The sequence below is a fragment of the Arcanobacterium buesumense genome (assembly GCF_012563545.1).
Lineage (GTDB): Bacteria > Actinomycetota > Actinomycetes > Actinomycetales > Actinomycetaceae > Arcanobacterium > Arcanobacterium buesumense.
Map to the genome: position 1 here is coordinate 749,728 of NZ_CP050804.1, position 115,343 is coordinate 865,070.

104 protein-coding genes, 8 tRNA genes, 1 other RNA gene, 1 pseudogene and 1 riboswitch (2 of these 115 only partly in view) are annotated in these 115,343 nt (G+C 47.7%); of the genes and pseudogenes, 74 read left to right on the forward strand and 40 right to left on the reverse strand.

Going from position 1 to position 115,343, the window contains the following annotated elements; genetic code table 11:
- The 4 genes from HC352_RS03365 to HC352_RS03380 form a co-directional block, all read left to right on the forward strand.
- Positions 1 to 463: the 3' portion of a PKD domain-containing protein gene (locus HC352_RS03365; RefSeq protein WP_168917577.1), read on the forward strand. Its footprint begins 320 nt before the window's first position; the window shows 463 of its 783 coding nt (coding positions 321-783); its start codon lies beyond the left edge, outside the window; it ends in the stop codon at positions 461 to 463.
- Positions 464 to 484: 21 nt separating this feature from the next.
- Positions 485 to 721 carry a hypothetical protein gene (locus tag HC352_RS03370; protein WP_168917578.1) on the forward strand — a complete coding sequence of 79 codons (237 nt, stop codon included), beginning with the start codon at positions 485 to 487 and terminating at the stop codon, positions 719 to 721.
- Positions 702 to 1,199: a hypothetical protein gene (locus HC352_RS03375; protein ID WP_168917579.1), complete on the forward strand. Its 498-nt coding sequence runs from the start codon at positions 702 to 704 to the stop codon at positions 1,197 to 1,199. Before HC352_RS03370 ends, HC352_RS03375 begins: the two co-directional genes overlap by 20 nt.
- A gap of 121 nt (positions 1,200 to 1,320) precedes the next feature.
- Positions 1,321 to 1,395 (forward strand) — tRNA-Asn (locus HC352_RS03380).
- 534 nt (positions 1,396 to 1,929) lie between these two features.
- On the opposite strand, the gene HC352_RS03385 is transcribed toward HC352_RS03380, so the two are convergent.
- On the reverse strand, positions 1,930 to 2,700 hold the full coding sequence (locus HC352_RS03385) for a CDP-alcohol phosphatidyltransferase family protein (RefSeq protein ID WP_211080709.1): 771 nt from the start codon (positions 2,698 to 2,700) through the stop codon (positions 1,930 to 1,932).
- A 279-nt stretch (positions 2,701 to 2,979) separates the two neighbouring features.
- Between HC352_RS03385 and HC352_RS03390 the strand changes: the two genes are divergently transcribed.
- On the forward strand, positions 2,980 to 3,486 hold the full coding sequence (locus tag HC352_RS03390; RefSeq protein ID WP_168917580.1) for a DUF3145 domain-containing protein: 507 nt from the start codon (positions 2,980 to 2,982) through the stop codon (positions 3,484 to 3,486).
- Here HC352_RS03390 and HC352_RS03395 read toward each other — a convergent pair.
- Entirely contained in the window at positions 3,483 to 3,815 is a 333-nt protein-coding gene (locus HC352_RS03395; RefSeq protein ID WP_168917581.1) for a hypothetical protein, read from the reverse strand. The two genes, HC352_RS03390 and HC352_RS03395, sit on opposite strands and share 4 nt — an antisense overlap.
- 52 nt (positions 3,816 to 3,867) lie before the next feature.
- Here HC352_RS03395 and HC352_RS03400 point away from each other — a divergent pair, with 52 nt between their 5' ends.
- Genes HC352_RS03400 through HC352_RS03410 form a run of 3 tightly spaced genes read left to right on the forward strand, consistent with a single transcriptional unit; the run spans position 3,868 to position 5,844 of the window.
- Entirely contained in the window at positions 3,868 to 4,473 is a 606-nt protein-coding gene (locus HC352_RS03400) for a hypothetical protein (RefSeq protein ID WP_168917582.1), read from the forward strand.
- Positions 4,474 to 4,491: 18 nt separating this feature from the next.
- On the forward strand, positions 4,492 to 5,112 hold the full coding sequence (locus HC352_RS03405; RefSeq protein ID WP_168917583.1) for an L-threonylcarbamoyladenylate synthase: 621 nt from the start codon (positions 4,492 to 4,494) through the stop codon (positions 5,110 to 5,112).
- Positions 5,113 to 5,130: 18 nt separating this feature from the next.
- Positions 5,131 to 5,844, forward strand: coding sequence for an HAD hydrolase-like protein (locus HC352_RS03410; RefSeq protein ID WP_168917584.1), 714 nt, complete (start codon positions 5,131 to 5,133; stop codon positions 5,842 to 5,844).
- On the opposite strand, the gene HC352_RS03415 is transcribed toward HC352_RS03410, so the two are convergent.
- The 3 genes from HC352_RS03415 to aceE all read right to left on the reverse strand — a co-directional run bounded on the left by HC352_RS03415 (position 5,822) and on the right by aceE (position 12,258).
- Positions 5,822 to 7,612: an ABC transporter ATP-binding protein gene (locus HC352_RS03415; RefSeq protein ID WP_168917585.1), complete on the reverse strand. Its 1,791-nt coding sequence runs from the start codon at positions 7,610 to 7,612 to the stop codon at positions 5,822 to 5,824. The two genes, HC352_RS03410 and HC352_RS03415, sit on opposite strands and share 23 nt — an antisense overlap.
- Positions 7,612 to 9,384: an ABC transporter ATP-binding protein gene (locus tag HC352_RS03420; protein WP_168917586.1), complete on the reverse strand. Its 1,773-nt coding sequence runs from the start codon at positions 9,382 to 9,384 to the stop codon at positions 7,612 to 7,614. Before HC352_RS03420 ends, HC352_RS03415 begins: the two co-directional genes overlap by 1 nt.
- A 120-nt stretch (positions 9,385 to 9,504) precedes the next feature.
- Entirely contained in the window at positions 9,505 to 12,258 is a 2,754-nt protein-coding gene (gene aceE / locus HC352_RS03425) for a pyruvate dehydrogenase (acetyl-transferring), homodimeric type (RefSeq protein WP_168917587.1), read from the reverse strand.
- Between the two features lie 294 nt (positions 12,259 to 12,552).
- On the opposite strand from aceE, the gene HC352_RS03430 reads away from it, so the two are divergent.
- Both HC352_RS03430 and HC352_RS03435 read left to right on the forward strand, forming a co-directional pair.
- A complete protein-coding gene (locus tag HC352_RS03430) occupies positions 12,553 to 12,966 on the forward strand; it encodes a DUF3052 family protein (RefSeq protein ID WP_168917588.1) in 414 nt (137 codons plus the stop codon).
- A gap of 44 nt (positions 12,967 to 13,010) precedes the next feature.
- Positions 13,011 to 13,083, forward strand: a tRNA-Val gene (locus tag HC352_RS03435).
- Between the two features lie 229 nt (positions 13,084 to 13,312).
- Here HC352_RS03435 and HC352_RS03440 read toward each other — a convergent pair.
- The 3 genes from HC352_RS03440 to HC352_RS03450 form a co-directional block, all read right to left on the reverse strand.
- Positions 13,313 to 13,942 (reverse strand): CE1759 family FMN reductase, encoded by a 630-nt coding sequence (locus HC352_RS03440; protein WP_168917589.1) that lies wholly within the window; start codon positions 13,940 to 13,942, stop codon positions 13,313 to 13,315.
- A 13-nt stretch (positions 13,943 to 13,955) separates the two neighbouring features.
- Positions 13,956 to 15,158: an LLM class flavin-dependent oxidoreductase gene (locus tag HC352_RS03445; protein ID WP_247645224.1), complete on the reverse strand. Its 1,203-nt coding sequence runs from the start codon at positions 15,156 to 15,158 to the stop codon at positions 13,956 to 13,958.
- 91 nt (positions 15,159 to 15,249) lie between these two features.
- On the reverse strand, positions 15,250 to 15,798 hold the full coding sequence (locus HC352_RS03450) for a YceI family protein (protein ID WP_168917590.1): 549 nt from the start codon (positions 15,796 to 15,798) through the stop codon (positions 15,250 to 15,252).
- Between the two features lie 312 nt (positions 15,799 to 16,110).
- Here HC352_RS03450 and HC352_RS03455 point away from each other — a divergent pair, with 312 nt between their 5' ends.
- On the forward strand, positions 16,111 to 16,914 hold the full coding sequence (locus HC352_RS03455) for a Nif3-like dinuclear metal center hexameric protein (RefSeq protein ID WP_168917591.1): 804 nt from the start codon (positions 16,111 to 16,113) through the stop codon (positions 16,912 to 16,914).
- Positions 16,915 to 16,936: 22 nt separating this feature from the next.
- Positions 16,937 to 17,683 (forward strand): zinc ribbon domain-containing protein, encoded by a 747-nt coding sequence (locus tag HC352_RS03460; RefSeq protein WP_168917592.1) that lies wholly within the window; start codon positions 16,937 to 16,939, stop codon positions 17,681 to 17,683.
- On the opposite strand, the gene HC352_RS03465 is transcribed toward HC352_RS03460, so the two are convergent.
- Positions 17,652 to 18,428, reverse strand: coding sequence for a YaaA family protein (locus tag HC352_RS03465; RefSeq protein ID WP_168917593.1), 777 nt, complete (start codon positions 18,426 to 18,428; stop codon positions 17,652 to 17,654). The genes HC352_RS03460 and HC352_RS03465 overlap by 32 nt on opposite strands.
- A gap of 42 nt (positions 18,429 to 18,470) precedes the next feature.
- Between HC352_RS03465 and rnpB the strand changes: the two genes are divergently transcribed.
- An RNA gene (rnpB, locus tag HC352_RS03470) (RNase P RNA component class A) lies at positions 18,471 to 18,823 on the forward strand.
- Positions 18,824 to 18,879: 56 nt separating this feature from the next.
- Here rnpB and ppgK read toward each other — a convergent pair.
- The 3 genes from ppgK to panB form a co-directional block, all read right to left on the reverse strand.
- Positions 18,880 to 19,644 carry a polyphosphate--glucose phosphotransferase gene (ppgK, locus tag HC352_RS03475; RefSeq protein ID WP_168917594.1) on the reverse strand — a complete coding sequence of 255 codons (765 nt, stop codon included), beginning with the start codon at positions 19,642 to 19,644 and terminating at the stop codon, positions 18,880 to 18,882.
- A gap of 27 nt (positions 19,645 to 19,671) precedes the next feature.
- Positions 19,672 to 20,568: a type I methionyl aminopeptidase gene (gene map, locus HC352_RS03480; protein WP_247645225.1), complete on the reverse strand. Its 897-nt coding sequence runs from the start codon at positions 20,566 to 20,568 to the stop codon at positions 19,672 to 19,674.
- Positions 20,569 to 20,641: 73 nt separating this feature from the next.
- Positions 20,642 to 21,442 (reverse strand): 3-methyl-2-oxobutanoate hydroxymethyltransferase, encoded by an 801-nt coding sequence (gene panB, locus HC352_RS03485; protein ID WP_168917596.1) that lies wholly within the window; start codon positions 21,440 to 21,442, stop codon positions 20,642 to 20,644.
- Between the two features lie 118 nt (positions 21,443 to 21,560).
- Between panB and HC352_RS03490 the strand changes: the two genes are divergently transcribed.
- From HC352_RS03490 to HC352_RS03500, 3 genes are read left to right on the forward strand one after another with little or no spacing between them, the layout of a single operon-like run.
- The gene (locus HC352_RS03490; RefSeq protein ID WP_168917597.1) at positions 21,561 to 22,889 is read left to right on the forward strand and encodes a glutamine synthetase family protein; all 1,329 of its coding nucleotides are present in this window, start codon (positions 21,561 to 21,563) and stop codon (positions 22,887 to 22,889) included.
- A complete protein-coding gene (locus HC352_RS03495; RefSeq protein WP_168917598.1) occupies positions 22,889 to 25,711 on the forward strand; it encodes a bifunctional [glutamine synthetase] adenylyltransferase/[glutamine synthetase]-adenylyl-L-tyrosine phosphorylase in 2,823 nt (940 codons plus the stop codon). The genes HC352_RS03490 and HC352_RS03495 overlap by 1 nt, the downstream gene beginning before the upstream one ends.
- A 20-nt stretch (positions 25,712 to 25,731) precedes the next feature.
- The gene (locus tag HC352_RS03500) at positions 25,732 to 26,334 is read left to right on the forward strand and encodes a histidine phosphatase family protein (protein ID WP_168917599.1); all 603 of its coding nucleotides are present in this window, start codon (positions 25,732 to 25,734) and stop codon (positions 26,332 to 26,334) included.
- Here the strand turns inward: HC352_RS03500 and glnA are convergent.
- The 5 genes from glnA to lpdA form a co-directional block, all read right to left on the reverse strand.
- A complete protein-coding gene (gene glnA, locus HC352_RS03505) occupies positions 26,322 to 27,749 on the reverse strand; it encodes a type I glutamate--ammonia ligase (RefSeq protein WP_168918597.1) in 1,428 nt (475 codons plus the stop codon). The genes HC352_RS03500 and glnA overlap by 13 nt on opposite strands.
- Positions 27,750 to 27,852: 103 nt before the next feature.
- Positions 27,853 to 28,563, reverse strand: coding sequence for a DUF4191 domain-containing protein (locus HC352_RS03510; RefSeq protein ID WP_168917600.1), 711 nt, complete (start codon positions 28,561 to 28,563; stop codon positions 27,853 to 27,855).
- 71 nt (positions 28,564 to 28,634) lie between these two features.
- Positions 28,635 to 29,819 (reverse strand): MFS transporter, encoded by a 1,185-nt coding sequence (locus tag HC352_RS03515; protein WP_168917601.1) that lies wholly within the window; start codon positions 29,817 to 29,819, stop codon positions 28,635 to 28,637.
- Positions 29,820 to 29,996: 177 nt separating this feature from the next.
- Complete coding sequence (sucB, locus tag HC352_RS03520; protein ID WP_168917602.1) at positions 29,997 to 31,655, reverse strand: 2-oxoglutarate dehydrogenase, E2 component, dihydrolipoamide succinyltransferase; 1,659 nt, start codon at positions 31,653 to 31,655, stop codon at positions 29,997 to 29,999.
- A gap of 17 nt (positions 31,656 to 31,672) precedes the next feature.
- Complete coding sequence (gene lpdA, locus HC352_RS03525; protein ID WP_168917603.1) at positions 31,673 to 33,049, reverse strand: dihydrolipoyl dehydrogenase; 1,377 nt, start codon at positions 33,047 to 33,049, stop codon at positions 31,673 to 31,675.
- Between the two features lie 186 nt (positions 33,050 to 33,235).
- Here lpdA and HC352_RS03530 point away from each other — a divergent pair, with 186 nt between their 5' ends.
- The gene (locus HC352_RS03530; RefSeq protein ID WP_168917604.1) at positions 33,236 to 33,553 is read left to right on the forward strand and encodes an oxidoreductase; all 318 of its coding nucleotides are present in this window, start codon (positions 33,236 to 33,238) and stop codon (positions 33,551 to 33,553) included.
- 141 nt (positions 33,554 to 33,694) lie between these two features.
- Here the strand turns inward: HC352_RS03530 and HC352_RS03535 are convergent, their stop codons facing one another.
- On the reverse strand, positions 33,695 to 35,119 hold the full coding sequence (locus HC352_RS03535) for a leucyl aminopeptidase (protein ID WP_168917605.1): 1,425 nt from the start codon (positions 35,117 to 35,119) through the stop codon (positions 33,695 to 33,697).
- Positions 35,120 to 35,190: 71 nt separating this feature from the next.
- On the reverse strand, positions 35,191 to 35,859 hold the full coding sequence (locus HC352_RS03540; RefSeq protein WP_168917606.1) for a DUF3043 domain-containing protein: 669 nt from the start codon (positions 35,857 to 35,859) through the stop codon (positions 35,191 to 35,193).
- A gap of 78 nt (positions 35,860 to 35,937) precedes the next feature.
- Here HC352_RS03540 and HC352_RS03545 point away from each other — a divergent pair, with 78 nt between their 5' ends.
- The 4 genes from HC352_RS03545 to HC352_RS03560 all read left to right on the forward strand — a co-directional run bounded on the left by HC352_RS03545 (position 35,938) and on the right by HC352_RS03560 (position 39,756).
- Complete coding sequence (locus HC352_RS03545; RefSeq protein ID WP_168917607.1) at positions 35,938 to 37,281, forward strand: dipeptidase; 1,344 nt, start codon at positions 35,938 to 35,940, stop codon at positions 37,279 to 37,281.
- Positions 37,282 to 37,332: 51 nt separating this feature from the next.
- A complete protein-coding gene (locus tag HC352_RS03550) occupies positions 37,333 to 38,349 on the forward strand; it encodes a hypothetical protein (protein WP_168917608.1) in 1,017 nt (338 codons plus the stop codon).
- Positions 38,350 to 38,424: 75 nt separating this feature from the next.
- On the forward strand, positions 38,425 to 38,766 hold the full coding sequence (erpA, locus tag HC352_RS03555) for an iron-sulfur cluster insertion protein ErpA (protein WP_168917609.1): 342 nt from the start codon (positions 38,425 to 38,427) through the stop codon (positions 38,764 to 38,766).
- A 60-nt stretch (positions 38,767 to 38,826) separates the two neighbouring features.
- Complete coding sequence (locus HC352_RS03560) at positions 38,827 to 39,756, forward strand: FKBP-type peptidyl-prolyl cis-trans isomerase (RefSeq protein WP_168917610.1); 930 nt, start codon at positions 38,827 to 38,829, stop codon at positions 39,754 to 39,756.
- Between the two features lie 98 nt (positions 39,757 to 39,854).
- Here HC352_RS03560 and HC352_RS03565 read toward each other — a convergent pair whose 3' ends face one another.
- Entirely contained in the window at positions 39,855 to 40,478 is a 624-nt protein-coding gene (locus HC352_RS03565) for a superoxide dismutase (protein WP_168917611.1), read from the reverse strand.
- A gap of 208 nt (positions 40,479 to 40,686) precedes the next feature.
- Between HC352_RS03565 and HC352_RS03570 the strand changes: the two genes are divergently transcribed.
- Entirely contained in the window at positions 40,687 to 41,082 is a 396-nt protein-coding gene (locus HC352_RS03570; RefSeq protein ID WP_168917612.1) for a response regulator transcription factor, read from the forward strand.
- Between the two features lie 119 nt (positions 41,083 to 41,201).
- On the opposite strand, the gene HC352_RS09105 is transcribed toward HC352_RS03570, so the two are convergent.
- The 3 genes and pseudogenes from HC352_RS09105 to HC352_RS03575 all read right to left on the reverse strand — a co-directional run bounded on the left by HC352_RS09105 (position 41,202) and on the right by HC352_RS03575 (position 42,425).
- Complete coding sequence (locus HC352_RS09105; RefSeq protein ID WP_256367959.1) at positions 41,202 to 41,333, reverse strand: hypothetical protein; 132 nt, start codon at positions 41,331 to 41,333, stop codon at positions 41,202 to 41,204.
- A gap of 94 nt (positions 41,334 to 41,427) precedes the next feature.
- Positions 41,428 to 41,577 (reverse strand): annotated as a pseudogene (locus HC352_RS09285) (hypothetical protein); the annotation flags it as partial.
- Positions 41,578 to 42,038: 461 nt separating this feature from the next.
- Positions 42,039 to 42,425 (reverse strand): hypothetical protein, encoded by a 387-nt coding sequence (locus HC352_RS03575; protein ID WP_168917613.1) that lies wholly within the window; start codon positions 42,423 to 42,425, stop codon positions 42,039 to 42,041.
- A gap of 77 nt (positions 42,426 to 42,502) precedes the next feature.
- Here HC352_RS03575 and HC352_RS03580 point away from each other — a divergent pair, with 77 nt between their 5' ends.
- Complete coding sequence (locus tag HC352_RS03580; protein ID WP_168917614.1) at positions 42,503 to 43,723, forward strand: pyrophosphate--fructose-6-phosphate 1-phosphotransferase; 1,221 nt, start codon at positions 42,503 to 42,505, stop codon at positions 43,721 to 43,723.
- A 103-nt stretch (positions 43,724 to 43,826) separates the two neighbouring features.
- On the forward strand, positions 43,827 to 45,080 hold the full coding sequence (locus tag HC352_RS03585) for a 3-deoxy-7-phosphoheptulonate synthase (protein WP_168917615.1): 1,254 nt from the start codon (positions 43,827 to 43,829) through the stop codon (positions 45,078 to 45,080).
- Here HC352_RS03585 and pknB read toward each other — a convergent pair.
- Both pknB and HC352_RS03595 read right to left on the reverse strand, forming a co-directional pair.
- Positions 45,067 to 47,007 (reverse strand): Stk1 family PASTA domain-containing Ser/Thr kinase, encoded by a 1,941-nt coding sequence (gene pknB / locus HC352_RS03590; RefSeq protein ID WP_168917616.1) that lies wholly within the window; start codon positions 47,005 to 47,007, stop codon positions 45,067 to 45,069. The genes HC352_RS03585 and pknB overlap by 14 nt on opposite strands.
- 69 nt (positions 47,008 to 47,076) lie before the next feature.
- Complete coding sequence (locus HC352_RS03595) at positions 47,077 to 48,339, reverse strand: lytic transglycosylase domain-containing protein (RefSeq protein ID WP_168917617.1); 1,263 nt, start codon at positions 48,337 to 48,339, stop codon at positions 47,077 to 47,079.
- 132 nt (positions 48,340 to 48,471) lie between these two features.
- On the opposite strand from HC352_RS03595, the gene HC352_RS03600 reads away from it, so the two are divergent.
- Positions 48,472 to 48,834 carry an Rv2175c family DNA-binding protein gene (locus HC352_RS03600; protein WP_247645226.1) on the forward strand — a complete coding sequence of 121 codons (363 nt, stop codon included), beginning with the start codon at positions 48,472 to 48,474 and terminating at the stop codon, positions 48,832 to 48,834.
- 17 nt (positions 48,835 to 48,851) lie between these two features.
- Here HC352_RS03600 and HC352_RS03605 read toward each other — a convergent pair whose 3' ends face one another.
- On the reverse strand, positions 48,852 to 49,904 hold the full coding sequence (locus tag HC352_RS03605) for a polyprenyl synthetase family protein (protein WP_168917619.1): 1,053 nt from the start codon (positions 49,902 to 49,904) through the stop codon (positions 48,852 to 48,854).
- A gap of 120 nt (positions 49,905 to 50,024) precedes the next feature.
- Between HC352_RS03605 and HC352_RS03610 the strand changes: the two genes are divergently transcribed.
- The 3 genes from HC352_RS03610 to HC352_RS03620 all read left to right on the forward strand — a co-directional run bounded on the left by HC352_RS03610 (position 50,025) and on the right by HC352_RS03620 (position 53,249).
- Positions 50,025 to 51,080 (forward strand): DUF4192 family protein, encoded by a 1,056-nt coding sequence (locus HC352_RS03610; protein WP_211080710.1) that lies wholly within the window; start codon positions 50,025 to 50,027, stop codon positions 51,078 to 51,080.
- A 97-nt stretch (positions 51,081 to 51,177) separates the two neighbouring features.
- Entirely contained in the window at positions 51,178 to 51,573 is a 396-nt protein-coding gene (locus HC352_RS03615; protein WP_168917621.1) for a universal stress protein, read from the forward strand.
- 158 nt (positions 51,574 to 51,731) lie between these two features.
- A complete protein-coding gene (locus HC352_RS03620; RefSeq protein WP_168917622.1) occupies positions 51,732 to 53,249 on the forward strand; it encodes an RNA polymerase sigma factor in 1,518 nt (505 codons plus the stop codon).
- Between the two features lie 9 nt (positions 53,250 to 53,258).
- On the opposite strand, the gene HC352_RS03625 is transcribed toward HC352_RS03620, so the two are convergent.
- A complete protein-coding gene (locus HC352_RS03625; RefSeq protein WP_168917623.1) occupies positions 53,259 to 53,867 on the reverse strand; it encodes a 3'-5' exonuclease in 609 nt (202 codons plus the stop codon).
- Between the two features lie 101 nt (positions 53,868 to 53,968).
- Between HC352_RS03625 and HC352_RS03630 the strand changes: the two genes are divergently transcribed.
- The 4 genes from HC352_RS03630 (at position 53,969) to HC352_RS03645 (ending at position 58,388) form a co-directional block, all read left to right on the forward strand.
- Positions 53,969 to 54,172 carry a DUF7455 domain-containing protein gene (locus tag HC352_RS03630; protein ID WP_168917624.1) on the forward strand — a complete coding sequence of 68 codons (204 nt, stop codon included), beginning with the start codon at positions 53,969 to 53,971 and terminating at the stop codon, positions 54,170 to 54,172.
- A gap of 83 nt (positions 54,173 to 54,255) precedes the next feature.
- Positions 54,256 to 56,361, forward strand: coding sequence for a DNA gyrase/topoisomerase IV subunit B (locus tag HC352_RS03635; protein WP_211080711.1), 2,106 nt, complete (start codon positions 54,256 to 54,258; stop codon positions 56,359 to 56,361).
- 18 nt (positions 56,362 to 56,379) lie between these two features.
- Entirely contained in the window at positions 56,380 to 57,423 is a 1,044-nt protein-coding gene (locus tag HC352_RS03640) for a GNAT family N-acetyltransferase (RefSeq protein ID WP_168917625.1), read from the forward strand.
- A complete protein-coding gene (locus HC352_RS03645; protein WP_168917626.1) occupies positions 57,423 to 58,388 on the forward strand; it encodes a GNAT family N-acetyltransferase in 966 nt (321 codons plus the stop codon). Before HC352_RS03640 ends, HC352_RS03645 begins: the two co-directional genes overlap by 1 nt.
- A gap of 5 nt (positions 58,389 to 58,393) precedes the next feature.
- On the opposite strand, the gene HC352_RS03650 is transcribed toward HC352_RS03645, so the two are convergent.
- Positions 58,394 to 60,811 carry a DNA gyrase/topoisomerase IV subunit A gene (locus tag HC352_RS03650; protein ID WP_168917627.1) on the reverse strand — a complete coding sequence of 806 codons (2,418 nt, stop codon included), beginning with the start codon at positions 60,809 to 60,811 and terminating at the stop codon, positions 58,394 to 58,396.
- A gap of 62 nt (positions 60,812 to 60,873) precedes the next feature.
- Between HC352_RS03650 and HC352_RS03655 the strand changes: the two genes are divergently transcribed.
- Genes HC352_RS03655 through HC352_RS03665 form a run of 3 tightly spaced genes read left to right on the forward strand, consistent with a single transcriptional unit; the run spans position 60,874 to position 63,259 of the window.
- On the forward strand, positions 60,874 to 61,488 hold the full coding sequence (locus HC352_RS03655; protein WP_168917628.1) for a DUF5998 family protein: 615 nt from the start codon (positions 60,874 to 60,876) through the stop codon (positions 61,486 to 61,488).
- Entirely contained in the window at positions 61,485 to 62,606 is a 1,122-nt protein-coding gene (locus tag HC352_RS03660) for an alkaline phosphatase family protein (protein WP_168917629.1), read from the forward strand. Before HC352_RS03655 ends, HC352_RS03660 begins: the two co-directional genes overlap by 4 nt.
- On the forward strand, positions 62,606 to 63,259 hold the full coding sequence (locus tag HC352_RS03665) for a thymidine kinase (RefSeq protein WP_168917630.1): 654 nt from the start codon (positions 62,606 to 62,608) through the stop codon (positions 63,257 to 63,259). Before HC352_RS03660 ends, HC352_RS03665 begins: the two co-directional genes overlap by 1 nt.
- Before the next feature lie 44 nt (positions 63,260 to 63,303).
- On the opposite strand, the gene sepH is transcribed toward HC352_RS03665, so the two are convergent.
- Complete coding sequence (sepH, locus tag HC352_RS03670; RefSeq protein WP_168917631.1) at positions 63,304 to 64,332, reverse strand: septation protein SepH; 1,029 nt, start codon at positions 64,330 to 64,332, stop codon at positions 63,304 to 63,306.
- Positions 64,333 to 64,493: 161 nt separating this feature from the next.
- On the opposite strand from sepH, the gene HC352_RS03675 reads away from it, so the two are divergent.
- From HC352_RS03675 to HC352_RS03690, 4 genes are all read left to right on the forward strand, one after another.
- A complete protein-coding gene (locus HC352_RS03675) occupies positions 64,494 to 64,793 on the forward strand; it encodes a DUF4193 domain-containing protein (protein ID WP_168917632.1) in 300 nt (99 codons plus the stop codon).
- A gap of 87 nt (positions 64,794 to 64,880) precedes the next feature.
- Entirely contained in the window at positions 64,881 to 65,498 is a 618-nt protein-coding gene (locus tag HC352_RS03680) for a DUF3710 domain-containing protein (protein WP_168917633.1), read from the forward strand.
- The gene (locus HC352_RS03685) at positions 65,499 to 65,753 is read left to right on the forward strand and encodes a single stranded DNA-binding domain-containing protein (protein ID WP_168917634.1); all 255 of its coding nucleotides are present in this window, start codon (positions 65,499 to 65,501) and stop codon (positions 65,751 to 65,753) included.
- A complete protein-coding gene (locus tag HC352_RS03690) occupies positions 65,746 to 66,414 on the forward strand; it encodes a DUF3159 domain-containing protein (protein WP_168917635.1) in 669 nt (222 codons plus the stop codon). The genes HC352_RS03685 and HC352_RS03690 overlap by 8 nt, the downstream gene beginning before the upstream one ends.
- Here HC352_RS03690 and HC352_RS03695 read toward each other — a convergent pair.
- Positions 66,344 to 67,066 (reverse strand): potassium channel family protein, encoded by a 723-nt coding sequence (locus HC352_RS03695; protein ID WP_168917636.1) that lies wholly within the window; start codon positions 67,064 to 67,066, stop codon positions 66,344 to 66,346. The genes HC352_RS03690 and HC352_RS03695 overlap by 71 nt on opposite strands.
- Positions 67,063 to 67,716 carry a potassium channel family protein gene (locus HC352_RS03700; RefSeq protein ID WP_168918599.1) on the reverse strand — a complete coding sequence of 218 codons (654 nt, stop codon included), beginning with the start codon at positions 67,714 to 67,716 and terminating at the stop codon, positions 67,063 to 67,065. The genes HC352_RS03695 and HC352_RS03700 overlap by 4 nt, the downstream gene beginning before the upstream one ends.
- 147 nt (positions 67,717 to 67,863) lie before the next feature.
- Between HC352_RS03700 and HC352_RS03705 the strand changes: the two genes are divergently transcribed.
- From HC352_RS03705 to dxs, 15 genes are all read left to right on the forward strand, one after another.
- Entirely contained in the window at positions 67,864 to 69,633 is a 1,770-nt protein-coding gene (locus tag HC352_RS03705; RefSeq protein ID WP_168917637.1) for an APC family permease, read from the forward strand.
- The gene (locus HC352_RS03710; protein ID WP_168917638.1) at positions 69,596 to 70,834 is read left to right on the forward strand and encodes a class I SAM-dependent RNA methyltransferase; all 1,239 of its coding nucleotides are present in this window, start codon (positions 69,596 to 69,598) and stop codon (positions 70,832 to 70,834) included. The genes HC352_RS03705 and HC352_RS03710 overlap by 38 nt, the downstream gene beginning before the upstream one ends.
- Before the next feature lie 24 nt (positions 70,835 to 70,858).
- Positions 70,859 to 71,680, forward strand: a complete 822-nt coding sequence (locus tag HC352_RS03715; RefSeq protein WP_168917639.1) for an SDR family NAD(P)-dependent oxidoreductase — start codon at positions 70,859 to 70,861, stop codon at positions 71,678 to 71,680.
- A 103-nt stretch (positions 71,681 to 71,783) separates the two neighbouring features.
- Positions 71,784 to 71,865: riboswitch (ZMP/ZTP riboswitch) on the forward strand.
- Between the two features lie 37 nt (positions 71,866 to 71,902).
- Positions 71,903 to 72,409, forward strand: coding sequence for a 5-(carboxyamino)imidazole ribonucleotide mutase (gene purE / locus HC352_RS03720; RefSeq protein WP_168917640.1), 507 nt, complete (start codon positions 71,903 to 71,905; stop codon positions 72,407 to 72,409).
- A gap of 13 nt (positions 72,410 to 72,422) precedes the next feature.
- On the forward strand, positions 72,423 to 73,121 hold the full coding sequence (locus HC352_RS03725) for a phosphoribosylaminoimidazolesuccinocarboxamide synthase (protein ID WP_168917641.1): 699 nt from the start codon (positions 72,423 to 72,425) through the stop codon (positions 73,119 to 73,121).
- Between the two features lie 4 nt (positions 73,122 to 73,125).
- Positions 73,126 to 74,550, forward strand: a complete 1,425-nt coding sequence (locus HC352_RS03730) for an amidophosphoribosyltransferase (protein WP_168917642.1) — start codon at positions 73,126 to 73,128, stop codon at positions 74,548 to 74,550.
- A gap of 2 nt (positions 74,551 to 74,552) precedes the next feature.
- Positions 74,553 to 75,602: a phosphoribosylformylglycinamidine cyclo-ligase gene (gene purM / locus HC352_RS03735; protein ID WP_168917643.1), complete on the forward strand. Its 1,050-nt coding sequence runs from the start codon at positions 74,553 to 74,555 to the stop codon at positions 75,600 to 75,602.
- A gap of 5 nt (positions 75,603 to 75,607) precedes the next feature.
- Positions 75,608 to 76,216 carry a phosphoribosylglycinamide formyltransferase gene (gene purN / locus HC352_RS03740; protein ID WP_168917644.1) on the forward strand — a complete coding sequence of 203 codons (609 nt, stop codon included), beginning with the start codon at positions 75,608 to 75,610 and terminating at the stop codon, positions 76,214 to 76,216.
- Position 76,217: 1 nt separating this feature from the next.
- A complete protein-coding gene (locus HC352_RS03745) occupies positions 76,218 to 76,919 on the forward strand; it encodes an IMP cyclohydrolase (protein WP_168917645.1) in 702 nt (233 codons plus the stop codon).
- On the forward strand, positions 76,916 to 78,100 hold the full coding sequence (locus HC352_RS03750; protein WP_168917646.1) for a phosphoribosylaminoimidazolecarboxamide formyltransferase: 1,185 nt from the start codon (positions 76,916 to 76,918) through the stop codon (positions 78,098 to 78,100). Before HC352_RS03745 ends, HC352_RS03750 begins: the two co-directional genes overlap by 4 nt.
- 12 nt (positions 78,101 to 78,112) lie before the next feature.
- Positions 78,113 to 79,393, forward strand: a complete 1,281-nt coding sequence (purD, locus tag HC352_RS03755) for a phosphoribosylamine--glycine ligase (RefSeq protein ID WP_168917647.1) — start codon at positions 78,113 to 78,115, stop codon at positions 79,391 to 79,393.
- Entirely contained in the window at positions 79,383 to 83,030 is a 3,648-nt protein-coding gene (locus tag HC352_RS03760) for a phosphoribosylformylglycinamidine synthase (protein WP_168917648.1), read from the forward strand. The genes purD and HC352_RS03760 overlap by 11 nt, the downstream gene beginning before the upstream one ends.
- A 12-nt stretch (positions 83,031 to 83,042) precedes the next feature.
- Positions 83,043 to 84,716, forward strand: a complete 1,674-nt coding sequence (locus tag HC352_RS03765) for a formate--tetrahydrofolate ligase (protein ID WP_168917649.1) — start codon at positions 83,043 to 83,045, stop codon at positions 84,714 to 84,716.
- An 80-nt stretch (positions 84,717 to 84,796) separates the two neighbouring features.
- Entirely contained in the window at positions 84,797 to 87,475 is a 2,679-nt protein-coding gene (acnA, locus tag HC352_RS03770) for an aconitate hydratase AcnA (protein WP_168917650.1), read from the forward strand.
- A 144-nt stretch (positions 87,476 to 87,619) separates the two neighbouring features.
- Positions 87,620 to 89,497: a 1-deoxy-D-xylulose-5-phosphate synthase gene (dxs, locus tag HC352_RS03775; RefSeq protein WP_168917651.1), complete on the forward strand. Its 1,878-nt coding sequence runs from the start codon at positions 87,620 to 87,622 to the stop codon at positions 89,495 to 89,497.
- 8 nt (positions 89,498 to 89,505) lie between these two features.
- Here the strand turns inward: dxs and HC352_RS03780 are convergent, their stop codons facing one another.
- The 7 genes from HC352_RS03780 to HC352_RS03810 form a co-directional block, all read right to left on the reverse strand.
- A complete protein-coding gene (locus HC352_RS03780; protein ID WP_168917652.1) occupies positions 89,506 to 90,693 on the reverse strand; it encodes an HRDC domain-containing protein in 1,188 nt (395 codons plus the stop codon).
- Positions 90,693 to 91,274: a DUF3000 domain-containing protein gene (locus tag HC352_RS03785; RefSeq protein ID WP_168917653.1), complete on the reverse strand. Its 582-nt coding sequence runs from the start codon at positions 91,272 to 91,274 to the stop codon at positions 90,693 to 90,695. The genes HC352_RS03780 and HC352_RS03785 overlap by 1 nt, the downstream gene beginning before the upstream one ends.
- 51 nt (positions 91,275 to 91,325) lie before the next feature.
- Positions 91,326 to 93,062, reverse strand: coding sequence for a malto-oligosyltrehalose trehalohydrolase (gene treZ, locus HC352_RS03790; protein ID WP_168917654.1), 1,737 nt, complete (start codon positions 93,060 to 93,062; stop codon positions 91,326 to 91,328).
- The gene (gene treY, locus HC352_RS03795; protein WP_168917655.1) at positions 93,062 to 95,569 is read right to left on the reverse strand and encodes a malto-oligosyltrehalose synthase; all 2,508 of its coding nucleotides are present in this window, start codon (positions 95,567 to 95,569) and stop codon (positions 93,062 to 93,064) included. Before treY ends, treZ begins: the two co-directional genes overlap by 1 nt.
- Before the next feature lie 27 nt (positions 95,570 to 95,596).
- Entirely contained in the window at positions 95,597 to 97,849 is a 2,253-nt protein-coding gene (gene glgX / locus HC352_RS03800; protein ID WP_168917656.1) for a glycogen debranching protein GlgX, read from the reverse strand.
- A gap of 33 nt (positions 97,850 to 97,882) precedes the next feature.
- Positions 97,883 to 98,335 (reverse strand): 6TM ABC transporter family protein, encoded by a 453-nt coding sequence (locus tag HC352_RS03805; RefSeq protein WP_211080712.1) that lies wholly within the window; start codon positions 98,333 to 98,335, stop codon positions 97,883 to 97,885.
- A gap of 48 nt (positions 98,336 to 98,383) precedes the next feature.
- Positions 98,384 to 98,458: transfer RNA gene (locus tag HC352_RS03810), tRNA-Val, on the reverse strand.
- A gap of 151 nt (positions 98,459 to 98,609) precedes the next feature.
- On the opposite strand from HC352_RS03810, the gene HC352_RS03815 reads away from it, so the two are divergent.
- The 5 genes from HC352_RS03815 (at position 98,610) to HC352_RS03835 (ending at position 99,103) form a co-directional block, all read left to right on the forward strand.
- Positions 98,610 to 98,682: transfer RNA gene (locus HC352_RS03815), tRNA-Gly, on the forward strand.
- 33 nt (positions 98,683 to 98,715) lie between these two features.
- Positions 98,716 to 98,786 (forward strand) — tRNA-Cys (locus HC352_RS03820).
- A 10-nt stretch (positions 98,787 to 98,796) separates the two neighbouring features.
- A tRNA-Val gene (locus tag HC352_RS03825) sits at positions 98,797 to 98,868 on the forward strand.
- A 26-nt stretch (positions 98,869 to 98,894) separates the two neighbouring features.
- A tRNA-Gly gene (locus tag HC352_RS03830) sits at positions 98,895 to 98,967 on the forward strand.
- Positions 98,968 to 99,031: 64 nt separating this feature from the next.
- Positions 99,032 to 99,103 (forward strand) — tRNA-Val (locus tag HC352_RS03835).
- Between the two features lie 58 nt (positions 99,104 to 99,161).
- Here the strand turns inward: HC352_RS03835 and HC352_RS03840 are convergent.
- Positions 99,162 to 99,986, reverse strand: coding sequence for a sulfite exporter TauE/SafE family protein (locus HC352_RS03840; RefSeq protein ID WP_168917658.1), 825 nt, complete (start codon positions 99,984 to 99,986; stop codon positions 99,162 to 99,164).
- Positions 99,987 to 100,047: 61 nt separating this feature from the next.
- Positions 100,048 to 101,430 carry an L-serine ammonia-lyase gene (locus tag HC352_RS03845; RefSeq protein ID WP_168917659.1) on the reverse strand — a complete coding sequence of 461 codons (1,383 nt, stop codon included), beginning with the start codon at positions 101,428 to 101,430 and terminating at the stop codon, positions 100,048 to 100,050.
- 160 nt (positions 101,431 to 101,590) lie between these two features.
- On the opposite strand from HC352_RS03845, the gene thrS reads away from it, so the two are divergent.
- The 15 genes from thrS to HC352_RS03920 form a co-directional block, all read left to right on the forward strand.
- The gene (thrS, locus tag HC352_RS03850; protein ID WP_168917660.1) at positions 101,591 to 103,603 is read left to right on the forward strand and encodes a threonine--tRNA ligase; all 2,013 of its coding nucleotides are present in this window, start codon (positions 101,591 to 101,593) and stop codon (positions 103,601 to 103,603) included.
- A gap of 8 nt (positions 103,604 to 103,611) precedes the next feature.
- Complete coding sequence (gene pgsA / locus HC352_RS03855; RefSeq protein WP_168917661.1) at positions 103,612 to 104,238, forward strand: phosphatidylinositol phosphate synthase; 627 nt, start codon at positions 103,612 to 103,614, stop codon at positions 104,236 to 104,238.
- Positions 104,235 to 105,200 carry a phosphatidylinositol mannoside acyltransferase gene (locus HC352_RS03860; protein WP_168917662.1) on the forward strand — a complete coding sequence of 322 codons (966 nt, stop codon included), beginning with the start codon at positions 104,235 to 104,237 and terminating at the stop codon, positions 105,198 to 105,200. The genes pgsA and HC352_RS03860 overlap by 4 nt, the downstream gene beginning before the upstream one ends.
- Positions 105,197 to 106,333: a glycosyltransferase family 4 protein gene (locus tag HC352_RS03865; protein WP_168917663.1), complete on the forward strand. Its 1,137-nt coding sequence runs from the start codon at positions 105,197 to 105,199 to the stop codon at positions 106,331 to 106,333. Before HC352_RS03860 ends, HC352_RS03865 begins: the two co-directional genes overlap by 4 nt.
- A gap of 2 nt (positions 106,334 to 106,335) precedes the next feature.
- On the forward strand, positions 106,336 to 106,926 hold the full coding sequence (locus HC352_RS03870) for a hypothetical protein (protein ID WP_168917664.1): 591 nt from the start codon (positions 106,336 to 106,338) through the stop codon (positions 106,924 to 106,926).
- Entirely contained in the window at positions 106,916 to 108,073 is a 1,158-nt protein-coding gene (locus HC352_RS03875; RefSeq protein WP_168917665.1) for a PrsW family intramembrane metalloprotease, read from the forward strand. Before HC352_RS03870 ends, HC352_RS03875 begins: the two co-directional genes overlap by 11 nt.
- Before the next feature lie 14 nt (positions 108,074 to 108,087).
- The gene (locus tag HC352_RS03880) at positions 108,088 to 108,642 is read left to right on the forward strand and encodes an NUDIX hydrolase (RefSeq protein WP_247645227.1); all 555 of its coding nucleotides are present in this window, start codon (positions 108,088 to 108,090) and stop codon (positions 108,640 to 108,642) included.
- 74 nt (positions 108,643 to 108,716) lie between these two features.
- Complete coding sequence (locus HC352_RS03885; protein ID WP_168917667.1) at positions 108,717 to 109,481, forward strand: YebC/PmpR family DNA-binding transcriptional regulator; 765 nt, start codon at positions 108,717 to 108,719, stop codon at positions 109,479 to 109,481.
- Positions 109,482 to 110,102, forward strand: coding sequence for a crossover junction endodeoxyribonuclease RuvC (gene ruvC / locus HC352_RS03890; protein ID WP_168917668.1), 621 nt, complete (start codon positions 109,482 to 109,484; stop codon positions 110,100 to 110,102).
- Between the two features lie 38 nt (positions 110,103 to 110,140).
- Positions 110,141 to 110,737 (forward strand): Holliday junction branch migration protein RuvA, encoded by a 597-nt coding sequence (ruvA, locus tag HC352_RS03895; protein WP_168917669.1) that lies wholly within the window; start codon positions 110,141 to 110,143, stop codon positions 110,735 to 110,737.
- A 2-nt stretch (positions 110,738 to 110,739) separates the two neighbouring features.
- On the forward strand, positions 110,740 to 111,756 hold the full coding sequence (ruvB, locus tag HC352_RS03900) for a Holliday junction branch migration DNA helicase RuvB (RefSeq protein WP_168917670.1): 1,017 nt from the start codon (positions 110,740 to 110,742) through the stop codon (positions 111,754 to 111,756).
- A gap of 138 nt (positions 111,757 to 111,894) precedes the next feature.
- Positions 111,895 to 112,272, forward strand: a complete 378-nt coding sequence (gene yajC / locus HC352_RS03905; RefSeq protein WP_168917671.1) for a preprotein translocase subunit YajC — start codon at positions 111,895 to 111,897, stop codon at positions 112,270 to 112,272.
- A gap of 37 nt (positions 112,273 to 112,309) precedes the next feature.
- On the forward strand, positions 112,310 to 114,166 hold the full coding sequence (gene secD / locus HC352_RS03910) for a protein translocase subunit SecD (RefSeq protein ID WP_168917672.1): 1,857 nt from the start codon (positions 112,310 to 112,312) through the stop codon (positions 114,164 to 114,166).
- Positions 114,166 to 115,263, forward strand: a complete 1,098-nt coding sequence (gene secF, locus HC352_RS03915) for a protein translocase subunit SecF (RefSeq protein ID WP_168917673.1) — start codon at positions 114,166 to 114,168, stop codon at positions 115,261 to 115,263. Before secD ends, secF begins: the two co-directional genes overlap by 1 nt.
- Positions 115,260 to 115,343, forward strand: partial view of an adenine phosphoribosyltransferase gene (locus HC352_RS03920; RefSeq protein WP_168917674.1) — the 5' end (the start) only. 465 nt of this gene lie beyond the right edge of the window; only the first 84 of its 549 coding nucleotides appear in the window; the start codon lies at positions 115,260 to 115,262; its stop codon lies off the right edge, out of view. The genes secF and HC352_RS03920 overlap by 4 nt, the downstream gene beginning before the upstream one ends.

Consider the following 115,343-nt stretch of genomic DNA (forward strand, 5'->3'; position numbering starts at 1 on the left):
AGAAAATGGCGTCAGCCTAGACGATATAATGCAAGCGGTTCATGATCAGGCGTCACAGATTATTGATTCTGGGAAGGTCATAGTTCAACCCTCAGCTGGAACAATCCTGGTCAATAAAGACGTGTTCTATTTTAGTACCGCAAGTGAACACGTCTCGGCGGTTAAGGTTGCTGGAGAAAACATTCCACTTCGGCTCACCCCGGTATCTTTTCGGTGGGATTTTGGCGATGGCAATGAGCTTTCGACTCAAAGTCCGGGTGGTAAGTGGCCTGATGGAGATGTTGTTCACGCATATCAAAAATCTGGACGATACACGCCACGCCTCGACATATTCTGGAAAGTAGATGTTCGGCTACCAAAAGCGCCATGGCTCCAACTGCCAAATCTTGGGCATACTCAAGCTATCGGAGAGGAATTAGATCTAGTTGAAGCTAAAACCGTACTCACCTATCGTTCACGATAGACTGAGTGCATGAATAGGAACATGGAAGATAATGAAACGCTTGAACCAGAAATGCGTGAGCTTACGCCTGATGAGCTAATGAAACTAAAAGTAGTGCGCAGGCGCCTAATTCTTGCGCTTATAGCAGGGATTATTCTTGCGGCATGTGGATTTTTTGCAGGTCAGAAAGCGGCAAAATATGAGACTAATGTCATGCCAGAGTACAGCATTAATGAAGTTGTTTTAACAGGAGATAGTGATGTTTCATATCAAGCGTAAATTCCCAACATATCTTGTTGATGATAAGGGAGTTTCGCCCATTACTGCTTCCAAAATAGCAGGTGGCGAAGAATCGTGGATCGCGGCATGGCCCACACGTGTTGCCATAGTTCATGAAGCAAAAATTCAGCACATGTTTGAGTGGTACGAAATCGAGACAGCCGCATGGGATGAAACGAAGCGAATATTTACGATGACTTTTGTAGACTCACAACAAGAACCAATCGAAATACAGTTTGCTCTTGACGCTAACGACAGTTTACTTACGATGATCCATGAACGAGTAGAACGTTCAATTGTGTGCCAAGGCTTTGCTGAACTTCCCAGTGGTGGAACTGCCCGTGGTCAGGTTCGTCGAAGAGCAGACGAGAGCTTGTTCGTGCAACTTATCGTCGATAAACAACCCTCGGGAGAAGATTTGAAAGAGATCGGTAGGCTCGAAGCTGAGCTTCGAGATCTCGTTGGACTAGATGAGTGAAAACCGCGGAAAATCAATGTTTTCGAGAAATCCCCATGTGATGCCAGTTACAATAATGCTGAAAATGCGGAATTGATTTTGCATCTAGGCGGAAGACGTTCTATAGTATTTGAAGTCGCCTTCCCGCATAGCTCAATGGCAGAGCATTCGACTGTTAATCGAAGGGTTGCTGGTTCGAGTCCAGCTGCGGGAGCCAGTTAAAAGAGCAGCTGAGAAATCAGCTGGATCTTTTGTTATTTAGCTTAAATGAGCAGGTAACATATTCTATAGATTTTTATTTGTGAATACTGTATTTTAATTTAACTCTAAATAAAAGGATCGGTAGCTCACATTCCAGCCTGAAAGCTGGGATTAAAGGCCTGATACTGCTTATACTAGAGGTGTTGAAAACAAATAGTAAAGCAGGAGGTGACAAACATGAAGAAATTTAAGAATATGTTCCGTTCTCGCGAAACCTCCAACGCGCTAATCGTTGAAGCTCGCGCGAAGGATGTTGATTTTGCGATCGATAACCGGACATGGTGAAACAAGTCCAGAATATAAGAAGGCGCACAATGGGGTGCGCATTTTTTATGCTCAAATAACGTTAATAAGATTATTCTTTTTTATTTTTAATACATTCATGGCATGTGTAGTACATGCGCTGGTGGATAAGTGAAAACATATAGTGCGACAAAAGGGGCTATGGATATTGCAACCATAGCCCCTTGTAATTATGCTCTCTGCCAGATTAGGCAACTACTTCTATATCTGGTTTGTCGCGCCATGTTCGAATGGCACTAACAACAAGCAACCAAATCCCGCTAATCCACCAAGGGATTAAAATCCACAGCGGAGTTCCTGGGTAAACTGCCACCCAGATAGCTGTAATAACTACCCATACAATAGCTGCGATTGCATTAAAAATGCGCAAATGCTTTACTCGGAAAGGGTGAATCCACTTCCAAGGAATCAGTGCCAAGACGCTAAAGAGGATGACAACGATCCAATTGGTGATCGCATTAGTCCCAAATAGCCACATAATAACGATAACGATATTCCAAGCGGCCGGAAAACCGACGAAATACCAGTCGGCTGATTTCATCAGGGTGTTTGCGTAGCAGAACATAGAAGATGTTGCAGCTAAAATAGCGGCTGCTATAGCGAAGTATTCACCGCCAAAAGGAAGAACCTTTGCCATAAAAACTACCGGAACCATTGTCCAAGTCATATAGTCGACGATATTGTCCATCATCGTCCCAGAAAACCAGGGGATAACTTCCGTTACTTTAGTTTTACGAGCCATTGGGCCATCGGCCGCGTCTACCACAAGAGCGATGCCTAGCCACAGCCACATCATTTTGTAGTCGTCAATCATCAGCGCACGGATAGCTAGGATGACCCAGATAACGCCAGTCATTGTAAAAGCGTGCACAGCCCAAGCGCTCACATAATGTGAGAGGGGGTATGGGCGTTGGTCTTTCTTATTCACGTTTTCTCCGTCTAATTGTTTGCGACTCATGCTGGCTATACTACCGGACGTATTTAGGGAAGTGAGAGACATTTATGTGGCAATTGCAGCGGTTAATGTCTCTAATTAGTAAGAGAATGTCTAGTTCTGTGCCGATTTTTATTATTACTCGCCTATTAAATATGCGCTCAAAGGTAACAACAGCTGAAAATCTACGCTCACATGGCTACTTTCCTCTAGCATACAAGGGTATTCCTATGGCATAGTAGAGGTATCTAGTGACCAGATGTTAGGTGTTACGGGGAATCTCACCTAATTTAGGAGGTCACGGTGAAACAAAAATATACAACTCGGGGTGTCATCTTCATTCACTCTGTAACACCGGCTGTTCAACCACATGTTGAATGGGCGGTTGGAAGTCTGCTCGGATATCCTGTTCATTTTGAATGGACAGCCCAACCAGCGTTGCCATCGATGAATCGTGGTGAAGTGTCATGGACAGGTGAGGTTGGAACTGGTGCAGCCATAGCTTCTGCATTAGGTGGCTGGGAGCATTTACGATTTGAAATTACTGAGGAAGCCTCGCCTATATCAGACGGTGGCCGGTGGTCTTGTACTCCTGGATTGGGAATCTTTTACGCGCAAACTGATCTGCTAGGCAACGTCGTCGTACCTGAAAATCGAGTTCGCGCAGCGCTTGAGCAAGCTGGTGATGATCCGCAAGAAATGCGTCGAATGCTTGACATTGCATTGGGAACTGCGTGGGATGACGAACTTGAAGTTTTCCGTTATGCCGGTGCTGGAGCGCCAGTTCGATGGTTACATCGAGTGGGCTAACGTTGATTAAACAACGTAGCTAGATCAGCCATTGCCGAAGCCACATCGTGCACTTCCTCCTCCTTGGGTGCATGTATTGGCTTATCGGCAATAAGTTCTATCAGGTCATTAACTGTATGCGCCTGATGGATGAGAGCATCAGCAATATGCTTTTTAGCAAGCATTTCGAGGTTAGTTACCAGAGCCCAGACACTGACCTCATCAAGGTGCAAATCGTCGATTAATCGCGCCTGCGGAACAATTTCTGCGTCTGGAATTTCTGGGGCAATTTCATCTAATGCTACTCGAATGCGTGCCAAGGCAAGATCTTGTGGTTGCGCATCTTCCATTGTTTCCCCCTTATTTCACAATTTCATACTCTAAATACTATAGGCTGTATCTATGGCCTTTATTGATCTTATTAAGCAACTTGCAGAAGATTCCTCTCCGCTTGTCCAACGTGCGGGTGAGTTACGTGTTGCTTTAGCAGCGGATCCAAATAACGCTGAATCATTCGATGAACTGATATCTATTATTCGTTTACTTGGGCAGCAGACGCCAACGGCAGATCCATTGACCGCCGATGATACTTACTCGAGTAAGCCACCTCTAAATTTGGTTCTTTTGGCATTATCTGAGGATCTTGCTTCAGATTTACGAGCCTGGTATCCCTTAATCCAGTTGGCAAAGATTACTATCGACGACGATCCAGCAGCTGCGGTTCATCAAATTGAAGTTGCTGCTGGCCGAGAGGAAACAGGTCAGGCGTTAGCATCTGGTATTAAACTTTTATGCGAAGCTGGACAACCAGATACTGCAATGCAGGTGGGGCTGGGGAGATGGTTGCCCGATGAACACTGCATCGATGTAGGACTCGAGCTTATTCGCGCTGCAATGGCTAGTGACAAGATAGCGGATGCCCAAAGCTTTTTGGATGTGCTGCAGAAGCGTTTTCCGTCCGATCACGATGTTTTAGATATTGTAGAAGAATTAACGCATAAACAGTAATAAGACTAAGGAATCGCTATGGCATGGTATGTTGATCTACATCCTCAAAACCCGCAACAACGAAACGTTGATAAGATAGTTGATCGTTTACGGCGCGGTGAAGTAATCGCGTTGCCTACTGACTCTGGATACGCTATTGCCTGTACTATGGCCAATAAAGAGGGCTTGGAGCGTATTCGTCGTATTCGTCAGGTGGGCGAGAAGCATCATTTCACATTGTTATGCCACGATTTTGCCCAGCTCGGTCAGCTCGTTATTGTCGATAATTCAGTTTTCCGACTCATTAAATCACTGACTCCTGGACCCTATACTTTTATCCTTAAAGGGACGAAGGAAGTGCCGCGGATGACACTCAATGCGAAAAAAGCGACTGTGGGCGTCCGGCTACCAGACCATAAAATAACCCAAGCCATCGTTGAAACGTTAGGAGAGCCGTTATTATCCTCGACGTTGATTATGCCGGGTGAGAGCGAACCGATGAATCAAGGCTGGGAGATTGCGGATCTATTAGGTAACGCTCTTGACGTCGTCGTTGAAGGCCCAGTGGGTGAAGACGGATCAACGACAGTTGTTGATTTAAGCGACGGCGATGTGCGGATTGCTCGGCAGGGAGCCGGCGATACATCTATGTTTGATTAAGAAAGATACGAATTATTCATGACTTCTTTGTTACGAGCAGTGCTCTTTGATCTTGACGGAACGCTAACTGACTCAGGTCCGCTTATTCGGCGAATGATATCTGATGTTATGCGAGCCCGAGCAGGTTTAGATCTGCTTGAGTCAGCGTATTCTCGTTTTGTTGGTCCACCGTTGGAAGATACATTTTGCGAATTAGGCGTGCCTGAATCAGAGATAGAGGACTATATCGACGATTATCGCACTCGTTATTTTGCTCGGATGGATACCACGAAGCTGTTTGATGGAATACTGCCAATGCTTGAACGCATTCAGGCTCAAGGACTCCATACTGCTATTGCCACATCTAAAGGAGAAAAGTCGGCTAAACAAGTGTGTGATATGACCGGCCTGACCCAGTTCGTTGATGTGGTGTGCGGATCTGATCCGGAAGCCGGGCGCACTCATAAACATCATGTTGTAGACCATGCGTTAAGAAGCCTTGAAGAGCGCGCAATGCTTGACCCAAATCAGCGCCAGGAGCCCATGGCATTGGGTACACAATGGTCAACACGTTCATTGCGATTCGACGTCGTTATGGTTGGGGACCGTAGCTTTGATACTCAGGGAGCTGCTGTTCATGGCATACGCACAATCCTTGTTGACTGGGGAGAGGGAACTGCAGAAGAAAAGGCGAATGCCTGGAAGCACGTTTCCTCCCCAGATGAACTTGCTAATCTGCTGACCCGCCAGTGAACTGAGCCTGATATAGGTCATAGTATGCTCCGTGCTGATGGAGTAATTCGTCATGGCTTCCTTGTTCGACGACGCTACCATTGACCATGACTAAAATCATATCTGCATCACGAATGGTAGATAGTCGGTGAGCAATAACAAACGATGTGCGTCCAACACGTAACTCACTCATTGCGCGTTGGACAAGCATCTCGGTACGGGTATCTACAGATGACGTTGCCTCATCTAAAATCAATACGTCTGGATCTGCAAGATAAGCGCGGGCAATAGTTAAAAGCTGTTTTTCCCCGGCTGATAAATTCCCATCCTCATCGTCGATATGCGTGTCATATCCATCTGGTAGCTGTCGGATAAGATGATCGGCCCCTGTTGCTTTGGCAGCCGCCACAACGTCATCAAAGCTCGCATCTTGTAGACCAAAGGCAATATTTTCAGCAATAGTACCAGAGAAAAGCCAGGTATCTTGCAAAACCATTCCCGTTCGGGCGCGCAAGGATTGCCGGGAATAGGAACGGATATCAACTCCGTCGATGCTGATTTTTCCGTCGTCGATATCGTAGAAACGCATGAGCAGATTGACGAGGGTTGTTTTCCCGGCCCCCGTCGGACCGACAATCGCTATTTGACTACCATGTTTAACATGAAGATTCAGTCCGTTAATAACAGGTTTGCCTGGTTCGTAGCCAAAGCTGACATCATGGAAGTCAATGCTTGACGTTTCTTTCAATGGGGGTAATTCGTCGCGAGCGTCAGCAGATATGTCAGGGGAGTCGAGGAAACCAAACAACCGTTCACCGGAGGCCGCAGAAGACTGTAAAGTACTGGCAACTGAAGCAATCATTGAAACTGGATTATTTAACTGACGAGAATATTGAATAAATGCTTGAATACCACCGATTGTTAGTGTGCCCACTAAAACTTCAAATCCACCAACAACGGCAATGATAACAAAAGAAAGATTTGCTACTAGCCCCATAATCGGTTGCGTAAGCATCGATAAGAAATAACCACGGAAACCTGCAGTGAAGAGTTGCTGATTGGCGGTGTCAAATATTTCATTAATATCGTCTTCCATGCCATACATGGCGACTACATCATGTCCAGTAAATGTTTGTTCAACGACTGTTGAGACATCACCAGTTCGTTTCCATTGTTCACGAAACGCCGGTTTGGATCTTTTAAGGATCTTACCAACCGCGAACAATCCTAGGGGGACAGTGAAAAGTGACCATAATGCAAGTGTCCACGATAGATAGAACATAAGTGTTAGAACACCGATGACCATATAGAACGCATAAATAGTTTGTCCGAGTGTTTGCATCAGAGTTTGAACGATATTATCAATGTCGTTAGTCACTCGGGATAATAAATCACCGCGTGATTGTTGATCAACGTATGCTAACGGAAGCCTGTCGATTTTTTGTTGAGACTGTTCTCGAAGCCGAGAGCCGAGATTTTGAACAGAGATTCGTGCCAAAGCACCGCCAGCAAAATTTGTCACGGCATGCAAAACGTATAATGTGACAATAGCAAGGGCTAAGTTACGGAGTTTTGTAAAGTTAACTCCTGATCCGTTGACGCCATCGACGACGATATTGGTAGCGTCGCCAAGCAATTTCGGTGTCATTAACATGGCGAGGGCACTGATAAAGGTCAAAATGACGACGCCGATAATGCGTCCACGTTCAGGGCGGAATAAGCGAGCTAGACGAAGTAGAGCTCCTTTTGTATCGTGAGCAGATTCATCTGCGAAAGGATACTGTGCCATTAACGTGCCTCCTTTTCACTCATTTGCGATGCAACAATTTCTTGATAGGTATTGTTTGTTGCTAAAAGTTCCTCATGAGTGCCAGTGCCAACAATGCGCCCTTGATCAATAACGTGAATAACATCTGCCAGGCGAATTGTCGAAATACGTTGGCCAACAATGAGAACGCAGACATCTTCGATAAAGGTATGAAGATTATGACGAAGCTGTGCGTCGGTTGTGTTATCAAGAGCAGAGAATGAATCGTCGAAAATGAGAATGTCGGCTTGTCGGTTTCCCTCTCTATCGGGTAAACAGCGGTAAATAGCGCGCGCGATAGCTAAACGTTGACGTTGGCCGCCAGAAAAATTAACTCCGCCAGAATCGACGACGGCGTTGATTCCTTTGTCGAGTTCAGAGACGAAATCCCAAGCTTGTGCAGCCTGCAGGGCTTGTTGTACGCGTTCGATGTCAAGGTCTGCGTCTTCTTTCAGTCTACCGGCAACATTTGTAGCAATTGTTCCGGAAAAGAGAAAAGACTTTTGCGGAACAAAGGCAATTGTTGATCGTAACTGGGCCAAATCTAGGTCACGAATATCGACACCGTTGAGGGTTAATGACCCGTGAGTGGGGTCAATTAACCGCGGAATGAGTTTGAGAATCGAGGATTTTCCAGAACCTGTTGATCCGATTAATGCCACCGTTGTTCCTGGCTGGAGAGTACAAGAGATATCAGTGAGAACTGCGTGTTCGGCTCCGGGATAACGCAATGTGACAGATGTGAGGTCATATCTGCGCGGGCGCTGGGGTAGGGGCTGTGGCTTTGTCGGGGAAGAGATAGACGACGACGTGGTAAAAATTTCTGTTAGTCGTGTGGCAGAAACTTGGCCGCGTGGAAAAATCATGACCATAAAACCAGACATCATTACTGATCCCATGATCATCATCAGGTATGAAATGTAAGCAGTTAGCGCACCAACGTTCATCTCTCCACTGGCGATACGATGTCCACCAAACCAAATAACCCCGACTGAAGAAACACCGATGATAAGTTGGGCAGCGGGCATGAGGAACGCCCACAAGAGTCCGATCTGTAGCCACACAGTACGTAGCTCGCGATTAGCTTGATCAAATTTGGCGCTAATTGTTTTTTCTTGGGTGAAAGCACGGATAACACGCAATCCAATAAGTTGTTCACGTAACAGTGTGTTAATGCGATCGATGCGCTTTTGCTGTAAGACCGAGCGTGGGATTAACGCAAAAACAGTACGAATAATGAGGAACGAAAGTACTGGTACAACGGCGAGAAGGAGTAATGACAATGGAAGATCTTGCATAATCGCCATAACGATACCCCCAATTCCCAGTAGCGGGGCCATGATAACGATAGCGAATGAGTTAAGAATAATGCTTTGGATTTGGGTGATGTCATTAGTGGCGCGGGTGATAAGGGTTGATGCACCAAAGCGGTGCTGTTCGGTGGCTGAGAATGTTTGAACATGGCGGAAAGCATCCGCGCGTAGTTCTTTACCAACCTGCATCGCGGTTCGTGCACCGATGTACATCGCGCCGATAATGCAACAAATTTGCGCGAATGACACAATTAGCATTAGTGCACCGGTTGTTAATATATAGGGTGTATTGTTGGCGATGATTCCGTCGTCGATAATATCGGCGTTTAATGCTGGTAACCATAAACTCAGCAAGACTTGTGAAAATTGTAAAATGACAATAAGGCCTAAGGCGCGCTTCTTATCGCTGAGATAGCGCCATACTAATCGAATCAGCGTCACATATCCTCCTGTTTTCAACTATCAGTCTTCAGCGTACTCCCTTGCCCTAGATAAGAGCACAGCCAAATGCTAGGAGGGCAATCAGCTGGTAGCTGATTGCCCTCCTAGCATCGATAAAGGTTAGGCGACTTCGTTTGGATCTGAGACGCCAGATGTTCCGGCATTTGGATTGAATAGATCGTATTTGTCAATCGCTTGCTTGACAACGGAACGATCAATTTCACCACGATCTGCTAGTGCCTGGAGGGCACGAACGACGACGGACGCGGAATCAATCTTGAACTCTCGACGGGCTGCTGCTCGCATATCTGAGAAACCGAAACCATTAGCGCCAAGAACGTAATAGTCAGTTGGTACCCATGGGCGAATAGCATCTTGTACTTGTTTTTCAAAGTCTGAAGTGGCAATGACTGGTCCATTGGTGTGCTTGAGCACTGAAGTCAGGTAGGCTTCGCGCGGTTCTTCATCTGGGTGGAGGAAGTTGTGCTCGTCTGCAGCCAATCCGTCTTTACGTAGCTCATAGAAGGAGGTCACTGACCATGTTGTGGCCTTCACACCCCAATCGTTACGAAGCATGTCGCGAGCTTCACGAATCCATGGGACACCAATACCGGAGGCAAAGAGCTGGACCTCTGGGCCGTCGCCTTCACCTTCATCAAGCTTGTAAAGTCCCTTGAGGAGTCCATCAACGTCTAACCCTTCTGGTTCTGCTGGTTGATGAATTGGCTCGTTATAGATCGTGATGTAATACATGACATTTTGATCTCTGCCGTCTGAGCCGTCACCGTACATGCGCTTGATACCGTCTTTAACGATGTGGCTAATTTCGTATGCGTAGGCAGGATCATATTGAACGATGGCTGGGTTCGTTGAAGCTAGGACATGTGAATGTCCATCAAGGTGTTGTAAACCTTCTCCAGTAAGTGTGGTTCGGCCGGCGGTTGCGCCCATAATAAATCCACGTGCTAACTGGTCTGCCGCCGCCCAGAATTGGTCAGCAGTTCGTTGGAATCCGAACATCGAGTAGAAAATATAGACTGGAATCATTGGTATTCCGTGAGTGGCGTAGGATGTTCCTACGGCTGTGAAGGCTGCCGTAGAGCCAGCTTCGGTAATACCAGTGTGTAGAATTTGTCCATTTTCCGATTCCTTGTAGGAAAGTAGTAGCTCGGAATCGACAGCGGTGTAATTTTGACCGTGAACATTAAAGATCTTCGCGGTTGGGAAGATTGCGTCAAGGCCGAAGGTTCGTGCCTCATCTGGAATGATTGGCACAATGTGTTTGCCAAATTCCTTGTCCCGCAAAAGATCTTTGAGCATCCGGACGAAAGCCATTGTTGTGGCTACCTTTTGCTTGCCAGAACCGGCGCGAATACCATCGAAAGGTTTTTCTGGTGGTAGCGCGATGCCTTGTTCGATTACCCGGCGTTCTGGAACGAACCCACCAAGTTGACGACGACGTTCGAGCATATATTCCATTGCTGGATGGCTATTATCAGGCTTGTAATATGGCGCCTGATATGGATCGTCAAGCTGCGAATCTGGGATATCAAGATGCAGTGTATCGCGTAGCATCTTGAGATCGTCAGAGTTGAGCTTTTTCATCTGGTGGGTAGAGTTACGACCAGCGAAGTTTGATCCTAAAACATAACCTTTAATCGTGTGGGCAAGGATAACAGTTGGTGCACCCTTGTGTTCGGTAGCAGCCTTGTAAGCAGCATAAACTTTACGATAGTCGTGGCCGCCACGCTTGAGCCGCCAAATCTTTTCGTCTGACCAGTCCGCAACCATTGCTTTTGTACGTGGGTCACGGCCAAAGAAGTGCTCACGAATATAAGCGCCGTCGTTAGCCTTGAATGTTTGGTAGTCACCATCGAGAGTGTCATTCATGATGTTGACAAGTGCGTTATCTTTATCGGCGGCAAGGAGTTCGTCCCACTCGCGTCCCCAGATGACCTTGATAACGTTCCAGCCAGCGCCCTTGAACGAGGCTTCGAGCTCTTGGATAATCTTTCCGTTTCCGCGAACAGGGCCGTCGAGTCGCTGCAAATTACAATTGACGACGAAGGTGAGGTTGTCGAGTTGCTGTGAGGCAGCTAGGTGAAGAACACCGCGCGATTCGACTTCGTCCATTTCGCCGTCGCCCATGAAGGCCCAGACATGTTGGTTGGACGTATCCTTTAATCCGCGGCCTTGAAGGTAGCGGTCATACCACGCTTGATAAATAGCTGAAATTGGCCCTAGGCCGAGGGAAACCGTTGGGAATTCCCAAAAATCGTCCATTTGACGCGGATGTGGGTAGGACGGGATTCCGCGACCGCCTGAGCGGCGTGAAGCTTGTTGCCGGAATGAATCAAGGTCTGCTTCACTTAACCGGCCTTCGAGGTATGCGCGGGCATAGTTGCCGGGAGAGGAGTGGCCTTGGAAGAAGATATGGTCTCCGCCGCCTTCTGCATTTTTACCTCGGAAGAACCAGTTGTGACCAACTTCGTAGAGTGTTGCTTGTGCTGCGTAGGATGAGATGTGACCGCCTACGCCAATGTTTGGGTTTTGCTGACGAGTAACTTGCACGGCAGCATTCCATCGTGTCCACCGGCGGAATTCTCGTTCAAGTTTTTCGTCACCTGGATAGAAAGGCTCGTCTTCTGCATCGATAGTGTTGATGTAAGGAGTGACGATATTGCGGGGGAATTGGATGCCGCGCTTACGAGCGTGGCGCTCCATTTCCATGAGGAGGTAACGCGTGCGTGGTCCACCCTTATCGTCGATTAATCCTTCAAGTGATTCAATCCATTCGCGCGTTTCTTCTGGATCGATATCAGGAATGCGGTTGTAGAGGCCATTCAGTAGCGGCCGAGTGGGCTGTAGGCTCACGTTATCTCCCTCGCTAGTTGTTATCTTGCATCATCGCGATAGATATCACCGAGATATAGTGCTCCGATGCGCTACTTCTAATCTATCGTGAAATAGGCATTCAGTCCTAGGTATGAGGGGTAATTGAGCTTAGGATAACGCTCACGTCAAGATTCAGTAAATAAAGTGGGGGTGTATATTTTAGAAGTTCTGTGTGTGAAGATGCAGAAATCCAACGTGCTTGCCTACAATGTTTGTAGGCATACGTCTGTATGTTTATGCGTAGCATAGTGCTAAAAATGAAAGGGAGGTCCGGTGTCCGGGTCTACTGCTGGCGAGGCTTACGGTTTCGGTAAAGGTGCGATTGTTCAAGAGTTTGGCTATGACGACGACGTCGCTTTTGAACTTCGTGAAGATATTGAAACTGCTACAGGCGTTGAACTTGAAGATGAAGACTACCGAGGCGTAGCCGATGGTGTGCTTGCCTGGTGGCGGGCGGACGACGGGGACGTTGATGATCTTACCGATTACCTCGTTGATGTTGCAGCTTCGCTTGATTCGGATCTTTCTGTTGTCTGGCTTGTTGTTCCTGCTCCGCGAGAAGATCTCCATGTGCCGACTGATGTTGTTAATGAAGCGGCTAAGACTGCTGGTATGTCAGTCACTCGTACTATGGGGGTTGGAGCTCACTGGACTGCGTATCGCATCACAGTTTCGCGTTCTTATTGATTTCAGTTTTGACATAGCTTGAGATTCGGGCTAAGCTGTCTCTCGGACTCTTAGCTCAGTTGGTAGAGCAACGCGTTTACACCGCGTGTGTCATCGGTTCGAGCCCGGTAGGGTCCACGTATGAAATAATCGAGTGTTTACTGAGATATGTAAACACTCGATTATTTTATTTGTTGCCTATTGCTCCAGCTCAGTATTGGATTTAGTTAATCTGACTAGCCGGCTGGTATCAATAACTTCGAGAACTTATGAAAGTATATTGATTAAGCTTGCGTATGATAAACGTTAGTGGCTGACACTAGAAGAAAATAGTGTCAGCCACTAACGCTATGAAATAGAACTTTGTTTACATCTGATCGAATGGGACAAAGTCAGCGAAGAGCGCAGTTGCATCGTCGTCGTTAGCGGAATCAATCCGCTTATTTGGTTCTGTGTAAACCTGCGCGAGACGAGCGAGTTCTTGGCCGGTGCGATTAATGCGTCGTTCAAGAGTTGCTCCGCCGCGACCATCAGAGTCCTTTGCTGCTACCCCGAAGTCCTCAGTAGCCGCATAGACGGCAGTAGGAGCGGTAATAGCATGCAGGTAGGTGAACAATGGGCGCACAGCATGTTCGGTAACAAGCGAATGCCGTGGAGTTCCTCCCGTTACTCCAATAGCAACTGGTTTACCCCGTAGTGTCTCTTCCGGTAATACGTCGAAAAAGAGTTTGAATAACCCAGAAAATGACGCATTGTAGGCGGGCGTGACGGCTATGACAGCATCCGCACGGGCTAGGTCATTGAATACCATTTCCAACTCGGGAGAGGGGAAACCCGTCAATGCGGCATTTGTGATAGCGCTAGCAACGTTACGTAATTCGATAACTGAATAGCTTGCCTCGTCCGCGGCTTCGATAGTTGCTTGGGCAAGTTTGCGTCCCAAAGTGCTCGTTGCCGAAGATTCGGAAAGCGAAGCTGAAACAACAACAACTTTCACGACTTTAACCTGCTTACTTCTTGAGATTAATGAGGTTGTCAGCGTGACGTACCGCGGCTTCGTCATCGGCTTGCTGTTCGTAGAACGAACCGCCGGTGACGTCGTCAACGAGAATTCGTCCGTCGTCGTCGATCTTAATTGGACCACGTGCGGCTACTCGAGCTGCATGTGTTGGAGCATCAGGTACGCCAGGTTTACGCATTGCGTCAAATTCTTTACGCAAAACAGGGACAATTTCGCCGAGGTGGTCAATCTGCTCATGAACCTTAGCTAGTGGTAAACCAGCGTGGTCGATGAGGAAGAGCTGACGCTGGTAGTCACCAACGTGCTCACGGAAACCGAGGGTGCGATCGATAACTTCTTGTGGCGAACCAACGGTGAGTGGAGTCTGGGAGGTAAATTCTTCCATCGTCGGGCCGTGGCCGTAAACCGGTGCATTATCGAAGTATGGTCGGAATTCGCGCTTCGCAGTTTGTGAATCCTTAGCCCTGTAGAACTGACCGCCCAAACCAACGATCGCCTGTTCTGCGGTGCCGTGACCGTAGTGCGCGTAGCGCTGGCGGTAAAGCTGAATCATGCGCTTGGTGTGGCTCATTGGCCAGAAGATATTGTTGTGGAAGAAACCATCACCGTAGTATGCGGCAAGCTCTGCGATTTCTGGGGAGCGGATTGAACCGTGCCAGACGAATGGTGGTACGTCGTCGAGTGGGCGTGGGGTAGAAGTGAAGTTGCGTAGTGGAGTGCGGAACTTACCTTCCCAGTTAACTTCGTAGTTATCCCATAGTTGGCGAAGCAAGCCATAGTTTTCGACGGCGAGTGGGATACCTTGGCGAATATCTTTACCAAACCATGGGTAGACTGGTCCGGTGTTTCCGCGTCCCATCATTAAGTCGAGTCGACCGTCTGCTAAGTGCTGAAGCATGGCGTAGTCTTCGGCAATCTTCACAGGATCGTTCGTTGTAATTAACGTGGTAGCGGTTGATAGTGTGATCTTCTTTGTTGAAGCGGCAATGTATCCGAGAAGAGTTGTTGGGGAAGATGAGAAGAATGGTGGGTTGTGATGCTCGCCGATAGCGTATACATCAAGGCCAGCTTCTTCCACATGCTGCGCAATTTCTACAGCTGCTTTGATGCGTTCGTTTTCGGTAGGAGTTTTGCCCGTAGTGGGATCAGTGGTGATATCGGAAACAGAAAAAACTCCGAATTGCATAGTCATAGCAGATTACCTTTCAGGAAAAGCCTAAACGCGTGGGGCGCCATACAAGGCGCCCCACTGACGTCAGTTTATTAAAATATGTGTGCTGGACTCAGGCTTCTTTGACCAAAGCGAGTTCGAGTTCTAGCTTGATCTTGTCAGAAACCATGACGCCGCCTGCTTCGAGAGCGCCGTTCCAGGTGATGCCGAAGTCCTTGCGGGAGATGTCGGTTGCGCCTTCGAAGCCAATACGGAGCTTACCTTCGTGATCAACAACAGCGCCGCCGAATTCGAATGGAATTGTGATGGACTTGGTGTTACCACGGATGGTGAAGTCGCCAGTAATTTCAACGGTCTCTTCGTCGACAACCTTGATGTTGGTTGATCGGAAAGTGATGGTTGGGAAAGCATCTGAGCCGAAGAAATCATCGGAGCGCAGGTGGTTATCACGCATGGAGTTGCCGGTATTAATGGACTCGGCCTTAATGTTAACTTCAATGACGCCGTTTTCTGGAGCGTTAGCGTCGCCTTCAGCGAAACCATCGAATTCGTCAAAGTTGCCGCGAACCTTCGTTACCATTGCGTGGCGAGCAACGAAACCAAGACGGGAGTGAGCAGAATCGATGATGAACTTACCGTTGAGATCTTTGAGAGCGGTCATATTTTTCTCCTTTGAGTGAGAATTTAGTATTTTCAAGTTTGAAAGATTATTCTTCCGAACCAACAAGAATTAATTTAATACCTAATTATTGAAAAGTCAACTAATGGCGAGTGTGATATTTAAAAGGCTGATATTTCAAGGAAAAACTGATATTTAACGCGGGGTGGGGAAATCGCTACTTGTGACGATCGATTATCGAAAAGCCGCAAAAGAGATATTTTCCTCCGAAAGTGCGGTAACTGAACTAGACAAATGGCTGCCGAGATCGAGTAGATATTTCTTAGTGCTCATTTTTTACGCTAATGTGGAGTTATGTCGATCACTGTCACTGATGTTATTACTGCCCTAGAGCAAGCCTTTCCACCCCAATTAGCTGAAAGCTGGGATCGGATAGGACTTATTGTGGGTGAACCTAATGCTCCGGTTAGCCGCATTGGGTTTGCCGTAGATCCTTGTCAGGCTACTGTTGATGAAGCAATAGTGCGTGGTGCCCACATGCTTATCACGCATCATCCATTATATCTGCGAGGCACTTCAACAGTTGCTGCTTCAACTGCGAAAGGTGCATGGGTTCATCAGCTAATCAAAAATGATGTTGCACTGTATGCTGCCCATACTAATGCTGATGCTGCTCCTACCGGTTCAGCGGTTGCCTTTGGAAATCTTCTAGGGTTAGAAGATATGCGTCCGTTAGCTCCCAATGGCAAGGTGGCGCACCTTGGTATCGGTCGTATTGGGCGATTACCGATAACAATGTCTGTCCGGGAATTAGCTCATCGCATCCAAGCATTGATTCCACACACAGAACCTGGAATCTTAGTTGGCGGTGACCCAGAACGAATAGTTCGAACCGTGGCTATCTCTCCTGGATCAGGAGATTCGTTCTTAGCTACCGCGAACGAAGCAGGCGCGGATGTTTATATTTGTGCCGATCTGCGCCATCATCCAGCTAGTGACCATTTATGGGCAGGCGGATGCGCACTGATTGGGCTTACTCACTTTGCGTCTGAGTGGCCAGTTCTGCCTGCAATGGCAAAAGCCGTATCACATCTATCAGGATTAGAAACCTATATCTCCACTCTCGTAACAGACCCATGGACGCTTCGTTTATCATGATGATATCGATAGGAAAATAACAATGTACCAAGCCCCAAGATCCGATCAATTAGCGCTTCTCGATATTGTGGAACTCGATGCTCAACTTACCCGATTGCGGCGCGCTGACGAGACACATCCGTTACGGGCCCAAATAGGCCAACTGATGAACACGATAGCTGCTCTTGGCCGTGACATCATGGAAACGGAGTCCAGCCTAAGTCATATCCAAGAAGCCTTGGATGAAGCAAGTAGCGCAACTGAAAAGTTTCGCGCCGTCGTCGTCGACAAAGAAACCCGGCTAAATGCCGGTGTCGGAATGGACTCGCGGCAACTATTGACCTTACAAAGTGAGATTGAGACAAACCACAACCAACTCGCTGAACTTGAACAAGCTGAGTATGCCGAACTTGAAAAGCTCGATAACGCTGAAGAGCGTATTGCAGATGCACAAGCGCAACAGAAGATTCTTAATGCTCAACTCGTCGAAAATCGCGCTCAATTAGAAGATGACATTGCAGTGATTGCCCGTGATATTCACGATCTTCAGTTGCGACGTGAATCGCTATATCGCCCCATTAATGATGCGCTTAAACATGCTTATGAGCGCGCCCAAGAAACTGGTGGGTTAACAGTTATCGCGCTTCGCCCCGATGGTACTACCAGCGGCGGGGTAGGGCTCTCGCCAATCGATGTCGCTCAGATTCGCCAGGCAGAGCCAGATCATTTTCATATCTCGGAAGACTATGACTGCATCATTATTCGAGATCGAGATTTTCCACTAGAGTAAGCGCGCGGGTCTTTCCTGGTGGATCTAGTTCAACGTTGGTGATGATATTTCGGTCAACAAGGATGTGGGCAAATTCTGCCAATTCTTCAGCGTCTTCGGGGATCTGTGTGCTGCGGATAAGTTGGCCAGCAAGAAGCCCGCGATAGTGTTTCGTATGATGCGAGACAACTGTGCGCTTCCCGTTTTTGATTCGTACTGCGTTGATGACGACGTGGTCGGCTTGTGCGGGCGGATCCCAGACGCGGTAGGCGCCCGAGCGGGCATCGATGACAAGCTCATCTTCGGAAAAATCGGCATCTGCGAGTACCTTTTTCCAAAAGCTTTTGGTGTTTCCAGAACTCGGTAAACTAATGCCCATCGATAGTCGATAGGCAGGAATCATATCCGATGGGTGATTGATGCCAAAGAGTCCAGAAAAAATTAGTGTATGGCGATTAGCACGTTTGATATCTGAAGGGCTGGCATTGGACATATCCATTGCATTAAAAAGTACGCCAGAATAAACCTCATATGCCGGCGCACAGGGAAGGTTCCATAAGTCAGTTTGCCGGGCGATGTCGTCAGCCACCCGGGCACCGACCTTCAAAATATCGAGAGCATCCTCGCGCTGTGATATGGCTATCAACTCGGTGATGAGTTGCTCACGAGCATCAGAAAACTCAGGGAAGCTCAAGGATTGAAGGTCTAAAGAAGGACCTTGGGTGGGCTGAGTTTTGCCTTCAGAAGGGGGTAGTAGAATAAGCACGTTCCCAGTTTATGCAAAGCTGAGGTAAGATGCAGATGCGAATGAGTTGGTTAGGCGGCCGCGTGAGTATCAAACTCCCGAGGAACGTCCGGGCTCTACAGGGAACGGTGGTGGATAACATCCACTCGGGGTGACCCGCAGGCTAGTGCCACAGAAAGTAAACCGCCGCAGTAATGCGGTAAGGGTGAAAGGGTGAGGTAAGAGCTCACCGCGTAACGAGTGATCGTTGCGGCATGGTAAACCCCACCGAGAGCAAGACCGAGTAGCGTACGCTGAGGCGTCCCGTTGAGTGCGCGGGTAGGTTGCTTGAGCTTATTGGTAACGATAAGCCTAGATGGATGGTCGCCACGCTTATTTTAAGCGGACAAAACCCGGCGTATCGGCCAACTCATTCGCTTCTTTTAGAATACGTGTGGGGACGCCAGTTCTTCACTAGCGTCCCCACACGTTTCTATGCTTCTTGAGCTGCAACTAGTGCAGCCCCTGCTATACCTGCAGTATTAAATAACCGAGCCGGTTCAAGATCAGCGCGGGTGGATAAGAAACCTGCGAATTCTGCAAAGCGTGTTGAAATACCTCCTCCTAAGATGAGAGTGTCAGGGGAGAAGAGTAGTTCGACCATATCGAGAACATCTTGGAGACGAATAGCCCACTGCTCTAAAGAGAGATTTTCCTTTGTTCGAATAGACGATGCTGCCCATTTTTCTGCCTCTAGACCGTTGGGCAACAGGAGATGTCCCATCTCGGTATTTGGCACAAGCATGCCATCACGTACGAGTGCCGAACCAATACCAGTACCAAGCGTCAAAACGATAGTCGTGCCCTCTTGCCCGTTAGCTGCACCAAACTCGGCTTCGCCAAGACCAGCCGCGTCAGCATCGTTCAACACAACAATCGGGCGGCCAACATGTTGAGTGAGTAACTCAGCGACATTCATCCCCACAAAGTCTTGGTTGAGGTTAGCTACGATGGGGCATACGCCATTGATGATCGGTGCTGGGAAAGTCACCCCAACAGGCGTATCTTCGGACATCTCAAAATGCTCAACTACTTGCCGAACAATATCGCCAATAACATCAGGGGCGGCATTGTCTGGAGTAGCAATACGGAATTCCTCACTGATGAGTTCACCTGTTGCCGTATTGACGATCGATCCCTTAATCCCGGAACCACCGATATCTACACCGATAGCGGCTTGAGCTAATTGTTCAGTCATTCGTTTCTCCTTTGAATACAAAAATATTTAAGCTACTGGCATCGCTGGGGAAGTCTGCCCTTGGGTTGGAAGCGTCAAAATATCAGCACCATTTTCTGTAACGACTATGGTGTGTTCCCATTGAGCGGTACGTTTGCGATCTGCAGTCACCACGGTCCAGCCATCGTCCCATTGATCCCAGCGCTGAGTGCCGAGCGTAAGCATGGGCTCTACTGTGAAGACCATGCCGACTTTTATTTCGTCGTCGAAATTCGGGGCGGCGTCATAGTGCGGAATAATCAGGCCAGAATGAAAAGCTTCGCCTACCCCGTGGCCAGTAAAATCTTCGACGTCACCGTATCCGAAGCGTTTAGCATATGACTCGATCACTCGGCCAATAACATTAACTTGCCGACCAGGCTTAATTGCTTTAATCCCTCGCATCATCGCGGTATAGGTCCGTTCGCATAAATCACGCGATTCTTGATCTACTTCACCGGCGTAGAACATGGCGTTTGTATCTCCGTGTACACCATTTTTATAAGCGGTGACATCTAGGTTGATAATATCGCCTTCGCGTAATTCAGTGGAGTCAGGGATACCGTGGCAGATGACCTCATTAATGGATGTGCAAATGGATTTCGGGAATCCCATATAACCTAAACAAGAAGGATAAGCTCTCATATCGCACATATACTCATGAGCAATTCGATCCAGTTCGTCTGTTGTAACTCCAGGACGAACCGCAGCTCCAGCTAAATAAAGAGCATCAGCTGCGATCTGTGAGGAAATGCGGATTTTTTCGATAGTTTCAGCATCTTTTACATCGGATGCAGTAACGACTTCGGGGCCGTCGTGAAACATGTATTCCGGGCGTTCGATTGAATCCGGAACCATTCGAGTAGGCGAAAGCGTTCCTGGAGTCAATATGTGTTGATCGTGCATAATACCCATTCTATTTGCTTGTGTAAGTCCGCAAGATGCTTTTCATATTCATCAGTATCTAGCGGTATGAATCTTATTGGTTGAACCGGTGATCGCTATCTGGGAAAGACCGGGAACGAACTGCATCGTTGTAAGCTTGAGCAGCATTCTTCAATGCCATGCCAACTTCGCCAAAGACTTTGACAAATGATGGTTGCCAGTCACTCATGCCTGCCATATCAGTCCAGACTAAGACCTGCCCATCGGTATGCTCACCAGCGCCGATACCGATGGTTGGAATTGTCAGCTCACGGGTAATATCCGTTGCGATTGGAGCTGGGACAAGTTCGAGGACGACGGCGATTGCACCGGCATCTTGGACAGCTCGTGCATCTTGTCTGATCTGTTCGGCTGCATCACCGCGGCCTTGTACTCGGGGGCCGCCGAGAGCATTTTCCGATTGAGGAGTATAACCGATGTGTGCTACGACGTTGATTCCCGCGTTCACGATAGCTCGGATCGTTTCAGCCATGCGAACTCCGCCTTCAAGTTTAACTGCGGAAGCCCCGGCCTTAATGAGCTTGACTGCGTTTGCTACTGCATCCTCGTGAGAAGTTTCGTAAGAGCCGAATGGCAAATCAGCGACGACGAAGGCACGTTTTGCATTGCGTGCCACTGCGCCAGTAGCAACCACCATTTCGTCAATACCGACGCTAGTGGTTGAATCAAATCCGAGCATAACGTTGGCGTATGAATCGCCAACGAGAAGCATATCAGTACCAATTTCGTCAAAGATACGGGTAGTAATCGCATCATATGACGTCAACATAGTGATGGGAGTGCCGTCAGCTTTCATTTGTGCAAGGTGATGAGCTCGAACGCGCTTGATAGCCATAACTAAAACCTTTCTTTTATCGGTTATTATTCTAGTCCATTATTGCTAAAGATCTATAGCCTGGTTAGGACGAACAATGGCACAATAGAAAAGCACGAGTAAAAAGCAGAGGGACAACATGGATCAGCAACAAGAATACGTTGTACGTACGATAGAAAATCAGCATGTTCGTTTTATCCGCCTATGGTTTACTGATGTTTCTGGCACCCTCAAATCAGTAGCTATTCCACCTGCTGAAGTAGAAAGCGCTTTTAACCATGGTGTGGGATTCGATGGATCGGCAATCGAAGGTTTATCGCGAATTCACGAAGCCGATATGCTCATCAAGCCAGATGCCACTACATTCCAACTATTGCCATGGGATGAATCAGGCGAAAAATGTGCTCGAATGTTTTGCGATATTCACACTCCTGATGACCAGCCGGCACGTTCTGACCCGCGAGGAATTTTACGTCGTGCCCTCGATCGGGCTTCGGAACTCGGCTTTACATTCCTTATCCATCCGGAAGTGGAATTCTATCTTTTCCAACAACATAATGACGAATTTGGCGAACCGGTTCCAATTGACAACGGATCATATTTCGATCATGTTTCCCATCCCTTAGCTCAGAGCTTTCGTGCCCAAACCATTCAAGGACTTGAAGCGCTAGGGATACCAGTTGAGTTTTCACATCATGAAGCTGGGCCAGGACAAAATGAGATTGATTTGCGCGTAGCTGATGCCTTAACAATGGCTGATAATCTCATGAGCTTACGCGCCGTCGTCGAACATATTGCCATCACAGAAGGAGTCGTCGCCTCCTTTATGCCGAAACCACTCATTGACCACCCTGGAAATGGTTTACATATTCATATGTCTCTCTTCGAAGGGAACCGTAATGCCTTTTTTGATCCATTACGTGAATACCGTTTGTCTGAGACTGGAACAAAATTTGTGGCTGGTATTTTGCGCCATTCTCGGGAAATCTCTGCAATTACCAACCAGCATGTTAATTCCTATAAGCGCTTGTGGGCTGGGGACGAAGCTCCAGCCTATATCGCTTGGGGAAAAACAAACCGAAGCGCTCTGGTACGGGTCCCCACATTCTCAGCCCGTGAAGGCCATAGCGCCCGAATCGAATATCGCGCCCTTGATTCAGCCGTCAATCCATATCTCGCATTCGCCGTCCTGTTGAACGCTGGACTCGAAGGAATCGAAAAAGATTATGAGGTACCCGAATCTATTGATACAAATATCAATGCATTAACTGATCTAGAACGGCGCATTATGGGGATTGCCGAACTTCCATCATCACTACATTCGGCCGTTAAATTAGCCCAAGAATCAGATCTCGTTGCTACTACTTTGGGTGAGGATGCATTCGACTACTTCCTGCGAAATAAACAGCGTGAATGGCACGAATATCGCCAACAAATTACAATATTCGAACGAAAAGTCTATTACTGATGCTTAATGAACACTCGGATATTCTTGCCTATGCAGCTGATAAAGAACTAGCACGAGCACATTTAGCACGATTAGAGGATGCATTAACTGAGCACACTCAGCCAGTGTGGGAATCTGTTCGCCAAGATCTCAGTCAGCGTCAAAAATTAGGTGCAATTCTTGGATTTTCTACCGCATTATCAGATCTTCTTATCGTCCATCCGCAGTTATTGACTGCGTTAGGTGATCAACTCGACGCAGACCACTCTTTGCAGATTCACCTCGCAAATGATGATGAAAGATCACATATAGCAGCGTTGCGTTTAGCCTATTATCAACGTTTAATCACTATTGCTGCACACGATCTAACCCACGAACACCCGCATGCATTACTACCTAAAATCTCCACACTTATCTCTGACCTTGTAGATCAAACCCTGCAAGTAGGGGTCAACCTCGCATACCGATACGTCTCCGACGCGCATAAAATCGACTTCGCTGTTATCGCAATGGGGAAAAGCGGTGCCCGAGAACTCAACTATATTTCCGACGTTGACGTCATCTATATCGCACAACCACGAGACCCTAATACTCCTGATAGTGAAGTTACTCGAATCGGAACGGCATTAGCTAATTGGCTCAGCCGGGCAGTGACAACCCCTGGGCCGATTCCTGCATTATGGGAACTGGATCCAAACCTGCGACCAGAAGGCAAACAAGGCCCGCTAGTGCGCACGCTTGCTTCTTATCAAGCATATTACGATCGCTGGGCCCAACCATGGGAATTCCAAGCACTACTTAAAGCCCGCCCAGTTGCGGGTGACCAGCAGACCGGTCAAGCATTTATCGACCACGTGTGGCCAAAAGTATGGCACATAGCAAACACTGATGGATTTGTTGATGATGTGCGCAAAATGCGCCAACGCGTCGAAGCTAATCTGCCACGAAAACGTGCCGAACGTGAGCTTAAACTTGCCCCCGGCGGATTAAGAGATATCGAATTTACTGTCCAACTACTCCAACTTGTCCATGGACGTACAGATACAACTTTGCGGGTGGCACACACGATAACAGCTATTAAAGCACTGTCCCAAGCTGGGTATATCGGCCGGCAATCCGGTGCGAAACTAGAAGAACACTACCGTTTTTTACGGTTACTTGAGCACCGTAGCCAACTCCAACGTCTACGTCGTACACATGAAGTACCACCACTATCACAATTGGGAACGATTGCAACATCTCTAGGATACAGCGCTGAGGAACTCGAAGAACGCTGGCATACTATTCGTCGGGAAGTACGCGAACTTCATAGCGCTATTTTTTATCATCCACTATTGCCATCTCTTGCTTCGCTTTCTCCTGATAATGTTGTTCTTGAAGAGCATGCAGCAAAAGAGCGTCTAGCCGCTATTGGTTTTACAGATCCGCAACGTGCACTACGCAATTTGCATGCGCTTACCGCTGGGCTATCACGTACCGCTACCATACAACGCCATGTTCTTCCGGCAATGATCGGTTGGATGGCGCAAGCAAGCGAACCAGATCACGGACTTAACGCGTTCCGTGATGTCTCTGAACAACTTGGTACAACCTCGTGGTACATGCGCTTGCTACGCGATAGTGCTGTGGTCGCTCCACGTTTGGCAAAATTATTGGCAACTTCGCGTTATATCGCAGCAATGTTGCCTACTTTACCGGATGCAATTGTGTGGCTTGAGGACGATGCGCAGCTCATCCCACGTACCCGTGATCAGCTTGCTCATGAGTTGGCTGCGCTACTTCGTCGTCGTAAAACGCCAGAACAAAAAGCGATGGCCGGGCGTTACTTGCGCCGCAAAGAAATTTTACGGATGGCGATCGGCCAAACTTTGGGACTTGTCAGCGCTAATGAAGTGCATAAAGCATTGAGCGATGTGATGGATTTAGCTATTGAAGCAAGTTTAGCGGCTGCCTGCCAAACAACACAGTGCTTGGCACGACATACGGTTATTGCTCTTGGACGGCTGGGCGGAAACGAAATCGGTTACGTCTCAGACGCTGACGTGCTCTTCGTCTATGAATCTCAGGAGGGGATAAGCGATGATGTTGCATATGCTGAAGCCAAAGGCGTTGCTACACGAACACTTGCATTATTATCTGCTCCAGGAGCCGAACCGAGCATAACAGCTGATATTCAGTTAAGGCCCGAAGGTAAACAAGGAGCAGTTACGCGCTCGATAGAATCTTATCTGGCATATTATGAACGTTGGGGATCGACGTGGGAGCGTCAGGCACTCTTGCGCGCACGGTATTGTTGTGGGGATAAGAGCTTAGCCCAACGCTGGCTGGCTGGCATTGAGAACTTTCGATATCCGCACCAAGGTTTAGCTCCGAACCAAGTGCAAGAGATCCAGATGATGAAGATTCGTATGGAAAAAGAGCGTATTCCGCGAGGAGTGGATCCATTGCGGCACGTTAAACTTGGACGAGGCGGATTGGCTGATGTTGAGTGGACGATACAGTTACTCCAGTTACATTTTGCTGGGCGCTACCCACAGTTGCGGGGGAGTTCAACCTGCGCGATGATTACCACTGCAGTTTCCTTGGGGCTGATGGAAAAGCACGAAGGAGAAATCCTTATTGAGGCATGGAGCCAAGCCTCACAGATCCGGGGTCTTAATGTGTTAGCGACCGGAAAAACAGGAAGCAGTGTTGATATCGTTCCTGATGATTCAGAAGTTTTGCGGCTTATGGCAGCTATTGCTCATATTCCGCTCCAGCGTAGCCAAGATATTTCGGAACTATATGCGCGGGCCGCTAGACGGGCGCGAACTGTGACCAATAAGCTATTTTATAACGAGTAACAACAATAAGAGGAGTAGATGTGCAATTAATCTTAGTTCGACATGGACAAACGTATGCAAATGAACGTGCCGCAATTTCAACAATCGTACCGGGCGAGGCGCTGACGGAAACCGGGTGGACTCAAGCCAATAATGTGGTAGCTGACTTGATTCAGTATCGTCCTGACGCTATCTGGCGATCTGATACCCTCCGGACTGAGCAAACAGCAACTCCCTTAGCTACTCAGCTCGCTATTACCCCACAAGTACATCCCGGCTTACGAGAAATTCAGGCAGGATCTTTGGAAGGCAAGACTTCCCCAGAAGCAATGCAAGAATATATATCGACCATGATGGCATGGCTGGATGGCGATCTTGGATTGCCGATGGGTAGTGGCGACACCGGTTATGAAACCTTACAGCGATTCGATGAAGCAGTGGCCGAAATTGAACGCTCGGGCGCGCAACGACCAGTCATTTTTGCGCATGCTGGTATTCTCACTTTTTGGGCAGGAATGAGAGTACGGGGAATTACCGAAGATATGCGCCACCAGCGCCTGCTGAACACCGGTATTGCTGTAGCTGAAGGCACCGTGGCACAAGGTTTTGATATTCAGCGATGGATGAATGTTTATAGGCCGTAATACAGCTGGTACTCGTATGGGTGAGGACGCTGACGGAGCGGTTCAATTTCCATTTTCATCTTGTAATCAATCCACGTGCGAATAATATCTTCGCTAAAGACCCCGCCTTCGGTGAGGTAATCGTGATCTGCTTCAAGGGCACGTAACGCATCATCTAGCGTTGGCGGAAGCTGCGGGATGCGAGCGTGTTCTTCAGGGGGAAGCTCATAGAGGTCTTTATCGATCGGATCTGCTGGCTCAATGCGGCGCTTGATGCCATCAATACCAGCCATCACTTGGGCAGCAAAAGCTAAGTATGGATTTGCCGATGGGTCAGGCGTACGGTATTCGATTCGCTTAGCTTTCGCTGATGTACCACCAGAAACCGGGATACGGATACATGCCGACCGGTTGCGTGCGGAATACACTAGATTAACTGGTGCCTCGAAACCAGGGACAAGACGATGGAATGAGTTAACAGACGGATTGGTAAATGCTAAAAGGGAAGGGGCATGCTCCAGTAAACCTCCGATATACCAGCGTGCGATATCAGATAAGCCACCATAACCACGCTCATCGGCAAATAGCGGTTCGCCATTCTTCCACAAGGACTGATGGCAATGCATTCCCGAGCCATTGTCACCAAACAGTGGTTTTGGCATAAAGGTTGCGGTTTTGCCAGCGGCAACCGCTGCATTCTTGATGATGTACTTGAATTTCATCAGATCGTCACCAGCGGCCAAAAGTGTATCAAAACGATAGTTGATTTCTTGTTGTCCTCCGGATCCTACTTCGTGATGGGCACGTTCAATATGCAAACCGACTTCTTGGCACAGGCTCGTCATTGTATCGCGTAGATCAGCCATCTGATCGTGCGGGCTTACTGGGAAATATCCTGCTTTTTGTTCGGTTTTGTATCCGAGATTATGACCGTCTTCATCACGTCCAGTGTTCCAAAAAGCTTCGGCTGAATCAATGGCGAAGAAAGAGTATTGTGGAGTGTTCTGATAGCGAATATCGTCGAAAACGAAAAATTCTGCTTCGGCACCGATATAGACGGTGTCTGCAATACCGGTAGCCCGAACGTAGTCTTCGGCACGTTGCGCGATTACTCGTGGATCTCGATCGTATGGTTCATCAGTAAACGGATCGACGACGAAGTGGTTGATAACAAGTGTTTTTGCCTTTCGGAACGGATCGACGAAGGCTGATGACAGATCCGGTACGAGCTTCATATCAGATTCGTGAATCTCGGTGAATCCGCGGATCGATGATCCGTCAAACATAATCCCTTCTTCTAAGGAATCTGGATTAAAAGCTTCAACTGGGATAGTAAAGTGTTGCATCATCCCAGGCAAGTCGCAAAAACGAACGTCAATGAATTGGATGTGTTCTTCGGTGATGAATGTGATTGCATCAGCTGTCGATGTGAACATCATGCGGTCCTTCCCGACCCAGCGGTTGTGTCTTCTTTCTTAGTCTAATGTGGGGGTAGGTGCGAAATGCAACTACCCCCACATTATGAGATAAGGATGATGTTTACCGGCCGCGCATCCCACGTCGGTCAGGACGGGCCTTATATGGGTCGATGCCTTTAGGTACGCCGATATGGTTAACTTTTACTGCATCTAAGCGTTGGAAAACAGCTTGTACTTCTTGGTTTGTTAAAGCTTTAGGCAACTTACGCATAGCGCGTTGTAACTGTAAAAGCTGGGTTTGATCCGGGCCGTGACCGACAGAAATGACATGAACTGGTACTGAGGGAGCGATACGCTTAAGCGAACGGCGTTCTTCCTCAACTAGCTTAGCCGTGCGGCCCTGATCGCCATCAGTGACAAGGACAACTCCCGGACGCCCAATAGCGCGGAAAAGCATATCTTGAGTACGAGCATTAAACCGGATAGGCTCTTCGTTAAGGATCCAGCCTCGTTTAATCTGGCTCAGAACAGCCATGGAAGCACCGGGCATTCCATCAATTTTTGCATATGAAGCGCGTTTAACAAGTTGTACGAGGATAAACATGCTTGCAGTCACTGCGAGTAAAGTGAACATAATCGGCCAGATAATCCACCGATTTGTGATCATACCGATGATGATTCCGGCAGCGATACCACCTAAAAGCGGCCCAAAAACAGCAAATGGAGTCCAAGAGTATGTTTCGCGCGAAATCTTGTATGCTTCGGCGAGATACGAATACCAACGCTTCTTCTTTGGCTTCTTTGCTTTACCATCGTTGCGCGATTTAACCATGACATTCCTTTTTCTCTTGTGTAGGACACTAGTGCTGATTTTACGGTACGTAAGGGCAAAGCTCCAACGCATCAGGCTCGGAGATTCCTCGCATCAGTAACGATAGCACTCAACGCAATTAAGATTCCGCACACTGCGCAGACGAGAAAACCATAGGCGGTTGCTATACCCACTATTTGGCCAGTAATAGAAGCCGATACGGCTACTCCTAAAACATTGACTGAGCCAAGGGCAGTCACCGCAACTGCGTCACCACCTCGTGGTGCCCGGGCGCCCGCGAGAGTGAAAATAGCTACTGATGCTGGTCCAATAGCTAGACCAGAAATAAAGACAGCTACTGATAAGAGAAGTGAAGATGGAGCAAATACGCAAATAATTGATCCGAGGGCTAGTCCAGTTCCACCGAGAGCGATTCGTGCTGTTTGAGTTATGCGGTCAGGAAGCGCAACAGAGCCTAATGCGGTAATAGCTGCGCCCAGTCCCATCGAGGCGTATATTAAACCCGCTTCGCTTGCGGCACCTGCCTGTTGTGCAAAAGCGGTTACCGAAGTTTGTGCTGCGCCAAAAAACATGCCAAGAGCCAACATTGCTAGTAACGGTGTGCGTACGGAGTAGAGAACTGAGATAATAGCGGGAGCTTTTTCACCCGCACCGTGGATTGCTGGGCCCACCGAAAATTGTGATAACGCGAATGGAATAATACACGTAAGAACGATAAGTGCAGCAACGATGAGTGGTGCTCGAGGGCTTAGGGCAGATGCAAGTATTCCTACAATCGCTGGTCCGAAAACGAATCCCATTTCATCGGCAACTGATTCTAATGACAAAGCAGCAGCTAGTTCATTGCGTCCGCGAGTGATCGGATACCATCTGACACGAGCCAGAGCGCCTAATGGAATTGTCGTCATACCAACAAGTACCGCAAGACAGATGATTGCCCATAACGGCGTGTTTGAGTTAAGTAAAAACACTAGTGCTAAAAGCGCAAGGATATTTGCCGGTGCGATGACGAGGAGTGGGAAACGCTGACCGAAATTATCAGTCAAACGACCGATAGTTGGACTAGCGATACCAGTTGCAATAGCTAATCCTGCTGATGCCAGTGATGCTTGAGCAACTGATTGTGTCACTGAGGTGACAAGTGTTAGTACACCAATCACAGTCATCGACGTCGGAAATCGACCGATAAAGGACATTAAAAGATATCCAATTCCGGTCAAACGGGGAAGTTCACGATAGCCGGAAAAACTATTCACAGGTCTCCAATCGAGAAACGAAGGCTAAGGAGACGTCGAACGTCGCAGAGCCATTAATCATCTTACGTTGCGAAGAGTTTTATGCGCATGTTAAGACACAAGATTAATAGCAAAATCGGCGAGGTAGTAAAATGTACCTCGCCGATTTTATGTCTATCGTTAGATAGCTAGAGAAGATTAAGACAAGCCGAGTTCACCGGCAAAGTCTGCCTCCTCCAAGCGCATCTTCACATCGCGCAAGTAACGCGAAGCGTCAGCGCCATCTACAATACGGTGATCGTAAGAGATGGATAGATAGCACTTGGAACGAATAGAAATAACATCATTTCCATCCTGATCCTGTACCACTCCAGGAGCCTTAAAAATAGCACCAGTTCCCATGATTGCAACGTTTGGTTGGTTGATAATCGGGGTGTCAAACAAAGCACCAATTGAACCGGTATTTGTGATGGTGAATGTCGAACCACTAAGCTCATCTGAGGAGATGTTGCCGTCCCGTGTGCGGGTAGCTAGATCGTTAACAGCTTTTGAAATGCCAGCAATATTCAGATCGCCGGCATTCTTAATGACTGGGACGAAGAGGCCCTTAGGTGTGTCCACAGCAATACCCACGTGCTCTACATTGTGGTAGACGATTTCATTGCCTTCCACAGAAGAATTGATGATGGGATGTGCTTTGAGGGCTTCAGTTGCAGCTTGGATGAAGAATGGCAAGAAGGTGAGTTTGACACCTTCGCGTGCCAAGAATCCATCCTTAGCAGCGGCCCGTAGCTTGACGATGCGAGTAACATCAACTTCCATCACAGTAGTTAACTGTGCAGAAGTTTCGAGAGACTCGACCATTCGCTTGGCGATAGTCTTGCGCAATCCAGTCATCTTTTGGCGGGTACCGCGCTTCGAGGTAGCTTCTTGAGCCTTAGAGGCTAGTGCGGATTTCACAGAACCCGGAGCTACCGCTAGGGTAGGTGCAGCATCTGTTGGTACTCCAACGGTTTGTTGTGCAGCTTGTGCAGCCTTTGCGGCCTGTGCAGCAGCTTCAATATCTTGACGGCGGATGCGCCCGCCAACACCAGTGCCAGTAACATTTTCTAGTTCTACACCGAGTTCCTTAGCAAGTTTACGCACGATAGGTGTGACGTAGGATGATTTGCCTTCAGCGCCGGTAGGTGGAACTGCGACAGGAGCTGGGACAGCTGCTGGTTCGCTTGCAACTGGGGTAGGTACTGGGGCCACGGCTACAGGTTCTGGGGTTGGGGCAGCTGGTGCTGGCGCCACTTCACTGCCGATAACTGCCAGAATGGTTCCTACTTCAACGGTTTCGTCTTCAGATACAACGATCTGTGACAAAATGCCAGAAGCTGGCGCAGGAACCTCAGTATCGACCTTATCGGTAGACACTTCAACGATTGGCTCATCGGCTTCGACAGTATCACCAACCTGCTTGAGCCAAGTAGTGACAGTACCTTCGTTAACTGACTCTCCGAGAGCTGGCATAAGAACATTGATGCCATCAGCAGGTGGAGCTGAGGAAATGACAGGTGCAGGAGCTTCAGCAACGGGTTGAGCTGGTTCTTCGCTTGCTACTGTGCCAGTTCCTGAGCCGTCTGAGATGTAACCTAAAATAGTACCGACTTCAACGGTTTCATCTTCATTTACAATGATCTGTTCGAGGATTCCAGCGGCTGGCGCTGGAACTTCGGTATCAACCTTATCGGTGGACACTTCAACGATTGGCTCGTCAATGTCAACATGTTCGCCAACCTGCTTGAGCCAGGTGGTCACTGTCCCTTCATTGACGGATTCGCCCAAGGCGGGCATCTTGATTTCTTCAGACATATGTGGAACTCCCTGTCTCAGTTATGGGTATGGAGTGGTTTGCCAGCAAGGGCAAGTACAGCTTCGCCAAGCGATTCATTTTGGCTTGGGTGTGCGTGGATGAGGCCGTCAAAGTCTTCAGGGAATGCTTCCCAAGAAACCATGAGCTGGCCTTCGCCGATTTGTTCGCCCATGCGGGCACCAATTGCATGGAAACCAACAATCGGACCGTTCTTTTCGCGCACAAGTTTGACAAAGCCAGTTGTGCCAAGCATCTGTGACTTACCGTTGCCCGCGAGATTAAATTCCGCAATTTCAACGTTATCTTTGCCGAACTTTTCTTCGGCTTTTGGCTGGGTAAGTCCAACTGATGAGATTTCTGGATCGCAGAAAGTCACCTTAGGAATGAGGTTGTCGTCTACCGGCTTCGGATTCAAACCGGCAATTTCTTCAGCTACGAACAATCCGTGCAAGAAACCACGGTGTGCTAGTTGAACACCAGGAACGATATCGCCAACTGCATATATATTGCCTACCCCAGTATGGAGACGCTCATTAGTGATGACGAAATCGCGTTCCATTTTAATACCTTGTTCTTCATAACCAAGATTTTGAGTTGCTGGACCACGGCCGATAGCAATTAGGAGCATGTCAGCATCGAACTGTTGCCCGTCTTGGGTGAAGACGTGAACTCCGTGTTCATCTTCTTCTACGCGATCAAACATTGTCTTGGTCTTAAACGCGATTTTGCGCTTCCGGAAAGCGCGTTCAAGCGTCTTAGAAATAGCTGGATCTTCGTTGGGAACGAGGCGATCAAGACCTTCGATAATAGTGACGTTTGTTCCAAAAGAAGCCCAAACCGAAGCGAACTCTACGCCAATGACGCCACCACCAAGGACAACGACGGAGTTGGGAACGTGGTCAAGTTTCAGGGCTTGTTCTGAAGTAATAACGCGGTTTGTGATCGTTTGACCGATGGTTTTTGAATAAGAACCGGAGGCTAAAACAATGTTCTTACCTTTAAGACGGCGACCGTTGACTTCCACGGTGTCAGGGGCAACAAGTCGTCCCCATCCGTTGATTGTCTCAACGCCACGCGAATCTATCAGACCAGATAAGCCCTTATACATTTTAGTAACAACGCCTTCTTTATAGGCGTTAAGAGCATTCATATCGATTCCTTCGAAAGTGCCTTTAATGCCAATGCTGGCACCTTCGCGCATCTCATCGGCTACTTCAGCTACGTGCAGTAGTGCCTTGGTGGGGATGCATCCACGATGTAAACAGGTTCCGCCGACCTTGTCGCCTTCGACAAGCGCGACTGATAGACCGAGCTGTGCGGCGCGTAGAGCCGTGGCGTAACCACCGGAACCGGCACCGAGAATAACAATGTCGTATTCTTGAGTGTCTGACACTTAACCTCTCCCTCGAGTTGGCTTTTGGGTACTGGTATACCCAGCCCCTTAGGTATATTGTCCCACTTCGTAAGAGATATTGCTCATTGTTATGAAAGAAATATTCGTTAAGAAGATTACGTTGTGACCAAAATTCAAGCTGTTAGAGACTAGGAATATGGATAAATCTGTGCGTAAGATGTGACTATGGCATGGTTTTTTAAACGTTCAGGCAGTAAAAGTTCAAAAAAAGCTCGGCAAGAAACAGTAGCGTATTTACGTGATTTTTGCGCCACGCGACAAGGGGTAGAGGCATATTTCGAATTAGAAACGCCGCGTGATCCTTCAGCGATACTGCTTGTTGCTGAAGACGGTGAGTGGACTCGGCGGAAAGTTCCAGATATTCATGCGGCAAGCGAACTCGCCAGTGAACTAGGAATTCCACTATATGATGTGGCCCGTACAGGTTATCCGCGTTCAATGCGTGAGTGGAATCTTAACCACCCAGGCGCATCTCGCCGTTAAGAGAAAAGCAGGCAGCACACCGATCTAATGTTACTAATGTGCCGTGAGCTGAGATCGTAGATACTGTAAGAATTATCAGTGGGGCTATCAAATCGTTTGATAGCCCCACTGATAAAATTAACAAGTAGTTAAGTGCTCAGATTAGCGTGCTAGATGTTCTACAAGAGTGCGGAGCATGACACCAGTTGCACCTTTAGGCTGGTAGCCCCAGGCACTTTCTCGGTTAAATGACGGACCGGCAATATCAATATGGGCCCACGGCGTTTGGCCAACGAATTCCTTCAAGAATAAACCGGCTACAAGCATTCCGCCATAACGAGAACCAGAATTCTTCATATCAGCACAATCGGAATCAAGCGAAGAACGAAGTTCCGCAGGTAACGGCATTCCCCATGCTGGCTCTCCAGCACGATCTGCGGCAGCGACTACTGCGTCACGAACATCGTCGGTTCCCATAATGCCAGTTGTCCGATTGCCTAAAGCAACCATTTGTGCGCCAGTGAGTGTAGCGATATCAATAATCTCATCAGGGTTCTCTTCAACACCCATGATCAGACCGTCGGCCATAACAAGACGACCTTCGGCATCAGTATTGTTGATTTCCACAGAGATACCGTTGCGGTAGACGATGACGTCATCGGGCCGTCCAGCGGTTCCGGAAACCATATTTTCAGCCAAGCAGAGCCAAGCAACCACATGACGCTTGATTCCGAGGTTTGCGGCGGCTATAACAGCGTGTAAGACAGTTGCCGCGCCAGTCATATCGGTCTTCATCTCAGTGATAGAACCCGATGGCTTCAAGCTATAACCACCGGTATCAAAGGTGATGCCTTTACCAATTAAGGCAGTAAAACCTTCAGCATTCTCCGGCTTGTACTCAACACGAACCAACCGTGGGGCAGAAGCGGAGCCGCGGCCAACTTGGAGTAATCCAGCTAGCTTTTCTGCTTCGAGGTCTTTTTCGTCATAGACTTTGACGGCTAGACCAGCAGCTTCGGCGATATCCTTAGCGTGCTGTGCGAAAGTTACTGGGTTGAGATAATTTGGTGTGGTGTTTTCGAGGTCACGAATCGCATTTACTGCTTCAGCAAGGACTAGAGCGTGATCGCGGATTTCTTCGTCTGTGTGTTCTGATACGACGACGACGTGAGCGACAGGCTTCTTTGCTGGCTTCTTGTATGCGTCAAATACATAAGCACCTAGCTGAGCGCCTTCAATAATTGCGCCAGCTTGGGCAGCCGTTTCGTGAGGGAAACATAGCGTTAATGAGTCACGGCCATGAGCTGCCCGGCTAGCAACACCGGCCATATGGCGTAATGATTCAGTTTCATGCTCGGTGCATTGGCCGACGGCGATCACGATCTTAGTAGGATCAACTGGGTTGACGATTACTGCAGTGGAAAGTGGCTTAGCGCTAAAATCTAGCGTTGTTAATGCTTGTGTTACAGCTGCGCTAAAATCAGCGTCAATCGGTGAAAGGACAGTAAGTTTGTCTTCCTTCTGCGCTACAACAATAGCAAGGTTGGAATTGATATCGAGAGAAGAAGTTAAATCAAAAGTAGTCATACCTACTATGATAAACGGGACTGCGGCCAAAAAGAATTTGACGCAGTCCCGTTAGAGCTAGCTGTGAGAAATTAGCGGCCTTTTTTAGCCGCTTTTGCGGCTTTCAGATCAGCTGCAGTTGCACCATCTGGGTATTGCCCACGCTTTACTTGTGGCGTTGGAAGACGCCACCGGGGCATATACATTCCACGGGAAAACATTTGTAAGGCAAAACCAGAAGGAATCTCATCTTTGCCAAATTTATAGGTGGCTAGAATCTTAGCGTTTCGCACAATCCACACTAGCTGGAGGACCATAAGTAAGAAGATCACATAGATGCCGATAGTTGCCCAAAAGGCCGCCACTGGCCAATAAGACATGAAAGCGGCAAGGACAAGTAAAGGAATGACCATCGGCATAAACCACTGCCCGAGTGGACCTGCGGCGTCAATATAGTCACGTCCCCAACGGCGCACCCGTCCGCGATGTGCCGGAGGCATATTCTTTTCATCCCCCGTGCGCATAGCAGTTTGTTGCTTGTAATAAAGCTCATTACTTTTAGCGCGATTTTCTGCTTTTAGTTTTTTCTTTTCTTCTTTTGTTAGCGCTGCAGTTGAGGCAACAAGGGGGCGCCGGCGTGCCTTTTCAACATCTTTCCGCCGTGGAGTAGGCACTCCTTTACCAGGTACTCGTCCTTTTTCCACCGACTGCGCAGGTGTAGGCGCCGTCTCGTGCGCTTCGTCTTTTCGATGACCGAACACAACTCTTCCTTCACATTAAATGAAATACCAAGTGTTAGTTTACCGGTTAATGCCTCATTAGGCGTTAGGCTAGAGGGTATGGATACAAAAAATATTATTTCGCGCGTTGATGAAGCGCTACCTCATGTTTTAGCCGAGTTAAAAGACTTTGTCACGATTGAATCAATCTCGTCGTCGTCATATAACCAAGAACCTCTTAGTAAATCAGCCGAATGGATTGCTCAGCGTGCCAAAAAACTTGGTTTAGATACACAGATTATCCAGTTGGAAACAGCTTCTGGGCTCGTTGGCCGCCCGGCTGTTCTAGCCACTCGGCAAGCGGTAGCAGGCAAACCAACAGTCCTGCTTTATGCGCATCATGACGTTCAACCAGTAGGGGATATCGCTGAATGGGATTCTGCACCATTTGAAGCTGTGGAACGTAATGGACGGCTTTATGGACGGGGAACAGCTGATGATAAAGCCGGTGTGCTTGTTCATTTAGCCGCCATAGCTGCGGCTGACCCTGGCGTGGGAATTCGACTTTTCATTGAGGGTGAAGAGGAAGTAGGATCTCCAACGTTTGTCGATTTTCTTAATACCTATCAAGAGCAACTCAAAGCTGACGTAATTGTTGTTGCCGATTCATCCAACTGGAAGGTTGGTGTCCCGGCGTTGACGACTTCGTTGCGCGGGGTGGTTCAGCTTCAGGTTGGAATCAAGGTATTAGATCACGCGCTTCATTCGGGTTTCTTCGGCGGGCCGATTGTCGACGCCGTTGTTGTTGCGTCGCGTTTAATTGCGACATTGCATGACGCTGAAGGCAATGTCGTCGTCGCTGGCCTGCGTCAAGAAGACCATACTGATGTTGATTATCCAGAAGATGAATTCCGCCGCGATGCCGGAGTTTTGCCTGGGGTAGAGCTAGCCGGTTCTGGATCCTTTACTTCACGGCTATGGACCAAGCCAGCGATTTCAGTTATTGGTATGGATGTGCCACCTGCTCAAGGAGCATCAAATACGCTTATTCCAGCTGTTAATTTCGTCTTGTCAATGCGTGTGGCGCCTGGCCAGGACTCTCAAGAAGCTGCGCAAGCTCTTGTTGATCATTTACGTTCTCATGTGCCGTTCGGTGCGCACATCGATGTCGAAGTTTCCGAAGCTGGTTCAGCATTTTTAGCTGGGGCAGATAGCGAAGCAACAGAAATCGCGCGATGGGCGTTGCGTGAAGCGTGGGGAGTTGACTCCGTCGATATCGGACAAGGTGGTTCGATTCCATTTATTGCTGATCTGTCCAAGGTTTTCCCGGAGGCTCAAATTCTTGTCACTGGTATCGAAGATCCGGACACTCGGGCACATTCTGCCAATGAGTCCTTGCATCTTGGTGATTTTCGAAATGCCATCGTTGCTGAGACTCTTATGCTGTCGCGGTTGGGTAAGTAGTTGCAGGTCGTATGTATAGCCACGGCGCTCCCGGGATGTGAACCGAGCGCCGTGGCGCAATCCATTAGCAACGGCTGGCTAAGTGCTCGGCCAACGGATCAGATTGCGGCTATAGTCCACTCTGATGGGGATAGCATAGCCCATGTTGGAACAGGTTTAGCTCAGGTTTTTTCCCGGGATTTTCCAGATGCTCAGGATATTGAGCGGCGTGGCGATGGTCCCCGAAGAATTTTATGGATTTCCCATTCACAGCGTAGCGCCATGATTGATCTTGCAGAAGCTGCCACCTGGCCTGGTAACAGTGATCCTCGGGGGTCGTCGTCGTTCCTCGCACATGACCTGCTATTTTTGGCTGATCTTGGCATTTCTTACGTTCATATTCATCTGCCAGTATTGATGTCCAACACTGATCTGGGAATCGGATTGCTCAGTGGTCTTTCTCATATCACACTCGCCTACAATTCTTCGATCGATGTTTTAAGTAACGCGCTCCATAAAGCTCGTTCTGCGCTTGGTACTATGGCGTTGTATGTCACATACCCGCATGATCAGGATTTATTAGGGCTTGCTGGTCTTGCTCGGACATGGCAACGATCAGGATTGGATCCTAACCTTGCTCATCTGATCAATAAGGATATGGCAACCTTTGCGCATAATCTTGACCAAGCTGCGCAGGTAAGAAGTTCTTCATTACTCAATGCTGAGCCGACCTTAACATTTGAAGGTGTTGGCGGTGGGCTAGGTAAGATTTTTTATCTCCTGAAAGCAAAACTCGATCTTATTGGGCAAAACTTAGTGCTACCGCCAGAAGCTGATATTTATATATATGTCACAGATCATCTGGAGTTAAATGTTCCGCGAGGGCTTCAAGTGGTGGCAGAACACGCTGAATCACTTGGGGTGCCGGTTGTGTTAGTGGCAGCTCATACTCAACTAGTACGTGGAGAATTGCCTGGATTGGGAGTTCATGGTCTTTATCGGTTGCCCACAGAATCGGAACCCTTTCACACCCAAGGATTGGAAGAGCTCGGTGCTCGGTTAGCGTCAACATGGGGGTGGGATACATAGCTCTCAGCGTATCTAGTGGATTCAATAGCCATGAGCCGATACGCTGGAACATGTCTATTTATTTTGGAGGAAAAGATGAGTGAAATCGCAACACACGCTGTGGCTCTGACCGATGTGGCAGCGGCGAAAGTCAAGTCACTACTCGAACAAGAAGGCCGAGATGATTTACGGCTCCGAGTAGCTGTTCAACCAGGTGGTTGTTCTGGCCTGATGTATCAGCTTTATTTTGACGAGCGTTTACTTGATGGCGATGCTGTCGTCGATTTTGACGGTGTGGAAGTTGTGGTAGATCGGATGTCTGTTCCTTATCTTGACGGAGCTACAATCGACTTTGCTGATTCGATCGAACGTCAAGGTTTTACTATCGATAACCCGAATGCTCAGGGTTCTTGTGCATGTGGAGAATCCTTCCACTGAGCATATGCGCGGATGCTTTAATAGAGCGTCTGCGCATTATTTTTTAAAGGAGTTTTATACGTGAAACGTTCGATTGTTGCGGCCACGGCTGCTCTTATGATGGTCCTCACCGGTTGTTCTTCTACGGACAGTCCAGAAAACGCAGCGGCATCCGCTGATGCGGAGATGCAACCTGGAACTGAGATGCCCACGGTAAAAGTTGATGGTGCCAATACGCGTCTGATTTTCCCGAAATCTAATGCGCCTGCTGGATTACAGAAAACAGTGCTTGACGAAGGCGAAGGTCGGGTTATTGAACAAACTGATTTCGTTGTAGCGAACTATGTAGGCCAAGTATGGGGCAATGAGAAACCGTTTGATTCTTCTTTTTCTCGTGGTAAAAGTACCGGATTTTCTCTTCTGCAGGTCATCCCTGGTTGGACGCAGGGATTAACGGGTCTTAAACCGGGTGCTAAGGTGATTTTGTCGATTCCTGCGGAAATGGGCTATGGTCCCTCTGGTGGTAATCAGCAAGCGGGCATTGGAGAAAAGGATACGATCGCATTTTATGTGGAGATTACCGATGTTTATGGTACCGATCAAGCTGGTGATCCACAGGCGAGTATGGAAGCCGATCTCGCTACTCTTCCAGTAAATATTACTGGTGAGCTTGGCCAACCGGTAGGCATCAACGTCAAAGAAGGAACACCGAACCCTACCGAAGTTTCAACCACTGTCATTGCTCGTGGTAATGGGCCAGAAGTGGGAGGAGAAGGCTCGAATTTTTATGTTCAGTACTCGATGGCAACGATCGATAATTCAAAGACCGAAACAACGTACGGGCAGACTGGGCCTTTTCGTTCGACCATAGGACGCGGTTCTATCTTTGATGGATTAGAAGGAATCCCAGTCGGATCTCGCGTTCTTATTATGGCTCCAGCTCAAGGACAAGCACATAGTGATGATGAACCTGGCATCGCTGTTGTTGTTGATATTATCGGAATTGATTAGACGCCTGCATAATATGCAATAAATGTAGCGGCATAAATGTTAGCGGCCCGACACACGTCGGGCCGCTAACATTTAACAAAGATTAACTGAGAGAAAAATTAGCTAAGAACGAGTGTTGTTGCTTGCTCTTGTGCTCGGGTTAGGCGAGCTGCGACATCTTCCCAGTTTGCAATATTCCAGATGGCCTTCAAGTAATCAGCCTTAACGTTCAGGTAGTCAAGGTAGAAGGCGTGTTCCCACATGTCAACCATGAATAATGGAATGGTTACCGGAGGAACATTGCCCTGCTGATCGAAGAGCTGGAAGATGTTGAGTTTACCGGAGATAGTGTCATAAGCAAGCACTGCCCAGCCTGATCCTTGGATGCCTAGTGCAGCAGCGGTAAAGTGCTTTTGGAATGAATCAAAAGAGCCAAAAGAATCTTTAATGGCTTCAAGAAGTTCACCTTCGGGTTGGCCGCCACCGTTAGGGGAAAGGTTTTGCCAGAAGATTGAATGGTTAGTGTGTCCACCTAAGTTAAAGGCGAGATCTTTAGAGAGCTGGTTGATTTTAGACAGATCACCGGCTTCACGAGCGGCGGCTAAATTGGCAACGGCGTTATTGGCACCGGTCACGTAAGCAGCGTGGTGCTTATCATGATGCAGTTCCATAATCTTGCCGGAAATATGCGGTTCTAGTGCGGCGTAATCGTAGGGAAGCTCTGGAAGAGTATAAAGCGACATGTCTGTCTCCAATAATAGTTGTTCGGGACTTAAGTCCGTTGGTACATAAACTATTATGCACATTTCCGAGACTTAATGCGGGCAGATATTCCTAACAGTGAAATAAAACGACAAGATTATCTTTCCATTCTGGGTTTTCAATTAGTTCGCTGAGATGAAAGGACGTAGACTTAAGTGCAGAAAAGATGATATCTAGCCGGAGGTGGGCATGGATTCGCATGCAAAGGTGTTAGTCTACTCAGATAATCGTGATGTGCGTGAATCTGTTATGCGCGCTGTTGGGCGCAAAGTCCGTAGTAGTGGTGCAATGATCGAATGGGTAGAAGGCGCTACTGCCGAGGGAACTATCCTTAAGATTAAAGAAGCCCAAGAAGCAGATAAAAAATTTGATTTATTAATTCTTGACGCAGAAACTCCTAAACTTGGAGGCATCGGCTTAGGCAAGATGGTTCGAGACGAAATTGATGAAAGCATCCCTTATATTGTTCTCATCGCCCGTCCGCAAGATGAATGGTTGGCTCGGGTAGCTCGGCCAGAAAAGATTTTGCCTTATCCTATTGATGCAGCTGAACTCACAGCTGCGGTAGAGGACATTATCGGCTAGCCAGTCAACTCTTTAGATTATGCTTCCCGCAGTTTTAGCCAATCCTAGAAATATCGGGGAGCATAATTTTTGTCCGTGACCAATTTCTATCGCTAGGGCTTGTAGATAAGTGACATACACTAAACAGACACCGCCCCGCCACATTCCGGAAGATAAACAACGTAATCAATAACGAGCACTTCCCAGCAGTTAACCTGGCTACTGTTCGGCACTGCCGCAATAATTCTTCCAGCTTGAATAAGTGGATTCACTGATGCTTAATTAGTGGTCCCACCCGCTAACGCACGTAGAGACGTTCGCGTTCACACCGGGTGCTACAAAGCTGAATGCCGTGCAGATGACATGCTACCTAGTTTGACTCTTCTGAGTAAACGGTCCCAACATTTCGCGAATTCGGCGCTGCTTTTCTCCAGCAGTAAAGTAATGACAAGCCCGTTTGTAAATATTGCCTGATGCTCCTCTATAGAGCACTTCGTCATACAACCCGATAAAAGAATAGACTCCTGTTTAGCTAGAAGATGATCGGCTAACTGGGCATTTAATCGGCGATGGTGTGGAACTTGGGAGTGCGTTAATAGATCGCCAAGATAGGTTGCTCCTAGTACGGATAGCAGGGATAAAATACATGAAAAACATCCACAGTTACGCGGCATCGTCCAAGGCTCAACGTGAGGGAGACGTTGTTGCCTGGACGAAACGCGCTAACGCCGAAAGTTTATAGCGGGATGCCTGGGGTTAATCAAGAAGCTAAAACCTCAACAACCTCACCGCGAACGTTACCTCAGTGAGATCTGTTGCTAGATTGGTAAACAGTTAGTTGCTGGGGGACCAGAGTGCCTTGACAACGGCGATGAAATATTGGCTCGCTGGCATCAATACAACTGCCCGGTGAACGTAATAGTTTATGTGCCATAATGACGAGGTTATTTCACGCCTCCACCATAGTTTTGTGTCATTTACAACCGAGCGCCGTCGTCGTCTCTATCGTTTTCTACCGGCGCTTGTGCCAAGACAGCTCCAGCTCCTGAAATAAAAGCAAAGAAAGCCATCCCAAGCCATACTGGCTGAGGAAACTCAAGTAGATCGAAAAAACCGGCTAAACACACGATAATCAACACCCCGCACAATCCCCATAATGCTAAGGATAATCGGGGAAAGCCGGCGCGAGACTGCGGGTAGGCGGGTGGTAGCGTGGCCGGATCAAAATCCGCATCATTGTCACTCGGGCTCCAATCCCGTGGCCCGAAATGCCGCTTGGGCGGATCGAGAGAAATAAAATTTTGCCATTCGCGATCTGCATCCCACCCGGAAAGGTTGCCCAAATCATTATCTTCACGTGCCATAGTCCTAGCTTACAACCGGTAGACTAGTAGAGGAGAAGCGGGAGTAGCCCGCACCACACATGAGAGGAAGGATACGGATGTCTATCCGTCGCGTCGCAATTCTTACTGCAGGTGGTTTCGCACCATGCCTGTCCACCGCAGTTGGCGGTCTTATCGAGCACTACACCAAAGAGATCCCGGATGCAGAGATCATTGGATACCAGTACGGTTATCATGGTTTACTCACCGGAAACTTTATTGTTTTCGACGACGAAGCACGTGCTAACGCAGCTACATTGAAGAAGTTCGGTGGTTCACCAATCGGTAACTCCCGCGTCAAGCTCACTAACTCTCAAAACCTTGTGGAACGCGGTTTAATTAAGCCTGGCGAAAATGCACTTGAAGTGGCAGCAGAGCAGTTGCGTAAGGATGGCGTCGACGTTCTGCACACCATCGGTGGTGATGACACCAACACAACTGCTGCTGATCTCGCAGCATACCTTCACGAAAATGACTACGAACTGACTGTCGTTGGCCTACCAAAGACCATCGATAACGATATTGTTCCAATTCGTCAGTCCCTTGGTGCCTACACCGCAGCTGAAGAAGCTTCGAAGTTCGCACAAAATGTTATTGGCGAGCATCGCTCAAACCCACGTATGCTCATCATTCACGAAATTATGGGTCGTGCATGTGGTTACCTCACCGCTCAAGCTACCCAGTACTACCGTGAGTGGCTCGATGAGCAAGAGTGGGTTCCATCAGCTGGTTTATCCAAGGAACGTTGGGATGTTCACGCAATGTACATCCCAGAAATTACCTTCGATCTTGATGTTGAAGGCTCACGTTTGCGCAAGATTATGGATGAGCAGGGTAACGTTAACATCTTCCTTTCCGAAGGCGCTGGCGTGGAAGAAATCATTGAAGAAATGCTTGAAGATGGCATCGAGGTTGAACGTGACCCATTCGGTCACGTTAAGCTTGATACCATTAACCCAGGCCAATGGTTTGCAAACCAGTTTGCAAAGATCATCGGTGCAGAAAAGGTTATGGTTCAGAAGTCTGGTTACTTCTCACGTTCGGCTGCGTCTAATCCAAAGGATCTCGAGCTTATTGAGTCTATGGTTGAGTTGGCTGTTAAGTCTGCTCAGGAAGGCGTTTCCGGAGTTATTGGCCACGACGAAGAAGATAACGATACCTTGAAGGCAATCGATTTCAAGCGTATTGCTGGACACAAGGCATTTGATGTTTCTCAGCCATGGTTCCATGAAGTTATGGATGCTATCGGCCAAGAATGGGAGCCAAAGCCAGCTAAGTAATAGCTGAACAACGTATATTGGCCGGTCTTCGTCATTTTCCGGAAGGCCGGCCAATAATCATGACATGAACACCTAGAACAATGTGGAGAAATGACGAGTTTACATGGGCAATCAGGTAGATAAAAGAGATTTCTTGCCAGTATATCCTGATCCTCATGAGCTTTCTTGTGCGGTGAACCAGATTCGGCGAGCTCCAGATATTGTACAGGTCTCACATATCCGTCAGCTCCAAGAACAGCTTGCGCTTGCCGGGCAAGGCCAAGCCTTTATTGTTCAGGGTGGAGATTGTGCCGAGCGATTTTCAGATGCGACCCGCTATCATGTACGGGCTAAAATAGGTTCCTTACTTCAAACTGGCTTTATTATTAGTAGACTCAGCTCTCGTCCAGTAGTGCCAGTTGGGCGAATAGCCGGGCAATATGCTAAACCGCGAACGCATGAAACCGAACAACGAGATGGTATCGTTCTACCGTCGTACCGTGGTGATGCAATCAATTCACACGTTTTTACCTCCCAAGCCAGAACTCCAGACCCGCAGCGTCTCGTGCAAGCGATCGAAAGTGCTCAGACTGCTTATCGCTATATTAGGGAACTAGAAGTAACTGACTTTCTCTCTAACGCTCACGCGCTGGAATGGAATACATCTGGCTATCCTAGTCCGCAATACCAGCGATTCAACGAATTAGTTACGAGTGAATATGTAGATGGTGGGCCAAGAAACATTTATATTTCACACGAAGCGCTATTACCGTTCTATGAGCAAGCATTAACTGACCGTGAACACTGGAACAGAGGTGCTCATATGCTATGGGTTGGAGAGCGGACCCGATACGTAGAGAGCCCACAAATGGCGTATTTGGCTTCGATTAATAATCCTATTGGTGTCAAACTTGGGCCGAACGCATCAGGTTCTGACATCCATCAGATTATGGACATGCTCAATCCTCATGGCGTTCCAGGACGCCTAGTTTTTATCCCACGGATGGGTGTTTCTCGTATTAGGGAAAAGTTGCCAGAATTATTGGTTGCGGCACGTGAGAATGGCCGTCCAGTTACTTGGCTTGTTGATCCAATGCATGGCAATACTCAGACGATTGCGGGACGAAAAATTAGGTTTTTACCTGATATTATCTCTGAAATCGAGAAGTTTTTTCAGTTGTGTGCGCAATATGAAACTATCGCCGGTGGAATGCATATCGAGTTTTCTGGCCATAACGTAACGGAGATTGCCGATAGCTGTGATGACCTTAATTGGACGCATACTGTGGATCACCCACTGGTAGATCCACGGCTTAACCCACGCCAGCTATTGGAGGTGGCTTTTGCCGCTGGAAAGTTCATGGCTACACAACAGTAATTGTAATCGTAGTTCCAGGCTTAGCTTTTGTTCCGCCTTCTGGGTCTTGAAGACGCACTGTTCCAAAGAAACCACCAAGTATTTTTTCAACTTTGACTTCAAATCCGGCATTTTTCAAGGTAGTGAGCGCGTTTTGACTTTGTTGTCCAATGACGTTCGGTACTTCTACCAGCTTTGGCCCGAGCGAAACGGTAACGTGTACTTCATCTAGACGCAGCCCAGCAGAGTTAGCTTCTGGAGTTTGAGAGATGACGTTTCCTTCGGGAACGGTATCTGAGTATTCTTCAGTTAATACAAGGGTAAGTCCAAGATCGGCAAGCGTTTGTTCGAGTTCGCTACGTTTGACATCACTTAAATTAGGGATTTTCACAGGCGCTCGACCATCTGAAATAACGTAATGGATAGTCGCGTTGTGTGGGATGGAAGAATCTGGTTCCGGTTCTTGAGAGACGATATGGTCTTTCTCTACTGTATCGGAGTAGTTAGAAGTGTGGTCAATATCAGAAAAACCGGCGTCCTTGAGAGCCTGCTCGGCCTCTGCGGAAGTTAATCCAGCAAGCGAAGGAACCGTTAGGTGTTTGATGCCATCGGAGATACGAATCTTTACTTCAGTGTCTGGATGAATACGGCTACCTGCTATAGGGTCAGTTCCTATGATGGAGTCTCGCGCAATGTTGTCGGAAAACTCATGCGTTACTGAGGTGTGAAATCCCTGTTTTTCAAGTGTTTCTTGGGCCTGTGCTAGCGACATAGCTGAGACATCAGCGAGGGTAACGCGTAAGCCAGGGCCGTAGAGGAAATACCAGCCAGTAGTTCCGGTCAGAGCGAGTAATAAAAGGAAGAGAGCAGTGAAAAGTGGCCACCGTCGACGACGTCGAGTCTTCGACGTCGATGAGGAAACAGAAGCTGGACGGGTAACAGCGGTAAGTTTTTGTGTGTTAGCTGCAGGCTGGTCTATTACCGGATTAGTGAGTTGCTGGGTTGTTGCAGAAGTGCCTGTCTCTTTGACTTGTTGTGGGAAAACAGGAATACGGCGAATAGCAATGTCACTAGGGATTGATTCGGTAATATCTTCGAGCGCATCAAGTGCTGCCTGGCCATTTTGTGGGCGTTTTTGTGGATCTTTGGCTGTGAAAAGACGGATTAAGGAATCGATACTAGCCGGAATCCAATCAGCTAAGTCACTGAGCTGTGGCACTTGGTCATGGGCGTGTTGATAAGCGATCGCGAGGGGTGTCTCACCGGTGAATGGTAAAGAACCAGCAATAAGTTCATAGAGCATAATGCCAGTTGCGTAAATATCGGTGGCTGGTCCGGCAGTGCCAGCAGTGACAAGCTCAGGAGCAACGTATCCGACGGTGCCAAGGACTGTTGCTGTTTGGGTAGATTTTGACGCGGCGCGTGCTAAACCGAAGTCGGCAACTTGTGCATTGATTGTTGGTTGCGAGATAACTGCGGAGATATCAAGTGGTTGGGTTAATAAAATATTTTCCGGTTTAACGTCACGGTGAACAATATCGGCGCTATGTGCAATCGCCAGTGCTTGGAGTACCTGCTTAATGATTGTTAGCGCCATTCCTATCGGCAAGGAGCCATTAGCGTTCAATTCAGAGCGCAGGTCTGGTCCAGAGACAAGTTGCATAACAAGATAAGGTAGATCACCAAGTGGAGTTTGTGCTACCCCTTGATCGTAGACGTTGACTACGTGTGGGCTGGTAAGTTTAGCGGCGGAACGCGCTTCTTGGATAAAACGTTCAACAAAATCTGGTTGTTCAGCTAAATGAGAGTGAATGATTTTTACTGCTACATCACGGTCTAGACGGTTATCGTGAGCACGATAAACGCTGGCCATGCCACCGCGGGCTAGGCGTGAGGTGATACGGTAACGTCCTTCGATAGCAACGTTGAGTAATGGATCTAGATTCACATCTTTTAGGATATCTGCAAAAGCCGGTCACGTGGGTGGCCGGCTTTTGCGTGTCGGGTGGGAATGCTCTTAGAACCGAGCCATGGCAGCTTTTATTTTTGCTACATATGCAACGGTGTCTGGACGCATGCCATAGCGTTTGACGCCACCGAGCCCTTGATAGTAACCAGCAACAGCTTGGTCGAAGTTGTCAGCGTTATTATGCAAGTAGCGAATAATAGCTATGCCAGCAACGACGTTATCATGCGGATCAAGGAGGTTGAGTTCGCGTCCAACCATCGTTCCTGCCCATGAACCTGAGGAAGGGATAACCTGCATGGTGCCGATAGCATTGGCGGGTGATACAGCGCTTGCATCGAAGCCAGATTCGATATAGGCATGTGCTAAAGCAAGGCGTGGGTCAACGCCCATCTGAGCTGCGGTCTGGCGAATAATGCGTTGCATTTCTTCACGAGAGGGCAGAGTTTGGTTGATGAGCACATTTTTATTGTCATTGGCGGCGTCCACAACTTCATCTGCGTAGGTATATCCAGGGAAGTTATTTTCCACGAGTCGTTTTTTAGTAGATATTTGGGTTTGAAGTGTTGGTGTTGGTGCTGGAGTTGCGTTGATGGAGAGTTGTTGGCCGGGGTAAATAAGATTTGGGTTTGAAATATTGTTTGCGGCAACTAGGTGGGCGACGGTGGTACCTAACTTGTGTGCGATAGCTCCCAAGGTATCTCCAGATTGAACCGTGTAAGTAGTTGAGGACGGTGCTGGGGTTGCTGCAGGTGCTGGAGCTGGGGTTGGAGCCGGGGCTGGTGCTGGGGCTGGGGCTGGAGTTGCGTTGATGGAGAGTTGTTGGCCGGGGTAAATAAGATTTGGGTTTGAAATATTGTTTGCGGCAACTAGGTGGGCGACGGTGGTACCTAACTTGTGTGCGATAGCTCCCAAGGTATCTCCAGATTGAACCGTGTAAGTAGTTGAGGACGGTGCTGGGGTTGTCTTTGGAGCGGCATGTGTTACTGGAGTGATATCTTTAATGACTGGGGACTGGACTGGTAATAGTAGGCGTTGTCCGATGCGAATAAGTGCAGTCGAGTCAAGATTATTAGTACGAATAATGTCTGCCATAGGTATGCCGGTACGTTGCGAAATGCCCCAGACAGTATCGCCTGTGCGTACTTGATATGTCATGGTTAGCGTTTGTGGAGATTTATTTTCCTGAATAGGTGATTTTTGTGGTGTGGTTGCCGGTTGCGCCTGAGCAGCTGAAGCAACGGTTGGTGATAAAAGGGTGACCGCAGTTGCAGTTGCGAGCGCGGCGTTTGATCGCGACATCCACGTGGACATAAATCCTCCAGAAATAACACATCTGTTACAAATGTTAAAGATGATGTTGTTGATGAAATTGTTATAATTGAGCTTAGTGGAATGTTCAGCGTGTCGCCACTCTTTTTTCAATATGTGAGCTATCATTGGCGCGTGAATAATGTATGTGCGTACGGCGAATGGCTATCTATTCCTGAAGTAGCCGATATTTTAAATCTTCAACAACGCGATGTGCGTGCTGCGCTCGATCGCCATGAGCTCATCGCTGTTCGGCGTGGGCAACATAATGCTCTGGCAATTCATTGTGAACAATTGGTAGAGGAAGATGGAAAGATCCAGATACTACCTGCACTTCATGGGACTGTTGTAGCTCTTCATGACGCTGGTTTCACAGACAACGAAGCTCTTGATTGGTTACTGCGAGATGAACCTGAGCTGGAAATGACTCCGCTAGCCGCTTTGCATTCTGGTAATATTCACGCAGTTCGTCGGATTATTATCGGTTTAGCGTTCTAACTTTTCGTCGTCGTCTTTTAGAAGCGACGATCCATGAGTTCAGTTGCTAGTTGACGTAAGATCCCGGCATTTTCTGGCATCTGTGCTAGTGCTCGATCTTCCCGTTCGCTAATTAGTTTCTCATGCTGTTGATATGCGCCAGAAGAATGGATGATTTCTTTAATCTTGGCGACTTCTGTGTTGTTTAGCGATTGGCCAAGGTGATCGTCGATAAAAGCGCGTTCGGTAGGCGAACATAACGAACGAGTTAACGCCAACAAAACGGTGCGTTTACCTTCGGTAATATCACTACCGGCCGGTTTTCCGGTAATCGACGGCTCGCCGAAAATACCTAATTCGTCGTCGCGGAGTTGGAATGCTTCGCCCAGCGGTCGAGTTACGAGAGAAAGCTGGGCCAGATCTGCGTCATTCGCCCCCGCCAGCGCGGCTCCGAGGAGTACGGGTAATTCGATGGAATATCGGGCAGATTTGTGTAGGAGCACCAAAAAAGCGTCGGTTATTGCGCCTTGAAAATTATTCTCAACGGCAGTAAATTCCGCCCGCATATCCATGTATTGGCCAAATGCTGTTTCAGCACTCATTGCATGAAAAAGACTGGTTGCTCGCCGATAAGCGTGGTCAGTAGCGTCTTGCCTTGCAAATTCTTCTCCCGCTAATGAAAGTAAATAATCTCCCAACAGTAAACCGGCATGGTGCCCAAAGGTTTCTTGTTGACCGGTAAAACTATGAGTATTGTGGACGCGTTCAAAAAGTCGATGCGCTGAGCTAATGCCACGCCGAGTATCAGCAGCATCAATAATGTCATCATGGACAAGCGCCGAAGCTTGATATAGCTCAACTGCAACTGCAGCTGGCAAAGGGAGTTCGCGTGCAGTGGGGGCAATGGTTTGATAACCACCAGCTACACATAGTGCCCGGATTCGCTTACCGCCTGAGCTCAGTAACTGAGCAGGTTCAATAAACTCAGCAAAGAGTTCCTTACCACGCGGATCTTCAATAAACGACGGAGTCGCAGTAAGTAATGCTATTAAACGAGCAGATACTGCATCGCGAAAATTAGAAAAGACCATAGTAAAAGACTACCGGGTTGTCCACAATCAAGGCTACTTTATGTTCTTTCCACAGACTTGGGAGTAGGACAGCTACGTAGGTGGGGAAATTGATTGACTAGAAGTATGAAAAGACCACTGATGAAAAGCCTAGCTGAAAGCCTAGTACTTGCACCTCGAATGCTGCGAACGGATGCCGCTGGCGTGCTACTTGTGTGCGCGATCGCAGATCAAACCGAGGGGTATATGATTACCGCAATTGCGCGTGTTGATCTCGCTCTTGATAATGCTGTGCATCATGTTGCGAGCGACTTAGCGGATTTTTTCGTAGATACTCACCCAGATCGTGTGTGTCTGTGTTGGCTGACTACTGAACATGAGCTACACAATGAAGAATCTGTCCAACGAACACGTGTAGCGTCGATTCTCCGTGAACTTTGTGTGTTAATTGAGCAGTCTCCACACTTATTGACAACGGAGATAACAACTTTCTATACCGATCGGCAAAAATGGGGAGAACTTACTCTTAAAACAGGTGTATTGACCTCCGTAGGACAATTAGCCCCTTACTCTCGTCTCTTGGAAACGCCGCTCGCTTGTGAGCTGATGCTCGAAGAAAATGAGCCTGCCGAGGGCATATGGGGGCGCGTCGCATTTCGACGTCGAAAACTTAGTAGCGATGCAGAAAAGCGTTATCGGGATGATCCCGATGATGTCCACGGGCGCCTTTTATGGGCTAATACATTAAAGAAAGTGCAGGTTGATTTTCCTGATTTACTGCCTCATCGTACTGTTCATTTTCTTGGAGGTACAGATCGGATAGGTAAACTTAATGCGGCATTGCACGATGCCGAAATCCGCGATCGCATCCTATTGTGGGTTGTTACTGGGAAGAAGATACAAGAAGATGTTGAGTGGGAGAACTGCTATTCATTCATGCGGCAAGCATCTATGAATGAAGAAGTTATCCAGCGGGCACGGCAAGCTATTAGAGTTCTCAATGCCTGTGGAAGCTTTTCCGCAGATGATTCCCCATGCGCGTATGGCACAATCGCCTACATATACTGGTGGTTAGGTGAAACCCAATCTGCTTCTACTGCAGCGAAAATGTCGCTCTGCTCTGACTCGTCATATCGGATGGCTAATCTAATAACCGCCATTCTTGGAGCTCGTATTATGCCGCCATGGATGAAGTAGTCACAAATCTGGTTGGAAATTGTGAAAAAAATTAGTTAGCGTGTAGATTTTCAGGAGACGAGTAGTATTTAATATATTGGTAGGGGTGAGGGAGCATATGAGCGTTATTGTGCCTATTGGACAGCAAGAACGGTATGAAGCTATTCTCCAGCGCGGGATAGCTTTTGCGCAAGACCACGATATGACGCTTATTGTTCTACTGTCACGTTCATTAACTCAGTATTCGCAAGAGCAGATTGATTATGATGTTGATACGCTAACGGATAAGTTGGAACAGGCAGATGTTGCATTCGAGATCATTACACGCTTAGATGACACTGATTTAGCAACGACGATTCGTGAAACGGCGCTGGAACACAATGCTGTTCTTATCATTACATCGCTAGCCCCGAAACCGTCACACGGTTCGTATCAACTTGGAACTCAAGTCCAAAAACTTTTGGTTGATGCTCCCTGTGAAGTGTTGATTATGCGAGATGTAATCAACACCTGACCCTAGCTAATGGCTTAGATACAAATAAAAGTCATTGTTTCATAGAATATTTTAAGAACAAATGACGTTCTATTAGCGTGCCTGATGCGAACTATATGCTGTGCTCGGGCTATAATGTAAAAGCTTATCGGCTTTTGCCTCCGTACGAAAGGTATCACGTGGCTGTTTCTTCCCGTCCCTCTGAAAATCTCCAAAAGTATTTAGATACATCGGAGCTTGCTAAGTATCGGGTGCCTGAACTGAAAAAAATTGCCTCAGATCTGGGCCTGTCCATACCTTCGAAAGCTGTCAAGGCAACATACATTGACCAGATCGCCGAATACGCTGCAGATACGTTAAAGGACAGCACGGCTGCGGCAAATGAAGAGACACAACAGGCTACTAAAACAAATAAGTCAGCAACAAAAGCTACTTCCTCAAAAGTGTCTGTGAAAAATGCGGACACAAAAATAGCTTCTCCAGCTGATTCATCAACACTTGATGGCGAATCTGAAAGTGCTGAGGAACTCGATGATGATCTTCAAACACCAGATGAGCCCGAAGCTCTCGAAGAAGAAGATGTGGATCTAGAAGTAGAAGATCTCGATGTTGCTGATGAAGAAGTTGACGACGAAGATCCTGACGTGACCGCTTCAAGCGCTGAAGAAATCGACGAAGACGAGGAACAAGAAACTGTTAAAGAAACAACAGCGAAACGTTCTGGTGCATTCATTGTTCGTGACTCTGATGATACTGATGAACCTGTTCAACGAGTCCATGTTGCTGGCGCAACCGCTGATCCTGTCAAGGATTATCTCAAGCAAATTGGTAAAGTTGCGTTGTTAAACGCCGAAGAAGAAGTTGAACTTGCTAAGCGTATTGAAGCTGGCCTTTTTGCACAGCATATTCTAGATACCACCGAGATCGAGGATGTTCGCCATCGGCGGGAACTTGAAATTATTTCCAGAGACGGTCAAAAAGCGAAAAACCATTTATTGGAAGCAAATTTACGTCTAGTTGTATCCTTGGCTAAGCGTTATACCGGGCGGGGCATGCTTTTCCTCGATCTTATCCAAGAAGGAAACCTTGGTTTAGTGCGCGCAGTTGAAAAATTTGACTACGCAAAGGGATACAAGTTCTCAACTTATGCGACTTGGTGGATCCGTCAAGCAATTACTCGCGCGATGGCTGATCAAGCTCGAACAATTCGTATTCCGGTTCACATGGTTGAAGTCATTAATAAGCTCGCCCGTGTACAACGCCAGATGCTTCAAGATCTTGGGCGCGAACCAACTGTGGAAGAACTTGCGCATGAACTTGATATGACTGAAGAAAAAGTGATTGAAGTTCAAAAGTACGGTCGTGAACCAATTTCACTTCATACCCCGCTCGGTGAAGATGGGGATTCTGAATTTGGTGATCTTATTGAGGATTCAGAAGCGGTTGTGCCTGCTGATGCAGTTGGTTTTACTCTTTTGCAAGAACAACTTCATCAAGTTCTTGATACGTTATCTGAACGCGAAGCCGGTGTTGTGTCGATGCGTTTCGGCCTTACTGATGGCCAGCCAAAGACACTGGATGAAATTGGTAAAGTCTACGGTGTTACGCGTGAACGAATCCGTCAGATTGAATCAAAGACGATGTCGAAGTTACGCCACCCATCGCGTTCCCAAGTTCTGCGTGACTACCTCGACTAAAATAACACCTTAATTTGTGCTGAAACGGGCATGCCAGGGGCATGCCCGTTTCCATTCTGCAGGCAAAATGACATTGCCCTGACGATTACGTGCATAATCAGCAATTCGTTGGCCAGATTCTTCCGCTGCGAAATAAAACTGAAATAGTTCTGAACACGTTAAAGCATCAGCTAGTGCGCGATGTGCGACCGGCGTTTCAATTCCCAGCCGACCAGCTAGACCAAGCAAGGAGTGGGATCCGTCCGAACAATAAATTCGAGATTGATCCATTGTGCATACTGCATTTTCACGTAAGAAAGAATACGGCGTAGCTGCACGAGTGAGTTCAGCGTTAAGGAATCCAAGATCGAATGGTGCATTATGCGCAACAAGAATATGCCCATCGAGAATTCCGATAAGCGATCCGATAATGTCTGTAAAAAAGGGGGCGTTAGATAGCATCTCGTCACTTATATGGTGTATATGCTGTGCAGAAACAGGCCGGGCAGGATTAACTAAAGTATGGAATGTTGTTTCCAGAGCTAAGGAGTCATCCAAAACGGCCACGCCAACTTCAATGATCCTATCGGTTGTCGGATCAAGTCCGGTTGTTTCTACATCAATAGCTGCATACGGCATGTTCTTTCCCCTCCTCGCCTAACACTACGATGATTTTGCCTGACGCGAAAGTTGTCTAGTTATAGGTGAAAGCTCGACGTATACATGACATCATAGGGAACATGACAACATTAATTGAAGAAACAACACGCACTACCTTCACGGCCGCAGATCGATGTGATGCCTGCGGAGCCCAAGCCTACGTTCGTGTAGATATGGCCGCTGGCTCGCTTATGTTTTGTGCGCATCACGCGCGCAAGTACAATGCCAAGCTTAGTGAAGTCGCGTTGTCAATCGTTGATGAATCCGAAAAAGTAGCTCGATAAAAAGACATAGGGCAAGGCACGTGCGATCAACTTCGCACGTGCCTTGCCCTATGTGAGAGTGAATAACCGCTAGAATAACAATCGTGCTGCATAGTAAAGAAGAATATACCGCTCGTCATTTGTCTGTCCTTGAAGGACTTGAAGCTGTCCGGAAACGTCCTGGAATGTACATTGGTTCCACGGATTCGCGTGGACTTATGCACTGTGCCTGGGAGATTATCGATAATGCAGTCGATGAAGCAACTGAAGGTTACGCGTCAACTATCTCCATTACGCTTCACAGCGATAAATCTGTTGAAGTCAGTGACGATGGCCGGGGTATTCCAGTCGATGAAGTACCGGGAACAGGAGCTTCTGGCGTTGAGGTTGTTTATACTAAACTCCACGCTGGTGGAAAATTCGGTGGTGGCTCATATTCGTCTTCCGGCGGTCTACATGGCGTCGGTGCCTCAGTAGTTAATGCATTATCACAACGTCTAGATGTGGCAGTAAACCGCAACGGTAAAGTCCACGAGATTTCCTTCCAACGTGGTGAGCCCGGAACGTTTGCAGATAACGGTGAGCCACGACCAGATGCTCCCTTCACTCCAGCAACCGAAGAATCAAGTCTACGAGTGACTGGAAAAGTTGCAAAAAAGACGACTGGTACGCGGGTACGGTACTGGTATGATCCGCAGATTTTTCCCGCCGATTCAGAATTTTCGTATGATGCTCTTATTGAACGCGTGCGAGAAAAAGCATTTTTAGTTCCGGGTCTACTCATCCGTGTTCAAGATGCGCGTAGAGAAGATGTAGTTGAAGAAGTCTTTAAATATGACGGTGGGGTAGTGGACTTCGTTGAATACCTAGCTAGTGACCCGGCGGTCACATCAACAATGCATCTTACCGGCGAAGGCTCTTTCAATGAGACTGTTCAAGTTCTTGATAAAAAGTCTGGCCACTTAACGGCAACTGATGCCGAACGAACCTGTACCGTTGATATTGCACTACGCTGGGGTAGTGGGTATGACACGATTGAAGAATCTTTTGTCAATATTATTGCTACTCCCAAAGGTGGCACACATGTTGCCGGTTTTGAACAAGGATTAGTCAAAGTAATACGTAGTGCTATCGAGCAAAAAGCGCGTCAACTCAAAGTTACTGCGCGTGATCCACGGATTGAAAAAGACGATATTCTCGCTGGCCTAAGTGCCGTAATTGCAGTGCGATTCCCAGAGCCACAGTTTGAAGGACAAACAAAAGAAATCCTTGGCACTGCACCTATTCGCGCTATTGTTGCAAAAGTCGTCGAGTCAGAACTCACTGCGATTCTAGCTTCAACAAAGCGAGACCAGAAAACTGAAAACTCACGGTTATTAGAAAAAATTGTTGCAGAGATGCGTGCTCGAATAGCAGCTCGCACGCAAAAAGAAATATCACGCCGAAAGAATGCCTTAGAGACCTCGTCGTTGCCAGCCAAACTTGCCGACTGCCGATCAGAAGACGTCGAACGTTCCGAACTGTTCATCGTCGAAGGCGATTCTGCGCTCGGAACAGCAAAACTCGCAAGGAACTCGGAATTTCAAGCACTTTTGCCGATCCGCGGAAAAATTCTTAATGTGCAAAAAGCCGCGCCAGCAGATATTTTGAAAAACCAAGAAGTTTCCTCGATTATTCAAGTCATTGGCGCTGGCTCAGGACGAACATTTGATTTAGATGCAGCTCGATACGGCAAGGTTATTTTTATGACCGATGCGGACGTTGATGGCGCCCATATTCGCACCTTGCTCCTGACACTGTTTTTCCGTTACATGCGCCCACTTGTTGAGGCAGGACGAGTTTATGCTGCAGTGCCGCCGCTACATCGAATAGAAGTCAGTGGTCAAGGCCGGCGTAAAGGAGAATATATTTACACCTATTCAGATGCTCAGCTAAAACAAGAACTCGCCAAATTAGAACGCGCAAAACGCACTTATAAAGAGCCAATACAGCGTTATAAGGGATTGGGCGAAATGGATGCGGATCAATTAGCTGAAACTACGATGGATCCTACCCATCGCTCCTTACGTCGTATTGCGATGGCAGATGAAGCATCTCTACGTTACGCTGAAGAAACATTCGAATTGTTGATGGGGTCAGATGTTGCTCCTCGAAAAGAATTCATTATTGACGGTGCTTCTCAAATTACACGTGACCAGATTGATGTTTAGGAGAGTGCACTAGAAGCTATGAACGAGCCTACTTCGCTTCCGTTACGTAGCCGATCGTTTGCTCAACGGTTGGAAGCACCTGAGTCCGTTCGTATACCAGGAGCACATCTTGGTTTAGTATGGCGTACATTAGATCGGGAAGATCTCGATGATGTGGTTGATCTTATGTCGCATGTCCAAGATTCACCATTGGGCATTGCACCTGCTTCTCAACGTGCCATTTCACAGTGGTTTGACGAACTTAACGCACAGCCGCAATCATCAGATATTCTTTCTGGCTGGGACGTACAAGGTAAACTACAAGCAGTAGCCTCCGTTCGGGTTAACGATCAGCCTCTATCAGAGCTGCAAGCTGAGGTTGCTGCTGTGGTACGGCCAGAATGGGTTGGCCGGGGCATTGGACGGTCATTACTTGAGTGGCAAGATGATCGCGCTCGTCAGCTTATGGCGCTGCACCCTTCCGATCTTCCAGTCTCTATCCGTGCTATTGTCGGTGAGCGTAACGCTAGCCGACGACGTTTATTAGCTGCTGGGGGATACACCCCCATTACTCACGTTACCCAGGCATCTGCCTCAACAATGGCGGCCCATGTCACTATGAGCGAACAGGCTCGCCAGCGTTTAGCACAACGCGGATATACTATCCAAGCCTATACATCAGATGTTGATGTTGAGTTACGCCGGCTACATAACCGGTTAATTCTTGCTCTTGAACGTTATCAGCCAATGTCAGCACCAGCATGGCGGGCAAAACTTGCCCGCGCAGATTATTGCTATTCGTTTTTGCTGATTAAAGATCATCAACTTGTTGGTTATACCTTGGCTGAACAGATTCCAGAAATTTCCGCATTGCGAGTTTACTACTATGGGATCGAACGAGCGTTACGCCGTGAGGGCGTGGGTACAGATCTTGTTCTTAGTGTCTTAGGGCCAGCTTTTGAGGCAGGAGTGGCGAGTGTGAGTGTTCCGATAGTAAACAAAAATGGAGGTATTCCTTCTTCTCTTGAAGACGCAGGATTTGTCCCAGTGCTTCGTGAGATAGTCTATTCTCTTGATATCTAATGAAAACTACTAAACAATGGATCTGGTCAGAGCTCAGCGCAGCTCACGTAGATGACTTAATACATCTGATCTCAACGACTGAAGAATATGATAAGAGTCCAATCCGTACGTCAGCAGCTGAAGTTGCCTCATATTTCGGCTCTACCCATTACTGGCGAGCGCAAGGAGCATGGCTAGGCGAAGAGCTTATTGCTTTCGGTCTTGCTCGTCTTATGGCTGATGGTTCTCGAGACTACACGATTACGTTGTCAGGAGCTGTCCATCCGCAGCAACGCTCACAAGGCGTAGGGGCTGAACTTTTAGAACGTCAAGTCAGTGTCGCTCATGAGCTGGCCCAGACGCATTCTCTCGATCAAGCTCACGCATTGCTATACGTTGATGCTGACCATGAAAATGTTTTAAACTTGGCAAAAAATAAAGGATTTGTATGGCAAGCGACTTTTGTCCAAGTACGCGGAGAAACCCATATTCATGTGCCTACTCAAAAGCTTTCTGACTATGTCACGATTGACCCATTGACAGATGAACTAATCGAAGATGTGCGCCGGATGCATAATCTTGTCGTTTTGGAGTCTGCTCTCTTCGATATTCAAACAGCCGAGTCCTGGGCACTTCTTCTGGAAGATATGGATCGGGAATGGTGTGTTGTCGCCATCGATCGATTCGGAGATCGCCCACGGGTCATTGGCTATCTTTTGGCATCAGTTTTTGTGAGCATGGTTGACGGTCGCGAAAAATCAGAGGCCTATATTGATGAAGTCGTTGTATCTGCACAATGGCGAAATTCTGGAGTCGGCTCTGCGATGATCAACACTGTCTTAGAGCGCTTCGCTGCCAGTGGATACGATTCTGTTGTTGCTGACGTGGCAGTAGCTGATCCGAAAGCATCAGCTTTCATGGACGTTTTTGACGCCAACGGTTTTTCTGAGCTTGGTCGCACTCAAGTGATGTCTTTGGTGCTTTAAATGCCCTAGCCAATAGCCGCAACGACGTCAGGCAAGGCTGTTCCTGAAGCATCACGTCGTTCATCAACATCGGGAAGCTCGATGGGCTTACCATCGGCTCCAACTGCACGTGGCGGGAGTTGACCGATCCATGCTAATGATAAAACGTCTTCGCCTCGTAGGAAGCGTTGTGCTCGTACCCCGCCAGTGCCGCGGCCTTTGGCTGGATAACGATCAAGTGGCGTGACTTTTGCGCTACCCGGCATAGTTCCAGGTAAGGCGTCTGAAGAGCTGGCAATTGTGACTGCTACATGGCCTGCAAGATCGTTCACAGGTACCACACCAAGCGCAATAACTGTGGCGTTATCACCAACTCGGATCCCCGCGATTCCTTGGCCTGAGCGGCCTTGTGGGCGCACAGCTTGCGCATCGAAGCGTAACAGTTGCGCGTCTGAGGTGACAAGAACAATAACATCGGTATCGCGTGATACTTCGGCGCCAACAACGTAGTCATTATCGATAAGTGTTATAACTTCAAACTGACTCTTATTGGGTGGATCAAGTACTACTCGTTTGATTTTTCCTTGAGACGTTGCCAGAGTCAAGAAAGATTCACTGTGCGTGAGGCTGACTAAGGCTAGTGGTTTTTCGTTTTTTGCTAGCAAGAGGAGCTCGGTGAGCATTGTGCCGGCAGCTAAGCTTGGTGCATGTTGAGTATCCGGGATAGCAGGGACATCGATAACGTTGAGGCGGTGTAGATTTCCTGCAGTTGTTACTACGCCAATCTCACTGAGATTAGTGGTGTGGACGACTGATGCGATAGCGTCATGCGCGGCTCGCGGGCCTTCCCGACGCAGGGGCTCTCCATCGACGATTCGAGCAATTTTCCCGGTGGCAGAAAGAATAACTTGGCAGGGATCATCAGCTATTTTTAGCTTTTGTGGGGAGGCCTTAGAAGTTTGTGCAACTGCATCGGCTTCGAGCAATATTGTTCTTCGGGGAGTGCCATATTGGCGTGCTACGTCAGCTAGTTCACTTGAGATGAGCTGACGCATCCGATCATCTGAGCCAAGGATAGCTAGAAGTTCATCGATGGTTTCTTGGAGGGTGTTGCGTTCAGATTCAAGTTCAATTTGGGAGAACTTTGTTAGCCGTCGAAGACGCAACTCTAAAATATAGTCTGCTTGAGCTTGGGAAAGATCGAAAACGCTCATCAGTCGAGTAGCAGCAGTAGCCGAATCCTCAGATGAACGAATAACGGCGATAACTTCGTCGATATCGACGATGGCGATAAGCAGACCTTCAACAAGATGTAGGCGTTCTTGGGCTTTGCGCAATCGATATTCACAACGACGTTTTGTAACTGAATGGCGATGTTGAAGGAATACAGCCAGAATTTCCTTCAAACCCATCAGTTTTGGCTGTCCACCAACTAGGGCAACATTATTTATCCCAAAAGATTCTTCAAGCGGGGTGTGTTGGTAGAGCGCGGCAAGGACTGCCTCAGGGTTAAATGCGTTTTTAACTTCGACGACGAGGCGTGTGCCGTGATGGCGATCTGTTAAGTTTTGAACTCCAGAGATCCCTTGGAGTTTCTTTGAAGAAACACCATCTTTAATCTTTTCGATAATTTTTTCCGGGCCGGTTAAGTAGGGAAGCTCGGTAAAAATAATGCCTTTTTTACGGGGCGTAATATTTTCGATATGCGCCGTAGCACGAGTGCGGAAGATCCCGCGTCCGGTACTGTAGGCTTGGCGTATTCCATCTAATCCAACGATTTTCCCCCCATCAGGCAGATCAGGGCCGGGGATATAACGCATTAACTCATCGAGAGTGGCATCTGGGTTATCGAGTAAAAACCGTGCTCCGGCGATGACTTCTACTAAATTATGTGGCGCCATATTTGTTGCCATACCGACAGCAATACCCGATGAGCCATTAACTAACAAACTAGGAATAGCCGCTGGTAAAACTTCGGGTTCTAAGTATGTGTTGTCATAGTTAGGCACCATATCCACAACATCTTCGCCGAGAGAGGCAGTCATAGCTAAGGCAGCTGGTGCCATCCGGACTTCGGTATATCGTGGGGCTGCTGGACCGTCGTCAGGTGAACCAAAGTTTCCATGACCGTCAACGAAAGGTAATCGGAGCGAAAAATCTTGAGCTAAGCGGACCATCGCATCATAGATGGCAACATCGCCATGGGGGTGTAGCCGTCCCATCACATCACCAACAACGCGGGAAGATTTGACGTGTCCTCGGTCTGGCTTTAAACCCATCTGATCCATTTGGAAAAGTATTCGGCGCTGAACTGGTTTAAGGCCATCGCGCGCATCGGGCAAGGCGCGCGAGTATATGACAGAGTATGAGTACTCTAAAAATGAGTTTCTCATTTCGGCAGAGACATCAATATCTGTAATGTTTTCCGTTTGGGTATGTGCCATTCTTCTATTATTCCTTCTTGTAGGAAGATATGGGGATTTCACACGGGTAAATTGAGGTGATAATGGCAACCTCCAGACCCACTGGATGTGACGGATATGGAACAATAGAAGCGATGAATACTGATCGGATGACTGCGTTAACCGCAGCACTTTTGACACTCTTACCACAAGGATCTTCTGTTATTGACGATGTTGTTGATGCCGTTGGTAGCGATGTGGTTCAGTCTTATTATGTTCGTCCGGAAACAATTTTCGATGCGGATTCAGTTTATGATCGAGTGGTTGCTTTTATCGTAACTAATCATCGATTGATTTTGGTCTATACCGACACCAGCTATGAAATGGACACGCGAGGAGAGCTAGTAACGACGATGCAATCAGTCAGCCTTGATTCTATTAAGGAGCATCATGTTATCCGTCGTCGTCAACTTCACGGGGACGACGATGGCGCGCTCAATTCTGTTTTGTTGCGGTTGCGATGGGGGGCAGCTTTTTCGCAAGATTTGCAACCCGGTGCTTGTGAAGATCCGCACTGTATGAATGACCATGGCTATCTAGGCGTGATAACGAATGAAGATTTTCAGTTGTTCTTAGAAACTGGTCACGACGGATCATATTTCGCCTCTGGGGTAGAATTTATCAACGATATTATTCGCATACTAGGGCAACGTTTATGAGCATATTTGATGGAGCAACGCTTCCGGGGCAAGCTCGTCTTGACCGGGTTTTACCGGCAGCATTAGCCGCAGTTGGGCTGGGGAGTGATCATCAAGCACGAGAACTTTTGGAATTGCCTCGAGTAGAGCGTGCTTGTGTGGTTATGGTCGATGGCTTAGGGTTTGAAAACTTGTTAGCTCGGCGCGGACATGCCCCTCACTTACGATCTCTTGGGATAACGACGGCGATATCTACTATCGTTCCATCAACTACTGCCGCAGGGATTACTGCTTTCGGCACTGGATGCCAACCTGGTTTAACGGCGATGACTGGATACTCATTGCGGGTTCCTGGAACGGAGCGAACATTTTCATTGATTAAATGGCCTGATCCTGAAGTATCTGTTGAATCATGGCAAACTCAGCCGACATTGTTTGAAAAACTTGGCGATCAAGTAAATAAAACGGTCACTGTTCAGCCAAAGAAGTTTTGTGGATCGGGGCTGTCTGTAGCGGCCTTACGCGGGGCACGGCACTTGTATGCGCATTCATTAGAAGACCGTATCCGGGTTACCAGTCGCGCTTTGGCAACGGATGCCCAACTTGCCTACCTTTACTGGGGAGAGATTGATGCTGCCGGCCATAAATTTGGCTGGTGTTCGGAAGCGTGGATTAGCGAGTTGGAGCGTTTCGATGCCGGGGTGGGATTATTGAGGCGGATGTTGCCAGCAGGCACGCTACTTATTATCACTGCTGATCACGGAATGATCGACGTGGAGAACCGGGTTGATATAGCGCAGACACCGCAGTTACGTCGGGGAGTTGATGTAGTTGCTGGTGAACCGCGAGCTGTGCATCTTTATACCCGTGAACCTGAGGAAGTTGCTACCCGGTGGCAAGAGTTTCTTACTGAGCGTGCTTGGGTGGCTACCCGCCAAGATGTTATTGCTTCAGGTATTATCGGACCGGTGCGAGAATTCACACGGCAAACAATGGGCGATGTGATAGTTTTTGCGCGTGACGCACATGTTTTTGTTGATTCGCGGGTACAGTCAAGTACAGCTATTGGGCTCATTGGGGTTCATGGTTCGTTGACCCAAACCGAAATGTCGATCCCATTAATTGCGGAGGTTATCTGATGGCAGAGCTGGTGTTTTTTTCAGGCACAATGGATTGCGGAAAATCTACGTTAGCCCTCCAAATGGCATATAACTATCAGCAACGTGGTCTGACTGGGATTATTTTTGCGATGAATGATCGAGCTGGTGAAGGCAAGTTATCCTCACGTCTCGGGCTGGTCACAGATGCCATAGAAGTTACTCACGATACTAATTTTTGGAATGTCGTTGTTTCAGCCCGGCAAACTGGCCAACGTGTTGACTTTATTATTTGTGATGAGGTTCAGTTCTATAGTCGTGAACAGATTAATCAACTAGCGCGGGTAGTCGATGAAATGCACATCAGTGTGTGGGGGTTCGGTATTACCACTGATTTCACGGCCAGTTTATTCCCTGGATCAGCTCGTATGCTTGAGCTAGCAGATCGGGTAGAACGTCTCCAAGTTGAGGCTTTGTGTTGGTGTGGTAAACGGGCAACACATAATGCGCGAACCGTTAATGGGGTAATGGTCACTGAGGGCGAACAAGTCGTTATTGGTGATACCAATCGTAACGAAGTTATCGGCTACGAAGTGCTCTGTCGTTATCACCACATGCAAGCAATGACAGCAAAAACTGCTCATGCGGCCGATATATCTCCAGAGACGCTCGATTTAGGTATCACTGAAAACTAATAGTCATAGTCCATAAGCGTATGAACTATGACTAACAGGTAAAATTAGTCTTTCGGCGCACCAAAGACAATCTCATCCCATGACGGCATTGCCGGCCGGTTGCGTCGCTTCTGGGCGCGTTTTGGAGTGCGCTTGATGGCTTCTTTTCCTAACGGCAACGTATTGCCCTCTGCGGTGTCTGCAGTTGGAGGTGTTGCAGCGGATTCGTCTGGTTCTGGTTCAGGACGTGGGCGAGTAGGTAATTCGACTACAGTCGCATCACGTATGGAATCGGTGTCAGACGTTGCCGGATGAGCACCGTCGAAAAAATCTTCGCCGGGCATGCGCCGGGTTTTCCCGCGTTGTGAATCGAGAGAAGCGAGCATATCGTCTATTGAAGGAGTACCTGCCGATGCGGGTTGCGCATCAATAGCTGTTACTCGAGAAGGTGCTTTTTCAGCTACATTTTCTGGTGTCATTTCCGGAGAGACTTCAGGGGTATTGAGCGGACGCCACGGTGATGTTGGTGCAGGAATTTGTGTTTCAGTTAGCCAAATTGCCTCATCATTAGTTGCCTCAACGCTTTGGCTGCGGGTGTTAATAATCCATGCTGCCTGGTGGTCGGTGTCTGCAATTGTATAGCTTGCAGAAAGTATCCAAGGGCCGCCTGTTTCTCGGGTGGCGTCCCATGATATTTCATTTGCGGATACGCCACGGGGGACGAGACGAGAGACAACGAGTTCTTCGATTGTCATGCTGCCAGCGTCAGCGCTTTGGCGAAAGTTACGAGCCCGACTAGCAGTGTATTCGCGTTCAGCGAAAATAGGGTGAGCAAAGACAGTGATTTGTGACGCTGGAACAGTTGCAATTTCGCTAACCTGTGCCACGCTCATTCCGGCGCGAATATGAGCCTGAATCTCCCGCGGTGACATAGGTTTCAGATCATCGTCAGGGGTTGGGGCTACAGTAGTATCTTTCCGCAGTGCAGCGCGTAACGAGTCAGTAATCGGGAGTAAATACCGGTTACCCGTAGCATCGTTTAGGGAAAGCTGGTTCCCATCTGGATGTAAACCTAACAGTTCAAGCTCAATCATTCGTCCTCCTCATACAGCTCTAGAGTGCCATTCTTTCACAGTTTTTGGCAGATAAGAGCGGTGTGTTTGCAAAATTCGTTGTATTACCTCTTGTCAAATGTTCCACAAAGTGGTACAACATGGGGGACAGAACGCGTTATTTCATGTAAGGACTACGATTCATGGCAACTGACTACGATGCTCCTCGTAAACAAGACGAAGAGCTCAAGGAAGACTCCCTTGAGCAGCTCGGCGCTCGCCGATCAGATCACCAATCTAATTCAGTCGATGAAGATGAAACTGAAGCTGCGGAAGGTTTTGAGCTACCAGGCGCAGATTTATCGAATGTTGAGCTCTCTGTTGCTGTGGTTCCACCACAGGATGATGAGTTTACGTGTTCGGTATGTTTTTTAGTTCACCACAAGTCGCAATTAGCATACGAAGAAAACGGCTTGCCGGTCTGCACTGAGTGTGCTTCCTAAGCCCTGATAGAATAAACTCGCCGTGCTTACGCCGGCGAGTTTTTCTGTGGCTTTTGAAAAATCATTATCGGTGACAAGGAGTGGAAAATGGCAGGGTTCTTTCGTAAAAAGAAGAGCGAGTCTCGGGAGAGTCAAGCCAGTGTCAAGCCTGAACATTCGGTCCAAATAACGACTGGTCCTTATGATGTGGCAGACCATCCTCAACAAGAGGATTTGCTAGACGCTGGTTCCTTGTGGATTCCTGTCATGCCCGATGCTTCGATTCAGTTTTCTGTTGATCATTCGAAACAAAAAGTTTACGGAATTGTCTACGTTATCGATGATGCCGCCATGCAACTGCAAGTTTTTGCTGCGCCTCGTTCAACCGGTATCTGGAATGATGTGCGTCGCGATATGATCACCTCTATTGCTCAACAAGGCGGATCGTCGATTGAAGTTGAAGGAACATTCGGTACAGAACTTCATGCGCAAGTCCCAGTCCCCGATACCCATCAAGTTGCCCCCCATCGTTTTATTGGAATCGATGGACCGCGATGGCTGTTACGCATTACGTTATATGGTCGTGCCGGCTCGGATAATCAAATTGCTGACCGGATGTTGCGTATCGCACGCCAACTCGTCGTCGTTCGTGGAAATACTCCTCACCCGCCACGTGAACTACTTGAACTGCACGTTCCGCAAGTCGAAAAGCAGCGTGGAGCTTAAGTGTTTAGAAGGGCGCTAAGCGTAACTGGAACAGTAGCATCTATTACCTATCCTGGACACGGCTTACGGCCAGAAGTCGTGGTTAATATCGACGTCAAAAATGCAACGCTCCAACTTGTTTTCCAATCGCGGCGCACGATTCACTGCCTCGACATCGGCCAGCGTGTGCGAGTTTCTGGGGCAGTGGTTAAGCGTCAAGGAATTCCCTGTATCTACAATCCGATGTACACAATTGTGAAAGGTCATAATGACTAATAAACGTTCCTCGCTTGCGGTAATTACCGCCGCTGATTTTGATGCCATGCAAGCAGTGGGAGGTTTGCGAGGAATAATTGAATCGATTGTGCCAACAGTCGTTTTTCTTGTCATTTTCGCAATCTATGGCAACATTGGCATAGCGGCAGGAATCTCCCTAGGAGCAGCAGCCCTTGCTATTGCTGGACGGCTGATTTCTCGGGTGGATCCTTCTCCGGCACTAGGCGGTTTGGGGGCGGTGGTCATCTCTGCATTGATGGCTTGGCGCACCGGGCAGGCGGCAGACTTTTTTGTGTGGGGACTGGTTGTTAATGTTGGGTATCTGGCAGCTTTGCTCATATCAATAGTTGTACGCTGGCCGCTGCTAGGAGTGCTTATCGCGATGCTCCGTGGCGAAGGCCGTACATGGCGGCACACGAAAAGCACCCTCAAACGTTACTATGCGATTACTTGGATGTGGGCAGGTTTGTTCGCAGTCCGGGCGGCGGTGCAATTGCCGTTATATTTTGCGGGTGCAACAAACGCGTTAGGGATAGCCAAATTGGTGATGGGCGTACCGTTCTTCGCTTTAGTGTGTTGGCTATCGTGGCTTATGATTCGGAACTTGGCTCCGGTTGTGGATCAGCAGCCGGAAGATCCTCAGATTCTGGAGCAGAAATAAGCACATTCAGCTCCGTAATAGTTTGTTCATCGTGAACGTTACCTATCACGATGAGCTGGTCTCCGACGTCGAACGTAAGATCAGGATCCGCGGCGATGGCTGTTCCGTCACGTAAGATCGCGGCAAGTAAAATATCTGGGGGAAGAACGAGATCGTCGACGAGCATACCGGCAATAGGCGCGTGTGGAGCGACTTGTCCTTGAAACATTGACGCTTGCGTTTCGATGAAATCAACTTTACGTACAAAGGTTCCATCGCTAACGGCGTCCTCGATGAGGTTTGTCATTATTCGAGGTGTTGAGACAGCAACATCGACGCCCCATGATTCGTCGAAAAGCCATTCATTAGCTGGATTGTTCACTCGGGCAATCACACGTGGAATACCAAATTCGGTTTTAGCAAGTAACGACAAGACAAGATTGGCTTTATCATCTCCGGTCGCAGCTACGACGATATCGGTAGTGTCCATACCGATATGTTGCAAAGTATCAAGTTCGCACGCATCACCAAGCACCCAGTCGGCGGCAGGAACAGAGGCTACTCGCATAGCTTGTGGAGACCGATCGACGATAAGAATATCGTGTCCACGCGCAGCTAATTCACGGGCGATAGAGCGTCCCACAGAGCCGGCGCCGCCGATTAAAACTTTCATCGGTAATCCTCCTGAACTTGATGATTCATAATTCGTTGAACTGCGTGAGTGCGTTGTTGTTGAACTAAAAGCCATAAATCATCCCCGTCTTGGAGAATAGTTGACGGTTGAGGGAAGAAAGCTTGTCCGTTGCGTCCAATGTAGGCAACTCGTGAATCAGTAATGCGTTGAATGTCGCCAATCTCCATGCCGTACCAGGATTCATCGATATCTACCCAAATGAGAGTGACGCCGTACTGTGAATCGGTGTAATCGACGTGTGGTCCGGTAGCAATCAGCTCGCGCAGCATCTGATCAGCACTCCATGTTACTGGAGTCACAGTATCGATTCCGAGACGGTTAAATACTCCTGCTCGCTCGGGGTCATAGATTCGTGCAACCACATTTTTTACGCCAAAGGTATCTCGAACAACCCGAGCAGCAATAATATTTGAATTATCCCCTGAAGAAGTTGCCGCAAACCCATGCGCGTCCTCGATTCCAGCTTGTCGCAAGGCATCTCGGTCAAAGCCCACACCGGTGACTTGCTGACCATTGAAATCGGGTGGGAGGCGCCGAAAAGCATCGGCATTTGAGTCGATAATGGCCACCGAATGACCCCGTTTTTCTAAACTGACGGCGAGAGTCGATCCGACCCTACCGCACCCCATAATGACAAAATGCACGATGAGAACGCTACCTTACTTGACGATTACGCGTAACCTATTGACGTGATGAAACAATCTACTGAAAGTTCCCAGGCCATCGCGCGGACTGCCTCGATCACGTTGATCGGGATGGTAGTCCTCACGACCCCTATGCTTATTCTACGTTCTGCGTCGCACGCAATCACCAGCGCGGAGGTTTCCCTTGCTTTTTCGCTGGGATTAATTGGATTTAGTGTCACAATATACGCATTGCACATGTTGCATATCGCAGTTCCGCGTCGTTCCCTCCATCAAATTGCGCATATCTACATTGGTGGATGGGCCGGTATTCTGATCGCCGCAGCTAAAATATTGGCTTATGCAATCGTGATCATGATGGGGGTGGATCTAGTCACAATCGGTATTGTTGCTATTGTGGGCCCAGGATCATGGGCGTCCTGGCTGCCGCCGATGGCGATCGCGATTTTAGCAATCCCAACCTTATATGCGCGGCTTGAGACTCCGATTCTTTGGGTGCGATGGTTAACCTATATTGGTGTTGGTGGGCTTATTGTTTTACTTTTCGCAGGTTTGCTAAGAGAAGCATTCGGGCATATTGATTACGTTGCCATTAATGAGGCGCGACGTGAAGCATTTGAATCTGCACCTCTCGTTAGTCGTTATTTCCCACGAATTGACAGTAGTTTAGGGGCGCTTTTTCCAGCAGCGTTGTTAGTTATCACGGCAGAACGTGTGATGGTGTCACCGGAAAATCGACGAGTGGGCACTCGACGCCTTTTGCGATTCTTTGTCCCAGGTTTCTTTCTTATTGCGCTTACTTTGTATTTTGCGGTGGTCTTGTATTTACCTGGTCGTCGTCTTTCGGTTCCAGCTATTCCCATAGCAACAGCAATATTTGGTTATAGTGGAACGGTTGTGATGGCCGTATTGCTGGCGTTTGTGGGACTAGCCGGTGCATATACGTCTTACCGTCAGTTGCCTCGCCTCATTAGAGATTTAGCCATCGATACGCTGTTGCCTCGCCGGTTAGCGGCCAGTGATGCAGTTCGGCCGCGTAAAACAATAGTTTTGATTATCGCTCTTTTAGCCACGTTTACTACCGCTTTTTTGGATTCAACAAAAGCTTTAGCGAGTGTGTGTTTGTTCGTGATCGGGGTGATGATGCTAGTAACGTCGGCTGCAATGGTTTATCGTTCACGGTCGATTTTGCACGATTCAACGCATGCTGCTGAGCGTTCCCAAGCATATTTTTTACAGTGGATTTTCCTTGTATACGGTTTGCTAAATGCCGGGGTTTTGGCGCTTATTTCTTGGGTCCATCCGGCATGGAGTTTGGCTTCGGTATTATTGCTGATTGTGCCTGGGGTGTTTTTGTGGGCTCATCGCCGCGGACAGTCGAAGGTTTCTCATGCTTTAGCGATTGACGACGACGTAGCCCGCCGTCAACTACCAACGCGAGTGCACGGACTGGTCCTGATTGAACGGTGTGACCAACCGGCATTGAAAGCTGTTGCCTGGGCGCGTGCAACCCGGTTGTCTTCGTTATCGGCGGTTTTGCTCGATATCGATCCAGTTGTGACTCGCCTTGTTCGTGAGCAATGGAGTGCGGCTCGTATCCCGGTCTCGCTTACTATATTGGGGACCCCGCGTGGTGCCGTGCGTGGTCCTTTTATTGAACATATTCGTGCCTTGCGGAAATTTCATCCGCATGATGTGATCGAAGTGTTTATTCCTCGGGTGTTATCCACTGGCTGGTGGGATAGGTTCTATGTTCGTCATTTAACACCTAAATTAATTACTGAACTGAAGCTTGAGCCGGGAGTGATGGTCACTGAAGTGCCTTACCTCATTGATGTTTCTGGCTGGAACGTGGATGATAGCTATGAAGAAAACTATGGACGCGGAGAAAAAGATGTCTAACCTTACCCTTGAAATTACTGATATTGCACACGGCGGACTCGGAGTTGGCCGTGATGGTGACCGTGTCATTTTTGTCCGCGGTGCTTTACCTGGAGAGACCGTTGATGTTGAGGTCGTCAAAGAGCGGGCTAAATGGGCACGGGCAGTAGTGCGTGAAGTAGTTGTCCCAAGCGTGCATCGTATTGAGCCGGTTTGGCGTGAAGGTATGGCTGGCGCAACTGGAGCTGCTGATTTTTCTCATGTTGAGCTTACCTACCAGCGCGAGCTGAAAACAATGGTCTTGCGTTCTGCTATTCGTCGAGTTGGGGGAGTAGAACTTCATGAACATCTTGCGAAAGCCGGTATTGAGCCGGTTGTCTCTGCGGTTGATAATAACGACGGATGGGGGACGCGCACACGCGTTGATCTAATTAAAATGTCGCATGGGTTTGGTATGCACAAAGAACAGTCTCATGATCTTGTTTCCCTTACCCAGTTGCCTCTTGTGGTGCCAGATCTAGCTCAGATGATCTTTAATAACAATTGGGATTCCACTTTTAAGTCAGGCAAGCGGATTCGTTTTGTTGCCCCATCAACTGGGGAAAATGTAGCAGTGTGTGGCGGTAAAGTTTATAGTGCCCCGCAGATTCGAGCGAATTATCATGTCTCTGAGACGGTTGCTGGTGATCATGATTTCTATGATTACCGAGTAGCAGCGGATGGTTTTTGGCAGGTGCATTTCCGAGCTCCGGGTGTTTTACAGCGAGAGGTAGTCTCTCATGCTGGTGTACGAAGTGGTGACGGCGTTTTAGAGTTGTTTTCTGGTGCCGGTTTGTTCTCGGTTCCACTTGCCCGAGCAACTGGTAAACGCGGCCGGTTCTTGGGGATTGAGGGTGCTGAGCAAGCTAGTGCTGATGCGACGAAGAATTTAGCAGGTTTGAGCTGGGCTGAAGCCCGCACTATGCAGCTGCACAATGTGTTGCCTGAGTTTGGTGCCGATGTTATTGTTGCCGATCCGCCCCGTAATGGTTTGGGTGTTGGGTTGGCAGACCAAATTGGGCGTAGCCAAGCTCGGCGAATCGTTCTTGTCTCCTGTGATCCAGCTGCGGCGGCCCGCGATGTGGCCGCTATGGTTGCCACTGGCCGCCGAGTACTATCGATGAACGGCTTTGATATTTTCCCCCATACTCATCACCTTGAAGTTGTGACGACGCTAGGGTAGCACCAGCCAGAAAGAGAGACTTTTATGACGTCAGCTAAGGTTGTGATAGTCACTGGGGCAAGCTCGGGTTTTGGTGCATTGGTAGTCGAAAAACTACTTTCTCAAGGGTATATCGTCTATGCAGCTGCGCGTAGGGTAGAACGAATGGCAGCCCTGGAAGAGTTGGGTGCGAAACTCTTGCGGATGGACGTTACGTGTGATGACGATGTTGAACAAGGAGTTCGTCGTGTCATCGAGGCTGAAGGCAGCATATATGGATTGGTTAATAATGCCGGCTACGGTGGTTTTGGCATGCTTGAAAATGTTAGTTTGGCTGAGGCGCAGCGTCAGTTCCAGGTAAATGTTTTTGGGCTTATGCGAATAACAAAAGCAGTGTTGCCCTATATGCGAGCAGCTGGCGAGGGACGTATTGTTAATGTGGCATCGGTTGTTGGCAAGGTTGCGTTGCCGGTAAGTGGCTGGTATTCGGCATCAAAACATGCCGTTGAAGCGCTGAGTGATTCGTTGCGTCAGGAAGTGAAACGTTTCGGTATCCGCGTTTCGATCGTTGAGCCTGGTCCGGTACAAACAGAGTTTTTGGATCATGCTATGGATGTTGTCGATAGCGTGGATCATGATCAAGTGTATGTGAAACAGGTGGCGGGCTTTAAGCGGGCTTTTCTCTTGAGCTATGCACATGCTGATGGTCCGGAACGCACAGCCAATGCGATTGTTGCCGGAATCGCTAGTGTGCGGCCAAAAATTCGTTACGCAGTTAGTGGTGCCAAACCAATCTTTGCCCTTGCTGGTGTTATGCCTACGGTCGTCGTCGATTATCTTGTCAATAAAGCGATGGGCCAAAAATAGCTTAAATGTTTACTATGTGGGATGGATTTAAGATAATTTGTTTCATTATGTGAGAGGTTCGCGTAAGTTGATGGACGATTATCGTATTTCACTGTTAGAGTGAAATCGCCTTGGTGACTGGCGGTTTTAGTTGAATTAACAACGTGAAGCCAAGGTTTTACTCATCGTCCGTCTGGGTACATTCTGCAATGGAATGTGCCCATTTTTGTATATGGAGGGCCCTTGCGAAAAATTGCTCTTGTCATGGGAAGTGACAGCGATCTTCCGATTATCGAAAAAGCAATTCATTTTCTTCAACAATACGAAGTTGATTTTACTGTTAACGTCTTATCCGCGCACCGAACACCTGATGCGGCACGTGAATTTGCCCGTTCAGCTAAAGACAATGGCTACGGAGTAATTATTGCCGCCGCTGGCATGGCTGCTCATCTTGCTGGATCTCTAGCGGCACATACCGTCTTGCCCGTTATTGGAATTCCGTGCACATCGAACAATCTTGACGGTTTGGATGCATTACTTGCCACTGTTCAGATGCCATCTGGTATCCCAGTAGCGACTGTGGCCATTGATGGTGCCAAAAATGCCGCGATTCTTGCTTGTCAAATCTTAGCACTTGAGAATGCTTCCCTTTCCCGCACACTCGAAGAACTGCGAACCGCAGATACTCATGCAGTTCTTGCTAAAAATACAAAGATTTCGGCAGCATATTCAACCCACCACACTGATTAGAAAAGGAACGCAGATGACAAAGGAACTAGTTTATGCCGGCAAAACAAAAAATGTTTTTGCCTTGAACAACGGCAATTACGAATTGGAGTTTAAAGATGATGTCACTGGGAAAGATGGCGTTTTTGATCCTGGAGAAAACTCTGTAGGCCTTTCTATTGATGGAGTTGGTGCGATCAATCTTAAAATGACCACACTGTTCTTTAAGATTTTGCAGGAAAAAGGGATTAAGACACATTTTGTGTCATCTAATTTCGATGAGACGACGATGGAAGTTCTTCCAGCTAGTCCGTTTGGTCAGGGGCTTGAAGTTATCTGTCGATACAAGGCAGTGGGTAGTTTTTACCGACGTTATTCAGAATATGTTGAGCTTGGCGCGGACTTGCCAGCTTATGTTGAAATGACGTTTAAAAATGATGACAAGGGCGATCCGTTGGTAACAAAGGACGCCCTTGTTGCTTTAGAAGTGATGAGTGCAGAACAATATGATGCGATCAAGAAGATGACTCAAGATATTACCCGTGTTGTTGCCGACGAAATAGCAGATCGTGGATTAGATCTGTACGATATCAAGTTTGAATTTGGTTATGACGCAAACGGAGAAGTCATTCTGATTGATGAAATAGCCTCGGGAAATATGCGTGTTTATCGCAATGGTGAATATATTGAGCCGCTTGAACTGAACAAGCTGTTCTTTGCATATACTGAAAGCTAAATATATGGGCGGCCTATTTGCGCTCACGTCCGCCCGGGACGTTCAAGAAGATATTTTCTTTGGCACTGACTACCACAGTCATTTGGGTAATTATCGAGCTGGCATGGTGGTCTGGAATAGCCAGACCGGTTTCCAACGCGAGATACATAATATTCAAAAGGATTCTTTTCGATCACGTTTCGCAAATTTTTTGCAAAACGCGTCTGGACAAGCAGGTATAGGTTGTATTGCTGATGATGCTCCATCGCCTTTGATTATTTCTTCGCATCTGGGGACGTATGCGCTATGTTTTATTGGTGCCATTACGAATGCTGATGAATTAAGCGGGGAACTTTTAGCTGAAAAAGGGCCAATGTTTAATGCATTGAGCGGTGGCCGGATTAACCCAACTGAGGTTGTTTCGGCACTGATCAATACCAAAGATTCCTTCCATGAGGGCATTGAGTATGCGCAAAGTCGGATTAAAGGGTCGTGTAACCTTACGATCTTATTAGCCGATGGCTCGTTGATTGTTGGGCGTGATAAGTTGGGTCGCTTGCCGATGATTATTGGCAAAGACGATGACGGCTATGCGGTCAGCTTCGAATCTTTTTCATTCGAGAAACTCGGATATCACTATGTTTGCGAGCTTGGGCCAAACGAAGTAGTCAAAATCGCTCCTGACAAGATAGAGCAATTAGTGCCGCCCAAAGAAGAGATGAAAATCTGTTCATTCCTGTGGAACTATTATGGTTACCCCACCTCAACATATGAACATGTCAATGTTGAAATGATGCGCAATCGCAATGGTGAAATCCTTGCAGAGAATGAGGCAGATCCACAACTCTTTGACCGCCTTGACTATGTATGTGGGGTGCCTGATTCTGGTACTCCACATGCCATGGGGTACTCGTATAGATCTCGCGTGAAATTCGCTCGATGCTATATCAAGTACACTCCAACCTGGTCACGTAGTTTTCTCCCACATCTTCAAGGGTCACGCAACGAGATAGCAAAAATGAAGCAGGTGCCGATTAAAGAATTAATCAATGGGAAAAATATTTTATTTGTTGATGATTCGATTGTGCGTGGGACACAGCTACGCGAGACCGTTGAGTTTCTGAAAGAAAACGGCGCCCAAGAGCTTCACATGCGTAGTGCATGCCCGCCGATGATGCACACATGTAAATATCTCAATTTTTCTGTAAGCACAAGCAAAAATGATCTCATCACCCGCCGAATTATTAGCCAAATAGAAGGCGACGAGGGACTAGAACATATTGACGAGTACGCAGACCCTACCTCGCAAAGAGGTAAACGGCTACGTGCTGTATTAGCACAACGTTTCAACTTTGACACTGTTGAGTTTCAAACCTTAGACGGGATCATCGAAGCAATTGGTCTTAACCCAGATAGTTTATGTACCTACTGTTGGAGTGGAAAAGAATAATCATGCGTGATTCACAATCAGAAAGCTATAAAAATGCTGGCGTTGATATTGAGGCCGGCTATGAAGTTGTGACGCGAATCGGTCACCATATTAAGAAAACGATGAGCGGGCAAGAAAACTTTGATTCTCTAGGATTTGGAGGTTTGCTTCCACTCGATACACAAGGAATGGCACACCCGTTACTCGTTTCTGCTACCGACGGGGTGGGTACTAAACTTAAGCTTGCCTTTTTACTTGATAAACATGACACCGTAGGCATCGATTGTGTCGCTATGTGCGTCAATGATGTGTTGTGTGTTGGCGGAAAGCCAATTAATTTCCTTGATTACATTGCGTGTGGAAAGAATAACCCGGCAAAGATTGAAGAAATCGTCAAAGGCGTTACTGAGGGGTGTATCCAAGCAGGCATCCCACTTGTTGGCGGCGAGACTGCTGAAATGCCCGGCTTCTATCCAGAAGACGAATACGACCTTGCTGGTTTCTGTAATGGCATTGTTGACCAAGCACATCTTCTCGATAAAAATACTGTTCGCGAAAATGATGTACTCATTGGCATTGCCAGTTCTGGCGTTCACTCCAACGGCTTTTCACTGGTACGTAAAGTATTTCGCATGACTGATCGGCGGGTGCTTGAACAAACATACGAGGAACTTTCCGGTCAATGTTTAGGCGAGGTCCTGCTTACGCCAACGAAGATTTATGTCAAGCCAGTAATAGAGTTGTTAAACAAGAAAATCGTTAAATCTTTAGCGCATATCACCGGTGGCGGTTTTTATGAAAATATTCCCCGCAGTTTACCTGCTGGACTGGGCGTGGTAATAAACCGGTCCGATGTAGATGTTTTACCGATTTTTTCGGTAATTCAACAAGCTGGTCAGATAAGTGAACGCGATATGTTCAATACCTTCAACATGGGCGTTGGTATGACCTGCATCGTCGATCCATCTGACGTTAACGAGACATTAGATCTGCTTGCCCAGCATGGTGAGAAAGCCTATGTGCTAGGTCGAGTTATTCGTTCGCACACACTCGTCAACATAGTAGAAGGCTAACGATTGTGAAGAAAAAAGCGCGAATAGCAGTTTTTATTTCCGGGAACGGGAGCAATCTACAAGCAATTCTTGACGCCACTAGAAAGCAGGTCCTGCGTCATGGACAGGTAGAACTGGTTGTGAGCAGTAACGCTGATGCATATGGTGTGGTGCGCGCCCGGCAAGCTGGCCTACCAGTTGCCATCATCAGGGGCAAAGATTATGCAACACAAGATGAATACGACAACGCATTAATTCGGGCAATGGGCGATTATCGCATCGACCTCATCGTCTTAGCAGGATACATGAATATTCTTAGTGCACGTTTCGTCAGCCAGTATCCACAACGGATCGTCAATATCCATCCATCTTTAATTCCAGCATTCTCAGGAAAAGGATACTACGGTATCAAAGTCCATCAAGCAGTAGTAGCTGCCGGTGTCAAAATCTCGGGAGCTACGGTTTACTATGTTACCGATGTGTGTGATGGCGGGAAGATTCTTGCTCAAGAAGTAGTACCGGTTTATGACACTGATCGTCCAGAAGATGTCCAACATCGCGTCTTAACACAAGTTGAGCACGTTCTGTATCCACGCGTTATCGAACGCTTATCTGAAGAAATTGTAGGTAACTAATATGATGACAAAATCCGTTGTTTCCTATCTCGGAAACAAAACCTATCCAGGCCGTACGCTTGTTCTTTCTGTTTCGCCTGATGCTAAGACAGCTACAATTGTCTACTTTATTATGGGACGAAGCGCGAATAGCCAGAACCGCATTTTTGTTGACGACAGAGAAGTTGTTCGAACTCAAGCCTTTGACACATCTGAAGTTGCAGATCCCAGCCTTATTATTTATCCAATTTATCGTTTCCTTGGTAGGACACACATCTTCACCAATGGTGATCAAACCGAAACAATATATCAAGGTTTAGCTGCTGGTTTGCTACCTGCAGAAGCTCTCCAAGAACGGGATTGCGAGCCCGATGCGCCGAATTTTACTCCGCGTATTTCTCTTATCGCCCAACCAGAGGGATATTCAATAAACATCATTAAAGCCGCAGAGGAAACCGGGCAGACATCGTTACACTTTGATTTTCACTATCCCTATACGCCGGGTCTTGGACACTGCATACATACCTATTACGACGATGGGGATCCGCTTCCTAGTTATTCTGGTGAACCAGTTATGTTTAGTCATGAAGACAATCTTGGGCGCAAGATTTGGGATGCGATTAATCCACAGCTCAAAGTGTCACTACTAGAAGCCACACTAGATTTAGAAACATCCGAAATTATCAATATGTCACTGTTCAACAAACATGAGGTAAACCCATGAATCGCTTAGAACTGAAATACGGCAATAATCCGCACCAAAAGCCAGCACATATTTCTATTAAAGATAGACAGGATTTACCTCTGACGGTGCTCAATGGTCAAGCTGGATACATCAATTTGCTCGATGCGTTAAATGGCTGGCAACTTGTTCGTGAGTTGAAAAAAGCTACTGGGATGCCTGCGGCAACTTCGTTCAAACACGTCTCGCCAACCTCGGCAGCTATTGGCCGACCGTTGTCCGATACGCTTAAAAAGATGTCTTTTGCTGATGATATCGAAGGGCTTGAGGAATCTGGTTTAGCATGTGCATATGTGCGCGCTCGCGGAACTGATCGAATGTGCTCATTCGGAGATTTCGTGGCGTTGAGCGATATCTGTGATGCGGTAACTGCGCAGTGCCTTAAACGTGAAGTATCCGATGGTGTTATTGCCCCAGGATACTCTCCGGAGGCTCTTGAGATACTGTGTGCTAAACGAACCGGCAACTACACAGTAATTCAGATAGATCCAGCATACGAACCCGAACCAATCGAATCTAAAGATGTTTTCGGTATTACCTTTACTCAACGTCGTAATGACCTCATCATAAATGAGTCATTACTGAACAATATTGTGACCCGCAATAAGGAACTTTCTGCGGAAAACAAACAAGATCTTTTGATCGCCTTGATTACGCTGAAATACACCCAGTCAAATTCGGTTTGTTACGCATACCAGGGACAGACTATTGGCGTTGGAGCAGGCCAACAATCACGTATTCATTGCACCCGACTTGCTGGAGATAAGGCAGATACGTGGTTTTTGCGCCAGCATCCGAAAGTTTTAGCATTACCGTTTCTAGAAAATCTTGGGCGTGCTACCCGCGATAACGTTATTGATAGCTATATTAATCAGCATGAAGAAGATGTTTGCCTAGATGGCGTATGGCAAAACTATTTTGTTCAGCAACCTGCTCCGTTAACAGATGAAGAAAAAAAGAATTTCCTTGTGCAATGGCAAGGGGTAAGCCTGGCATCAGATGCATTCTTTCCTTTTTCAGACAACATTAAGCGCGCTGTAAAAAGCGGTGTTTCTTATGTCGTTCAGCCAGGGGGATCAATTCGTGATGATGCAGTAATTGACGAATGCAATGAACACAATATTGTGATGATCTGCAATGGTACTCGGTTCTTCCACCACTGAGAAAGGTTGGCTGTGAAAGTTTGTTTAATAGGAAGTGGCGGGCGAGAATATGCCATTGCTACTCGGCTTATCACTGATAATCCGGATATTTCATTAGATGTTATTCCGGGCAACGATGCTATGACATTTGCGACCACTCATCCCGAGATCGCTGCCACGGATATAAATAGCATCGTAGAATTTTGCACAAGCCAAGGAATCGATTTTTGTATCGTTGCTCCGGACGATCCGCTAGTCCTTGGGCTTGTTGATGCATTAGAAGATGCTGGAATAGCGTGTTTTGGGCCGCGCAAATCTGGTGCCAAATTGGAAGGCTCGAAACGTTTCGCCAAAGATTTTATGCTACGCCATGGAATTCCGACGGCGCGCTACGCTAAGTTTACTGATATTGAACAGGCGCGTCGGTACATCCGCACAGCAACCTATCCAGTTGTTATTAAAGCTGATGGTTTGGCACGTGGCAAAGGCGTTGTTATTGCCCATGAGCGGATAACAACAGAGAAAGTCTTAGAAGACTTCATGGTGAACTTGACGTTTGGGGCGAGTTCAGCTGCGGTGATTATCGAAGAATATTTAACTGGTCCAGAAATATCTGTTTTGGCTTTCTGTGATGGGCGGACCATCAAACCAATGATATCGAGCATGGATCATAAGAACATTTTTGACGGTGATCGTGGGCCAAATACCGGAGGGATGGGGTGTATTGCGCCTAACCCGGTCTTCACCCCTGAGGTAGCTAGTGAGTTTGACCAAAACATTTTGCAACCGACCTTAGCTGGTTTGAAAACAGACAAACTTGATTTTCGTGGTTGCTTGTATTTTGGGCTGATGCTTACCTCCGAGGGCCTCAAAGTTATTGAGTATAACGCTCGTTTCGGAGACCCCGAAACACAGGTTGTCGTACCCCTGTTACGGGGCAATCTCTTAGATATTTTCTTAGCTACCAGTCACGGAAGACTTGCCGACGTCGACGTCGATTTTTCGGATAAACACAGCGCTTGTGTCGTTATGGCTTGTGAAGGATATCCAAACAAACCCCATACGGGGGACATTATTTCTATTGAACCGAATGTAGAACCTTATCTTGTTTTTGCGGGTGTGAAACAGAATAACGACGGACAGTTGGAAACCGCTGGCGGTCGGGTGCTCAACGTGCTTGGTTTTGGCGACAGTCTCAACCATGCAGTTAAAGCTGCTTATGACAACGTAGAAAAGGTTTCTTTTACTCATTGCCATTACCGGACTGATATTGGGCAAACCGCTCAAAGAATTGAGGCGTACCATGATCTCTAGAATATACGTTGAAGCACTACCTGGTACGAATCCAGCTGCTGATAATCTTGTCGAGGATATCAGGACATTTTTAAATATTCCGGCAGTAAATAGTGTACGAATCATTAACCGCTATGACTGCGAAAATCTTACAGAGGAGGTGTTTGCGCAGGCTATCACAAATGTTTTTGCACAGCTTCCGGTTGATCGTTATTTCACTGACTTAGAGGTGGGCCCAGAAGATCATGTTTTCGCAGTCAGCTACTTGCCAGGACAGTTTGATCAACGTGCGGACAGTGCTGCAGTCTGTATCCAAATGATGGCACAAGTGGAAAAACCACGAGTCAGTTATGCCTGTGTATACGTTATTGACGGGAAAATAACTGATGCTGAGTTAATGAAAATTAAAACCTATCTGATAAATCCTGTTGATTCGCATGAAGTCCCGCTTGATTTACCAACCTCTCTTGCACTGAATACCACTGCGGCACAGTGGGTTCCTCAGGTGGATAACTTTACTGATATGACTCGTGATGAGCTTCTTACTTACGCGGATAACACAGGTGCTGCGATGGATCTAGCAGATCTAACGATGGTTCAAGATTATTTCACTCGGATAGGTCGCCAACCTACGGTCACCGAATTAAAGGTTATTGATACCTATTGGTCAGATCATTGCCGGCACACGACGTTTAATACCGAGCTAGCCAATGTGGTTATTGAGGATAAGCGTGTTTCACGCGCATACGAATCTTACCTTCGCATTAAATCTGATATCAGCCCAGATAAGCCGGTAACGCTGATGAGTATAGCCACAATGGCGATGAAGTATCTGCGTGCCTGCGGACAACTAGAACAACTTGATATTAGCGATGAAATAAATGCATGTACGATTAAAGTCGACGTCGACGTTGACGGAAAAATCGAGCCATGGTTGTTGCTGTTTAAAAACGAAACCCATAACCATCCCACTGAAATTGAGCCGTACGGCGGTGCCGCAACGTGTATCGGGGGAGCGATTCGTGACCCGCTGTCTGGCCGAGCCTACGTCTACGCTGCTATGCGTGTAACAGGCGCTGGAAACCCGCTTCAGCCGCTTGAAGAAACGCTGCCAGGAAAGTTACCACAGCGTAAAATAGCGAAAGTATCTGCAGATGGTTATTCCTCATACGGAAACCAAATTGGGTTAGCAACGTCGTTTATCGACGAATTTTACGATGCCTCATATATCGCTAAGAGATTAGAAATCGGCGCCGTGCTAGGGGCGGTTAAGCACGATGATATCCAACGTTCTACACCCGAACCTGGTGATCTTGTTGTCCTGATTGGTGGGGCTACTGGCCGGGATGGCATCGGAGGCGCAACCGGTTCTTCCCGCCCCCATGATGCAACATCGGTCAGCGAATGCGGCGCCCAGGTGCAAAAGGGAAATGCTTTAGAAGAACGGAAGCTACAACGCTTGTTTCGGCATCCAGAAGTTACCAAACGTATTAAAAAATGTAACGACTTCGGCGCTGGCGGAGTCGCAGTAGCCATTGGCGAGCTAGCCGATGGTTTGCGAATTAATCTTGATCGGATCCACACGAAATATGATGGCCTTAATGCAACAGAGCTCGCTGTTAGTGAGTCGCAGGAGAGAATGGCATTAGTTATTGATCCTGCAGATCTTTGTTTCTTGGCTGAACAGTGTTATGCCGAAAATGTTGAGATGGCAGTTGTCGCTGAAGTAACTGCACAACCAGTGTTATCGATGTCGTATATGGGGCAGGAAGTAGTCCGCATAGATCGTTCATTCCTTGATACTAACGGCGCCCCCAAAGAGGCTGATGTTCTTGTGCGCGCTGGAGTCCAACCGCAAGAAGCTCAAGTGGTCGATTGGGAGTCTAGCGTGCGAAACTTGATGGGCGATCTTCATCATTGCAGCAAAGAAGGGCTCATCCAACAATTTGATTCAACCATTGGCGCGAACACTGTCTTGATGCCGTTGGGTGGTAAATATCAAAAGACCCCGATCCAAGCGATGGTCCATAAGCTACCTGTTCCGCATGGCAACACGCGGACGTGTTCTGTGATGGCCTATGGATTTAACCCCCAGCTGAGTAAAAATGATCCATATCAAGGCGCTTATGATGCAGTGATCGATTCAGTTGCAAAGATTATCGCAACAGGTGCAGATCCTAACCAAGTTCATCTCAGTTTCCAAGAGTATTTCCCTTCGCTGAAAAATGATCCGGCGAAGTGGGGCTTACCCTTAGCTAGCTTGATGGGAGCATTCCAAGCCCAATTAGACCTTGGAATCGCTGCCATTGGTGGTAAAGACTCGATGAGTGGCACATTTGAATCTATGGATGTGATACCTACTCTGGTTTCTTTCGCAGTGAGTTTAGGAGAGGTTAATTCGATAATTTCTCCTGAGCTTAAAAAGCCAGGTAACAAGATTTATCTGATGACTCCGCAACAGTTGTCACGTCAATATTTTCAATCATTTGCTGAGCTGATCGGGCGTGGTGAGATTGTTAGCGCCTACAGCTTAACTGGATCGTCTATCTCTGAAGCCGCAGTTAAAATGGCATTGGGCAATCAGTATGGAATTAATTTTACTGAGAATTTCGATCCGTTAACCAGTTGTGTACCTATTCGCGGCGGGTTTTTATGTGAAACAACATCGCATCTTGAGGACGCGTTATATCTCGGAGAAGTCTGTGAAGAGTTTGCTCTATCGCATGGTCAAACTTCTATTGATCTCGCTAAAGTCCAAGAGGTATATGAAGAGACTTTGGAGCCGGTATATCCGGCAAGATCGGAGCACTCGGCGGACATTCCAGAGGTGGTAATGACCGATGGTGAGGCGACGAAGTATGCGGGCCCGCCGGTAGATCGCCCAAGGGTACTTATTCCCGTTTTCCCAGGTACGAACTGTGAATATGAAACTGCGGCTGCGTGGCGAGCAGCTGGAGCAGAGCCGGAAGTGTTGGTTGTTCAAAGTCTTTCGGTAGATGATATCGAAAAAAGTATCGAGACATTTGCTGCGGCGTTATCTCAGGCTCATATTTTGTTTATTCCTGGGGGTTTTTCTGGCGCAGACGAACCTGATGGTTCAGCAAAGTTTATTACTTCTTTTATGCGTAATACGAAGGTTGCAGCGGCTATCACAGAGCTACTCGACGAACGTGGTGGCTTAATCGGTGGTATTTGTAATGGTTTCCAGGCATTGATTAAGTTGGGTTTGCTTCCGTATGGAAAGATCCTGGATCCGACGTCGGACATGCCCACGCTAACTTATAACTCAATCAAACGTCACCAATCGTCAATAGTCAATGTTCGGGTAGCTAATAACACCAGCCCATGGTTGAGTCAGGTTGGTTTAGGTGACGTTTTCCGAGTGCCGATATCGCATGGCGAAGGTCGTATTGTTGGCAATATTGATGCGAAGAATATTGCCACTCAATACGTTAATTTTGCGGGAAATCCAACGAACGGCATTGAGTTTAACCCTAATAATTCGATTTTTGCGGTTGAGGGTATGATCAGTGATGATGGACGGGTATTTGGCAAAATGGGCCATACTGAACGTTACTCAGATGGGTGCTACCTTAATGTTCCCGGCAACTATAACATGCAGATTTTCGCTTCAGCTGTCGCTTACTTTACGCATTAGAAAGACACTACTATGGTACATCTGCCAGATATAGCGATTGCTCAGCAAGCTCAGATGCTTCCGATCACGGAGATTACCCAACAGTTGGGGATAGCTTCAGATTGTGTTGAAACGTATGGACGATATAAAGCCAAAATCGATCTCTCTGCTATTGATGAATCGCGGATTGAAACGAATAAACTAGTGCTTGTTACCGCAATGTCACCAACTCCAGCTGGTGAAGGAAAGACGACGACGACGGTGGGTTTAGCCGATGCGTTACACCGCATGGGCCCAAGTGTTTCGATGGCTTTGCGAGAGCCGTCATTAGGTCCGGTTTTTGGTTTAAAAGGCGGAGCATGTGGCGGGGGATATGCTCAAGTTGTTCCGATGGAGGATATAAATCTCCATTTTACCGGTGATTTTCATGCGATTTCTGCGGCAAATAACTTATTAGTGGCAATGCTTGATAATCACATTTACCAGGGTAATGTGCTTGGTATTAATCCAAAGCAGGTCCTTATCAAGCGCTGTCTTGACATTAACGATCGGCAGCTGCGACATATTGTTAGTGGTTTAGGATCGAGTGTTGATGGAGTTAGCCGAGAAGATGGCTTTGAGATCACGGTTGCTAGTGAGGTTATGGCTATTTTCTGCCTCGCTACTTCTTTTGATGACTTGAAGGAGAAACTTGGCAATATCCTCGTTGCTTATACCTATGACAAAAAGCCAGTTACCGCACATGATTTGGGGGCTGTCGGAGCAATGGCGGCATTGTTAAAAGATGCTATTAAACCGAATATGGTTCAGTCTTTGGAGCACACTCCGGCGTTTATCCATGGCGGTCCATTTGCCAATATTGCCCATGGCTGTAATTCCATTTTAGCCACGAAGCTATCGCGCAGTTTAACTGATTACACGATTACTGAGGCGGGTTTTGGTGCTGATTTAGGTGGCGAAAAATTTCTCGATATTATGTGTCGCATTACTGGTACTGTGCCTAACTGTTGCGTAGTGGTAGCAACCGTGCGAGCACTTAAAATGCACGGGGGAGTAGCGCAAGAAGATTTGGTGCGGGAGGATATAGATGCGCTAAGCAAAGGTCTGTCTAATCTCATCAGACATGTTAATAATATGACAAGAGTGTACCGGTTACCCACAGTGGTAGCGCTCAATCTGTTTCCGACAGATACTGAATCAGAAATTGCGCTCGTTGTTGCAGAGTGCGAAAAACTGGGAGTGCGGTGTATACGTTCTTCTGTGTGGGCTGATGGAGGGCGTGGTGGTAGTGAACTGGCGCGTGAAGTTATCCAATTGTGTGACCAACCGGCAGATGTTCAATTTGCATATGGCGACGAGGAAACAATAGAAGCCAAGATTACTCATGTGGTGCAGCGGGTTTATGGTGGTACAGGTGTTGATATTAGTCCAGTAGCGCAACGTCGTATTGCTAATATCGAGGCACTAGGTTTCGGGCATCTGCCTGTGTGCATTGCAAAAACTCAATACAGCTTTAGTGATGATCCGCTTCTTTTGGGTAGTCCCGATAATTTCGTATTGCATGTTAAAGATGTGAAAGTAAACGCTGGAGCGGGATTTATTGTCGTTTACACGGAAGATGTCTTAACGATGCCAGGCCTACCGAAAAAACCTGTTGCTCAGGGAATCGATATCGACGATCGGGGCAGTATTTCTGGATTATTTTAGATAGTGATTGGTTGCGCGTTTGTGAGACAAGTATCAAAATCTCTGGTATCTTGATATTGAGATAGTTTGAAGGAGCACCCATGAGTGTCGATACATTCCACGCCAAATCTACGTTAACTGTTGGTCGTGACACATACGCTATATATCGGTTATCTGCCGTGCCTGAGTTCAGTATGTTGCCTTATTCGTTGAAGATTCTTGCGGAGAATTTACTTCGAACAGAAAATGGTACACATGTTACAGCTGATCATATTCGTGCGCTTGCTTCGTGGGATCCAGATGAAGAGCCGAAAGATGAAATTCAGTTCACCCCTGCGCGTGTGGTGATGCAGGATTTCACTGGTGTTCCATGCATCGTAGATTTAGCAACGATGCGCGAAGCAGTAGCTCAATTAGGCGGCGATCCTAACACTATTAATCCACTTAATCCGGCCGAAATGGTCATTGATCACTCAGTGCAAATTGATGTTTTTGGACAAACTAATGCCCTCGAGCGAAATATGGATATCGAATACGGGCGAAACGAAGAACGCTACCAGTTTTTACGTTGGGGGCAGGGCACTTTCGATAATTTCACTGTTGTCCCGCCAGGTACAGGAATTGTGCACCAAGTCAATATTGAACACCTTGCTCGGGTAACTATGGTCACTGATTCTCACGGTGAGAAAGTTGCCTATCCTGATACGTGTGTTGGCACAGATTCACATACGACGATGGTAAACGGACTAGGAGTGCTCGGATGGGGAGTAGGTGGAATTGAAGCGGAAGCTGCTATGCTTGGACAACCAGTTTCGATGCTCATTCCTTCGGTCGTTGGATTCAAACTTTCTGGTGAAATACCGGCAGGAGCGACTGCAACTGATGTCGTACTCACCATCACTGACATGCTTCGCAAGCATGGAGTTGTCGGTAAATTCGTCGAATTCTATGGCCAAGGCGTAGCTGCAGTGCCACTGGCAAACCGGGCAACGATCGGTAATATGTCGCCCGAATTTGGTTCCACTGCCGCAATTTTTCCTATCGATGAGGTTACTTTAGATTATTTACGCTTAACTGGAAGACCAGAAGAACATATAGCGCTGGTCGAAGCCTATAGTAAAGCACAAGGCTTATGGCATGATCCGGAGCGTGAAGCGCGGTATTCTGAATATCTGGAACTTGATCTATCGAGCGTTGTCCCGTCTATCGCTGGGCCAAAACGCCCCCAAGACAGAATTGAACTCTCGAGAGCAAAAGCTGAGTTTCAGCAAGCTCTTAGATCGTATACCGCCGATCCTGGAACTGATCGGCCACATAAGATCACGCCAATACGGCTCAACGGCCATGACACGTATATCGATCATGGAGCAGTAGCAATAGCGTCAATAACATCTTGTACAAATACGTCTAATCCTTCCGTGATGATGGCTGCTGGATTACTAGCACGAAATGCAGTCAAACGTGGCTTAACCACAAAACCATGGGTGAAAACATCAATGGCACCGGGCTCGCAAGTAGTGACTGACTACTATGAGAAAGCAGATCTTTGGCCAGCCTTGGAAGCATTAGGTTTCCATCTTGTTGGTTACGGGTGTGCGACCTGTATTGGTAATTCTGGTCCACTTCCACACGAAGTCTCGGCGGCGATCAATGCGGCTGATCTAGCTGTAGTTTCTGTTCTTTCTGGCAACCGGAACTTTGAGGGTCGCATTAACCCGGATATCAAAATGAATTATCTGGCCTCACCACCACTAGTTATTGCCTACGCCTTGGCCGGGACAATGGATATTGACTTTGCTTCTGATCCGCTAGGATATGACCAAGCAGGCCAACCAGTCTACCTCGCCGATATTTGGCCAACTCCACAGGATGTTCAAGAAACAATTGACACCAGCGTTAGTCGAGAGATGTTCGAAAAATCTTACGCTGATGTTTTTGCTGGTGATGAACGCTGGCAGAGCCTAGAAACTCCGACTGGTTCGACTTTTACTTGGGATAACGATTCAACTTATGTGCGCAAAGCGCCATATTTTGATGGCTTAACGATGGAACTGACTCCGGTTAAGAATATTACTGGAGCACGAGTACTCGCTAAGCTTGGAGATTCGGTTACGACCGACCATATCTCTCCTGCCGGAGCTATTAAGGCTGATTCGCCTGCTGGGCAGTATCTGGCTGACCATGGTGTTAATCAACGTGACTTTAACTCGTATGGATCACGACGTGGTAACCATGAAGTGATGATTCGCGGAACCTTTGCCAATATTCGACTCCGTAACCAATTACTCGATGGGGTAGAAGGTGGATACACGTATAATTTCCTTACCCAGACCCAAGAATCGATTTATGAAGCAGCTATGGCGTATCAACAAGCAGATATACCCCTAGTTGTTTTAGGTGGAAAAGAGTATGGTTCGGGATCTTCTCGGGATTGGGCAGCAAAGGGAACTGCTCTGCTCGGAGTGAAAGCTGTTATCGCAGAATCCTTTGAGCGTATTCACCGCTCGAATTTAATCGGTATGGGGGTATTACCACTGGAATTTCCTGCTGAGGAAAGTTCAGATAGCTTAGGACTAGACGGTAGCGAAACATTCGATATCTCTGGGATAAGCGCACTCAACGAAGGTGCTATACCACCGACCGTCGAAGTTCGGGCGACACGAGAAAACGGCAGTGTTATTGAGTTTCATGCGGTTGTCCGTATCGACACTCCGGGTGAAGCTGATTACTATCGCCACGGCGGAATTTTACAGTACGTCTTACGATCTCTTGTCAACTAAAGCACTGTTTCTAGCACCACTGAGGAAGAAAGCGAAAACAATAAAACACAGACCTTTTATCGCTCAAATATTCATATTCGACTAGGGATAAAGCTGGTAACGCTGGTAGTCTAGATGGGTATGAGCTAAGGAGGCTAATAGCGAATGGGTATGCTGAATTCCATCAATGGACCACAAGACGTTAAGTCGTTAAAACCGCATCAATTACCTGCTTTAGCCGCTGAAATTCGCTCATTTTTAGTCACTAATGTGGCACGTACTGGTGGACATCTAGGGCCTAACCTTGGGGTTGTTGAACTCACTATTGCGTTGCATCGAGTTTTTGATTCGCCACGAGATGTTCTTGTTTTCGATACCGGGCATCAATCCTACGTCCATAAACTTCTTACCGGCCGTCATGATTTCCAAGAATTACGCCATGAAAATGGCTTATCGGGTTACCCATCCCGAAAAGAATCTGAGCACGACGTCGTCGAAAATTCGCATGCTTCGACTGCACTATCGTGGGCAGATGGAATAGCGCGCGGTATGCAACTATCTGGGCAGGACCAACGTGCGGTTGCAATTATCGGTGATGGTGCAATGACTGGCGGAATGGCTTGGGAAGCATTAAATAATATTGCCGAAGATCCAGACCGTCCTCTTGTTATCATTCTTAACGATAATGGTCGTTCCTACGCTCCGACAGTGGGCGGAATAGTCCGGCGGATTGATGCAGTACGCAAAATGGATGCTATGCGAGTCAATCGATCCTATGAACGTGCTTTGGATTGGGGAAAGCGGACTTTACAAAATTCCGGGCTAGCCGGGCAGTTGACCTACGAAGCTCTCCATGGTTTAAAACGCGGAATGAAAGACGTTTTTATTGATGCCGGAATATTTGATTCACTAGGAATAAAATATCTCGGTCCAGTTGATGGTCACGATATTTCTCAACTCGAAGAAGCTTTCAGTATGGCACGAAAGTATGGTGGTCCCGTCGTCGTGCACTGTATTACCGAAAAAGGTCGCGGTTATAAACCAGCTGAAGAACATGAAGCTGACCGGTTCCATGCCGTTGGGGTTATTCACCCAGAAACCGGACTACCCGTTGAGCCCTCGAGATTCGGGTGGACAGCTGTTTTTGCGGAAGAAATTGTCAGTTTGGCCAAAGAAAACCCACAAATCGTCGGGGTTACAGCAGCGATGATGCAGCCAGTGGGATTAGGCCCACTGAAAAAGGAATTTCCAGAACGCGTAATCGACGTAGGGATTGCTGAACAACACGCGCTAACAATGGCTGCGGGGCTGTCGCATGCTGGCTTTCACCCAGTTGTTGCTCTCTATGCCACGTTCATGAATCGCGCCTATGACCAACTCTTGATGGATGTTGCGTTACACGGCGAAGCTGTTACTATTTGCCTCGATCGTTGCGGAGTTACGGGAGACGACGGGGCGTCCCACAATGGCATGTGGGACCTCGCTATTGCGAGTATGATTCCCGGTCTTCAAGTGGCGATTCCACGTGATGAAACTCGAATGCGAGAATTGCTACAAGAAGCTGTTGCTATTTCAGCGCCAACTATTATCCGTTACCCGAAAGGCTCACTGCCGCAGGAACTACCTACTCTTCGGCAGATCGGAAAGCTTGACGTCGTGTATGAAACTACTGGAGATGAAGCTCCAATTGTGCTTATTGGTTATGGGCCGCTTGTGCACACCATGGTTGATGCAGCGCGCCAACTGGAAGAACCAGTTATTGTTATTGATCCGCGCTGGGCATTACCAACCCATGAAGATCTGATCGCAACGTGTTGCCAAGCGCGCTGTGTGATTACGCTAGAAGATGGTTTAGTTAACGGTGGAGTAGGAGTGAGCCTACAGCAAGCTCTCAATGAGGCAAATTGTGCTGTTCCGATTGTTGCACTTGGTATTGGCCATCAGTTTTTGCCCCATGCCTCTCGTCAATCAGTGCTCATACGCCAACATATGACTGCCGAAGATGTTCTCGATGCAGTGCGCACTAGGTTAGCGAACAAATAACGGCAGTATTAGGCTAAGGCGTGACATACTTGGTCAATCTGCCAAGGACGGGCTCCAAGGTCAGCTAAGATGTGTGGAATATCTTGCGGGGACTGCCAGCCTTGCCATGCTAGTTCTTTTTGTAAGCGAGGTTTGAGCAGTACCTCTTGGCGAATGCCAAGGTTATCTGCATGATGCAAGACAGCGCTACGAACCTGTGACCAACGTTCGGCAGCTTCCGGACGCAATTTTTCCCACCGCTGGACGGGCGGAAAAGGATCTTTGGAGTACGTAAATTTACGTTCCGGGAGCTCGGCTTGAGATAAGTTCCAGGCATGGTGTATCGCATTCCACCATGTAGTTGTGTCGCGTTTGCGGGTTCGGGAACGAAACATTGATGAATTATGAATATCAGCCTGAGAGCGTGGTTTGCGCGCAGCTAAGGCGGCCAATACTTTGTTTGGCAGGACTTTTCCAGGTGCGAGATCGCGTTCTTGGGCAAGTTTATCGCGTGCATCCCATAGCTCTTTAAGCATAGCGAGGGAACGTTGATCTGGAAACTTCGCGTACTTTACTGCTTTGCGCCAGGGCTGCGGGTGCGGTTGTGGTACTGGACGCAAACGAACTTCCTCGCATTCTTGAACAAACCATTCCCACCGCTTAGCCTCGTGAAGTTGAGTGGTGAGTTTTTGGCGTAGCTCAGCTAAAAGCTCGACGTCGAGAGCAGCATAAGCGCGCAATTCAGGGCCCAGAGGCCGTTGTGACCAGTCGGCATGTGAATGTTCTTTTGCGAGTGAAATCCCGAGCTGATCAGCGACCATAGCCTGTAACGAAACATGATCAAAACCGAGGATTCGGCCGGCAAGTTCAGTATCAAAAACACTCTGAGGTTTTAAGCCAAGTTCAGCTAAACAGGGAAGATCCTGATCAGCAGCATGTAAAATCCATTCCGCGTCCATCACCTGGGCTAAAGGAGCCAGCTGATCTTCAATGCCAATTGGGTCAATAAGGAAAATACCAGCACCAGAACGCTTAATTTGAATAAGATATGCCCGATTTGAGTATCGCAAGCCCATGGCCCGCTCGGTGTCAACGGCGAATGGGCCCGTACCTGCCGCAAGTTTCGTTATCGCTTGCGCGAGATCTTCATGAGTAATATCTGGTAGCCCATCTCGAGGTTCTATAAGTGCATGAAGTTTGCTATTTTCGACGCTCATCAGACTCTTTCAATTCGTCGTGGCAAGCTGGTAATGGTTTGTTCTGGTGGAAGCCCGGCCATTGTAATACAAAAATGTTCCCACGCGTGCAGGTGCTGGGTTAAGAATTCAGATGTTGGAGTCCAAGACGCACGTATTTCCAGATCGATACGTGACGAATCGATGTAGAGACCACCAAATGTTTCATTAAATACCCGGGTTACCGTTCCATTCAATGAATGAAAATCTGCTCCAGCATGAGCTAATGATTCGGGCAACCACGACCAGGCGACTTCGCCAAGTAGCGGATCATCTCCAAGGTCTGATTCAACCGGCGCTTGTGCGTGCATAACAATTCGAAACGTGCCATTCCAAGCTTCCTGGCCAGCAGGATCGTGTAGTACAACAAATTTGGCACTGCCCCGGAAGGAATCTGGATCTTTCGATGGGGACTCGTTGATTTCAGCCTGTAACGCAACACTCCATGGTGCTATTCGGGTAGGAGGCGGAATTTGGACAACATGAAATCCAGAACGAAAACTCTGCCCTTTCAGTGACTCAAGGGCAGTAAGAAATTCTGCAGTTGGTTGATTGTTATCCACATAGGCGACTTTAATAGGGTAGCGTTGTTCACTTCACGGGGCACGCCGCAACTAACTCTTAGTATTGACCACAATTACACCAGGTTGTGCAAAGAATGCCTGCCGTGAATGGAACTCGACAGTTTCCCATGAAGTAAGAACCTGTTCTTCTTCTATCGGAATATCAACAGTTGTATTAGCGTGCCGAGCAAAGATGATAAGAATAGCTCCACGTCTCATCCAGCCACTACTGCGAGATGGCGAAAGAACGAATTGCGTCTGATGACGATCGCCACTGGCAATATCGGCGTTTTCCTTACGGAGTCGAATAAGCTCACGGACAAAATCGCGCAGTCGGCGATGATCGCCGCTTTCAGCTTCGGACCAGTTGAGTTTTGACAGGGTAAAGGCCCTGATATCTTGAGGATCTATCATTGTATTCCCAGCTGGATAAACTGAGGCTAAATCCCATGATTCAAATTCTTTTTCTCGGCCAGCTTTAATATGCGGTCCAATTTCAGGACCGTGATCAGTGAAGAACATAAAAGGAGTCGTAGCTGCCCATTCTTCGCCCATAAAAAGCATCGGAGTAAATGGGGATAGTAAAATTAAGGCTCGTGAAATAGCGACATCTGATAGCGGAAGTGAATGTGAGGGGCGGTCGCCAATAAGGCGGTTTCCAACTTGGTCATGGTTTTCATCGAAAACAACGAAACTATGGCCACTGAGATGATCAGGGACCGGATGGCCGCATGGTTTACCTTCAAATATGGAATGTTGTCCAGTTCGGGTCATGCCAGAGGTAAAAGCCTTGGCAAGCGTTCCGTGATCGGCGTGGTCGATATAAAATGCGTTTTTCTCTCCCGTTAGCCATACGTGTAAAGCATGATGGACATCGTCGACCCATTGCATATCCATGCCCCAGCCGCCCTCGCCAACCGGTGCCAGCGTACGTGGAGTATTGCTGTTATTTTCGGCAATAAGAGTGATTCGCCGGCCGCTTTGTCTACTGTAGGCAGCAATATTATCGGAAATATCTGCCACAATATGCCGGGACGATTCGTCAATAAGGAAATCAGTAGCATCTAGACGCAAGGCATCTAAACGATAATCACGAACCCACATGAGCGCATTGTCAATGAAATACTGGCGTACATGAGAAGCGTTGTGGCCATCAAAATTTACACCATCACCCCACGGAGTATGATGAAGATGTGTGAAATACGGGCCAAACTGTGCTAAATAGTTACCATCGGGGCCGAAATGATTGTAAACAATATCAAGGCACACTGCGATACCACGGGTATGTGCGCTATCAATAAATGCGACAAGATCTTCGGCAGTGCCATAGTGTGGGTTGAGCGCGAAGAGAGAAACTGAATCGTACCCCCAGCCACGTGTTCCAGGAATTGGGTTGATAGGCATTAGTTCAATGGCATCAATACCAAGAGCAACTAAATCATCGAGCCTTTCAATTGCTGATCGAAAGGTGCCTTCTGGGGTGAAAGTGCCGATATGAAGCTCATAAAAAACCTTTCCCCCTAAATCTGGGCATACCCAATCGTGAGCTGCAAAAACAAAAGATTGTGGATCAATCACAGTACTTGGTCCGTGAGCACCGGCTGCCTGACACATTGAACGCGGATCGGGTAGTTTTAGATCGCTATCGTCAAGTTGTAAAAAATATTGTGTGCCTGGGGCAAGATTAATATGCCAAGTACCATCCGGCTTTGCCTGCAAAGCAATACGGCGATTATCTACGATGGCATACACATTGTGTGCATCTGGTGCCCACACTGAAATATCCATTAAGCCTTCTTCACTAGTACTGCGACTGGGAAGCGACCAGTAACGTCCACTAACGACTGGATACCCCCAGCAATTTCGTCACCGGTTAACACATTTTCCCACTGACCATCGGGGAGAACCACGGTGTGATCACTGTTGTGTAATAAACCCAAGGAACGAGTCGCTAAAGTGGTAACAAATGGTTTTTCGTCAATAGTGCGTGCAAAAGCTATCGCATGTCCAGTCGATACTGGCAGTGCGCGATAGCCGGTATTTGCAGATGCGATAACCGGATAATCACGGCGCATGCGTGCCAACCGGGAGGTGACCCAGAGTTTTTCTTCATCAATATTGGGGTTGCTTGGCAGTCCGAGAGTATCAAGTTCACTGAGTTGGGTAAGTAAGCTCGTAAAATCGACAGGACGACGATTATCTGGATCGACGAGAGAATTTTGGGTTACTTCTGCACCTTGGTAAATATCGGGAACGCCTACTATGGTCAAATGTAGGACACACATGCCTAAAATGTTGGCACGTACTGCTGGTTGAATCTTTTCCCAAAATTCAGCTAATGCTTCCAAGCTTTCCGGATTTTGAATAATGGCCATGGCATAGTCAATCATGGCCTGTTCGCCTGTTGAATCTTGCTCGGTCCATGTTGTCCAGAGCTTTTGCTCGCGAGCGGCTTTGAGGAGGTAGGCTTCGAGCCGTTCGGGAGAAATAGGCCCATCAGCAGTCCATGTTCCGATGATGGTTTGCCATATCAAGTTTTCAAACTGACCATGGAGTTCAGCTGGTCGCTGGTCTTTCAATAGTGTACGAAGTTGGTGGACAAGCTCAGTCCATTCTGTTGGGAACTGAGTTAAAGCACTGATATGTGCGCGCACGTCTTCGCCACGTTTAGTGTCATGCGTAGAAGTGACTACGCCACTTACCGGCCAAGCATGATGCATATATGATTGCCAATTATGGAAATCATCGAGGCTGGTGACCATATGGTGTGGACTACCGCCGACCTCATTAGCAGAAAGAAGCGCTGTGTAACGGTAGAAGGTTGTATCTTCTACACCTTTTGCCATAACCGCACCGCAAACCTGCTGGAACCGAACGATGGCTTCTAGACGAGGCACTTCTAATGTACGTCCAGCTGAACCGATCTCATTACCTAAGAGTAAATCGACGACGATATCAAGAGTTTCCTGGGAATCTTCATCAAGATGCAAACGCGCATGTTGAGCTGCGCTACGAATAATGCTTTCGTCCTCACTTGAAGGGCGTTCACCTGGAATGACATACGCACGATAGCGAGGCATATGAACTACCAGTTCACTGACAACTTCTAATATTCGGCGGAACGTATGATCTCGAAGACGCACATCAGAGTGGCATACATCAGCAATAATGGAACCTAGGCGATGAATTTCAGCATAAAGTGATGTGGACACAATTTGCCGTTTTGCGGCCAGTTCTGTTGTGGCAACACTGTCAGTAGAACCGGAAATTTCGCCGTAGAGCTGGGTGAGCGGTCCGATACCAGCTGGCTCGGTAAAAAGCCCTTGAATTCGGGACAAAGCATCATAACCGGTTGTTCCTGAGCATGGCCAATCGTCGGGAAGCTGTTCGTCGCCTTCAAGGATTTTCTCGGCAACTATCCAAGCCCCTCCAGTAGCGTGGTGGAGATGACGGAAATATTCGCGCGGGTCAGCTAATCCATCAGGATGATCGATACGCAATGAATCGATTAACCCCCGATCCATTAATTCGAGAATCAAAGCATGCGAGGCACGGAAGACGTCTTCGCGTTCTACCCGAATAGCGGCTAAGGTATCGATGTCGAAAAAACGTCGATAGTTGAGTTCTTCATTGGCAACACGCCAATAGGCTAACCGATAAAACTGTCGTTTCAAAAGATCGACAAGCGGGAGAGATTCAGTACCAGATCGCACTGGGAAAACATGGTCAAAATACCGTAAGATAGGCATCGGGCCTTCACCTTCAAACCCGGGAACGACCATCGTGTCTAAGGTAAGTTCCCCTGCTGCTAGCACGCGCCCGATGCGCTGACCAAGGACCGGGAGTAAAAGTCCATCGCCATCTTCTGCAAGATCAATATCGAACCAATGGGCGTAAGGCGATTGGTCACCGTCACGTAATACCGACCACATCGCACGATTGTGATACAACGGGGTAGGAACCGCCATATGGTTAGGAACAACATCAACCACTAGGTGCATACCGGCGTCATGGATTGCTGCCGAGGCCCGTTCAAAGCCAGATAATCCACCTAAATCAACTGAAATTTTGTCATGGTCAACCACATCGTAGCCATGTAGCGATCCGGGTGCAGCTTGTAAAATAGGGGAAAAGAAAACATCGGTTACCCCCAGTTTCTTCAAATACGGCACCACGGTGCACACGTCGTCGAAATTAAAATCTGGTGTGAGCTGAAGCCGATATGTTGTTACCGGCTGGTGTTTACCTGATGCGGGAGTGTGAGAATGAGAGCGCGGTAATGGGGTAGTAGACATGATCCTCCTTGTCTTACTCTGACCATTCTAGTCCGTTACCTCTGAATCTGTGGTGGGATCGGCTGCTTGACTAACATCATCGCCACTAACAGGTTCTTGCTCTTCGTTATTCTCAGTAAGTGAAGCAGAAATCTTCGTCGCAATCGAAGCGATTTCGTGGGTGGATTGCGAGGTTACTGACCGGACAAAAATCTGGACGCTTCGGCTTGGTAAGACGAAAGCGTCGCCCGGCATGAGGGATTTTTCAATAATATCTGTTGCTGTTGTAGAAAAAGCGTTACGCCAAGGTTCAGTAAACGGGGCTTGGGGGACAGTGAACGTAAGATCTTCTTCTGAAGCATTGAACGCGATTAAAATATCGTCATCAATGATTTTCTCGCCGCGTTTTCCGGGTTCGGCGATACCTTGTCCATTGAGCCACAACATTACTGAGCGTGCGAACCACGTTCCCCAATCATCGTCTTGCATTTGTTGGCCATCGTTGCGTAACCAGAGGATATCTCCGCGTTCAGAAGTTCCGCCGTGATAGGCTGAGCCTTGGAAAAAACGACGACGGCGCAAGGCTGGATGAGCTCGGCGGAAGTGGATGATAGCCCGGGCAAAATCCAGAATTTCGAGGGCTTCATCGTCAAGGTCCCAATTAATCCAGGAAAGTTCATTATCTTGGGCATAAGTGTTGTTATTTCCGGCCTGGGTGCGTCCAATTTCATCCCCATGGCTGATCATTGGGACACCTTGGGAGACTAGAAGAGTTGTTAAAAAGTTTTTTATTTGGCGCACGCGTAGAGCACGGATATTTTTGTCTTCAGTAGGACCTTCAAATCCACTATTCCAGGATCGATTATGCGATTCGCCGTCCATCGAGTTTTCCCCATTGGCTTCATTGTGCTTTTCGTTGTAGGACACCAAATCGCGCATTGTGAAACCATCATGTGCAGTTACAAAATTAATTGAGGCAAATGGACGACGTCCAGAATGTTCGTAAAGATCTGACGAACCAGAAATGCGTGAGGCGAATTCAGAGAGTGTAGAAGGTTCGCCCCGCCAAAAATCTCGGATTGTGTCGCGATATTTTCCGTTCCATTCAGTCCACAGTGGCGGAAATTCACCAACGTTATATCCATTTTCGCCAATATCCCACGGCTCAGCAATAAGTTTGACTTGAGAAATGACAGGATCTTGCTGAATGATATCGAAAAAGGACGAGAGTTTATCAACTTCGTGTAGTTCCCGGGCAAGGGTTGAAGCTAAATCAAACCGGAATCCGTCTACATGCATATCGACAATCCAATAACGCAAGGAATCCATAATCATCTGGAGCGAATGTGGAGAGCGCATGTTTAATGAGTTGCCGGTTCCGGTGGTGTCGAAATAGGATGCCTTGTCATCAGGTACTAAACGGTAGTAGGAGACGTTATCGATGCCGCGGAAAGATAGGGTAGGGCCCATGTGGTTGCCTTCTGCAGTATGGTTGTAAACCACATCGAGAATGACTTCAATATTGGCCTCGTGGTACGCCTTTACAAGAGATTTGAACTCATCTACTTGTTCACCACGAGTGCCGGCAGCAGCATAAGTATTTTGGGGCGCAAAGAATCCGATAGTGTTGTATCCCCAATAATTAGAAAGTCCTTTATCGATGAGTGAAGTATCGTTAACGAATTGATGAATAGGCATCAGTTCGACGGCGGTGATACCAAGATCTTGAAGATACGAGACCATTGCAGGGTGAGCCATTCCCATGTATGTGCCACGAAACTCCTCGGGAATATCCGGGTGAGTCATCGTCATTCCCTTGAGATGCGCTTCGTAAATAATTGATTCATGATACTCATGATTCGGAGGCCGGTCATGCCCCCAATCAAAATAAGGGTTGATAACAACGGACAACATCGTGTGTCCTAATGAATCTTCTTCGTTACGCTGAGTCGGATCATTGAAATCATAAGAAAAATTTGCTGGATGATTTTCTACTTGACCGTCAATTGCTTTGGCGTAAGGATCTAAAAGAATTTTTGATGGATCGCAACGGTGGCCGTTTTCTGGGTCATAGGGGCCGTGCACCCGATATCCGTAGCGTTGCCCTGGACGAATACTTGGAATATATGCGTGCCAAACAAAACCATCAACTTCTTCGAGAGGAATACGTTGTTCGTTGAGGTTATCGTCAATTAAGCACAGTTCAACGGATTGAGCTACCGAGGAAAATAGCGCAAAATTTGTCCCGCTACCATCATAGGTGGCTCCTAATGGATAAGGTTTTCCCGGCCATATTTCCATTTTCACTCCTTAGCGCTAAAGATATGAAATAGATTATCGCAGGAAAGAACCTTCCGGTGAGGTAGCCACACTAATGGCATGGCGTTGGGTGGAAATATTTCGCGTAAAGCTGGCAACTAGTAGTAGGAAAAGTAGGCCAAAAGCACTTGCTATCAGGAGGGAAGCTGGTGGTGTCGATGTTGAATGATGGGATTGTTCAGATTGTTTAATCGGTGTTGTTGCCGGTGTTAAAATGGTGGCGACATCGCCAGAGTTGTTAAAAATTTCGTTTGCTCGCTCGAGCGCGTCCGGCATCTGTGGCACAAAAGCCGGAGGTAGATCCTGGTAACCCACTGTTGGTAGTTGTTTATCGCTGAGAGAAATACTGGTTATAGTGGGCTTTTGGGGAGCTGGGCTCTCGGCGAATATTGGGAAAATAGCAAAAAGTAAAAAACCAGTGAGGGTTAATAAAGCCAACCAAAACGAGTGTTTTCTATGTTTGCGCATTGTAAGCGCCTCCACCGTGAACTTGATTGACTGGTTCTTGCTTGAAGATGGTGGGCGGTACTGGGTTCGAACCAGCGACCTCTTCGGTGTGAACGAAGCGCTCTACCACTGAGCTAACCGCCCGCGAGTAATACTCACCTATTGAGGATACGACGAGTGGTAAATAAATGCCACTGAGAAAGGCGTGGCGCAGGTCATGTTCTGATGATTGGACAAGGAGGGTTCGGAGTAGCTATATTTATTGAGCGTCGCAAACATGGTTTGTGATCACCAAGCGGATGTAGCTCAGTTGGTAGAGCATCACCTTGCCAAGGTGAGGGTCGCGAGTTCGAGTCTCGTCATCCGCTCGATGGCCGAGTAGGTAAAACTGCTTACCACGTGGTGGGTTGGCCGAGAGGCGAGGCAGCGGCCTGCAAAGCCGTATACACGGGTTCGAATCCCGTACCCACCTCGAATAACTAGGGCGATTGGCGCAGTGGTAGCGCGCTTCCTTGACACGGAAGAGGTCACTGGTTCGAACCCAGTATCGCCCACGAAAAAGCCAGTTGGTTTTTCGTCTGCGGATGTAGCTCAGTTGGTAGAGCATCACCTTGCCAAGGTGAGGGTCGCGAGTTCGAGTCTCGTCATCCGCTCGAAAGTAACGCAGTATGCGTTACGTTTACGGGCTCAGGTAATGAGTCCGTTTTTAATTGCTTAGGGCGATTGGCGCAGTGGTAGCGCGCTTCCTTGACACGGAAGAGGTCACTGGTTCGAACCCAGTATCGCCCACAAAAACCAGGAGGTAGTCAGTTGACTACCTCCTGGTTTTTAATGTTGGCCCTTATATTTATTTTCCAGAGTCGAGGCCGTTTTTCTCTTCCTTGCGTTGTCTAGCACGAGCTTTGAAAACAGTACTGATGCACACAACAATAAGGAATAGGTTAAATAGATAGTTGCCGGTTTGTGGTGAAATAGATGCGGCAGCCCACACCCCCAAAGGGGTGGAAGAAACTGCGGCACAACCAATAATTAATCCTACCGGCAAGTCTACTAAGTTGTGACGGAAACTCGTGATAGTTCCAGATAAAGCTGTTGGGATCATTGCAAGAAGTGATGTTCCGCGAGCTATTAAATCTCCTGCTCCAATAAGTTCTAAGCCTGGGACGATAATTCCGCCACCACCGACGCCTACCAGACCAGCAAAAGTTCCAGATACTACGCCTACTGCAAGCATTGCTATTCCAGATGTCAAGGTAATAACGATTTCTGTATCACGGGACGGTAGTTGAAATTGCTGGATAGTAATAATTCCAGTTACGAAAACCACAAAGATCCAAGGGAGTACTCGTTCTGGCAGTATTCGTAACAACCATGTTCCAAGTTGGGCTCCGCCTAACGCTCCTATTGAAACGCATACCATCGCAGGAACAGACAACTGTCCTTGAGTAGCGTAGGACACTGACCCAGCGGCTGCAGTGATAATGATAGCGGACAGTGACGTGGCTGCGGCTCGCCGTTGAGGCATATCAAGAATTATCATCAGAGCTGGGACGATGATCAGGCCGCCACCCACGCCAAAGAGTCCTGCTAAAAACCCCGCAATAGCACCAATAATGATGACTGCCAGAATACGCTGAGGAGTTAAATTCCGACGTGAATTTTTACTAGTCATACATGCAGATTACTACACTGAAAGAATATGACTAATACGAGTTACCGCTGAACGAAAAGACTTAGCACTCTACCACATTAACCGGGACTCCAACGTGAACTGCGAGCCCGCCGAGTGCAGTTTCTTTATATTTTGCCTGCATATCTAATCCAGTTTCACGCATTGTAACGATCACATCGTCAAGAGAAACAACGTGTGAGCCATCTCCATTCATTGCAGTTCTAGCTGCCGTAATTGCTTTAACAGCGGCGATGGCATTTCGTTCAATACACGGAACTTGAACAAGGCCACCGATTGGATCACAGGTTAATCCGAGATTGTGCTCCATGGCTATCTCGGCAGCATTTTCTATTTGTTCTGGCGTACCGCCCATAATTGCGGCACACCCTGCGGCTGCCATAGAACATGCTGAACCAACTTCGCCTTGGCAACCCACTTCGGCACCAGAAATCGAGGCAGTATTTTTAAAGATCATGCCGATAGCAGCTGACGTGAGTAAGAAAGTTTTGATACCCTCCCAATCAGCGCCGTCAATGAAGTCACGGTAATAATGCAAAACTGCAGGAATAATACCAGCAGCACCATTGGTTGGTGCCGTAACAATTCTGCCGCCAGCGGCGTTTTCTTCATTAACTGCAAGAGCATAGAAAGCTACCCAGTCTAACGTGCGTAACGGATCGGTGGAGCTTTCGCTCGTCAATTTCCGATAAAGTGCTGGGGCGCGTCGTAACACTTGAAGTTTGCCCGGTAGCCTGCCCTCTGAGCTTGCCCCACGACGAACACATTCTTGCATAACATCCCATACAGCACGTAAGTCTCGATCAATTTCTTCGGCAGTGCGCATGGACAACTCATTGGCATAGGCAATATCCGCAATAGACTTTCCAGTTCTACGACAATGATTCATTAAATCAGCTGCTGTTAGATAAGGGTAAGGGACATTAGTTGTTTCGCAGACAACAGGGTCAGACGGAGAGACGTCACCAGAAACAATAAACCCACCTCCAACAGAATAGTAAGTTTTATCGGCGAGTTCGTAACCGTCGTCGTCCCACGCCTGTAACCGCATACCGTTTGGATGCCCAGGCAACTCATGTAAGCCATCAAGAATGATATCTACTCCAGGAGAAAAAGCGATCTCATGGATGCCACCGAGTTTCATCCGGCCAGTAACTTGAACGTCAGCGACGGCAGGGGCAACTAAAAGTGGATCAACCGTTTCAGGATTTTCTCCCATTAACCCGATAATGACAGCTCTATCGGTTCCATGGCCAATACCGGTGGCACCAAGCGAACCGTTGAGAGTACACGTTACCCGAGCAACCTTGCACAGGTCACTACCGAGATAATCTAAGAAATCCACAGCTGCGCGCATCGGTCCGACAGTATGCGAAGACGAAGGACCAATACCAATCGAGAATAAGTCAAAAACACTTAAAGCCATGGCACTAGATTAATGGAGTTAGCTCCGTATTGCTTGGTGAGTGATATCCCTCTTGTGTGGTTGTTCTTGGGTGAACCTTGCGCGAAGGTGGCGTAAACTAACAGTGTTTTAACAATGCCGCGCGCTCTCGTATGGCGAACGGATGACTCAGGAGGCTTAAGTGAAGCTTTTTATTGACGGTAGTGAGCAAGAGTTCGAAGCTCCCATCACTGGTATTGAATTTTACGACAAACAACGTTCAATTGTGGCACTACGAGTAGACGGAGTGCTCAAGGACCTCAATACCGATTTGACGTCCTTGGAAGAGGGCGCCACAGTTGAAGGCGTTGATATTAGTGAACCTGATGGTCTAAATATCCTGCGTCATTCGGCAACTCATGTTCTAGCTCAAGCCGTGCAAAATCGGTTCCCTGATGTGAACTTGGGCATTGGCCCATTTATTACTGATGGTTTCTATTACGACTTTGGAAATATTGACTCAGTAACACCAGAACTGCTTAAGCAACTGGAAAAAGACATGATGCGTATTGTCAAAGAGGGGCAGCGTTTTGTTCGTCGTTCTATTTCCGATGACGATGCTCGCGAAGAACTTGCCAACCAGCCATACAAGCTTGAATTAATTTCTTTAAAAGGCGGTTCGGATGCAGATCGTGACCAGGCTGCTGACGGGGCTTCTATTGAAGTCGGCGGTAGCGAATTAACGATGTACGATAACGTGCGGCGTAATGGAGAAGTCGTATGGACTGATTTGTGCCGTGGGCCGCATCTGCCAAGTACAAAACTTATTGGTAACGGGTTTGCCTTAACACGTTCTTCAGCAGCTTATTGGCGTGGTGATCAGGCTAATGATTCTCTTCAGCGGATCTACGGCACGGCCTGGCCGTCGAAAGACGAATTACGTGCGTACCAAGAGCGTATTGCGGAAGCAGAACGTCGTGACCATCGTAAACTGGGAACCGAATTAGATCTTTTCTCTTTCCCGGATGAAATTGGCTCGGGGCTGGCGGTTTTCCACCCTAAGGGTGGCATTATTCGTATGGAAATGGAAAACTATTCGCGTCAAAAGCATATTGAAGCGAATTATTCATTCGTTAATACTCCACATATTACAAAAGGAAACTTATTTGAAGTTTCTGGGCACCTTGATTTTTACGCCGATGGTATGTATCCACCGATGCACATGGATGAAGAACACGATGCAGACGGCAATATTACAAAGCAGGGTGCGGACTACTATCTCAAGCCTATGAATTGTCCGATGCACAATCTCGTGTATAAGTCGCGGGGGCGGTCATATCGTGAACTGCCGTTGCGATTATTTGAATTTGGCACGGTTTACCGAAATGAGGCCTCTGGTGTTGTACACGGATTGACCCGAGCGCGTGGTTTTACCCAAGATGATGCTCATATTTACTGTACGCGTGAGCAGATGAAAGATGAGCTCACTCGTCTTTTGACATTCGTTTTGGATTTGTTGAAAGATTATGGACTTGATGATTTCTATCTGGAATTATCAACAAAGAACCCGAAGAAGTTTGTTGGCGATGATGACGTTTGGGAAGAATCGACTCGTACGCTAAAAGAAGTTGCTGAAGCATCCGGACTTGAACTAGTTCCTGATCCAGAGGGTGCAGCATTCTACGGACCGAAGATTTCCGTTCAGGCTAAGGACGCACTTGGACGAACCTGGCAGATGTCAACTATTCAGCTTGATTTTAACTTGCCGGAACGCTTTGATCTTGAATACACCGGACCAGATGGTGAGCGTCATCGTCCAGTGATGATTCACCGTGCACTCTTTGGTTCTATTGAACGCTTCTTTGGTGTGTTGACTGAGCACTATGCCGGGGCTTTCCCGGCGTGGCTGGCACCAGTCCAAGTACGATGTGTGCCAGTGGCTGACGCCTTTAACGATTATCTTGACGGGGTAACTGACAAACTCCGGGCGCATGGAGTGCGCGTAGAGGTTGACAAAACTGATGACCGATTCCCTAAGAAGATTCGTAATGCCTCCAAGGATAAAGTGCCATTTACATTGATCGCTGGTGGTGAAGATATGGAAGCTGGTGCTGTTTCATTCCGTATGCGAGATGGTTCACAGGACAACGGGGTAGCGGTGGATGAAGCTGTATCTCGTATCGTTGAACATATTCGTAACCACACAAATCAGTAAGGATAGCTATGCTCTCCCGTAGTGGTAGACCTTTCGCGCAACTGGCCTTCGAGCCAGTTGCGCGGCTGTTCGTTCGTCTTGGCATTAGTGCGAATATCGTTACTTGGGTAGGGACGATTCTTTCGTGTGCGTCAGCCCTTTTCTTTTTGCCACATAATATGCTGGTCAGCGGTGTGATCGTAACCAGTATCGTTCTTGTTTTCGATAATCTCGATGGTCAGATTGCACGTCTGACAAAAACAAGTTCGGCATGGGGATCTTTTCTTGACTCAACTCTCGATCGGGTTACTGATGGTGCAGTTTTCGCTGCTTTGGCTGGTTGGGGATACTTTCATGCACAACCGGATATGGCGCCATGGGTCATGAGTGGCGCAGTAGCTGCTGGATTACTCGGTAGCGTTGTGCCATATACTCGGGCTAAGGCGGAAAGCATCGGTGCATCAGCGGCGATTGGTTGGGCTGAGCGTGCTGATCGACTAGTGTTTGCCGGAGTTATCACCCTTGCAGTTGGCTTCGGAGCTCCCCAATGGATTCTTGCTCTTGGATTATGGGTGCTAGCAGGTCTCGCAGCAGTTACTGTTTTGCAACGGATGCATTATGTTCATCGTCAGTTAATTGATCGCGGTAACGAATGACACCAGAACGCCTTTTCCAGATCATTGATTTCACTGCTAAATTTCTACCAGAACGGTTAGCACGCGGGATTTTTGCGGTGGCTGGTACTGTTGTTGGGTGGTCTAATTATGGGGGTGTCCAACAGCTACGAACTAATTATGACCGGATTGATTTTCAACCTTCATGGTGGAAAAAACGTTCTCGTTCGGCGTTGGGGATGCGTCATTATTATCGTTATTTTTATGAGGCATTTCGGTTACCGTATTTGTCCCAAGCACAACTACGAGCACGAGTTAGTGTGGAAAATATTGACCTGCTACGGCAAGCTCTTGCGGAAGGTTCTGTTAGCGGGGCGTTGATGCACATGGGGAATTGGGATCTAGCTGGAGCGTGGGCTGCACAAGAACTAGGACCAGTCCATACTGTGGCAGAAAAGCTAACTCCGGAAACAGTAGCGCAACAATTTTTATCCTTGCGCAGATCACTAGGCATGGTGATATATCATGCCGTCAAAGATCAACATGTGATTGATAACCTCACCCATGACATGTTGGCAGGATCGTGTTTTGTCCCTTTGCTGTGTGATCGTGATCTACGCGCTACCGGCGTGGAAGTCCCATTGTGTGGTCACAGTGTGCGCGTAGCGCCCGGACCAGCCATTTTAGCGCAGCGCACCGGCCGTCCAATGTTTCCTGTTATGTGTCTTGCTGATAATTTCAAACATGACCGTCAACGAGTCCGTCAGGCCGGAACGACCTGGGGAATTAAGATCATTGTTGGTGACCCGATATGGCCAGCTGTTCAACCTGATGCTGATAAAGCGCAGCGGCTTGCAGATGTACATCGTATGATGGAGCAGTGGGCAGCCGTCATGTCCGATGCGCTTCCACAGTATGTTACGCATTGGCATATGCTGCAAAAAGTATTTGTTGAGGATCTTGATCGGGGCCGATTAGCGCGGACACTTAAGGGGGAGAAGTGAAAATCGGAATCGCTTGTGGGTATTCTTGGGATGTCGCCGGTGGAGTCCAGTTCCATATTCGAGATCTTGCGACTGAGCTGATTCGGCGTGGGCATGATGTGAGTGTTATTGCACCGTCGGAGCGTGAACCGGGGCATGGTGGGTTGGAAGATTTTGTGCGTCCAGTAGGTGCCACTATTCCGATTAAATACAATGGATCAGTTGCTCGGCTTTCTTTTGGTCCGAAAGTTAATCGCCAGGTTCGCGGATGGTTACGCGATGAAAAACTAGATGTACTCCATGTACATGAGCCTTTTACCCCCTCTGTTTCTATGTTGGCGCTTATGAGCGCTACGTGCCCGGTGGTTTCGACATTTCACACGGCAATGGATCGATCCCGACTCATGGCAATTGCCTCACCGTTTCTCGTTCCGATGCTGGAAAAGATTAGTGCACGTATCGCAGTTTCTCAGGAAGCACGACGTACGGCAGTTCAGTACTTAGGTGCTGACGCGTGGGTTATTCCTAACGGTGTGTTCGTTGAAAAAATGATAGTGCCACACAAAGATCCACGTTTTGTGGGACAACCAGATAAACCTACATTGAGTTTTCTGGGCCGTCTAGATGAACCGCGTAAAGGATTGCCTGTTGTCGCCAGAGCTTTTTCTCAGATTCGCGAACAACTACCTGGCGTGCACCTGTTTGTTGCAGGCAAAGGAAATATTGATCAGGCACGTGAACTATTTGGTCAAGATCAATGTGCAGTGACGTTCCTTGGTCCAGTATCTGATGACGAAAAAGCACGTTTATTGGCTAGTACGGATATTTACCTAGCACCAAATACTGGGGGCGAGTCTTTTGGCATAATTCTTGTCGAAGCGATGAGCGCTGGAGCTGGCATTGTAGCTTCCGATATTCCGGCATTTTTAGCTGTGTTAAATAATGGTGCCTATGGAGCTCATTTTGTCAATGACGACGCTGATTCGTTAGCTGCTGTGGTATGTGATGCTATCAATGATCCAATAAGCCGAGCTAGCCGTGCACAAGCAGCTCAAAAAGCTGCCTGGCGTTATGACTGGGGAACAGTCGCGTCGCAAATTCTCACTGTTTATGAAACAGCCTTAAACACTGCCCACTTAGCGAAGGGGCCTTGATTATGTGGTGGAAAATTGCGTTAGCTGCGATGATAATTGTCGCGTTATGTGTAGTTGTAATTGTGACAACTCAGGCTCGTCGATTAGATGCTTTACATAAGAAAATTTTAACGTCACGTGCGGCGTTGGAAAACGCGCTCCACGCGCGAGCTCGTACGGCTATCAATGTTGCCCAAAGTGGTGTGCTAGATATGGCAGGAAGCGTGGTGCTAGCGAATGCTGCTAAAGAGTGTGGAGATAGTGCAGGATACGATCTGGTGGCAGATGGTCTCAATATTGTTGATGATGTTAAGTTTGAGCCAGTTGGCCGAGCCGATGGTTCATTTATCCAGCACGATCGGCTGGCGCTAGAATCTGAGCTTTCGCGAGTTCTGCGTTATACGGTTGACGAGTTGGAAGACGAAGATATTGTGGGCCACGAGCAGCTTCTTGAGCGCTTGGCCCAGGCTCGTCAGTCCGTGCGCATGACGCGTCGGTTCCATAATATACACGTGGTTGGGGCACAACGTATTAGACGCCAGTTGTTGGCGCGTATTTTCCGTACCTATGGTAATGCTTCATGGCCACAGACGGTTGATCTAGATGATGAATAATCGTATTAAACGTGTTGTTTTTCCGCGGGAGCATGGCCTAGATTTTTATGCGCCTTTATTGGCCTTAGGCGTTTTTGCTGCTATCACTTTTTTAGAACTACTACCTGCCCTAGCTGGTCCGGCTGGCGTTTCAGCTGCGGTAACTTCTAGTGCGTGGGCGCTAGTTCCGGTTGTTTTTACACTTATCTTGGTCTGGCTCATCGACTATTGGGAGCCTGAGCCACTATGGCTTTATGCTTTTGCTTTCGTCTGGGGTAGCGGAGTGTCTGTCGTGGTTGGCGCAACGATTAATGATTTTGCTTCAGCCCGTGTACTTCCACGCTTACTCAATGAAGGTGCAACTGTCTATGATATTTCGCGATATACCGCATCGTGGATTGCTCCGTTATCGGAAGAAGCAGTTAAAGGCGCAGGGATTATCTTAATCTATCTGGTTTTTCGCCAGTACTTTAATGGGCCAGTAGATGGAATCGTTTATGGGGCATTGATCGGTGCAGGTTTCGCATTTACGGAAAATATCTTATATTTCGTGCGCAATTATGATTTCCTTGCAGAAGTTTTTACTGTTCGGTTCCTTGATGGCCCGTTGAGCCACGATACATATTCGGCCATGTTCGGTTTTTGTATTGGCTTTGCAGAGTATTCCAAGAGTAAATGGGCTTTAGCTCGTTGGTCAATTCCCGCTCTTGCAAGCGCTGGCACGTTCCATTTTATTAATAATGACGCCTTATATTGGGAGGGGATGACGTATGAGTCATATAAATTCATCACGAATGTTCCTCTCGCTCTCGTAGCCACGGGGATGGTTTTTTATGCTCGACGTTACGAAAAACAAGCAGTTCTTGGTGGCTTGGAACCCTACGTGAAAATGGGATGGTTTGCCCGCCATGAAGTTGTGATGATTTCCCGGATACGTAACCGAAGGCAGGCATTGTTATGGGCAGAACGTCAGGCGTTACGCTTGGGCGCTCCAGCTGGTAGTGGAGCTGAGGCGATGCGTCGTTTCCAAAATATCATGTTGCAGATTGGACATAAGACGACGCGAGCGGCGCGCAGTGGAAGGTTGGGCGACCCTATTGAGCGCGCATCTGTTTTTTCTTTATTAGAGCAGGCTCAGACATTGCGTTCTGTTTTTACTATGCGTTAATGGAGGGTAGCACGTTGAGCGTTGATGATTCTTTTGTTGAGTGGCCGTTGAACGACGAGGGAGTTCCGTATCGTCAGGCAGCGAGAATTGTAGTTTTTGATTCGGTAGGGCGTATTTTCTTAATTAAGGGTCACGATATTGATGATGAAGCCTACAGTTGGTGGTTTACACCTGGAGGTGGCTTAGAGAATAATGAGAGTACACGCCAAGCTGCTGTACGTGAACTACGCGAAGAAACTGGATTAGTTGTCGAAACTCATCGACTGATTGGACCGGTTTTAGCGCGTTATTCTACGTTCCATTTTGCTGCTAAAGATCGACGTCAAGATGAAGAATTTTTTATCGTTCATCTTGATGATACTGAGGCGCAGGCAATAGTTTCGGATAGCGGACGGCAATGGACTTCCTTAGAAGAGCAGGTGTTAGATGAGCAACGTTGGTGGGATCTCGATGAACTTGCTAAAGTTCAATCTGATGGCCAGCTAGTTTTTCCGCGAGATCTGATTGACTACGCACGCGAATGGTTAGATGGATGGGATGGGGTGTGCCGCACTATCGTAGAAAGATAGTGCGTAGGTTTTCGGTAATACGCCTATTTGGTTGTAGAATCACACCGTAGATAACGTTATAGAAGGAGAATTACGTGTCAGGACACTCTAAGTGGGCCACCACGAAGCATAAGAAGGCTGCGATTGATGCCAAGCGTGGCAAGTTATTTGCGCGTCTTATCAAGAATATTGAAGTTGCTGCGCGCACTGGTGGTGGAGATCCTTCTGGGAATCCAACTTTGTATGATGCGATCCAAAAGGCGAAAAAGAATTCTGTACCTGCGGATAATATCGATCGTGCAGTAAAGCGTGGTTCGGGTGAAGGTGCGGACGCAGTTAATTACGAAAATATTATGTATGAAGGGTACGGCGCGAACGGTGTCGCAATCCTCATTGAATGTTTAACTGATAATCGTAATCGCGCCGCGTCTGACGTTCGCGTTGCGTTGACCCGAAATGGTGGAACGCTGGCAGATCCCGGCTCAGTTTCCTATATGTTCTCGCGTAAAGGCGTCGTCGAAGTACCCAATAGCGGCGATTTCAGTGAAGATGATATCTTGATGGCAGTTTTAGAAGCTGGCGCTGAAGAAGTAAACAATGAAGGCGATGTTTTTGAAATTATTTCTGAGCCCAACGACGTCGTCGAGGTGCGTAAGGCACTGCAAGCTGAAGGCATAGATTACAATTCAGCAGAAGTGCAGTTTGTTCCGTCTATGAAGGTACCGATCACTGACCTAGAAACAGCCAACAAACTTTTTAAGCTCATTGATGCTTTGGATGATGTTGATGATATTCAAAATGTGTACTCGAACCTCGATCTTTCTGAAGATGTAGAGGCGGCGTTAGCCGAGGAAAACTAATTGCGGATTCTAGGAATCGACCCCGGTCTAACCCGATGCGGCATTTGCGTTTTGGATGCGGCCGGGGCACGCAGAATTTCATTAGTGTCAGTAGGCGTAGCGCGAACTGATCCACAGATGGCTCCGCACCAACGTTTATTAGTTATCTCTAATGAAATAGAAGAAACGATTAAACTGCATCGCCCTGACGTTGTAGCCATTGAACGTGTTTTCGCGCAAGATAATGTTCGTTCTGTGATGTCAACGGCGCAAGTTGTTGGGATTGTTCTACTGGCAGCAGCCAAAGCGAGTTTGCCGGTGGGGATGCATTCTCCTTCTGAAGTCAAAGCTGCGGTTACCGGAAATGGGCGAGCTCAAAAAATTCATGTGCAAATGATGGTTCAGCGTATCCTTGGCTTAGAAAAATTACCACGGCCAAAAGATGCTGCAGACGCGATAGCTGTTGCAATATGTCATGCTTGGCGTGGTGGAGCTGAGCCATTTGTGGAGCTGGATCGCGCTCAACATGGTGGTGCCGGTATGTTGCCACGTGCTGAGGGAGCAGATCTGACGCCTGCACAAAAAGCGTGGGCGAGTGCAGAACGCATGTCGCGTCGTCATGGTGCAGTTAAGCCTTCATGATAAACTCATTCAAACAGATGTTCGAAAGGGTTTAGGTTGTGATTTCCAGTTTACGGGGTATCGTCACCTTTATTGGGTCTTCGACGGCCATTATTGACATTAACGGTGTAGGGATCAGCGTTTATGCTACTCCTGCAACGCTGGGCACTTTGCGTATTGGTGAAGAAAAGCGGATTATGACGTCACTGATTGTGCGGGAGGATTCGTTAACGCTTTACGGTTTTGCTGACGACGACGAACGTGATGTTTTCGATATTCTCACCGGTGTGAGTGGAATAGGGCCGCGTACTGCGTTAGCGGTATTAGCGACGTTAACTCCTGATGAATTACGTGACGCGGTTGCAAATAAAAATGAAGCGGCGCTTACTCGTGTTTCGGGTATCGGAAAAAAGGGAGCACAGCGAATGATTTTGGAACTGGGCAGTAAACTTGGTCCAGTTCGTGGTTCGTTAAGTGGTAGCCCCGTCGTTTCCGCGTCGGTCGCGGATGCTGATGTTCTGGAAGCGTTGACCAACCTAGGGTGGAACGAACGTGAAGCTGGATTAGCAGTTTCCGAAGCTATGGCTAACTATCCTGGTGCAAGTGTTGAGCAGTTATTGCGTAGCGCGTTACAAATCTTAGGATCACGGAGGTAGCAATGGACTGGAATGACATCACTGATACGGGAGCTTCGGATACTGAACGAGCCCAAGAAGCTGCTTTACGGCCTAAACGATTGACGGAGTTTGTCGGTCAACATGTTGTCCGTGAACAGCTATCGTTAGTTCTTGATGCGGCGATAGCCCGGCAGAAAGCACCAGATCATGTATTACTCTCTGGTCCTCCCGGACTGGGGAAAACAACGTTAGCGATGATTATCGCAGCCGAAGTTGGTGGGGCTTTACGTTTGACGTCTGGGCCAGCTATTCAGCATCCGGGCGATCTTGCAGCGGTTTTATCGTCCTTACAAGAAAATGATGTGCTTTTTATCGATGAAATCCACCGATTGGCGCGTACTGCTGAAGAGATGTTATACCTTGCCATGGAGGATTTTCGGGTAGATGTCATGGTCGGAAAAGGGCCGGGAGCAACATCAATTCCGCTTGCGTTACCTCCTTTTACAGTTGTTGGTGCAACGACGCGAGCCGGAATGCTGCCAGCGCCGTTACGTGACCGTTTTGGTTTTACCGCTTATCTTGACTATTACACCCATGATGAACTGGCAACAATCGTAGAACGGAATGCTGTCAAGCTTAATGCCGAACTTTCTTCGGATGCTGCCCGGGAGATTGCCTCACGTTCTCGTGGAACGCCACGTATTGCCAACCGTCTTTTGCGGCGAGTACAAGATTGGGCTCAAGTTCGTGGAAGTGGGAAGCTGGATCTGCCAGCAGCTCAAGCGGCACTGGATGTTTTTGAAGTTGATATACGCGGCTTAGATCGCCTTGATAGGGCAGTGCTTGATGCGTTGTGTCGTAGATTCAATGGCGGTCCGGTGGGATTAACAACGTTAGCGGTTTCTGTTGGGGAAGAACCAGAAACAATCGAAACAGTTGCTGAGCCTTATCTCATGCGTCAAGGATTTATTTCCAAAACACCACGTGGCCGAATTGCTACCCAGATGGCGTGGGAACATTTAGGTCTGACGCCGCCAGAGCACACATTATTTTCATAAATAAGGCACGAAATAATGTGGTGAGAAGTGTATAAGTGTGGTGTTGTACCAAATACTGATGCAATCTCCGGTTCTTGCGCGTTAACGGGTAGACTTTTACCCGTATGACGTCTCCTCAATTGAAAGCGAACAACGCTTATGAAATTTGTAATCATTATCCTGATGATGCTTGTCTTTATGTTTATGATGCGCAGAACTGCGCTTAAAACTCAGCAAAAGCAAAAAGAGATGCGTGATGAAGCGATTACAATCGGCAATAACGTTGTCACCTCTTCTGGATTTTTTGGAAGAATTGTTGATATTGATGGCGATGCTGTCACATTGGAATCTCCGTCCGGTGACGAAACAGTGTGGATGCGTAGTGCGATTATGTCGCAGATGGATATCCCACTTGCTGTTGAGGATGAAGATGAAACGTATGACACCGAATCAGAAACCGATGTTGATATAGATACCGATTCGGTATTTGATGACGGTTCTGATTCGAGTGATAACCAAGGCTCAGCGTGGAAATAAGTTCCCGCTTACCTGAAGAATGTCAAGGAGTACACGCGTGCAAAACTCACGTGATGAACTGAGCAAGCAAAGTAAGCCCGTCGGGCGCCTCATTGTTCTTATTGTGCTGATTGTGGCCCTTTTTGCCGCACTCGGTTTTGGTACCTTTACTGGTACGAAGAATAGGTTCTTGCCAGAATTAGCACTAGACCTCGAGGGCGGTACACAGATCATCCTCACCCCCTCAACTACTGATGGCTCGGAGGTGACTGATGAGGACGTTAAACAAGCTATTGAAATCATCCGTCAACGAGTAGACGCCTCTGGCGTTGCCGAAGCAGAAATTACCGCGCAAGGCGGCTCCAATATTATTGTTGCTTTGCCAGGGCAGCCTGATAAAGCAACGTTGGATCTTGTGCGTACATCTGCAGTCCTTCGGATGCGACCAGTATTATCCTTAGCCGATCCACATGCGATAAGTAAAGAAGACCTTATCAAGCAACTCGGGGACAAAGCTGAAGGTCTTGATGCGAGCACAATGACTGAAGAACAGTATCAAGAAGAAGTCATGAAGCTTGCTGATACTGACGGCGATGGAAAGCTTTCCGATACGTCAATATCCGCTCCTGCGGATTCGTCCGATCCGGCATGGGTGACAGAGCAAGTTATTTATAATTCGCTCGTTTTGGAATGTGGTTCGAAAGATGAAGCTATTTCATCGAATGCTGACGATCCAAACAAGCCGCTGGTGTCGTGTGCTCCTGACGGTACAATTAAATATCTCCTTGGCCCTTCGGAGCTTGAAGGATCTACTATTGCTTCAGCTAGCTCAGGTCCGGCAGTAAACAACCAAGGACAGCCTACCGGTGGTTTTGCTGTTCATATGAATTTCAATTCTGAAGGATCAGAGAAGTTCGCTGACATCACTGGACGTATCTCTACGTTACAACCACCACGGAACCAATTTGCAATTGTCCTTGATGGGAAAACAGTTTCTGCCCCACGTACTTCAACATCAATTACTGGTGGACAAGCGCAGATTACTGGATCATTTAAAGCAAAAGAGGCAGCCGGTCTAGCCAATCAGCTTAATTTCGGTTCCCTACCACTGTTCTTTGAAGTACAATCTGAAGAACAAATTTCAGCTACTTTAGGTGCCGAACAACTTGAATCTGGTCTCATTGCAGGACTATTTGGTGCGTTACTTATTGTGCTCTACATGTTGTGGCAGTATCACGCTTTAGGTCTTATTGCGATTGCTTCGATTGGTGTTTCTACCGGGTTGTCCTTCTTAGTCATTTCATTCTTGTCATGGACAATGGATTATCGTCTATCAATGGCAGGCGTTTTAGGTATCATTATTTCGATTGGCGTGACTGCGGATTCCTTTATTGTTTACTTCGAGAGAATTCGGGATGAAATTCGTGACGGTCGTACAATCCGTAGCGGTATTGAACACGGCTGGGATCGTGCTCGGCGCACGATTATTATTTCGGATCTTGTGAATCTTGTTGCTGCTTCAGTTTTGTTTATTTTGACTGTTGGTTCAGTGCGCGGATTCGCATTTACTCTCGGAATTACCACAGTCCTCGACTTGATTGTTGTCATGATGTTTACTTATCCCGTTATGCACTATCTCGGCAAGACATCGTATTTTGGAGATGGAAAACGTGGTTCGGGTCTAGATGCGCAAAAACTCGAGCAGACGCCAATCTATCGTGGCCGGTCTTATGCTCTTGCGAAGCCAGCGAAGAAAGTGCGTAAAGTCAAAGCAGTTAGTGCCGATGGAACTGAAGTCGAACTTAATAAAGATGAATATCCAGACGAACGTTTCGTTGACCAACACGAAACTCTCGCACAGCGTCGCGCGCGTGAACGCCGCGAACGAAAAGCTGCTCAAGAAGGGGAGAACTAATGTTATCAATGTATAAGATTGGCAACGATCTCTACACTGGACGTTCTTCGGTCAATATTATTGGTCGCCGGAAGACTTGGCTTGTGTTAGCTATCGTGTTGATGGTGATATCGATTCTAGGATTTGCGATCAAATCGCCAAATACTGGTATTGAGTTCCGCGGGGGATCGCAATTTACAATTTCTGGTGTTGCTGACACCTCTCATCAAGCAGCTTATGATGTGATTAAGAAGGTTGGCAATGATGACGCTCCTCGAGTTGCAACACTCGGTTCTTCATCGATTCGAGTTCAGACTGTCAAGCTGGATGACAAGCAAACACAAGCTGTACGAGAGGCCTTAGCAGAAGCGTATCAAGTAGCTCCGACTGATGTGACTTCTACGTTCGTTGGTCCATCGTGGGGTGCTGATATTTTGTCTAAAGCGGTTCGCGCAATGATTATCTTCATGGTGCTTATCTCGCTTGTTTTGACCATATATTTCCGTTCTTGGACGATTGCTGTTGGTGCTAATGGTGCGCTGATCCACGATTTCATCATTACGTTAGGTGTTTACTGGTGGGCAGGTTTCGAGATCACTCCAGCAACTGTTATCGGTTTGTTGACGATTATGGGATATTCCTTATATGACACTGTTGTTGTTTTCGATAAGGTGCGGGAAAATACCGAGCATGTGACAAGTCAACATACCTACACGTATGAAGAAACAGCTAATCAAGCGATGAACCAGACCTTGATTCGTTCGTTGAATACGTCGATTACTGGATTGTTACCAGTTGCAGCAATCTTGTTTATCGGTGTGTATATTCTTGGTGCAGATACACTACGTGACCTTGCATTGGTGATGTTTGTTGGCATGTTATTGTCAACGCTCTCATCGTTAATTATTGCTGCGCCACTGGCTGTTGCATTAGCAATGCGCAATCCAAAGATTCGTGAACATACGCAAGATGTCTTAAATCGGCGTCGAGCAGTTCAAGTAAAAGAAGAACAAACTACCGCTGACCAAGATAAACTGAAGCCGGTAGAAACAGTTGCCGGGGCTCACCAAGGGCACCGTGCGCAACCAAAACGCAATAAGAAGAGGAAGAAACGTTGAGCAGCGATAATATTTTCCCCCAGGACGTCGTTGATCTCGTCCGTTCGCATGTTCGTGAGGTTCAGGATTTCCCAGCTCGT

Coding starts and splice junctions, on each gene's coding strand:
- HC352_RS03370 (WP_168917578.1), top strand. CDS start 485: ATGGAAGATAATGAAACGCTTGAACCAGAAATGCGTGAGCTTACGCCT.
- HC352_RS03375 (WP_168917579.1), top strand. CDS start 702: ATGTTTCATATCAAGCGTAAATTCCCAACATATCTTGTTGATGATAAG.
- HC352_RS03385 (WP_211080709.1), bottom strand. CDS start 2,700: ATGAGTCGCAAACAATTAGACGGAGAAAACGTGAATAAGAAAGACCAA.
- HC352_RS03395 (WP_168917581.1), bottom strand. CDS start 3,815: ATGGAAGATGCGCAACCACAAGATCTTGCCTTGGCACGCATTCGAGTA.
- HC352_RS03400 (WP_168917582.1), top strand. CDS start 3,868: ATGGCCTTTATTGATCTTATTAAGCAACTTGCAGAAGATTCCTCTCCG.
- HC352_RS03405 (WP_168917583.1), top strand. CDS start 4,492: ATGGCATGGTATGTTGATCTACATCCTCAAAACCCGCAACAACGAAAC.
- HC352_RS03410 (WP_168917584.1), top strand. CDS start 5,131: ATGACTTCTTTGTTACGAGCAGTGCTCTTTGATCTTGACGGAACGCTA.
- HC352_RS03415 (WP_168917585.1), bottom strand. CDS start 7,612: ATGGCACAGTATCCTTTCGCAGATGAATCTGCTCACGATACAAAAGGA.
- HC352_RS03445 (WP_247645224.1), bottom strand. CDS start 15,158: ATGACTATGCAATTCGGAGTTTTTTCTGTTTCCGATATCACCACTGAT.
- HC352_RS03450 (WP_168917590.1), bottom strand. CDS start 15,798: ATGACCGCTCTCAAAGATCTCAACGGTAAGTTCATCATCGATTCTGCT.
- HC352_RS03455 (WP_168917591.1), top strand. CDS start 16,111: ATGTCGATCACTGTCACTGATGTTATTACTGCCCTAGAGCAAGCCTTT.
- HC352_RS03460 (WP_168917592.1), top strand. CDS start 16,937: ATGTACCAAGCCCCAAGATCCGATCAATTAGCGCTTCTCGATATTGTG.
- ppgK (WP_168917594.1), bottom strand. CDS start 19,644: ATGACTGAACAATTAGCTCAAGCCGCTATCGGTGTAGATATCGGTGGT.
- map (WP_247645225.1), bottom strand. CDS start 20,568: ATGCACGATCAACACATATTGACTCCAGGAACGCTTTCGCCTACTCGA.
- panB (WP_168917596.1), bottom strand. CDS start 21,442: ATGGCTATCAAGCGCGTTCGAGCTCATCACCTTGCACAAATGAAAGCT.
- HC352_RS03490 (WP_168917597.1), top strand. CDS start 21,561: ATGGATCAGCAACAAGAATACGTTGTACGTACGATAGAAAATCAGCAT.
- HC352_RS03495 (WP_168917598.1), top strand. CDS start 22,889: ATGCTTAATGAACACTCGGATATTCTTGCCTATGCAGCTGATAAAGAA.
- glnA (WP_168918597.1), bottom strand. CDS start 27,749: ATGTTCACATCGACAGCTGATGCAATCACATTCATCACCGAAGAACAC.
- HC352_RS03510 (WP_168917600.1), bottom strand. CDS start 28,563: ATGGTTAAATCGCGCAACGATGGTAAAGCAAAGAAGCCAAAGAAGAAG.
- sucB (WP_168917602.1), bottom strand. CDS start 31,655: ATGTCTGAAGAAATCAAGATGCCCGCCTTGGGCGAATCCGTCAATGAA.
- HC352_RS03530 (WP_168917604.1), top strand. CDS start 33,236: ATGGCATGGTTTTTTAAACGTTCAGGCAGTAAAAGTTCAAAAAAAGCT.
- HC352_RS03535 (WP_168917605.1), bottom strand. CDS start 35,119: ATGACTACTTTTGATTTAACTTCTTCTCTCGATATCAATTCCAACCTT.
- HC352_RS03545 (WP_168917607.1), top strand. CDS start 35,938: ATGGATACAAAAAATATTATTTCGCGCGTTGATGAAGCGCTACCTCAT.
- erpA (WP_168917609.1), top strand. CDS start 38,425: ATGAGTGAAATCGCAACACACGCTGTGGCTCTGACCGATGTGGCAGCG.
- HC352_RS03565 (WP_168917611.1), bottom strand. CDS start 40,478: ATGTCGCTTTATACTCTTCCAGAGCTTCCCTACGATTACGCCGCACTA.
- HC352_RS03570 (WP_168917612.1), top strand. CDS start 40,687: ATGGATTCGCATGCAAAGGTGTTAGTCTACTCAGATAATCGTGATGTG.
- HC352_RS03575 (WP_168917613.1), bottom strand. CDS start 42,425: ATGGCACGTGAAGATAATGATTTGGGCAACCTTTCCGGGTGGGATGCA.
- HC352_RS03580 (WP_168917614.1), top strand. CDS start 42,503: ATGTCTATCCGTCGCGTCGCAATTCTTACTGCAGGTGGTTTCGCACCA.
- HC352_RS03585 (WP_168917615.1), top strand. CDS start 43,827: ATGGGCAATCAGGTAGATAAAAGAGATTTCTTGCCAGTATATCCTGAT.
- HC352_RS03595 (WP_168917617.1), bottom strand. CDS start 48,339: ATGTCCACGTGGATGTCGCGATCAAACGCCGCGCTCGCAACTGCAACT.
- HC352_RS03605 (WP_168917619.1), bottom strand. CDS start 49,904: ATGGTCTTTTCTAATTTTCGCGATGCAGTATCTGCTCGTTTAATAGCA.
- HC352_RS03610 (WP_211080710.1), top strand. CDS start 50,025: ATGAAAAGCCTAGCTGAAAGCCTAGTACTTGCACCTCGAATGCTGCGA.
- HC352_RS03615 (WP_168917621.1), top strand. CDS start 51,178: ATGAGCGTTATTGTGCCTATTGGACAGCAAGAACGGTATGAAGCTATT.
- HC352_RS03625 (WP_168917623.1), bottom strand. CDS start 53,867: ATGCCGTATGCAGCTATTGATGTAGAAACAACCGGACTTGATCCGACA.
- HC352_RS03630 (WP_168917624.1), top strand. CDS start 53,969: ATGACAACATTAATTGAAGAAACAACACGCACTACCTTCACGGCCGCA.
- HC352_RS03640 (WP_168917625.1), top strand. CDS start 56,380: ATGAACGAGCCTACTTCGCTTCCGTTACGTAGCCGATCGTTTGCTCAA.
- HC352_RS03645 (WP_168917626.1), top strand. CDS start 57,423: ATGAAAACTACTAAACAATGGATCTGGTCAGAGCTCAGCGCAGCTCAC.
- HC352_RS03650 (WP_168917627.1), bottom strand. CDS start 60,811: ATGGCACATACCCAAACGGAAAACATTACAGATATTGATGTCTCTGCC.
- HC352_RS03655 (WP_168917628.1), top strand. CDS start 60,874: ATGGCAACCTCCAGACCCACTGGATGTGACGGATATGGAACAATAGAA.
- HC352_RS03660 (WP_168917629.1), top strand. CDS start 61,485: ATGAGCATATTTGATGGAGCAACGCTTCCGGGGCAAGCTCGTCTTGAC.
- HC352_RS03665 (WP_168917630.1), top strand. CDS start 62,606: ATGGCAGAGCTGGTGTTTTTTTCAGGCACAATGGATTGCGGAAAATCT.
- sepH (WP_168917631.1), bottom strand. CDS start 64,332: ATGATTGAGCTTGAACTGTTAGGTTTACATCCAGATGGGAACCAGCTT.
- HC352_RS03675 (WP_168917632.1), top strand. CDS start 64,494: ATGGCAACTGACTACGATGCTCCTCGTAAACAAGACGAAGAGCTCAAG.
- HC352_RS03680 (WP_168917633.1), top strand. CDS start 64,881: ATGGCAGGGTTCTTTCGTAAAAAGAAGAGCGAGTCTCGGGAGAGTCAA.
- HC352_RS03690 (WP_168917635.1), top strand. CDS start 65,746: ATGACTAATAAACGTTCCTCGCTTGCGGTAATTACCGCCGCTGATTTT.
- HC352_RS03695 (WP_168917636.1), bottom strand. CDS start 67,066: ATGAAAGTTTTAATCGGCGGCGCCGGCTCTGTGGGACGCTCTATCGCC.
- HC352_RS03700 (WP_168918599.1), bottom strand. CDS start 67,716: ATGGGGTGCGGTAGGGTCGGATCGACTCTCGCCGTCAGTTTAGAAAAA.
- HC352_RS03705 (WP_168917637.1), top strand. CDS start 67,864: ATGCTTATTCTACGTTCTGCGTCGCACGCAATCACCAGCGCGGAGGTT.
- HC352_RS03710 (WP_168917638.1), top strand. CDS start 69,596: ATGAAGAAAACTATGGACGCGGAGAAAAAGATGTCTAACCTTACCCTT.
- HC352_RS03715 (WP_168917639.1), top strand. CDS start 70,859: ATGACGTCAGCTAAGGTTGTGATAGTCACTGGGGCAAGCTCGGGTTTT.
- HC352_RS03725 (WP_168917641.1), top strand. CDS start 72,423: ATGACAAAGGAACTAGTTTATGCCGGCAAAACAAAAAATGTTTTTGCC.
- HC352_RS03730 (WP_168917642.1), top strand. CDS start 73,126: ATGGGCGGCCTATTTGCGCTCACGTCCGCCCGGGACGTTCAAGAAGAT.
- purM (WP_168917643.1), top strand. CDS start 74,553: ATGCGTGATTCACAATCAGAAAGCTATAAAAATGCTGGCGTTGATATT.
- HC352_RS03745 (WP_168917645.1), top strand. CDS start 76,218: ATGATGACAAAATCCGTTGTTTCCTATCTCGGAAACAAAACCTATCCA.
- HC352_RS03750 (WP_168917646.1), top strand. CDS start 76,916: ATGAATCGCTTAGAACTGAAATACGGCAATAATCCGCACCAAAAGCCA.
- HC352_RS03760 (WP_168917648.1), top strand. CDS start 79,383: ATGATCTCTAGAATATACGTTGAAGCACTACCTGGTACGAATCCAGCT.
- HC352_RS03765 (WP_168917649.1), top strand. CDS start 83,043: ATGGTACATCTGCCAGATATAGCGATTGCTCAGCAAGCTCAGATGCTT.
- acnA (WP_168917650.1), top strand. CDS start 84,797: ATGAGTGTCGATACATTCCACGCCAAATCTACGTTAACTGTTGGTCGT.
- dxs (WP_168917651.1), top strand. CDS start 87,620: ATGGGTATGCTGAATTCCATCAATGGACCACAAGACGTTAAGTCGTTA.
- HC352_RS03780 (WP_168917652.1), bottom strand. CDS start 90,693: ATGAGCGTCGAAAATAGCAAACTTCATGCACTTATAGAACCTCGAGAT.
- treZ (WP_168917654.1), bottom strand. CDS start 93,062: ATGGATATTTCAGTGTGGGCACCAGATGCACACAATGTGTATGCCATC.
- treY (WP_168917655.1), bottom strand. CDS start 95,569: ATGTCTACTACCCCATTACCGCGCTCTCATTCTCACACTCCCGCATCA.
- glgX (WP_168917656.1), bottom strand. CDS start 97,849: ATGGAAATATGGCCGGGAAAACCTTATCCATTAGGAGCCACCTATGAT.
- HC352_RS03805 (WP_211080712.1), bottom strand. CDS start 98,335: ATGCGCAAACATAGAAAACACTCGTTTTGGTTGGCTTTATTAACCCTC.
- HC352_RS03840 (WP_168917658.1), bottom strand. CDS start 99,986: ATGACTAGTAAAAATTCACGTCGGAATTTAACTCCTCAGCGTATTCTG.
- HC352_RS03845 (WP_168917659.1), bottom strand. CDS start 101,430: ATGGCTTTAAGTGTTTTTGACTTATTCTCGATTGGTATTGGTCCTTCG.
- pgsA (WP_168917661.1), top strand. CDS start 103,612: ATGCTCTCCCGTAGTGGTAGACCTTTCGCGCAACTGGCCTTCGAGCCA.
- HC352_RS03860 (WP_168917662.1), top strand. CDS start 104,235: ATGACACCAGAACGCCTTTTCCAGATCATTGATTTCACTGCTAAATTT.
- HC352_RS03870 (WP_168917664.1), top strand. CDS start 106,336: ATGTGGTGGAAAATTGCGTTAGCTGCGATGATAATTGTCGCGTTATGT.
- HC352_RS03875 (WP_168917665.1), top strand. CDS start 106,916: ATGATGAATAATCGTATTAAACGTGTTGTTTTTCCGCGGGAGCATGGC.
- ruvB (WP_168917670.1), top strand. CDS start 110,740: ATGGACTGGAATGACATCACTGATACGGGAGCTTCGGATACTGAACGA.
- yajC (WP_168917671.1), top strand. CDS start 111,895: ATGAAATTTGTAATCATTATCCTGATGATGCTTGTCTTTATGTTTATG.
- secF (WP_168917673.1), top strand. CDS start 114,166: ATGTTATCAATGTATAAGATTGGCAACGATCTCTACACTGGACGTTCT.